This is a genomic window from Candidatus Uabimicrobium amorphum, assembly GCF_009002475.1.
GTDB classification, from domain to species: Bacteria; Planctomycetota; Uabimicrobiia; order Uabimicrobiales; family Uabimicrobiaceae; genus Uabimicrobium; species Uabimicrobium amorphum.
In genome coordinates this window covers 3633302-3748644 of sequence record NZ_AP019860.1, presented here as the reverse complement: position 1 = coordinate 3748644, position 115343 = coordinate 3633302, and the positions used below count along the sequence as shown (strand labels likewise).

The following is a 115343-nucleotide window of genomic DNA, read 5'->3' as shown; positions in this document are numbered from 1 at the left end:
CTTCCACTTGGTTGTCTTTGCGTAAAGGACGATCGAAAGTATCCTCTCTGTGTACTAAGTGTGGGACAAAAAGCGCTTGGCTAATACTTATTTGTAAAAATTCACGTTCTTCCTTCGAAAGATTTTTGTCTCGCCAAGACAAATAGAACGTGTCGCTATTTTCTGCGAGGTAATTTTTGCGCAGCACCACGGCGCATAACGTACGTGTTACGACTTGCTCTTTGGGATTTCTAACTATTTCAATGATGGCTTGAAAGCCGAACATATGAAAATAGCCTTTGACCAGTAAGTACTTCAAAAACACTTTGGTTTCTTTACGCAATATTTTCAGATAGTCCTCGGCGTTTATTTTTATAAATTTTTGGGAATTCCAATTTGCATTGCGGTGCATGTTTGCTAGTTGATAATAGATTGCCCCTTGTTGTTCTTGTGCTCTTATATGTTTTATTTGTTTGGCTGCGGCCTTAAAAAAATCTAAGGAAGACTGTGATAGTGTTTTTGTTTTTAAAAATTCGTTTATTTCTGCATCGAAACTTTTACTATAACGAAGAGATATAAGAGCTTTGTGTACCGTTTTTTGTATTTCCTCATTGTTGAGCTCTCTTAAAAAGCTTTGTATGGAGGCTGCTGATTGCTTTTTGGCTTGTTGCTGTAAAATGTAATCTTGTCGGTAACGATTTTCAATTTCAAGCCACTTTTTCGCAAACAAATCGGGGGGTTTTATTCTCTTCTCTGTTAGAAACTTATTCATGATTGATTGATAGCACCATCTGCGTAGTCGTGGTTCTCGATAAGGAATTTCGTGGAGGAGCTTTAGTGCGGTATAAAAGTTTTGCGTAGCGAGAGCTTTTTTGAGGTAAAAAAAAGCACGGTCGTAATCCTTACTTTTTAAGGCGATTTGTCCTAAGCGAACGGAATAATCGCCAATAGAAGGGGCTAGAGAAAGGCAGCGTTTTAAATATTGTTTGGCCGTTTCCATATCGCCGTTTTTTTCTGATATGTGGGCAATTTTTTCTAAAAGGAAAAGGTCGTTGTCAAAGCGCGGTTCTGCTTTTTTAAAATGTTGGAACGATTCTAAAAAGTCCTTGAGTTGAAAAGTTATTTTACCCAAATAATAATGATACTTCTCGGCGGAAGGCTCGCTTTTTTCTACTAAAAGGTTGAATAACTTTCGCGCTTCACTATATTTACCTTGTTGGTAAAAAATAAGCGCTTTGTAATAGGTATATGTTTCGGTAAAATTTGTTTTACGGGTTGTCTTTTTTAGTAAATTTAAAGCTCTCTGATATAGCCTCTCGTTGTAAAGCGCTTTCACTAAGTCAAGGTTTTGTTGTTCATTGAGACCTTCTATGTCGATCTTCAGGGGAAAATTCTTGTTTTCGATGTCATGCAGGATACGTTGTCGTTTTTTTTCCATTTTTAGTTGCCGGGCTTTTGCCTGAGTACTCAACTTTATATCAGGCCGCGAGCGGCTCTTGCGATACGCAAAAGAACTGAGAAGAATAAGGACAATGGCAAGTAAATAAAGTCGTTTTCTGATGGGAAATTTTACGGTATCTCCGGCCAAAAATTTGCGTAAGTCATTTTGTAAATCCTCCACTTGTTGATAGCGTTGTTTCTTTTTTGCCGTAGCTTTATACCAAATATTGACAAGGCTTTTATCGACTTGAGGATTGATTTTTTTCGGCGAAACAAAATTCCCGCGTTGAATTTTAAAAAAAGCCTCTAGGGGACTAGAACCCGTTACCATTCTGTGCCCACAAATTATTTCATAAAGAATGGCCCCTAATGCATAAATGTCAACACACTGATCGATATGAGCACTTTTTCCTGTAATTTGTTCTGGAGCCATATAGTTTGGCGTTCCGATGATTTCTCCCGTTTTTGTTAGGTCAAAATCGCGCGTGTGGGTGTTTCTCGCTAATCCAAAGTCAATGACAACTGGTTTTCCATTATTTGTTATCATTATATTTGCAGGTTTTAAATCGCGGTGTATAATACTCCTACGATGTGCATAGTCAAGAGCAGAACAAACTTCAATGAGAATTTGTATTTTTTTTTGTAGAGATACTGTTGTAAAATATTCGTTGAGGGGTTTTCCATCAATGTAATCCATCACCAAATATTTTTGGTTATTGTAAATACCAGCATCGTATATTTTGGCTATTCCAGGATGCTCTAGTTGCGAAGCTATTTGCATTTCACGTTCAAAACGACGTGCACTTCTATCAGAAGTGGCCTTGCTTATTTTTATAGCAACTATTCTTTGGGGATGTAATTGTCGTGCTTTGTAAACCGCCCCCATACCACCTTGACCAATTTTTTTTATAAATTCGTAGTTCTTCAAGTGCGAAATGAAGTTTTTGTCTTTGTTGAGTTCATCTAATATATGTTTGTCTTCAAACTCGTTCATCGAATAATCGCTCCAAGATGATAGTAGAATACACCTTAAACACCCTGGATAAATTAAAACACAGAGAATATACATAAAAAATAAAAAAATGAAAAAGCCTTGCCGACCGTTTTCAAAAGTGACGTAGAAGGGATTGTTATGCAAGAATTGAATCGTTCGCAAAAGTCTCGTTTTTCCATACGAGCATTTAAAGTTATTGCCGACGCATTATTATTACGTGGATACTTTAATCCTGTAGGAGCCTCCGGACAAAAACTTGTGGAAGCGCTATCTATATTGAGCCCTGAAATTTATGGTGTGATGAATGACCCGCAACGTGTAGAACTATCAGGATTAGTATATATCATGGATCGCCTGCCAAAAGGCATGGAGGAGTGTACACGCTATACTTTCTCTGCTGCCGAGGGATTGCAGGAAGGTTTTGAGATTATTATGCCGCTAAAAAGGCGGCGTAATTCATATCGGGTGAATGAAAAAGAGATGTGTTTTGAAATTACCCGTGGTCGCAGTGAAATATACGATATTTTGACACACATTACGTTCTTGGGTATTGAAATGGAAAAGATACGCAAACGTGGCTATGATGAAAAAGGAAAAACCCAAGAATGGGTACAACTGGAAAAAATTGTCACCAAACAACAGAAAATAGAATACTTAGACCAAGAAATCTGGAACTTAAGTAAAATTGTTGGGGCGACTTTTGAAGAAACCAAAAAGGCCTATCAACGCTTGGAAGAATCGGGCCGTGCACACAACAACGGACTTTTTCATATTATTTACTCTTTAGGTAAAATTGCTTGGGAAGCGAAGCAAAACCCCGAAGAAGGACACTTGGTGATTTTTACCCCCTCATTGGAAGAAATGATGGGAAAGCACCTGTATGCTGAAGCATGGGCAACGAATATCAAGAAAATATTGCATAAGAAAAAATTAATAGAACGACCTTTACATATCATCAGCTCGAATTTACACAGCATACGCAATTTGTTATCTTGCTATGCTGTCGGTAAAAGTAAAGGCAAAGATGTCTTTGAAACGGTAAAGCTCGTCAAAGGGCAAGAAGATGCCTTAAACCGCCATGCACTCAAGCATGGTATGATTGATTATAAAGATACCTCGAAAAGTCATATTGATTGCCAAATCATAGACACGACAAAAATTGACTTCGATAACTTACATCCTGATATAAAAATCAATGAAGAGTATGTGAAAAAAACAAAACCTGTTCTTTTGGTAATGGACTATGCTTTTGGTGAACAAGCTTTCGAAGTGATGGACGAACTCTTAAAGCCATTCGAAGGACAAAAATTAAATGTGAGTTCGATTTCGGTGATGGGAAAAGCGGGGATCTTGCCCGGCGAAAAAGGAGACATTATGTTGCCTGTTGCCCATATTTTTGAAGGAGATACCGATACCTATTCCTTTAAAAACCAATTGCAAATAGATGATTTTTCTTCTGATATAAATGTTTATCGCGGCCCAATGATCACTGTACTGGGAACATCGTTGCAAAATAGGGATGTCTTGGGCTATTTTCTCGAATCTAGTTGGAAAGCGATCGGGCTAGAAATGGAGGGCGGGCATTATCAAAAGGCCATCCAGTCGGCGATGATTCGCCAACATATCAAAGGCAATGTAGCGCTAAACTACGCATACTACGCATCTGACAATCCTTTGCAGTCTGGACAAACGCTAGCGTCTGGAGGAATGGGGGACAGTGGAATTCGTCCGACATATACGATTAGCAATGTCATGCTCAAGAAGATTTTGAACAAAGGAAAGTAATAAAGCGTAATTTGAAAAGTAAACTAAAGTATTGATAAGATTTGGGACGCAGCGATCACTAAGGTACAAATCTTTTAGCAAAGCACACTATATTCAAAGTTACTCCAAAACAAGTGTGATTATAAATTTATATGTGAAAAATTGCGATTGATGTGTTGCCAGTTACAGGTAAAATGTTTACGTTGTAGGCCTCCCTTAGGATGAAATCCTACTATGTCACCTTGTAACTCTGGCAATATCATCGCCGCGTATAACTGCTTCTCACTAAGAATACACTCCGCGATTTTTGTCGATGTTTCTGTAAGGTTTGATAACTCTACCGCGTACAAACCCCCTTTGTTATCCGCAGACGAAAAGTCATACTTGGCGGCGCAGGAAAATGTCAAGTATAGTTTGTCTCTATTGTAATATATTCGCGGAACTTCGCATTCCGAGTACAAATTGGGTGCATACAAAGGCGGAAGAATTTCCCACTCCGATAGTGAATCTTTCATGCGTAGTAAAGCGACGGTTCCTTTGCGGTTTAGCGCACTGTGTTTACTTTTTGCGGTGACTAGCATGTAGGTATTGTTGTTATGTTGAAAAACATAAGGGTCGCGCCATGCGTGGATGGTTTGTTCTTCGCGAAGTGATTTCTCTTCGTAGTAGGTATTATCTGCCTGAAGACACAACGTATCTACTCTTTGCCACTCATGTATATTAGTGGAGTACGCCATACCAATTTGTTGCGTCAGGCCATCGTGTATTTTTTGATCGCGAGAGGTATAAAACAACAAAAACCCATTGGCAATGCGGATAATGTCGCCTGTCCAAATGGATGTATTGTCCCAGCCCTTTTTATCTGCACAAAACACGTCGTATTTTTTCCAATGCATTGTTTCAAAATCGCGCGTTGTGGCGTAGCCGACGCAAGAAGAAAAATGATGTTGGTTGTCCGCAACTAATTGCGAAGGAGCGTTCAAATAGAAAACATGAAAGAGTTTTTGCTTTTCATCATAGGTATACCAAAAGTCCCATACATGGCGACTCGGATGTTGTAATACGGAATAGTTATTCATAATTACCTAAAAAAAAACTATAATGGGAGAAATTTTACTTTTGATGTATCAGTAAATGGTGATTTCTTTGTGAAAAAACACACCGCGATATATTGCCGCTAGGAAGAAAACGATAAGAAAGTACTGATGATACATCTGAAAACACAGGAGGAAATTGTATGCACATTGTAGATTACTCCATTGTATTTGTCTACTTAATTGTCATGGTCCTCGTTGGATTGTGGTTACAAAAGAAGGCATCCAGTGGAATAGACTCTTACTTTTTGGGAAATCGCTCCATTCCGTGGTGGGCGCTCTCTGCTTCTGGTATGTCATCGAATCTTGATATCACGGGAACAATGATCAACACAGCGTTGTTGTTTTCATTGGGACTTGCCGGTTTCTTTATTGAAATTCGCGGTGGTGTGACGCTGGTAATGGCGTTTTTGATGATTTTCATGGGGAAATGGAATCGGCGTGCCGAAGTGATGACGCTTGCCGAGTGGATGCACCTGCGCTTTGGCGAAGGAAAAGACGGACATGCGGCACGTATTATTTGCGCCATAGGTTGGTTAATTCTCACCATAGCCCTCGTGACCTATTTTTGTAAAGGTGCCGGAAAATTTATTGCCGAATTTTTAGAAATAGCGCCTTTCTTAGGAATGGCTCCTGATTTTTGGGCGGCGCTACTGATGATTGTATTGGCGATGGTATATACCGTTGCAAGTGGTCTACATGGGGTTGTTTGGACAGACGTATTTCAGAGTATTTTCATTTTTGGAACTATCGTAGGTATTTGTTTTATCTGTGTCACTAGTCATCCGCTTCCGGATAAATTTGAACTATCTTCTCCTGTGGATCAGGAAAAACTTGAAGAATGGAATAAAGGCAAACCGACGGAGGAACAGCTCGTTCCAGGAAAACAAATCAACAAAGATTTCAAACTCGTCGAAAAAGAGGGCGACAAATACAAAGTGTGGTCACCGAGTAAAAACGAGTGGACCAATAAAAAGTACGTTGTGTGGTCTTCGAGTAAAGAAGAATGGACTGATTTGACCCCAAAAACATCTCTGAGTATTCCCGAGATCGGTGAGTATTCGATGTTTAATCTATTAGGACTACTAATTTTCTTCTATTTGATACGGGTTATTTTAGAAGGTTCTGGTGGTTTGGGTGGTTACATGTCGCAGCGCTTTTTTGCGGTTGCCAGTGACCGCGAAGCAGGTCTTATGTCGCTACTGTGGATATTTTTATTGTCTTTCCGTTGGCCTTTTATCGCGTCTATTGCCATCATGGGAATTTCTTACAGTACCCAACAAGGTGTGACGATGGATCCGGAATTGGTACTGCCAACGGTCATCAATAATTTAGTGCCGATCGGCTTGAAGGGTTTTCTTGTTGCGGGATTAATGGCGGCAGCGATGTCGACATTTGATTCAACGGTCAACTCAGGTGCGGCGTATTGGGTGAAAGATATCTACCAAGCGTATTTGAAAAAAGGTGCATCAGAAAAACAATTGATTTGGCAAAGTAAACTCGCTTCACTTGGTATCGTTGTGATTGCGCTTATTTTTAGTATTTCGATAGAGAACATTAACGAAATATGGTCGTGGATTACCATGGGGATTGGGGCCGGAATGTTCATGCCATTGGTGATTCGCTGGTATTGGTGGCGTTTAAATGGCTGGGGATTTACCGGAGGAATGTTCGGTGGAATGCTTGCGGCAATCGTAAGTAAGGCAGTTTTACCTACGGCAACACCCGAATATATACCATTTACCATTATTATCATTGTTTCCACGATATGCTTAATCGTTGTTACGCTAATGACCAAACCAAATGATGATGAAGTTTTGCAGAAATTCTATAACAAGACGCGTCCATTTGGTTTGTGGGGTAAAGTACGCAATAGTCTACCAGCAGAAGTTCAGGCAAAGATAAAGGCCGAAAACAAACGCGATATTGTTTCTACCTTTTTTGCTGTTCCATGGCAAATCGTGTTATTTTTAACGTGGATGATGATCTTATTCCGACGTTGGGAACAACTGTGGTATGTTCTTAGTGCTCTGATTGTGACAACAACCGTGTTGTATTTCAACTGGTTTAGACATTTATCATCAGAGGTAGAAATTACCGAGAGTAGTTAACGGTTGGCAATGAATTACCAGAGGAAGGACGGACAAGAAGTCCGTCCTTTTTTAATTGCGATGGCTACGAAGTTTTCATCCAATTAGAAATATTATTTTGCAAATGGTGGGGTTTCTAAAAGAAGGTGCAATATATTATTGCGAAATGACTGTGTTGTTGTCATTTTTAGGTGGTCTCCTTTGAGTAAATAGGTAGCAGAAAAGGGAATATTGCTGCGCACCCATGGTTTCCACTCACCACCTTGACGTTGATCGGCAAGTGCGTTGGCGATTGTCACCACACCATCTCCTGGGGAACTCAACGTTTCGTCAAAATCAAATGTCCATTGGCCGTTTTGTTGGAAAATGCGCACTTTTTCTTGCGTGGCCATGGATTTGGAAGCAAACAGCACCACTTGTGCAGGGCATGGGCTGTCTGCTTTGGCGTCCAGTGCTTCGTGAAATTGTTGTGCGCGATCAAAGGCATTTTGCATAAAGCGTATGGCAAGAGGAATACGCGTTTTGTCATCGGGAAATAAATATTTGAGGTATTTTTCTTGTTGAGGTGAAAACATTCCCCATTTATTTTTTGCCCACACTTCTGCATTGTACATATCTATTTCTAAGGGTTGCCCGGTGTTATCTATGAATATTTTATGACGCTGGCGTGGTAGAAGTTGGTATAGGGATAGATACGTGGATAGCAAGGTCGCTTGGAATTTAGGGAGAACAAAAGAGTATTCTTGCCCGTTTACCAAAGCATCAACGGCGCTGATGGAGCCAGTGTTGGGACTTCCTACTTGGATTAATCGTGAAACGCGCTTAGCTCCTGCCCAAGTGACTTTTTTGTCATTGCCTTGGGTGATATCTATACCTCCGTATTGCAAATAATAGCGCGCAATAAGCCCCCCCATAGAGTGTGCGACAATATCAAATTTGACTTCTCCGCGATTGAAGCCGCGTTCTTTGTCTTTTTTCGCCACGTATTTTGCGGTTTTCTCTAAAAATTCCGACAATAAAATGGCATTGGTGATGTTGTCTTTACGCCAGTCGTAGAAGAACGAAAAGCATGTATAGTGATCTTCATCGTATTCAATATCTTTGTACACTTCATCTAAATAGCCACCGACACCTAATGTTTGTAATATTGATAGATAAACATCAACGGATAGAGTAATTCCAAATAGGCTAAGGCTAATTTTATCTAGCGGTCCGCTAGCATAAACGTCGTCTTTTAGGTAAGCCGTGGTTTGTGGAGTTGACTGCAAATCGACTTCCCATGCTGGATAAGCAAGAGCACGTAGTCCCTCTTTCGAATTTGGGTCAATACCATCTTTGGTAAAAGCACCCCACACCACTTTGCCCGTACTTTGTTGTACGAGTCTGGCTCCGGTGATTCCATGTAGTAGTACCACAGGGTTGCGATCTTCGTTTTTTGCCGCTTGTTGGTAAATTTCTCCCAAGGGCAAATGGTCATCAGTACTACTACAAGAAATGACCAAGCATAAAAGAATAAATATAATTGTTTTCATCAATGTGTGGTCCCAGTTGAAATTACAGAGCTTCTAGTACTGCTTCGGCGCTACTCACGGTGAATTTTCCTGGCTCTTCGACGAAAACATGCTCAACAACACCGTCGTTAGCGACAAGTGCGTATCTATTGGAGCGAATTCCACCAAATATTCCGGTATCTTTTTCCGCACCAATTGCTTTGGCGAACTGACCGCTACCATCAGCAAGCATCGAAATATTTTCCGCGCCACGCGACTTTTGCCATGCATCCATAATAAAGGCATCGTTCACCGCAGTGCAAGCCACAGTATCCACCCCTTTTTCCTTGATCTTGTCACACAGTGCGACAAATCCTGGTAGATGCTGTTCGGAGCAAGTGGGGGTAAAGGCTCCTGGAACAGCAAAAACCACCACTTTTTTCCCCGAAAACACATCGTTGGTACTGAGGTTTTGCGGCTTACCATCGCACATTTGTTGAAAAGTAACTTCTGGTAGTTTATCTCCCACTTTAATCATGATGTCTCCTTTTGAAAATGTATTACTACTTTGGCAAATAGCGAGGGGCACTACTCGTAGATATCTAACTTTTACACAGTGCGTTGTAGGGGCGGACCCCGTGTCCGCCCGTCCCTCAAATAATGATAGACCTAAATATCCAAGTAATAACGGTTTGGTCTACTCCGACCAAGTATATGCGAATCGCTGGTAAAATAAAATGAATTTTTGATATGTAAATATGTCCTATGTGATAAATACACGCTTTTTTATGGAGAAAAATAAAATGCTACGTTTCACCTTCGTTTTCGTTGTGATATGCGCGTTATCTACGTTGTCCGCGCAGTATGTACAAGTAAAAATCGACATAACGCACGATGTGGCACCACCACAATCGTCTTCTCACCCCGTTGCATTTATTGATGCAAAAACGCAGATCCACCGTCTATTGACAAATAACCGCAAAATCTTTCCAGGTGTTTACGACATAAAGATTAAACACCCTGGATACGAAACGGTTTATCGAAAACAACAACAAGTTTCGGGCCCGGTGTTTGTTGTGAAAGAAAAGCTCATTGCTAAAAAACGTCAAATTAGTTTTGAGCCAACTCCTCACATCGGTTGTGCTCCTTGTCCCTATACGGTTATCGATATGCAAAATCAACAAAAAGTAGAATTGTTTCGCGAGACTTTTGCTCCTGGAAAATTTTTTCATTTTAAGATTTTATTTAAGGCGTATAAGACCGTCGAAGTTAAAGGTGTTCTGCCTGTAGGCGAAGATCTCCACATTGTTAAAATTCCGGTAACACGGCTAAACCCCCTGGAATTCACTATTCGCAAAAACAAAAAGGTGATCGACGAAATTCCCTATGAGTACCACTTTACCGTAGAAGATAAACTACTAGAGGCACACCACATCATAACGCAGAAAGGAATTGGACGCTATTACTACACCGTTATGATAGGAAAAAGTGCTGCTTTGTTTCGCGCGTACCTAGGGTATACCTTTGTCGATAAGCCTTTAAAAGACTTTCGCAACGGCATGAATATTGGTCGTCCGAACCAACTGTCCATTACACGTTTTATTGCACATTTACAGAAAGTGTATGCACTGAAACGCGATGATGCGGTGCTCGTGGAAATCATCGAAAATTTTTTCAAGGAAGAGCGAAATCGTAATATGCTAAAAAGGTGCAGCAAGGAAGATGTTGCAAAGTTGTTGGATTATATTTCTACTTGGAAAGTTGAGAATGCACAGGGGTTGGTGGAGAAGGTGCGCAAAATGAAAAGATAACGTGTTTGTAAATAAAATTTGCGGTCTAAAACTAGACCGCAGAGTGTCATCAATTCTACCTTTATCTGCAATGGCTTGCAAACATTGGTACATAAATCATGTTATTTTTGTATAATCACGTTACTATTCTGAGGAGTTGGAGACCTTTCGCTTCATCGCGCAGGTCTTCGAATAGGAATCCAATAAAATATTGGAATGTGCCAACTCCTGTGGAGTTGGCAAGATTTTATTTTGAAACATAAACTACTTTATAGGTTCATCAACAAAAAATTTTCTGCACAGTTGTGTAGAAATAGTTTGTAATGTTGTGCAATCATTAAATTCGAGCATTGGTTATTACAAATAGTTGATTATTTGCCTGTATAGTAATCAAAAACAATGCCAAAGTGTTTTTTTTATTTTGAAAGTTATACTTTTTTTTAGTGAATCGTGCTTTCGTCTATGTTTGAGAGTGTTTTTTTTTGAAAAAAAGAGCAAGCATCATATGTTTTTGTGTGGCCGCTCCATTTACTTTGTCGCATTTTTGACGGTGCTGCGTCAATGGCGTTTATTTCTCGTCAAAATGGTCAAAGTACTTTCAAATTATTTTATTCTAGGAAATTGATAATCGCGCCTTTTTTCTTTCCACCACACTTTCCAACGCTGTGCATTTACTGTATTTCCACGAACACCGGTAAGATCGCGTAGTGCCCCACCAATTGCTCCTCTGACACCTTTGTCTTGTTCTTTTTCCAGTCGTTTTATGAGAAGTTCGAGAATGGGAATTTGTTCTATTTTTCCGCAACTTTTTGCCGCGGCGATCCTTACGTCGTTACTATCGTTTTGTAAATAATGTTTTAGTAATCGATATATATTTTTCGAATATGGCATTTTCGCTAAGCATTGTGCAACGATAATACGTACGTGCTCTTCTTCCGCTCTGCTATAGTTTCTAAGAATGTCAAAATCAGTATGGGTTACTTTGTTTTTGATAATATAACTTGTGGCGATGTCTTCGTTGTTCGCATACTCCGTCAATAATGTTGCGACACTTTGTTGATTTTTATTTGTGAAATCGATATATTTCGTGTAGGCAAAGTATGCAATAACAATGACAATCGCATATTTCATGATGCGTCCGAAATACCCTTTTTTATGACGAGATGTGACAACTCTCGTTAGCATTTGTGTGTCTTTATTGATGTCTCTGGGCTTCGATTTCATTGCTACCGTAGCTGTACGCAGTTGAGGCACAACAACGGGATTTTTACAGGCAGGACATTTGACTTTTTTGCCGCAAAGTTCCAGGGGAGCCATAATCGGTTTTAAACAAAACCTGCACTCAAATCGAAATTCTTTTCCCATGTGTATCCTTTCTTTAAGTGGTAAGGTTCTCATTGTTGCTCAACGAAAGCAAATGTTTGTCGCGGCGCGTGACGAATTGTTCCTTGAGTAAAGAAAAGTCATTCCAAAAAGCTTGCACACTTTCATAGCGTTTTTGCGGATCGAACTCGGTGGCTTTTGCCAAAATATATGGCAAAGTAATCGGAGCACATTGACCAACTGTTGGTCGTGCGATTCCCGCAGGAAGCATGCCCGTAAGCATACGATACAACAAAACGCCTAAAGAGTATACATCTGCCGTTGCTGTGGGGGAATGCCCTAATATTATTTCGGGTGCCATATATGGAGGCGTTCCTTGTGGTTTAAAGTCAAAACCATCGCAATACGCCCCTCCAAAATCTATTAAAGTGACTACATCGCAATCATATAAGATATTTTTGGGTTTTAGATCACAATATACAACGTTTTGATGATGAATATACTGTAAGGCATCGGCGAGTTGGGTGGCGATGGTGTACAATTCTTCGATTTGTACGGGACCCTCTTTCAACTTTTTCCATAGCGTATTCTCGGTGACAAACGGCATGGTAAATGCAAAATTTTCTTGGTGAATGGCCTGTAGAGAAACAATATTTTTGTGTTGCAACCTCCGTAAAAGAAGTATTTCTTTTCCAATCCACTTCTCTTGTTGTTCCTGCGTTGCACATTTGTAGACTTTTTGTGTGTCGTTCTCGCGGTCTTTCACTAGCCACACTTCGATACCATTATGTCCGGACATTTTGCTCAAAAATTCGTAGTCATGGTTTGCTTGCTGTGGTTGTTTATTATTTTGATAAAAGTTGAGTTTTTGTCCCATTTCCACTAAAGGATTACTTTGGTACGCCTCTGTTACACAAACACTGACAGCCATTTCGTTAAACCCTGAATCTACGTTGTCAAAATCTATTTTTAATGTATCACGCCATAATTCCGCTGTATTATAAACATCGAGGACAGCGTCCATGATGTGTGCGCTATCACTGTCTTGCCATTTGGGTAAAAAATCTGCCAGCGGAGAAAGCATATCGCCAAAAATAACATCATACCTACAGAAGTCGATCATTGTGGCCAAAGTGTGTATGGACTCCGCTCTTGCCAAATCATAAGTTTCGTTATCTGCCATATCGATGACTTGCGGAATGACATTTTGCCAGATATTGACATGCACTTGTTGGGTGTCAATGCTCATTTTCGCCAGTGAATGTATACCTTGGATGGCATAAAAACGCGTATCGGCATCTTCGTCGTTTTTTAGGGTTTTGCACAACAGTGTCAGGTTTTTTATATTGCCAACACCTCCGAGCACCATTGCGGAAAAGCGACGATTGGCGGGGCTATGGGAAGTTTCTAAAGTCTGTTGTATTTCCCGTTGGGTTTTTTCGGTAAATTGACCAAGTTCAATGAGGGCATCTTTCGTCGCAAAACGCTCTTCCTTGCTACTATCGGTATTGTACATAATTTCGGTGAAAATATCTCCGACAAGATGGTAGTCTACTTTTGCCAGCGCTCGAATGGCAACGCTGCGTAAACTTTGGTCATTGTATTGTAGTACTTTTTTTACCAGATCTGTGCTTTGCGGTGTATTCCAGCTCGCGAGTGTATAACAGGCTTGTTGTGTTACTTCAAAAGGTCTGGTTTCTTTTATAAACGCAGAGACAACATCAATACTACCGTTTTTTAAATGCTCTAGGGCTTTCAGGCACGCAATTTGGATGTCCATGGAGTTGGTGTTGCGCAGTTCTTTTTCGACAAATGGCAAAATTTCAATACGCAAGGATTCACCTAAAACGGTCCACAAACGTTTACGGGTAATTTCGCCATATTTATGGTCCTGGCACTGTTTAACAATAAACGATAATTGTCGTGGGTACATTTGTAAAATAAGTAATAATTTCGTGCGACCAATGTCGGGGTAGGTTTTTAAAATTTGTAGACAGCTATAAATTGTTTTGCGCAATTCTGACCAATGAAATATGGCGCCAACCACAAGTACCAACACTGCTACGCGCATGATGAGTACAATAGTTCCACCAATAAATCCTAGATGTTGTATGTCAATTAAGTTGAGACCATAAACCTCGGGGATATCAAAAAGTACAGCTTTCATTATTAAATCAATGGTGTAAATTCCCCAATCGTCAAAGTTTTGCGAAGATGAAGAAAAGAAAGATGTTTCGAGGAAAGACAACTTCCACAAAAGTACAACCAGCACAAATACTAAGGAAATGTTGACGATGAGGATAAATAATGGAGAAAGTTGTTTGGAATATTCTAGATAAGGAGAGGATTCTTTGCTAATAAAGCCTTCAATAATATTATTTTTGTCACTGTGGAGACTGTGATTTAGTAAACTAATTCCCAGACATAGCCACAATAAAATACCACATGAAGTCCACGACAATACTCCCGAAGAATAGTAGGTAACACCACCCAAGGTAAGCAAAAGAAATAAAAATAATGTATAAACACCTCCCCGTAAGTTTTTTGCATAGTGGCAAGTTGTTTTGCCTAAAAAACAAATACCGTTCTTAAATGATTTTCGCATATTATTGTTCCCTTTCCCGCTCCCTTTCCCACTCCCGATTATTTTTCTCGACTTTTGCTATTTTTTTGCCATATAATTAAATATCTACAAACACCATTTCTTTTTTCCCAAAGGCCTATGTCAAAGAATAGTTGGTACAGTTTATTACTTAATAAAAAACTATGGATCGCAGCACAGCTGTTTATATCTATTATACGTGATTATCGTCATGGAAAACTACAAGAAATGCATCCAGCAAAAATAATGCTTGTGGCATTTACTTGTGTATATATTATTTCACCAATAGATATTTTACCTGATTTTTTTCTGATTATTGGGTGGATTGATGATCTTTGTTTGATGTATGCGCTATGCAAATTTCTCCATCGTGAATTACGCGCTTATTGTGAGAAAAAGGGTTGGGAAGCACAATGGGCTCTTCTGCAAAGCGACGAAAAATAGACGTTGCATGTCTCCTTCCCCTTGATATCTCAGCATTTTTAGCTTTTCTCAAAAAAAATTATCAGTCTTTTCAAGGTCTGGCTATCTATTTTTCAAAAAAAATGGCAGATTACAAAAATTCGGTACATAATAAAGATACCCCCTCACTAAATTTCTTTGAATAAAAACCGTAAATTACTTGTCAAGTAAACCGTATTAAAGTATAATAAAAACCCTAAAAACATATCTTTTCGTGCACAAAAAGATAATTAACTCATCTCTCAAATGGTGGATATACTCGCTATATCCACCTTTTATTTTTTTAAGGAGACGCCGTTGATTACAAAAAGCGAATTTAGAAATAGTCTGGCGGAAAACGTATTCAACTGTAAATATCGCCATGAAGGCTGTGAAACGTGGGAAAAGTTGAGTCGCAGTGTTGTAAACGAAGTATGTCTCGAAATGCGTGAAGATGAAAAAAATGCCTTAGCCAATTTTATCGTAGAGAAAAAATTTATTCCCGGTGGACGTTACCTCTACTATACAAATAGAGGGGTGAAGTACTATAACAACTGTTATCTATTTAAATCCGAGGAAGATACACGTGAAGATTGGGCAGATTTGGTGTATAAAGTACAGTCAGCCCTTGCTTCAGGAGGGGGAATAGGCAATGACTATTCCATCTATCGTCGCGAAGGAGCACCGCTCAAACGCACGGGTGGTTTGGCAAGTGGACCAATCAAGGCCATGAAAATTGTCAATGAGATTGGCCGTTATGTGCAACAAGGAGGTTCACGGAGATCCGCTATTTGGGCGGGACTACGTTGGAACCATGCCGATGCTCACAAGATGTTACGCGTAAAAGATTGGAATTCACAAGTTATTCCTGGAACCAGCACAACGTATGGAGAGGCCAAACAACGCGATTTTACGTTGTCTGCACCTCTTGACTGCACTAATATTAGTATTATCTACAACACTGAGTGGTTGGAAAACTATAAAAAAACAGGAGAAGTGGGAGATATATTCCGCGAAAATGCCAAGTACGCCATGATGAACGGTGAACCGGGTTTCTCGATGAACTTTTACGATAAAGAACACGAAACAGCGCGTAACGCCTGTTGCGAAATTACCAGTGAAGATGATAGTGATGTTTGTAACCTAGGCTCTATCAATCTCGCCGAAATCGACAGTATTGATGAACTACGATCTGTCGTGGAGCTTGCGACAAAGTTTTTGCTATTGGGTACCTTACGTTCACAGCTTCCTTTCGATAAAATTTACGAAACACGCAAGAAGAATCGTCGTTTGGGATTGGGAATTATGGGAATTCACGAATGGCTTCTTATGCGTAACTATGGTTATGAAGTTAGTGATGAGTTGCATGAGTGGCTGACGGTTTATCGCGATATTTCTGATAAAATTGCCAATGACTACGCGGATGAACTCAACATTTCGCGACCTGTGGCCAAGCGTGCTGTTGCCCCTACGGGTACCATAGGTATTCTCGCTGGTACAACAACTGGTATTGAGCCTATTTACAGTGTGGCGTACAAGAGAAGATATCTGCGCAACAATGAATGGCACTGCGAATACATTGTGGACAGTACCGCAAAATATCTCATCGAAGAACGTGGAATTCATCCTGACAGTATCGAAACTTCTATTGACTTAGCGCAAAACTATGAGAAGCGTATCAAGTTTCAGTACGATGTGGAGAAATATATCGACCAAGCCGTAAGTAGTACCATTAATTTACCACGGTGGGGTTCGGAACACAATAACGAAGACAAGGTGGAAAACTTTGTGCAATGTATTGCGAAATATGCACATGGATTACGTGGAATCACTTGTTATCCAGATGGTGCACGCGGGGGACAGCCCATAGTACCGTGTTCATATGAAGAAGCTATGGCAAAACAAGGACAAGTGTTTGTAGAAGCGCACAATATGTGTAAAGGAGGAGTTTGTGGAGCCTAAACAGACCATCCGTGTTTTGGATAATGATCAGGGCTACATTACACTCTTGGACCACATGGGCAGTGAAGTTGATATCGTGAATGCTGCCCGAGTAAGCTATGATAAATATACCGATACGATGAGGGAAAGAGACCATAAACTACTACGCTACTTAATTAAAAATCAACATACCTCTCCTCTGGAAATGGTGGTATTTAAATTTGAAGTGTACTGTCCGCTTTTTGTTACCAGGCAATGGTTTCGCCATCGTATGTGGAGCTACAATGAAGTAAGCCGGCGTTATACAAGCGAAAATATTGATTTCTACATTCCGCAAAATTTTCGCAAACAAGATAAAAAAAACAAACAAGTCGGGAGCGAACAACTCGACGCGCAAACTCAAGAAAATTTAGGCAGAGAGATTGAAGTGGCGACAAAACAAGCGCTGCAACTATACGATAATCTTTTAGAAAAAGGCGTATGCCGCGAACAGGCTCGTATGGTACTTCCACAAAACTTGATGACAAAATTTATCGGACGTACGGACTTAAACAATTTAATCAAATTTTTAAAACTGCGCGACGATAGTCACTCACAATGGGAAATACGTGTATACGCGCAGGCAATTAAAGAACTTATAGGTACGATAGTGCCTACTGTCATAAAGGAATGTTTTCATGGAGACAACGCTGAAAATTGAGCGTATTGATGAATCTCTACCTCTACCAAAGTATCAAACTCCTGGAGCAGCAGGAATTGATTTGTATGTGAAAGAAGATGTAACACTACAACCGGGACAACGTGGATTTTTTCCTTCGAATATCAAAATGGCCATTCCCGAGGGATTTTACGTCGCGGTTAAGTCACGATCATCTTCTTTTAAATTGGGAATCAATATTTTTCCCGGTACCATTGACAGTGACTACCATAAAGAAGTTTTTATTGGCATTGAAAACGCCACACAAACAGAAGTCAAATTAGAAAAAGGCCAACGCGTTGCCCAAGCGCTACTACACAAAGTTGAGCAAGCTCAAATAGTGGAAGGTAAAGTGGAGGACAATGAACGCGGCGGTTTTGGTAGTACAGGTAGTTAACTATAATCGTTTTGTAATATAGAGGTATTGTCCTAAAATCTAGGACAATACCTCTATATTTTTTATTACTTCATTTTTTGCTTTGCCAGATCAATTTTTCGTAACGTTTCCTGTCGGCTAGGATAACCACATTTCAAAGCCATATTCCACGAAAAAATAGCAACTTTGTATTCTGCAACTCTATAACAACAATCGCCAATTTTCGAATATGCAACCGCATATTTTTTATTCAATTTTGTTGCACGCTGAAAGTACTTTAAAGCCTTTTTGTACTTCTTATGAATATAGTAAATTTCACCTTTGTAGTAATAAACATTGTCTAATTCACTATTGAGCTTCTGCGCTTTATTGAGATATTTCAGCGCTTCTTTATATTTTTTTTGATAAAGATATATTGCTCCCTTATTGGAGTAATGTTGAGCGTTTGTTTTGTCCAGTTGTATGGCACGGTCAATATCGCTGAGGGCCTGATTTACATTTTTTAAAGCATAGTGTAGTAAACTGCGTAGTTGCCAATAGCGAGGGTCCTGATCATGTAATTCTAGTGCTAAATTTAACGTAGTGAGCGCTTGCTGATTTTGCTGTAATTTTCTCAAAGCCACGGCTTTGTCATAAAAATTAGCGGCACTTTTATTAAACGTAAGAGCTCGATCAAAATCTGCTAACGCTTCCTTGACTTTTCCTTGATTTAAGTAAATTCTTCCGCGATTTGAATAGGCTTTTTCGTAACGGGGGGCATGCATAATCGCACGACTAAAGTACTCTATGGCCTTAAGAGGCTGATCTTGCTCGTGAAAAGCAAGTGCCTGATGAAAATATCGTTTTGCGGTTTCATTTTGTTGGCTTGTTTTTTCCGAATACGATGTTGTGTTCTCTTTGTGATGGTTACTTGGTTGTGCATTTTGATCTTTCGCTACGTTGTTGTTTGCCGTTTTATTTTCTTGTGTATTTTTTGCTACCACCACGTTATCGCGATCGTTGTTCTGTGAGGTACTATCGTGTGAGGCGGCATGTTGATTTCCATGTTGCTTCTTCAGTTGTTTATATGAGTTATAAAAGAAAAATGACACGCTGACCGATAACAAAAGTAACACCCCTAATGCCGCAACCGTCAGTTTTTGTAATTTGTACTCCTGGTTTTTTTTCAGCACCGTACGCTGGGTTTTTCGTGCTTTTTTGAAATTTTCCAACGCCTTTTTGAGTTGTTTGCAGTTTTGATAACGCTGTTTTGAGTCCTTTTGTACGCATTTAAGGCATATTTTTTCTATCTGGGGAGCAACTTTGGGATTGATTTTTCCCGGAGGAACAGGTGTTTCGCGAACAATTTTGTACAGCAAGTTTGTCGAAGAATCCGCTTCAAACATCTTTTGATGTGTCAGAGCTTCATACATGGTAACGCCGAGAGCATATACATCACTTGTTTTATTGGTTTTGCCAGCGATTTGTTCTGGGGACATGTACGCCGGAGTTCCCATAAAGTCTTCCGTGGAATGAGAACTATCTGTTTGGATAAATTTAGCCAGTCCCAAATCCATGACCTTGGGTTCATTTGCTTGGTCGATCATGATGTTCGCAGGCTTTATGTCGCGGTGTAAAATGTTTTTTTCATGCATCATTTGTAGGCAGTCGCAAATTTTTATCATGGTATTTACGACAAAAAACGGTTTGGTTTTTTTCTCCGAAATTAGGTCTTGTAGAGTAGAGCCTTCGATATATTCCATCGCAAAATACGGCTGAGGGTCTCTACCACATTCGTAGATAGTCACCAAGTTCGGGTGAGTAATTTGTGCGAGGGCCTTTGATTCTTTCATAAAACGATCAATATTTTTTTGCTCTAAATTTAAAATTAACTTCAAGGCGATATGGCGGTGGAGTTGTGGGTCGTATGCCTTGTACACGATGCCCATCCCTCCACGGCCTAGTTCTTTTTCTATTATGTATTTACCAAATTTTTGTGCCGTTTGTTGTTTTTGTTCAAAAGGAGTTGTCATCATAATTCTCGAACTTGTTGTTAGATTTCGTAGTTAAAAAACATTTTTTTCTAAACACACCTTACTATTTAAGGCGTTCGCGTGCCTTAGTTATTTTTGTTGTTAATTCCTTTTGGGGGCGGTACCCATATTGATGGGCCTTTTGCCAAAAATCAATTGCTTTCTTATACTGTTGTTGTGAAAAATAAGTATCGCCTAATTTGCGATAGATGTATGGAAGTTTCGGGTTATATTTTTGCGCAATATGCAGCCATTTTATCGCTTGCGTATAGTTGCGATTTCCAAAAAAAATCTTACCTTTCAAGAAATAATATTGAGCGTTTTTTTTGTCAAGCGTTATTGCATGATCAATGGCCTTTATCGCTTCATATGGTTTTTTCAAATGAAACAATACTTCACTTTTTAGTGCCCAAAAATGATGTATTTGAGGTTGCAAACTGGTTAATATTTCTATGTCGTTGAGTGCTTTCTTGTAGTTTTTTGTATTTAGATAAATGGCAAATCTATTGCGATAGTAAATAGATTTGTGTTGGTATTTTATCGCACTGCTGTAGTCTGTGATGGCCAGGAGATTCAAACTCATACTTTTGTATGTATTTCCTCTAAAATTGTAAGCCGCTGCAAAACTAGGATCAGCCAAAATAGCTTTATGCAAATATTGTAGTATTTGTTGTTTATTCTCACCCGTAGCTCTAGACTCTTGTAGTTTTTTGGCTTGTGCATAGTAAATTTTAGCATTTGGGAGATTTTTGGCTGTGGATAGTTTTTGTTTCGCTAGGTCGATTTTTTGTAAAAGCTTCTTGTTACTTGGGTAACCATGTTCTAATGCTTTGTGCCAGAAGTATATCGCTTTTTTATAATTCAGTAAGCCATGGTAACAATTTCCCATTATGAATAATTTTTGAATGTAACTGTTGTTTTTATTTGCGGCATGGTTGTCATTTTCGTTAGACAAGTTCAATAAAAACTCCAGTGCAAAATCGTATTTTTTTTGATGCAAGTGAATATTGGCCATGGCGTAGTATATATTTGGTGATTTTGGGTGGTGCTTTAGGGCCATTTGTAAGTGTAGTATTGCTTTGTTGTATTTTTTTTCTAGGGCATAGATATTTGCTTTATGGCAGTGATAAATATCTTTGTCTTCTAGCTCAATTGCGCTGTTTAAACTGGTGTGTGCCGCTGAATACTGTTTTAAGCGTTTATATTTTTTTGCATTTATGAAGTGTGCATCCGCAGATGTTGTTTTGTTTGCTGTGGGCTTTGGGACGGTATTTTTAGCGTGGTTTTTTACCTTAGCAAAGTTTTTCACATTTTCGGTTTGGTTACTCGTTGGATTTTGGGTTACTTCGCTATCGTTTTTAAGATTTTCGTATGCTGTGTATAGATAAAATGATACTGCGCCCATGAGTACGACTAGCAAAATGAGCGAACCGGTTACCATATTATGTGTACTACGTTGTGCTTCTTGTTTTTTTTCAATGCGCGATGCTTTGCGTCTATTTTGAAAACGCTGCAACGCTTTGGCGAGTTCTTCGCAACTTTGGAAGCGCTCTTTAGGGTCTTTTTCCAAACATTTTAGGCATATTTTTTCAAGCTCTGGCGTCAGCTTAGGATTGATTTCTCGCAGAGGAGTAGGTTTTTCGCTCACGACTTGATAAAGTAAACTGGTTGGCGAGTCAGACTCAAACAGTCTTGTATGAGTTAAAGCTTCATACATCGTCGCGCCAATTGCATAGATATCGGTTACTGAATTTGTGTTACCACTGATTTGTTCTGGAGCCATATAGCGTGGCGTTCCGATAATCTCTCCTTGTATGGATAGATTGCTGTCGAAATTGGTAAACTTCGCCAAACCTAAGTCCATCAATTTAGGTTCACCTTTGTTACTAATCATGATATTCGCGGGTTTAATATCGCGGTGAATGATGTTTTGCTTATGCATTTCCTGTAAGCAATTACAAATTTTTATCATAGTTGTTACAACAGCGCGTGGTTTGGTTTTTTTTGCTTTAATGAGGTCTTCTAGCGTGTCACCTTCTATATATTCCATGACAAAATATGGTTGTGGTTTGCGGCCCAAATCATAGATTCTTATCAAATGAGGGTGATTTAACTGTGCCATTGCAGTCGACTCTATCGTGAAGCGTTCTATTTTTTTTGGTTCTATTTCGATCATAATCTTAAGAGCAACATCACGGCTAAGTTGTGGATCATGAGCTTTGTAAACAATGCCCATGCCTCCTCTCCCCAATTCTTTCTCTATAATATACTTGTGGAATTTTTTTGGTATTGTCATCGCATTGTTCTCGAATTGTCTGGTAAAAAACAAAAGTTCGTAGCATTAGATTTTTAATACTACGAACTTTAGGTGTAAAATGTTTGATCATCTACTTTTTTAGAGCAGAAATGGCTTTTGTTGCACTATTCTGTACACTCAGTAGGTCGTCATTTTCCGCCACTTTGATAAGAGCAGGTATTGCTTTATTAGAGCCTAGTTCCTCCAGAAGAGAGATTGCTGTACTGCGGATACGATGGTCTGGGTCGTCTAGTAACTGAATGAGACTGTTGAGTACCAACGTTTTTTTGCCTTTTTCTTTAGCAAAAAGAGCGCGGATCGCGGTTGTGCGGCAGCTTACCGGTTTTCCTGGTTTTACCCATTTTCGTAGAATTTTTAGGCCTTCTTCTTTGTCGACGTCAGCGACGATATTTAATGCCGCACGGCGAATGACGTCCAAATGTGAATCCATTTTTAGTGCTTCGTATACCAAATCCATCATGTCGTCGAGATCAATGTCAGACCCATCGCGTTTTGCGTACTTGGCGAGTGCTTTTAGGGCGTTGGCTTGTACACTGTACGACATGTCACTGCGAAATTTGGTTTTTAATACCGCAACGGCCTTGCGATTGAAGCGATTTTTGAGAAGCGCACTGACAATGCTGGCACGTACGCGTGCGTCCTTATCTTGGTGTGCTGCGAGAAGTGCATCGGCGGCTAGTTTGCTGTGAATGTTCCCAAGTAAACCGGCGATACGAGAGCGAACACCATAGAAAGAATCTTGTTTTAGTGCTTGCCCTAAAGCAAGTATGGCTTCTGTGCTGGGGTATTTTGCCAACGCTTTGGCGGCGCGAAGTCTTCCGTATAAATCACTATCGTTTTGTAGTTGATGAATCCACTGTGGTTGCGATTGTTGCATATCGAGTTTCTTCAACACTGTACCATCTTTGTCAAAAGCGACAAAATGTGGTTGTTCTTTACTTGGTAAGTAAATACGTTGTTCACGACCTTCCAGTTCTACATGGTAGACAGTATTTCCCGATTTTGTAGCTACTTCGATGGGAACTATGACGCGAAAAGGTTTCCACTTTTGTGTTTGTTTTACATGAATTGCTACCATATGATGCGCGGCATCCCATTTCCAACTTACTTCAAATTTAGGATGTCCAATGCCGTAGACCCACTGTTCAAAGAACCAATCGAGGTTTTTTCCGAGGGTGTCTTCAAACGCGTTTTGCAAATCGATGGTTGTGACAGCTTTCCCTTTGTGACGACGCAAATACAGCTGTGTGGCGCGTATGAAGTTGTCGTGTCCATAACTGTTTCTCAGCATATGTAAAATCCATGCACCTTTGGCGTATGCATGGGAATCAAATACATCATCGCGATGTTCAAAATTTTTCCACACTACGGGGTGAAAGTCCGAACCCATGTACCAGTCGTATTCTCCCAAAAGTTCTTCTTTTGCTTGGTCTTTGCCCAAGTCATGTTCTAACCACAACACTGTATAGTAGGTGGCAAAACCTTCATTGAGCCAAATTTGTGACCAATCGCGGCAGGTGAGCAAATCTCCCCACCATTGATGGGCAAGTTCATGAGCAACAAGCGACTCGCTACTCCAGTTGAGATGGGCGCGTTCATCGTGAATCGTATTTTGTGTGTAGGTCGAGGCGGAGATGTTTTCCATCCCGCCAAAGGTGAATTCTTCCACAGCTGTTTGCGCATACTTTTCATACGCGTATTTTTCTCCGGTGATTTCAGAGAAAAAAGTCATCATCTTAGGCGTTTTGCCAAAAGAACGCAGTGCATTGGGAGCATCCTTTTTTTGTACATAGTACTGTAACGAAATATCTTCAAAGTTATCTTGAAGTTCGACGAACTCTCCAATTACCAGGCTCACAAGATAAGAAACATGTGGTACGCTCATTTTCCAGTGAAACTTGCGCCATCCGTCTTTTTCTTCGATGACTTTTTGTAACTTTCCATTGGAAATGGCAATATAAGGTTTACGTACACTTACTTTCGTTTCGCTCGTACACAACTGATTCGGAAAATCGTAACACGGAAACCAGTAGTGTGTTTCTTCGGCCTCTCCTTGTGTCCAAACTTGATATGGCTTATTGGGATAGTGTTTGTTTGGTTGAACAAAATATGTCCCGCGTTTAGGAAAAGCACTGTAAGAAATAGTAAAGGTGATGGGCTGCGCGCGGTTGTATTTCTTACCGAAGTCAATGGTTAATTTTCGACCGCTATGTGTAAATTTAAGGTTGTAGCCTTCGGAAATGATCTTTTTTATTTGCATATCTCCGGCGTCGAGAATTGTTTTTTCCACATCATCCCAAAGTGGGAAAACTGTAAAAGTTACGTCTCCCCATACTTTTTTTTGTTTTTGATCTATGCGAATGTCTAAAGTGTAATGCTGTATGTTTACTGTTTGTTGTGAGGGATGCCATACCTGGGCAACAAGGGGCATTATAAGTATACCTAGTACCATTAAGATTTTCATGAAGATTCCTTTATGTATTTTGGCGTAAGTGTAAAGAGCATTCAATACTGCCGGCTTTACACGATTTCGCTGTAACCGTGATGTTGTCATCGTCAGCAATGCGCACAATCCATTCTATTTTTTTGCGATTATCGGTGGGAGAGTGGTAGTATGTCATGCTGTTCTTGTTCGAGCGACCTTCTAGTTGGCCAATATCAACGCGTTTTTTGCCGGAGATGAGTTGGGCACCCGCGGGTAGAGTAAGGTCCACGTATATTGGTTTTACGATTTGCATATTTTTCGCTTGGTGCGAAACGTATGTACTAAAATAGCCGCTATTGTGCAAGATAACTTCTATCTTATAGAGATGGTCATCCAGAGGGGTCACCGTTTGCTGATAAAATTCTAACTTTGGTGCAAGGGAGGCCATTTGCATGACACAATCAAAGTGCGGGCGCAATTCATCTTCTAGTAGATGCTGTGGAGGGTTGCGCCATGAAAATAGGTGTTCTAAACCACCAATTTCGACTTTGCCTAGTTGCGGATGATCAAATTCCCTCCATTCAGCAAGAGTGTGTGGTGCATTATCAAGGACAAATTGTAAAATTTTATTATCGTCCGTAGTCGGATGTTTACGAAACCAGCCAATAAAGTTTTTTTGGTCATTTTTTTCGGATATTCCTGCTGCTGTTGGTAGGTCCCATAACTCTACAGTAAATGTAAATATTCCGCGATGTTCATATGCCCAGTCATCAAACGCACCAGAAATGATTTCTTTCGGGTGATATTTGAAGTCATGGTAGCCTGAAACGGTGGGATACTGGGTGGTATTGCGCGCAATTTCTTCTAAATCTTCAAACATCCATAAGTCAGAAGTATGCATTTCACTGTCGGGTCGATCACTATAAGCGCGAATAAAAACGCGACTGTATGTATGGTATGTGATCGCGGCAAATATGTTTGGATGCTTTGCAATAAAGCGTATGACATTTTGCACTTCGATTTCCGATCCACCAAAATCTCCGGCCCCTTGCTGTTCTCCCTCAGGGCGCCATTTTATCGGGAAATTGCGATTGAAATCGAGTTGGTGCGGAAATATTTGCGGAATGGTTTCCCCGTCGTATTCTGGGACGAGTCCTTCGGCAAATAAGCGGTAAAAAGGACCTTCACTCTCACGATCTGTAGGAGCACGTTTTATCATAAATCTCGAATCTAATGGCGAAATTTTCCAGTCTCCTGTTGGATCTTCAATACGCATTTGTAGAATGCGTCCATCACCATCTATATCTTCTACATACAGGTAGTTACCATCTTCGCCGTATTTACGTACTCCCGAACGATAAAAGGCGGGTTTTGCTGCCAGTGCGCGCATCATTCCATCTGGATTGATGCATGGCAGGCAGTAAAATGTATTGTTGTCAATGAGCTCTGTAAGAAATGAATCACTGCCGTATTCCATACTGCAACGATGTATGAAGTACAAAACCATTGCGGAAGACGTTATTTCGATAGAATGAATATTTCCATCTAGCCAGAAAGCCGGTTTTTCTCGATGAGCGCCTGTATTTTTATTGGTGATGACAACTAGAGGTACGCTATATCCTTCGTGTGATTTTCCAATTTCGATAATTTCCAATATTTGCGGGTTTTGTTGTGCGAGCCATTTGATGCGCGCGACAATTTCCTCAAAATTGTAATAGGTGTCAAACTGTATTTCCAATTAAAATCCTCCACCATTGTTTCTTTGCAAACCCAAAGTTATATCCAATGTCTGTGTTTTCCCATCGCGCAGTACTTTTATTTTGACTTTTTCTCCTGGTCGGTAGCGATTGAGAACTAAATAAAATGATTTTTTGTTACGCAGTTTGAATTTGTTTATTTCTAGTAAAACGTCTCCACGTTTTAACCCTCCACGATCGGCGAGCATGCCTTCTTGTACCTTAAGTATTTTTAATTCGTTATTATCTTTTTTTATTTGCGTAACACTGGGGGTTTTCTTTAACTCCACGCCAAATGCTTTACTATTTTCTTCGATAGTAATCACTAAAACTTTTTCCACTCCATCGCGAATAACGGTTAATTCGACAAGGGCACCTTTATTGCGTGGGGAAGCGTATAGTGAAAACAATACATTGAGATAATTGGGAAAGCGTTGTATCAAACGCGGTGTGATCTGTTTACCTGCAAATGATACAATAATATCGTCTGCCAATACACCGGCTTTTGCTGCAGGAGTGTCAGGTTGGACATTGGCGACCAATAACGTTTTGGCTTGTTTCCTCGCAAAAACTTGGGAGGGGTAAAAGGTCACTTCTAACTGCGCACGCCCACGTATACGATAAACGTCGAGCATGGCGCGGTAGGTTTTCTGTTCCTCTTTACGCAGTACCGTAAATTTTAAAGATGTGTAAGAAGGATAACTACGCACCAAACCAATCAAACGCGATACTGTTTTGATGGGTTTATCGTTGATATGCGTAATTAAATCTCCCTTGCGTATTCCGGCAACATATAGACCACTGGTTCTCGTTGCGTGTAGAACAAAAGGTTTCTTTTCCTCATCACTTATTCGTGGAAAGCGTACCCCGGTTAGATGACCGTGATATACAAAACCACCTTTTGCCGCCTTTAGATGTGGCAAAAAGGCTCTAATTTGGTTGCTGGAAACGGCGTAGCCAATGCCGCTACTAACGCGTATTTGAAAACGATTGTCTATTTGTCCATTGATTCCCACTAGTTTGCCATCCATGGTGATGAGCGGTCCTCCAGAATTTCCGGGATTTAGTGGGGCATCGGTCATAATCGCGTCGGTGTAGTTAAAGTGAAAACGGTGCAAGGCGGAAATGATACCTACTGTCACGGTGGGCTTTTCGTCTAAGTTGCCCATTCCAAAAGGATTGCCTATGGCAATGACTTGTTGTCCCGTTTTTAGAATATCGGAATCTCCTAGCTCGATAAAGGGAAGTCCCTTCGCATCGCGTATTTTAAGAAGACTAATATCTCCATAAGGGTCTGTTCCGACTAAATCGGCATAATGCATTGTGCCATCAGCTGTGCGAATACGCCACGTGGCCGCATCACCTGCGACGTGATCATTGGTAATCACATAGCCATCTTCGCTAATAACGACTCCTGAGCCGCTTGCATCTACAAAGACATATGATTGTAGTGCTTTGTTGATTACTTTTTGTAATTGTGAATGTTGTTTTTGTTGTGGTTGAGGTTGTTGTGGACTTGTGTCTTGAGCGTAACAAGTGATCACAAACAACGACAACACCAGCATCGCAAATTTTACCATGGTCTTTTTCCTAGCGTAGCAGTCAATTTCTTTTTCTTATTTTCGCGAATCACTTCAAATTCAATTTTTTGGCCTATTTTTTTTGAGGTAATTAAGCGCACCAAATCCGCCCATTCGCCTACCGATACTTCATCAAGAGAAATTAGTATATCGCCTGGCAATACTCCCGCTTTATGAGCCGCAGAATTGGCAGTTACCGTAGAGATAAGTGCACCTTGTGGAACTTTTTTATCTTGCCAAAAGCTGACACCCAAAAACGGTAGCGATGGATTTTGGGTGGCACTGCCTTTTTTCAGTTGTGGTAAAATACTTTTGATAGTATCAATGCCCGTAAACATAGAGACACCAGAGTTTAGCCCCCAAACAGCGTTAGGGTAAACGTGTGTTGCGATTCCCAATAGTTTGCCTTCCTTGTTGATTACTGGTCCACCGCTATTTGCATAATTGATGAAAGCTTGGGTTTGATAAACCTGAACTAGGTTTAAATTACGCTGTAAAGTACTTACGATACCAATATCACAGGTAATACTAAAACTAGATTGTAACTTACCACATACCCCAATCCATTCTCCAATACGCAATTCTTTGTCGGAGCCAAAAGAAAAATACTGTGTACATTTTATAGGCGTTTCAGGACGCAGAAGGGCGATATCATACGGTTTGTGTATCGAGACAATTTTGGCTTCTACTTTATCTTTTGCGGTATGTACGATAATTTTTTCGACCTGGCCTTCGCCTTGATCGCTAGTCACTTGATAAGCACTTGCAAGTATATATTCTCCATTTTCAATAACAGTCGCTGTTGCCCAACTTTGTGGACGTTGCATAATAATCGCTTTGCGGTTTCTTTGTCTCTGCGCGTTTTGTTGTCCTGTTTTGCGAACAACTTGTAGAGATACGATTGTTTCTGCGTATGTAAGACCTTTTTGCGCTATTTGGCGTTTTTCATTTGTTTGGTCAGGTTCATAGGGCTGTAGTGTAAAGGAGCTGAGTTCCATAAGGTTTTCTAGCATGAGGTGAACGGGAATTGCCGTACCCATTCTCCGTTCTTTCTGCATGGCTAGGGACAATATTCCTAATAGTTCCCCGCGATGATTTGTAAGAGGTCCGCCGTCTGAGCCGGGATTGAGAGCGGCATTTGTCTCGATCACCAAGTTGTTGTACTGCGATTCTTCTTCCACATTGTTTGTGACGCGGTATACTCCCGATACGGTACCATGAGAAGCCGCTACTTGGGTATCGTTTTCAATGGAATGGAAAGGATTTCCAAAAGTATAGACGCTATCCCCAATACTTGCCTTTGCCGAATCTGCTAGGGGAATGTAAGGAAAGTTGGTTCCATCGGCCTTGAGCACCGTCATTTCAAATTCAGGATATATATCCACGCAAGAAGCGGATACAATACGCCCATCTGCCAAATACAATGTAACGCTATACGGAATTTTTGGCACAACCGTAAGATTTGTGAGTAGTAAACCGTCTGCGGAAATGAAAACACCTGTTCCATAATAATTGAGTATATTGGGACGACTTCCTTCTTGTTTATCCACCAATACACAGTTTATACCGACAACAGCAGGGGAAACTTTTGCCGCCACTTCCTCATGTGTTAAATGCTGTGCGGTAATGCTTGTGAGTAAGAGTACACACAAGAAAACCAATATATATCGTTGCATATAAAACCTTTCAAAGTAACCGTAATCATCATTGTAGTCGTGATCGTCACCGGAATCGTCACGGTCATGAAATTTTTCGCATAATTTTTCTATTGTAATCTAACCCAAAAACCAACATATTTTTATTAACATTTTAGCACATCTACCATAGCAGATCAACTTTACCATTGCGTACCAAATAAATCTATGCTATATATTTAAGTTATTGTAAAAGTAATTTATCTGGGGCTTATGTTTTTATCCTAAAAAAACACTAAAATTTTAGATGTTGAGATTTTTCTCATGAAAAAATCAATTTTTGAAAACAAAAAAAATTTATGGATATCTCTGGGCATTTTCGGAGTTATGGTGTTGTTTGTGTTGCCCATTGTCTTTGATGTTGAATCAAAGTCGGCGCAGCAAAAACAAAGTAGTCTGTGCTACATCAATTTGCAGAGACTAGGAACGTGCTTGTTACAATATGAACAAAAGCACGGTAAATTCCCTCAAGCGTTATCAACACTTGTGAAAGAGAAATATATTTCTCCTGAATTTGCAAAATCTCCACTAGATGGCTCTGAGTATGTCTATTTAAACAATGTAAACAAACATGCTCCATTTAATGTGCCTCTCATTGCCGAAAGTATCGCTTCACATGTTACACCACGCAATGAAAGATATGGCATGGTACTTCTCGGAGATTTTTCCGTTGTCCGTGTTGGTGAGCGTTATTTAAATCTGTATGTGAATTTGATCAAGAAATTACGAAAAGTAGCGGTGATAAACGATGGAAAATTGTTATTGGAAAAATTAAATTCTGAGTTAGTGTATCGCACAGATAATGAGACCATTAATCTTTTATTGGCAAAACTTGGTCAACTAAAATATCAACCAGCCATCCCTACAATAAAGAGGTGTCAAAACTATTACAATCCTGCAAATACCGAAATGCGTTCACTGGCGCGTTCCATAGCTTTTCAAGCAAATTATACGCTATTTCAATTGGCCGCAAACTATGACGACAAGTTTATGGCAAAGTTTCTAAAGAGTGACAATTATTTTCATCGTAAAAAAGCATGGCGTGTACTAAACGCTAAGAAGGCTGTACCTGTGAATACTGCCATATCTCCTCGTCATGCTGAAGTATACTATAATCAACGAGTACGAAAAAAATAGGGAACACATGGACTACGAAGCTTTTCACTGTAGGATAGACATTATCCGCAATGTACCTGACACACTTCGCAATCGTGATGCTTTTGTAAGTACGTTTGAAAAATTTTTCACACGAACTCCTACATCTTTTATTTCCGTTGGAAGCGCAAGCAAATCTTCGATTATTATCGACCACATTGATCCAGTACATTGCTCTTTTAATTTTCAACAAGACTCACTATTCATAAAAACAATGGCGGAAACAACCGTTGTGCATAACGACAAAGAGATTATTCTCAAAAAAGATGATTTGTTTACACTACCATTTAATCCAAACGAGCTTATTGATTTTTACACTCTGTTGGAATGGAAAATAATCATTCATCCTTACGTAGAAATTTCCGGTATCGTTACTCTCGAAGAAGCGGTGGAAAAAGAAAGTGTTGAAAACTACCTGAATGCAAAATACGATGATGTGAAAAAGCTTGAAGAGAACAACCGCTATTTGATTTATCGAATCGGAAGTGACCGTGTGGCAAAAATTCTTCATCCCTACCACAATAAAAATAAACTCAATGTTGATCATTTTTTCCAGGCAGCCAAGCAAATTAGTGATATCCAAAATGAGCTTTTGTGTGAAGTGAAAGCGGCTTATTCTGATTTGCCACACGTTGTTTTAGACTTTTTTGCCGGAGACACTCTAGCCAATTATTTAGCGAAAAAAGGCCGCACCGGCTACCGTGAGGCATTTCTCGTGACAAAAAAAATTGCGGAGTTTTTAAAAGTCACTAGAGAACGAAATTATGTATGCAAAACATTGTCCTTAAATAATATTTTATGCGCCGGTAGTAAAAAAATCAAGTTCACGGGTTTTAACACCGAAGGACTAAGTATTGCGGAAGATAGTTTGGATATTTTTTACATGAGTCCCGAATTTATTCGCGACGAAGAAGTTTCTTTTCCGTGCGATATTTTTTCTTTGGGGGTCATCACATACCGATTGATTAGCGGTAAATTTCCGTTTAGTGATGTTCAGGAGTATAAAAATTACATTGCCCAAGGAAAATCATTATCAAAAGCAGATTTGGAACGAAGCTCCAGTTATATTACGCCACAAATTGCCAGCTTTTTAGAATTAATGCTTGCGTTTGATCCTGGAAGAAGACCAACGCCTAGTGGAGTACTTGACTGGTTAAAAGATATTTACGATATAAAATTGTGGCACTACGTTCTTAATATGCATGAAGAGAATGTGTTTTTTGGTTTACAAGTTATTTCGTCGGTAAAGCCCATTCGAGGTGAAATTTGTGTTATACAGAATAATAAAACCTCCATCATTGGGCGTTCGGCGGATATCAATATACCAGGAGACTTTCGCATTTCCCGTCAGCATACGAAAATTACTTTGGACAATGGCGTTTGTATTCTCGAAGATTTAGGAAGTAGTAACGGAACAAAAATAGACGGAGAAAAGATCAGCGAACGCAAAATTGAAAACGGTACTTCGTTTCTCATTGGTGAAACCGTTTTGTGCTTTTGGGATTTTCAAAAATTGCGTGACCAACGTTTGTAAAGACTTATGTGATGGACGAATTCTTCGCAATAAATCTTTGATATGCATAAAAGGCTGTAATTGCCAAACTATGTGATATTTTTCCTGTGGATATCCATTCTTCTACCAATGAAGGCACCGCTAACATCGGTTTTGTGTCCTCATGCAAGTCATTATTTATCTCTGCAATTTTTTCCACATCTCTTGCTAGAAAATTATAGCAACGATTGCTTTGAATCGCAGGGTTGGGGTGAACCCAACCTAAAGAGATCCATTCACCATTTCCATAACCTGTTTCCTCCAACAATTCGCGTTTTGCTCCGGCAAGCGGATCAGCATCTTTTTTATCAATGGCACCTGCAGGTAATTCGATCGTATCATGATTTACACCATAACGGTATTGCTTAACAAGAATAATTTCTCCTGAAGATGTTACGGGAATTATGTTTACCCAATCTGGACACTGAATGCAGTAGTATTTGTGATCATCTCCAAATGGCTTAGAGGATGTGATCGTAAAAATGGGGGTTTTTAGTTCGTCCATAAAATCTCTTATCTTAGTAATGTAGCGCGATCCATTAATTCATCACATGCTTTTTGATTGCCTAAAGCTTTTTCGATACGTGCATGTAAAATTAAATAACGCTTGGTCCAAGGTCGATTTTCCTGAGCTTGTGCAACAGCTTGCTTTGCTTCTTTTAGCTCTCCGCCGTGTAAATGAATTTTCGCTTTCCAATACAAATAGGAGGGATTGTCATCCATACCCTTTATCGATAGCAACGTACGACGACTTTCCGCGAATCGTTTACATATATATTCTACGACAGCGCGCTCTAGTAGACAACGATTACTGGAGCTTAATTCGGTTGCTTTACGTACACATAGAAGAAATATATCTCTTGTCGATGCTTTTGCTGTGGATATTTGGGTTTCTAGATTGTGTAAGTACGTATCGTAGAATTCATTATTGACTTCGTGAAATATTGAAGATTTTAATTCAGATGTATGATAATAGTCTTGGTACAGGCGATAAGAGTAACCGAATGCAGCACCTTCTTGTATTCGCGTATTGTATGTCTTAATTTGTTGATGAAGTTCTTGGAGTTTTTTCAATTGCGGCTTTTTGTCCAAAAGGAAAACGTTTATTGCCGAAGCTGCAGCAACAACTCGTATATCTTCGCGACTATCTTCTTTAATATATTTCTGTAAATACGGCATCATTCTCATGCCACTTTGTGCCATTCCAAAAGCGGCGGCTAAGCGATCATCGTCGTTTTTTAAATTCACTTGCGAGATTGTGTACGGCGCTGATTTCCCGTCATTTGCGCGCATCAAATAGGTTATTATGATAAAACGAATTCGTGGGTCAGGGTCCTTTAACATTTTTGTGGCAAAAGATAGCACTTTGAAAATGGGTACTTTCGTGGCGTTTTGTGCGGTTTCAAAATAAGAAAAAGGTGCCAGTCGCATTGCGATTTCTTCATCGGGGTTTTCGGTAATTTGTAAAATAGTCATTATATCTCCGCGTTTGGCAAGAGTGGAAATTGCCTGTGCACGAACATCTTTGTTTTTGTCACGCAGTTTTGTACGAACTTTATCGACAATTTGATCCGAAGAAATGTCTGCCATTTTAGCAACAGCGAGTTTACGTAGTACGGGATCTTTGTGATCAGAGAATGCAAATAGTTGCGGCAAATATTTTTTGACGATTTCCCTCTGCCATTTCGTGGAATGATTTTTTAGATTCCAAAATACATCGAGGGCAAATCTTTGTACTTTCTTTTGCGGTGACTGTATGTATTCCTTCAATATCGGTAGAGGTGTTTGATTTCCACTATTCCATAGTTTTTGCGCAGCATGTAAGCTAATTTTGACATCGGAATTTTTGAGCAGTTTATCGAGGGTACTTTCAGATAAGGGAGTATGCTCTATGCATTTTATTACCAAAAACGATGGCATATTTTTTAGGTCTTGGTACGAAATGTTTGGGCTGGCAGCTAGCTCTGATTTTGCGAGGATTACCTTGCAAATTAGGGCCGCGGACATTGTGGAGCTGTTCACACCTTCTTGTAAAATACGCACGGCCTCTCTTAATTTAAGTGAGACAAGCGTTTCCGCGGCATAAAAACGAACTAATATGTTCTTGTCTTCATTGTGCAATAAATATTTGAGAACGTCTATTGCATAGTCGCGACTTTTATAAAGTTCAAGTAGAGCGGCACTATCTTGTGCAATGAAATAACGCACGATTTTTTGTTTGATCTCCACTTCTTTATCTGCGAAATATCGTTCGCGCAATTTTTCATATATTTGTTGCAAATAAAGACGGGTTTTCTTCCCAAAACGTTCATTTTGAGCATATCTCAAGACAAGTTGTTGTACTTCAACTAGGCCATACAACCCTTGTAGACCATTGCTGGCGATTTGCATAACATCACTCGAAGCATTCTTGGTAATGGTTTGTACAAAGCTTTCCGCTAATTTTAGTTTGGCATCATCAAATTTTTGCTGTGCAGGTAAAGTGGCGTTGAGGAAATCAGTTGCAAGTTGATTTTTTTCCTGTTCAAACAAATTGAGATTTATGCGATTATAGATATTGAGTAATTTTCCTTTGAGCGTGTTTTGCATGGTGAATTTTTTAAATGGATCTTTCTCTGTATAGGCACATTCGTAGATATGAGAAATTAAATCAATATTTGTGCTTTTTAGCTCTATACATTTTAGAAAGTCGTAGTTGGCCCGTGACCATTTTTGTAACGCGCGGTACACTAAGCCACGCTTCATGTAAAATTCGATTTTCCATGGTTGTAAGTCGATGCACACCGAATAGTATTTTAGTGCTTGTTCATAATTTTTTAATTTTTGGTAAACTTCTGCGAGTAAGAAATGAATATTTGGGTCTGTTGGTTTGACTTTTATGGCCTTTAACAAGTAATTTCGGGCAGCAGTGAATTTTTTTCTGTTATACAGTATTTTTGCCGAAAAATAAAAAATGTCAACTTGTTGATCTAATGTTAAATTTTTTTGGGCAGATTTGAGTAGTTGTTTTAGTATGGCCGTTGCTTGGCGGTATTTTTTTAAGTGAAATAGCGAGATGCCGCGATAGTAATTTATATGTGGAGATGACTCACTGGGCAATGCTTGTAACGCCGCAGCATAATCTTTTTTGTAAAAATATGCCTGTGCTACGCTTTGTTTTGTTTCGTTGTTTTTATAATCTTGGGGCATACTTTTGTATAGGGAGATTGCTTGTTGAAACTTTGCGGTTTCGACTTGTAACTGTAGTACTTTTTGATAAATGTCCGCTTGCTGTTTTTTTTCTAACAAGTATTTGTAACTACGTAGGGCATCCTCTTTTTGCCCAAGATCAAATAACCACTGGGCCTGCAATGCATAATTTTCTAATGATGGATTAAGAGAAATCGCGTGAGTGATGTCATTTACTGCCGATGTCATCTGTTCGCGAATTTGGTATATTTGTGCACGTTCGCGATATGCTGTTTCGCAGTGTGGATAACGACTAATAATTCCGTTTAGAACGACCAATGCCCCCGTCCAGTTTTGTTGTTGTTTGTGCTGGCGAAGCTTCTGTAAACCTTGCTTGATATTGGCGTTTTCGATTTTTGTGGCTAGGGCAATATCTCTTGCAAAGAAAGCATCTTTGCGCAATTTTTGATACACTTTCGCGCGTAAACGGTAATATTCACTATTTTGCTTGTTGAGGTCTATGGCTTTGTTTAAGTGGGGAAGTACCGCTAAATACTTTTTGGTGGTAAATAGAAAACGACTATAGGCATAGAGAATTTCGGTGTTATTTTCAGATAACTGTAGAGCTTGCTCAAAGAATTTTTGCGCCGTGGTCTTATTATTAAACCATTCGTACTGGATATGTGCCTTTGCAGCCAAAACAAAGGCGCTTTTTTCACTAGAAAGTGGCTGAACGCGCGCTATGGCCTTTTGATATTGATTTTGTTGAATAAAGTCAAGGACATCATAGTATACCTGTTGGTGTTTCTGTAGTAGGGAATGATAACTGTGACTACTGTATGCCCATATGGATAAGGCGATAATAACGCTAATCGAAACAACGGCAATGCGTGAAATGAGTTTATTGTATTGCGCCCACCAATAACGCCAAGAAATTTTTAGACGTTCTTCGTTTTTCATCGCTTTTTTCGCACGAAAGTTTTTTAGGGCTTCGGCAAAAGCATGTGCAGTTTGGTAGCGTTCATCGCTATTTTTGGCAATGGCTTTTAAACATATATAATTTAAGTTGCTGGAAATCGATGGATTTAATTTTTTGGGGGGAGTTGGCAAATCACGAAGTATTTTACGGTATAAACTGGGAAGTTCTCCTGCGGTAAACGGAAATTCACCACTGAGCACTTTGTATAAGATAATTCCCATGCTGTATATATCTGTACGGTGATCGATGGCCCTTCTGCTACCTTTTACTTGTTCAGGAGATAAGTAAAAAGGTGTACCAATGACAGCACCCGTTTGTGTTAAGGATGATTTTTTATTTTGATGCTTTGCGAGCCCAAAATCCGCAAGATAGGGCTCGAAATTTTTATCGAGCATTATATTGGCTGGTTTAATATCGCGATGAACCACCCCTTTTTCGTGGGCGTAGTGTAGTGCGCGTGAAATCTTTTCGATAATTTGCAAGCACACATTCATATCGAAATTTTCTTGGTCGATAAAATGTTGGAAATCAGTACCATCAATAAATTGCATGGTAAAATATGGCATGTTGTTTTCTTGTCCGAATTCGTAGATGGGTATAATATTTGGATGATGTAATGTGGAAACCGTTTCTGCCTCTTTGTAAAAGCGCTTGACTTGTACGATGTCACTTCCCACAGTCGGTAGGAGCGTTTTTAGCACAAGAGTGCGTTTTATGTCTGGCTGCTCCACTAAATACACAACACCCATACCACCACGTCCCAGCTCTTTAATAATATTGTATTTGCCAAATTTTTTGGTGGTAATAACTTGTTGCTTATTGGAAACTGCAGCGTTGGTGTTCATTGCACGGATCACTTCAACGAGATTGTGTGCCGAAATAACTTTCTGTTGAACGAGTGCCTGTCCTAGATTAATGCCTGTTTGATTACATTTATTTAAGAAGCTACTCAGCATTTGCTCATTGATAATACCTTGTTGGCGGATGGTTTGTGCAAGCTTTTTATTGTATGTGGTTGTTTGCATTAATGTTTCTTCGTTCATGAGCGATCACTCTTCGGGAGTTGTCCTTCAATACTGAGGGTAAAGTCACGACCTTGTTTTCTAGTATTCTCTTTGATCGTTGCGGTAACTTGTTTTGCTTCGGATAGCAGTTCTTGGTTTACGTGTAGCGGAGCTGTTTGTGAAATTTGACTATAAAAATGGATCACTTTCTCGCTATACTGATACGCCTTTTCTTGGTCCCCAAGTGTTAAGTACAATTGAGAAATTTTATTGCGTAGGCGCATTTCTTCTTGTTCGAAGTTACTTTCTTGGCAATATTTTAACGCCTGTAATAACGCATCTAAAGATTGTTGAAGTTGTCGTTTCTTTTGATAGGCATTTGCTAGTCGCAAAAAACTCTCGATGAGACTTTGTGTGTCATTCATCTCTTTACGAATTTCTATATTTTCCGCGTAGAAGAAAATAGCGTCTTCATATGTCTCAAAATTCATATGGTAGTCACCCAAAGCCAGAAGCGATTGACTCAAACCTTCTTGGCATTGGACCATCTCATCGTAAACGATGTGTTTATTACGTGGAGAAACGTAATTTTTCAAATTTTGATATATTTGGCATGCCTCACGAAGATTGTCCACCGATTTTTCATAGGAACTACTCTCTACGAGTCCCTGTTTTGATTTTGTTCTTGCTAGATATATAAATGCATTGAATAGTGATTCTTGGTTTTCTAGACTTTTTTCCACGGAGGTCATGTTCTGTACCTTAGCGTAGTATTTTTCACACGTACTAAACAGTAAATCTTTGTAAGTACGGATCATATCTTCCCTGTGTGTTTTTTCAAAAAGAGAAATAAGTTGCATGTATACATCGATGAGTTTAGAACTGTGTTCCGTTTGTGTGTATAAGTCTTCTAGCAAAACTAAGAGTTCTGTAATGTCTATAATGGCATGTTGTTTGTGATCATTGGTGATTTGTAGAGCTTCTTCGGCATAAGAAATTGCCGCGGGGAAATCGCGTTTGTGCGCACAAAGTTTGCTAATGTGATATAAATCTAAAACGATAAAAGGTTTGAACCCATAACGACGGTCTAGATCTAACATCGATAAGTTGTAATGCAACGCCCCTTCTATGTCTTGGTTTTTTATGTATACATCATTCATGCTTTGCAGCACTTCGCCAATAAGCACCTTGTCGTTTATTTCGCGTGAAATCGTAAAAGCTTCGTGTAGGTTTTCTAGGGCACTTTTTACATTTCCCATAGCCCCATAAACCTGTGCAATGTAAAGTAACGTTTGCGCCAATTGTTGTTTTTGTTGTTGTTTACGATGCTCTTTTTCCAGCAATGTAAAATTTTCGAGTGCTTTATCGTACTCGTTCAGGGATAAAAATGTGTGGGCCATGCGTTGCGTTTTTTCGAAATCAATTTCTTCTAAAAACGCTGTTTGCTTTTCACCATGTTCTAGTTGAGAAATATTCTCTTGAACTTGAAGAACTTTATCTTTTTCACCTAACGCAGTATAACGGTCTGCTAAGTTACGCAATAAGTCGATGGTAAATTCTTTGTCTTCAAATTCATCGCAGGCCATTTCGAAATAGTTTGCACCACGCTCGGGATTTTCACTATCCTTATACAACAGACACAAGCTTTTTAACAGTTGTGGATAAAGAGGACTATCTGTGGCAATTTTTACGCATTTCCCTAGGTGATCGGCGATGACATCGTCAAAAAGTATTTGGTGTTTCTCAAGAATGGACACTATTTTTTGCAAAGCTTTTTGTCTATCGTCTTGTGAAGCCTGCGATACGGTTACTGATTTTGCGTAAGACATTAATGATTTACTGTACTCTTGTAATTGAAAATAGCGTAGCCCTGCTTGAAAAAAATAGTCTGTGAGCTGATCTGCAGAAATGATTTCGGAGCACAGTTTCAATAAATCACCGCAATATTCGATACCATAAATACTTTCATTGGAATTAAACAACTGTCCTACAGCTTGTGTGACAACACCTAATTGTTGTTTTTCGATAAGTTCCGCGCAGGCAAAAGTTAGATAGTTGATTTGCTCTATCAGGAATTGTTGCTTGTTCATTTCTATATCGATACGTGATTTTTGGCAACTATTTTCATATGTATTTTTCGGGTCTATTGCGCAAATGTCTTTTAACAAATTAATGGCTTGTAGATGAAATTTTATTGCATCTTTTTTGTTAAATTCCGCCATTTTGGCATGTATGTATGCTTCGAGATAATAGCTTTTGAATTCTAAATTGCGTTCGTCTTCGTTTTTGAGCGTTTCAAGGTAGAGTATGTTTCGTGTCTTGCGGTTTTGTAAAACGATTTCGTGGGCCTTTTCGTGGTATCCTTCAGCAGCTTGCACGTTTTGCGCTTGGCCATATGTGGCAGCAATGGCAATGAGGTGCAAGGCATTCATGTACCAATTATTGCTGTCTTCTACAGCTTGCTCATAAGCACGTAATGCGCGTGTGGTGTCTTCTTGTATTAAGTATACATCTCCGATACGATGCAAGGTAACTTCAACAGAACCATGGTGTGTTTTTTTTGCGGTATTGAGGGCTTTTTGCAATAAATTAAAGCTCTCTGAGTACTGCTGGAGTTGTTCGTGCCATAAGGCAAGAGTGTGTAAATCTTGGTAATACGTGGCGAACGATTTGGCACGACCTTTTTGCTCGTGGATAACGATAATTTTTGAAAAATACTCTTTGGCTTGCTCATGCTCTTTTTGCTTGTAGAGAACATGGGCAATTTCGCGCAGTAGTTTTTCGACTTGCTCCTCATTGTTGAGTTCGGTATTTATATGCAGATTTTCTTCTAGGTGCGTTACTAAGTTGGGGAAATCTTGCTGTTCTTTGTATACATTGCATATCTTGACAAGAACTTCACTCGCTTTCAGTTTGCTGTGCTCTGAGTAGGCACGGAAGGCTTTCTTAAAGTATTGTAAAGCTGTTTGTGGTTGCTGCTGTTTTACGTAGATTTCTCCGAGGAAATCGTTGTATAAAGATATTTTGCGCGTTTCTATATCGCTGACAATGCTGAGTGCGGTATTGATTTTAGCAATGGCGTCTTTGTATTGTTCTTGATCGCGATAAACTTCGGCAATGTGGTAAACTTCATGGGCAATGTCTTTTCTTTTGCCCAACTTAATTTTTAGGGCAACGGCTTGTTCGAAGCTACTCAATGCTTTTTCAAAGTTTTTCTGTTTGCGATATATTTGCCCAAGATTACTCAAGTTGAGCGAAATTTGATAGGTGTTGTTTATTTTTTTGTTGAATTTAAGCGACTGTTGGCAATATTTGAGAGCAGCGGTGTAATTTTGATACTGTAGGTATAAAAAACTCATGTTGTTGTAATTCATTGCAATACTGTTGAATTTTTTTTCTTCGATATTCAAACGCACCGCTTCGGTGTAATAGTATAAGGCTTGGCGAAAGCACTTCGCATTTTGCAAATTAAACGCCGCGTTCTCGGCGTATTTAATAAGATCGTCATTGCTTATAGAGCTAAGACGTTTTGCTAGCTCGACGAGTTTTGCATAGTGGGCAGCCGCTAAATTTGGCTTCTTCTTTTCTACAAAGTGCTTCGCTTTGCCTTGTAGTTTTGAAACCAAATCCAAAAGTTCGAGTTCTGTTTTCCCAATAAAGTCTTTATCAAAATCACTGAGTGATTCGTATAAATTCGGATTATAATCCAAATTCGCCGCAATTTCTTTTTCAACGACAATGTTTTGCCGTAAACTTTGCGCTTCGTGAAAGCATTGTTGTGATTTCGTCACATTATCACTTTTTTGATAGCAATAACCTGCGCGATTTAAATAATCGACGAGAATGGAATGATCACTATGATCTTTTATTTTCTCTAAAGTCACAAGATGTTGGTATATCTCTGCTGCGGCGTTATAATCTCCTGTTTGTTCAAAACTCGTCGCTTCTGTAAAAGTGCTAAGTTCGTCGCCTATGTTATCCATTACATTCCTTACAGTTCAAATTCAAGTTCTTTGTAGTACAAGTCGATTACTTGCGAACGTGCATTCATAATAAGTCCAAAGATTGTCAGAACAATACCCGCAAGAATACCGACAACAGTGAAGCCTCCTAATCCATGAATCACGGACAGTATTAACGCTGTTATAAAAGATAAACCTTGGGTTTTAAAAGCAACGCCGTCGAGTAAAAAGCACACCAATGGTACAATAAGAGCAAACATGATAAGTTTCTTTGCATAAAATTTACTGTGATTGAGACGCATCGTTAGTTTTTGTACCACAATATTTTCGCGTTGAAACAAAAGCGATATTTCGCGAACCCTACGTGAAAGTGGGGTGACAAATATACGTGTCGAAAAAATATTTTTCAAAACATTGGCGTTGATGTATCCAGGACTATACACGCAACTTGGACATACTGGTATAATCTTGAAATCGTTTTTTTCTGTTGCTTCTGATGATGTCTGGGCTTTGGTAATTTCTTCTAAAGACAGCTTTTTGTCGGTAATCGCGATTTTTATATTGTGTTCTTTTGTGTGTCCTACAGAAGAACACACCGTAATGTACTTTTTGATTTGCTGTACCTTCGTGTCAACAAAAGTACATTTGAAATTACCAAATGCGACACTGTCTTTGTTGCGTAACTCGTGTTTTTTCTGTACTCTTTTACCGTTGACAAAGGTTCCATTTGTGGAACCAAAGTCTTCTACGATTACTTCATTGCCTGTAATGTAGATTGCTGCATGCTGACCTGATACACTGGTATCCTCGATATAAAGGTCCATTTCTTCATCGCGGCCTATGGTAAAATTATCCTTTAAAACAAAGGTTTTTTCATGGTTGTCTTTGGCCACTTTTAGGGCGTAACGTCCTTCTGTCACTTTTTTATTTTCCTTTTAGTTGTTTTAGAATCAAATTAATCGCGAAATCTAGTTGCGGATCTTTTCCTTGTAAACGATCTTGAGAAGTTTCTTTTACTACATAATCTGGCGCTACTCCCAAGCCTTCCATGTTTGTCCCTTTATTTGTATAGTAACCTACTGCAGGGATGCGAAAAGATGCGCCGTTTTTTAGACGGATATCTCTTGTACCAATAACTCCTCCTGAAGTGGGAACTCCGACGACTTGGCCAAGTTTTAATTCTTTGAAAGCATGGGTGAAAACTTCTGCGTCACTAAAGGAATTTTCATTGATAATAACCACCACGGGTTTTCCCCAATAAATGGCGGGTTGAGACTGAGGTTTTCCTTGGCGCGTTTTTACAGAGATGTAGGGTTTTTGTTGGAGAATATTGAGAAGTTGTTGATGAATATTCCCCCCAACATTGTCGCGCAAGTCCATAATCATTCCTTCCGCAGAGTTACTGTAGCGTTGCATTACCTGTCGAAACTGTTGTAAGGTATTTGCGCTCATTTCGCGTAGATGTAAATACAAAACTTTATTGCGACAACGTTCACGAACCATCGCCATGCGTTTGCGCAGTAGCTCGTTGTATTTTAGCGTGATGATTTTTCGTGCGGATACCGGTTTCAGTTTAAGGTAACGTCCGTCTTCCACATTATAGCGTGAACTAACAAAAATACGTACAGATTTTCCTATTTTGTTATTCAATATTTTTGAGAGGTTTACTTCTTCACTTAAAATTTTGTCTTCTATTTGGAATACAAAATCTCCTTTGCGAATCCACGCTTTGTCTGCGGGACCGTCTTTTACCACATCAATTACGCGGCAACCTTTTTGCCCTGGAATATGCTGTAGAGTCCATCCCAATACACCGGTTTTTACCAATGCTTTTGTTTCTTTACTAATCCCTAAGTGCGATGCTTCGAGTTCTCCCAGAAGACGATTCATGTAAAAGTACATTTCTTCGTCTGTTGCGGAATCCATTGCCAAACTACGATATAATTTTCCTAGTTCTTTCCAATTTTTGCCATGGAAGTCTTTATCGTAAAAACCTCGATCTATATAATCGAGCGCTTGGTCAAAGATCTGCTTTTTTTCACTTAATTCACTAATTTCTCTTTCAACGAGAAAAGGTATGCGTTTACCAAACACCACGCGTTGTGGTGCATCAATTTGATAAATATTTACATCTCCATCGCGTCTTGATTCAAATAAAATCTTATCTCCCATTGGAGACCAACACGGTACGGAAGCATCTTCGGCGACAAGCATACTTTCCCCGCCACTTCGCGAGATAAGACGTATGAAACTTTTATCTTCTACATGGGTTTCATACACAAGCCAGTTACTATCATTTGACCATGACGCAACTTGAGTAAGGTTATTATGTTTGGTAATCTGTCGCGCATCTTTATAGGCACCATCGGCAGGCATGACCCATATTTCTTGGTTACCGGTTTCACCGGAGTCAAAAGCAATCCAGCGTCCGTCAGGAGAGTACACGGCGTCATCTTCTGATTTTTTTCCGTAGGTAACTTGTTGGGTGACTCCATCTTCGAGATGTACTTTCCATATATCGCGGTTTCCGCTTCTTTCGGAAGTAAAAACAAGGTTCTTACCATCAGGAGACCAACTGTGATAAAAATCATTGCTAGCGTGATTGGTAACGCGTTTGTGTTTTTTCTTATTGATGTCATACAAAAAAATATCACTGTTACCGTCTTTTTCCACACAATAGGCGATGAGCCTACCGTCTGGAGAAAAACGTGGCCATTCCTCTTTTTCGTCACTGCTGGTAATTTGGCGTGCCTTGCCTCCTGATGAGTTCATTATGTATAAATCACCCTCCATAGCAAAAGTGATATAACGCCCATCGGGAGACCAATGACCCATTTCGTTTCCTGAAGTAATGTTGATTTTCTTTGTTTTGGTAACATATTGTTTTTGTTGAATGTTGATGGCGATTTTTTGTGGTCCCGAACCATCTAGATCCATTTTCCATAGTGCAAAGTTCATTTCAAAAACGCAAAACTTTGCCGTGGATGATATGTCCATGGAGTGAATGTCAATAGAAACGTTGGTTACCGCAGAAGGCTTGAATTCTCCCATTTTCATCTTCCAGATGTTGTAAACAGAGAATTCTTTTTTTCCCTTTTTTTGTAAGGATTCGCGTAGAAAAAAGATGTCTTCTTTTACCATTACTGGTCGAATGTCGTTGCCGGCAAAGTCGGTAATAGGTTTTACAGATTTTGCCCCCTTTTTTTGTGAATACAAATCCCAGTTGCTGCTACCGCGGTAGCCTTGTTGCCATAAAGTAACACTACCATTGGCAAAGACCATGTCTTTGCCATCTTCTGAAAATGTCGCATGTCGTCCACCATCAAATGTGACTTGCTCAACGAAGCCACCGACAAGGGGAACTTTCCATATATTCGGTTTGCCGTCGCGGTATGAACAAAAGTATAGTGTTTTGCTATCTTTGCTCCATGTACAGGGAGAATCCCAGGAACCATTCCAGGTAACTTGTCGTGGCTCTCCACCTTTTTGAGAAATTACCCATACGTTGAAATCACCTCCTCTTTTGGAAGCGAAGGCGATCCATTTGCTGTCAGGAGACCAAATAGGACGTGTATCTAATTCGGGGTGTGTGGTGATGCGTTGTGCTTGTCCTCCTTTGATATTGGCTGTCCAAATGTCACTTTTGTAGACAAATGCGACGGAATTACCATCAGGAGAAATACTTGGAAATCGTAACCCCTTTGCCCCTGGTACAGATGTTTGGTTCGCGAAAATCGCTGTTGTGAAAAATAACAAAAGTATACTTATATGTTTCATGCGAAATTATCCTATAATATTAATACCACCTATAAGCCATTTGCGTTTCTTTGCATCAAACACAAGATAAACATATATAATTTTTAGTCGTTTTTTGCCTGAACGTCTCAATCGATATGAACAAAGAGCACTTGCCTTTGTCAACTGCATCTTTTTTTTGTAGTATTTGAACTCTGTGGTTTTTATTTCTTTGAAATACGTATTCAAAATGGCTATGGCGTGTTCTTTTGAATATCGTCCTTTTTGCTTTCCCAAGTTCAATGAAATTTTATGTGATAGAAGTGGTTGTAATTTCTTTGCCTCCCCCCCCATCCAAATTTTTTTGACGGTAACAAAAATGTGCATTGTGGGTAATTTTTGGCGATTGTTACCTTGTGCAAACAATAAACTTGGCAGGAAAGCAACAAAAAATAAAATGAAAATTCGCTGTTTTAACATTTTGTTTTCCTTGCCCAGTCAAAGCTGTAATAAAATTTTCTTGAAATATTAAACGACCTTTCTTAATATCTACAAGTACCTTAATCCTTATCAGGGGTATTCGTTCTAAAGCCATTATGGGCTTGTGTTCGAAAAATTTTTTAGTAAATAATTCGCACGCAAACACACAAAACAGACTTACTCCCATAAAATTGCGTATGCAAATTGTCGAAATTTGAATGCCAACTGAATATGAGATAACCCTGTTCAAAGGTATAGATTTTAATACATCTAATTGTGCTACATCAATGCATATTAATCAAATTACAATGCAAAAAAAAGTAGAAAATACAATATCTTCGTTTTTTTAAACAAAGTAAATCCCCAAACCTAATAAAAGCGACAAACAATGACAAATGCTTATTTGAGATTCAAAAAAGAAAACACCAATCACAAAGTTATGCTACTTCCAGGTACTAAAGTAGAGTTTGGACGTGACAAGAGCAATGATGTAAAGCTGGCATTATATCCTTTGGAAGAAATATCATTCCAGTGGGCAACCACCGATATAAGCCGCAAACATTTTGTAATAGAACGCAGCAGTAGTTTTAATTATACCATAAAAGATGATGGTTCTACAAATGGCACAAGTGTGGATTGTTTGGCTGTTCTAAATCAGGCAAAAAAACTGTGCGATAAGCAAATTGTAGATGTAGGGGGTGTATTAGATCTAGAAATTGATATGCGCAAAAACAATATGCTTTTAAAGCGCATCGGCAACACCCCAGAAGAAGCCTATTTTCTTTTTGGTGAAGATTTCACCATCGGTACCTCTCCTGAGAGTTGCATATTCATAGAAAAAAGCGTTCGCAATCAAGCGGTTATTTCTTTTAAAGACAATCAGTACTTTATCAAACCAAGCGAAGAAAACAGCAATATTTACGTCAATGACAAACTCATCGAATACAAGCAAGAAACCCCTCTAAACCAGGAAGCAAAAATTTCGATGACAAATAACAATGTTTTTTTTGAAATAATTCTTGAAAAGAAAAATACTTTTTAGTATCATGACCAACCTAAAAATTAGCGCTTGTAGCTCAACTGGATAGAGCATCGGTCTTCGGAACCGAGGGTTGCGGGTTCGAATCCTGCCGAGCGTGCACAAAAGCAAATACAGGAGTATGGTGTTAACGGCTAGCACATTGGTCTCCAAAACCAAGGGTCCGGGTTCGAATCCTGGTACTCCTGCTTTCTTTCCTTTTTAAACCTTCCTTAACCACACTAAAAAAACAATTTCTCAAACGAAAGAATAAGATATGGAAATTTTTATTCTTGCAACCATTCTTCTTGCAATTCATATATTCATTGGAATAAAAAATGGTGAAGTTTCCTGGAAATATGGCAAAATTAACAAAGAAAAAAGCCCGAAATTGTTTTATTGCTTTATGGCACTTTATATCGTTATTCTATGTAACTTTATTGTGATTTTAGTTAAGGAATACATATAGTTTGTTGTATTTTGCCCATTCAGCTTTTCTTCACAACGCTCACTCTTTTCCTATTGGTTCGTACCAAAAATTTTTCAGGCATAACTGCACACCTAGTAGCAGATCTACGAGCAATATGATAAAATCTAGTTTTATCTTTTTGAGTGTGACTATCTTGTTACATTAAGTCAATGAGTTGTTGCCTTGACTCGTTAAAAAGAACATCAGTACAAACATATTTAAATTACAAATGGAAATTTTTAGAACTCTACTAAGAAATTTTTACTTATACCTAGGACAATAACCATGGTTAAATTTAATTTTGTGCGGCGTGAAGTGAATGTGAAACTAGTCTACTACGGACCGGGATTATCAGGGAAAACCACAAGTTTAGAAGTTATTCAGCAGAAAATTCCACCAGAAAATTGCGGAAAGCTCACATCTATATCCACAGAGCAGGATCGCACTTTATTTTTTGATTTTCTCCCGTTGGATTTGGCTCCGGTTACTGTTGGCGGATTAAAATTAAAAGTACGATTATTCACCGTCCCAGGACAGACTTTTTACAATGCGACGAGAAAGTTGGTTCTCCAAGGTGCAGACGGTGTCGTATTTGTTGCGGATAGTCAGGTAAAAAAACTAGACGAAAACATAGATAGTTTACAAAATCTCAAGGAAAATCTCGAAGAGTACGATGAAGATATTCGCGATATACCTTTAGTAATGCAGTGGAACAAACGCGATTTACCAGACATTTTACCTGTAGAAGAGCTAGAAAAACACCTCAATCTGTACAATAGCCCTTCGTTTGAGTCTATTGCGGTCACAGGAGAAGGTATATACTCCGGCTTGAAAGAACTATGTACGCTGGTTGTCACGAGGGTTAGAGCTAAAATGGAAGAGAGCATCAAGAATGATGCCACACCAATTATCGAGAGCAGTACTACGGAAGACAAATTGGCATCTACAACAGAAGAGATGGCCGCACAAGACAAATCGACATCTGAGACAGGCGACACACAAGATAAAACAGAACAGAAATCTCGACCAATTCTTTTTAAAAAAATTCCCCATACCAAGAGATTCAAAAAACAAGATAGCATCATAAATGAAAGTAGCTTTGCTTTTTCAAAAAATACTCACGACGAAGAAAGCTCCTCTGTCTCCACGGATACCAACGATAAAGAAAGCCCTATTACCAAAGAAACCAGCGATTCTGTCTCCGTTACGAAAGGTACTAGTGACAAGGATGCTAGTGATTCGGTGGCCAAAGAAACCGGCGATTCTGTGTCTCAAGAAACCAGTGACGAAGAAATTAGCGATTCTGTGCCTCAAGAAACCAGCGATTCTGTGCCTCAAGAAACCAGTGACAAAGAAACCAGCGATTCTGTGCCTCAAGAAACCAGTGACAAAGAAACCAGTGATTCCGTCTCTGTTGCCAAAAACGATTATGTTCATCTACTCAAAAAGGGTAAACTTTATCGTACCCAAAAAATAGAACTTCTAGATCTTAGTGGGGAAACATTTGACAATGAAGTGGTTTTGGAAAACCTTGTTATTGGAGAATTGCGCGCCCATGAGACAAAATTTCTAAAAGATGTTGTTCTACGCAATGTGACCATTGACAAAATTGCAATGGGTGGGGTATATCGCACTGAAGAGATAGACTCTACTGCCTATGATGCATCAGAAACCCAAATTACTGAGTCGACACAGCACAAACAAAAACCTGCGCACTTTGCACAAAAACTCATTGTAGATAGCGTAAACATTCACGAATGTGCACATTTTGATGGAGTGGAATTTGGTGATGATGTCGAATGGAAATATGTAAAGATGCCCACACCACAGGAAACACAAGACGTTTTCGTGGCGATGCGTTATGCTAAATTTACTAAGCGCTTTTCCATGGTAGGTTGCCGATTCGAAGCGGTGGATATGCGCGAAGCGCAATTTCGTGAACGTGTACACATAAGTGGTACTACATTTGCTGGCCTTGTCGATTTTAGTAGGGCGCTTGGAAATGCCGGAGCAAAGTTTATGGAAGAATTTACCATTCGCGAATGTAACTTTTTGCAATGTGTTCGGTGGCAAGGCATTGACAGCTATATGAAATTTTCTATCCTTGCCTCAGGATTTCAAGAAAATGTTTTTCTTAGCGAAGCGCGCTTTCATGACGAAATTGTAATACTCGATTGTAAATTTCACGGACAAGTGACTTTTCATCTTAGCAATTTTACTCGCGATGTTCATCTAGCAAAAAATGCCTTCTCCGAAGTAGTTTGCGAAGAAATACACTGCGATAGCAAATTGTATCTGCAAGGTAGCACAATGCAAAGTTTACAAATGGATAACTGTCGTTGCGAAAAAGAGTGCAATTTTGCCAATCTCGACTGTGGAAGCCTGTCTTTGAAATCATCCATTTTTAACGGTGTCGTCAACTTTTCTCTAAGCAAATTTAACGGCCGTTGTGACCTTAGCGCGGCATTATTTGCTCAAAAAGCAGATTTTCGAGGTGTAAAATTTGGAGACTGTATTGCGATGAACCATCTTGATGCAGATAAACTTTTGATTTCGTGGCAACAAGTAGATGGAAAATTGGAAAGCGAAAATAAGCGGCAGTATGCGCAGGCCGCAGAAGAATATTCTATTTTAAAAACGATTTTTGCAGTACGAAACCAATATGATGATTTAGATGAGGTGTACTATCGTTATCGACAAATGCAGCGTAAGAAATTACGCATTTCGCCATTGCATCCGTTGCAGACACTACAGCGCTTTGCGGAATTTTGTGCTCTCGACCGCTGTTGTGGATATGGAACAAAACCTTTTCGTATCGCTTTTGCTTCCATAATTGCTGTATTGGTATTCGCCTGCTGCTATAGTCTTTTCCCCAACCAATTTGTGTATATTGGCCCAACTTCTACACCAGTACTGTTTGATTGGACGAGTTCTATTTATTTTAGCATGGCAACATTCACCACAATGGGTTTTGGCGATTGGGTACTACAACCATATAGTTTTTTTCGTTTTGTTGTTGCAATAGAAGCCTTTGTTGGCATCTTTGCAATGGTTTTGTTTGTTGCTGCGTTTACACGTAAAGTTATTCGTTCATAACAGTTAGTGCTGGAGAATGTCGTGGTAAAAGTAACCGTTACGCGTACAATCGAGATTCCAGACGTGCTAAAGATAGAACGTTACCGACGCACTCCCGAACTTGGGCCTAAAATTTTATTTTTTAGCGGTGGGAGTGCTTTAAAAACGCTCAGCCAACGTCTAATTCAGTATACACACAATTCGATTCATTTGATTACCCCTTTTGACTCCGGAGGAAGTTCCGCCGCCCTGCGAAAAGCTTTTTCTATGATTGCCGTGGGGGATTTACGCAATAGATTAATGGCTCTCGCTGACCAGTCTGTTCGTGGAGCACCAGATATATATGAACTCTTTGCAATGCGATTTGCACAACGCTCCAATGACGTGTTAAAAAAAGAATTGGACACTCTTGCAAATGGGCGCCATCCTTCCATGCAAAAAATACCTGATTCTATCCGCAAAATTATTTGTTACAATTTGCAGTTTTTTGCGATGAAAATGCCCGCAGATTTTCACCTCCAAGGTGCGAATATAGGTAACTTGATCTTAACCGGTGGTTATCTGAACTACAATCGTAATATCGATTCGGTCATTTTTTTATTTGCGAAACTCGTAGAGGCGCGTGGAGTGGTGCGTCCTATTCTCGGAGGTAACTACCATTTAGTTGCCGAATTAGAGAACGGACAAATTCTGGTGGGGCAACATGTTATTACGGGAAAAGAAACATCGAAAATACCCTCTCCAATAAAACGTATATATTTAACTGATTCTTTAGAAAGCCGTGAGGAAGTACAGCCGATTGTTCACGAAAAGATAATAAAAACCATTAAAAAAGCGGAATTGATATGCTATCCCATGGGAAGTTTTTACAGTAGTTTAATCGTGCATTTTCTTCCACAAAAAACCGCAGAGGCTATAGTCCAAAATAGTTGTCCTAAAATTTTGATACTGAATTATGGTCAAGACCCTGAACAGTTGGGAATGACACCTTGCTCGATGGTGAAAACACTTTTGTCGTATCTTCAACGTGATTTTTGTGAGGAAGTACCTATTGACAAATTACTCAATTTTGTTTTAGTAGATTCAAGTAGTAACGAGTACCCTAACATAGAGAAGAACATACAAGAAATCCAAAAGATGGGGATACAAGTCATTGATACGCCGCTCATTAGTGAGAAAAGTAAGCCGCTCCTAGACGCAACCAAACTTATTGATATCTTACTATCTTTTATTTGATAGATGAAAGGGACACACAATGGGTAAAAGTTGGAATTTCAAATCACCGGTAAATAAACAAGAGTTGAGTAACATACTTCGCGATTTAGCAAATAGTATCGAACAGGGGAAAGTTGTTCTCGAAAATGAAGATAGCTTTGTCTCTTGCGAATTAGACGATTCGCTAACGCTTAGAGTCGAAGCAGAGCAAAAAAAAGATCGCGAAAAACTCTCCTTTGAAATAAGTTGGTACAAACAATCTGTAAAAAAAATACACGAATTTAAAATTTCCAGCACTGAGCCGGAGGTGACGGACGAGTAATCGCTGCAGGGGAGTACCATATATGTTTAGAAGGAAAGTTTCATGTTAACTTGATGTACCTCGGGAATTTTTTTCTATTTGGTGTATGTGACGTACTCCCCATTGATAAGAGTCATGAGCTGCGACGATGAGCATGACTAATGTAATAAAAAATACCCCCATTTTCGCCGTTAAAAAAGTAGAAATATATCCAATAACAAGTACGATGAACGCTGCCGCTAAGCGTACCCTCAGTATAGGATCTTTCCATTTTTTTTGAACGGTCCACTGGATTGCGATTAGCGCTAGAAGATAAACACAAATACTGCCAGAAAATAAAACAATACCCAATATATCTTTATTGGTAGCACCTTTCAGTATTTCGTTTAGGATACATTGAATTCCCACCCCCACAGCAGCAATACTGGCAAATATAAAAAAATGTCCGTACCCCCACACAAATGTGCTTAGTCCTGTTTCTAACATCGATGAATAATCAAAATCAAAATAGATCCACCAAATGCATGCAGCAGTAATAAAACCACAAAGAGCTGTCAAGATAACATCAATATTGAGTACACCGCTTAAGGCCGAAGCGACAGCTAAAAGTGACTCTCCGAGCACAATGATGGTAAATAATCCATAGCGCTCACCAATATGTCCATCGTGAACAGCGAAGTTATAGCTAACAGTGGACCATGCCCATATAGGCGTAAGAATTTGTATCAATAATGCGACGCCCCAAACTACATAGCGAGTTGTAGAGGGAAAGAATAAAGATATTCCCCATACAGCGCCCGCGGTAGCCGTTCCCAAGACAAAGCGCAACGAAAACGTTTTTAATTCATCATTATGCAGTAGTACCCGTAGCCACAAACCAAAGAGAAAAGCTTGCAGAATAATATACAAGCAAACAAAGGCATTGCTAAATCCATTGGGGATGTTTTCGATAGTTGTGGAGAGAGCGACGATTGTCATTGCCACAAATAAAACGGAGACACGGTAGGGAACGTCGTCGTTATCAAAATGAGAACAGTACCAAGTGAATTGATTCCACGCCCACCAAATGGGTACAAAAAGAGCCAGATATACCCATATACCAGATGGACTATGGTCTTTTAGTAAAGTTCTAGCGAGTGCACCAACGCAAATGACAAAACACAAATCCAGAAACAGCTCTAACCACGTCGATTGACGATGTGGTTCCTCGCTTGTTCTTACACGAACGTCTTTAAACCACGGATATCTTTTTGTTTTTTCGTTCATTTGCTTTTCCTTTTTGTAAGGCTATTCTTTTTAGAACCAAATAAATGTTAGGGGGTGTAGGTCCTATTTGTCATTTGTTTTTTGTGCTTTTTTGCGCTTTTTTTTGATCTTTTTTATCATGCTATTGCTGACAGAGCCTTTGGCGACAAGCTGCTCTAGTTTTTCCATGGTGGCATTGCTTAGGTGTACCGCCATATTTTTCAAGACGCGTGAAGCTCCTTCATGCGTTTGCTGCATTCGATTTCCATCTAACAATACTTCTATCATCTTATTTTGCACTTTTTCATGGTTTGTGATTTCGAGATTGCTTAAAACGTCAACAGCTTTATCATAAACATATTTGTCCTTGCTGTCGATACAAAGTAGGGCTTTTTCTTCTACTTCTGAACCTTTTGCATTGCGAAGGTGAAATAAATTAATGATTCTGTAGCTAAGTGATTGGTCATCTTTATTTGTAGAATTTATTAACTCGGTGGTTAATGCGTCTAACAACAATGTAGTGGCCAACAGCCCTTCTTCTGATCTTTCGCAGGAACGAATGATTTGTAGTTTCATCACCGAACTTTCCGCCGGAAACATCGCAATGAGTTTTGCCAACTGTTGTTGCTTTTCGCATTTTAACATTCCAATGCCAACAACAGCTTGCATACGTGTAAAATCACTTTTATGATCCAGTCCACTCGTTAAAATTTCTTTTAATTCGCAGCGGCTTTTATCTACGAACGCAAGAAAAGATGCCGCAGTCATTTGATCTTCAGGAGTACTACTTAGTTTATGGTTTAAAAACGCAACCATTTCGTCTTTCAAACCATATATACTTAACTTGGCTGCAAATTTATTCATTTTGCGATTTTCACTTTGTAAGTTGACAAATAAAGCCTCGTATAAGGTACCGTTTTTTAGATTTTCTAACTTAAAGTTGCTTACATAAGCAGGCGTTCTTTCGTTTTTTCGGTAGGCAAGCATGAAAAGTATTGCCGCCGCTTCGCGAGCGATCATATTGTCGCATGTCAAAGCGTCTACTAAAATTTTACTCTCTTCGCTACTGGCGATATGAATACCATCCTCTAAACATTTATTGAGATCAGTTGCCGCAAAAAATCTTTTCTTGGCGTCTTCCAACCCCGAGGTTTGCTGTGCGATACACGCTATGAAAAACATATATGTGAGTATCAGTTTTTTCATAAAATTCCTTTCTTAAATTACAATCTTTAATAAGTGGCACGGATTATATTGTTTTGCTATCCACAATACAATTCTTTTCCACAAACTTTTATTGGAAAAAGTTTTTCGATTTACGTAAAATAAAACCATGGCTAATCAACCCAAAATCTTCATTTCTGACAATTGGTGAAAATTCATGGACAATCAATTTCACTCCACTCAACGAGAAAAACCGCGTGTGCAAGACTATCAACTTGAATCCCTCATCGGAGAAGGAGGGATGGGCAAGGTATACAAAGCAATTCATTTGAAAACACAGCAGGTCGTCGCCATCAAGGTTCTGTCGTCTCAAAATCAAATTGATATGAATAGTATTCGTCGCTTTTTGAAAGAAGTACACGTGATTTCACAGCTTCATCACCGCAATATTATTCGCCTCATCAGTAGTGGGCAACAAAATGGCATACCGTATTTTGTCATGGATTTCATCGAAGGCATTACTCTAAGGCAGTGGTTGGAGAAAAAAAATAGCCTGCGTAGACGTCTGGCAATGGTGGTAAAAGTGGCTCGTGCTGTTGACTACGCTCATGAAAATGACGTTATTCATCGAGATTTGAAGCCGGATAATATCATGATTCGGGAAAACAATGAACCTTGCGTGATGGATTTTGGTTTGGCGAAATTCTCGGAAGATATAGATAATTTAACGCAAACGGGTTCTATTCTTGGTACCTTTTACTATATGTCACCAGAGCAAGCCGAAGGACGAAAACACGATATCGATTATCGCACTGATATTTACGCCTTAGGGGCCATTTTATACGAATGTATTACCAAAACACCTCCTTTTACAGGACCGAACGCTTCAAGTATTATCAAGCAAATATGCTATGACCCGGTCGTTGCCCCTAGTACGAAAATGCCGAAGGTATCAAAAGAAATAGATAAAATTTGTTTGAAAGCTTTGGCCAAAAGTCCACAGGATCGTTATCAAAACTTGGAAGACTTTATCGAAGACATTGAGGCATTCCAATCGGGGAAAAAAGTGAAAGCGCGTATTCCACAGCAACGTTCTATGGTACCTATCATTGTCGCTGCAATTTTGTTTGTTGCTGTGGCTCTCGTGGCTTTCGTGTTCCTAAAACAACGAACATCTGCCGTTCCCAAAAAAGAGATTGTCAGCGTGTACCACAAACTCAAGAGTGACATTTCCTCTGGAATTGCCATTGATGACCATTTGGAAATTTATCGCAATAAATGGGGGGAGTTTTCCTTTTTTCATCAAAAAATGGCGGAGTTGCACTTTTACTACGCGTTTGTCAACGACGCACAATATAGCGAGCGGTTAGCAAAAATGAAAATGCATATTGATAGCGCGATACAGCAACAACAAGGCGATGCATACAACACGTATTTACTGTATCAATATTATTGGATAAAACGCGATGTACCGCAAAAAGTGTTCAGCGAACTCGCTGCACAACAAAATAAAATTGCTCGTCTTTTACCACTTTATGACGCATCGCAAAATCCTTTGGATTTTATCCAAAAGCATGTGCGCAAAAAATGGTTGCAGGCCATAAGGTTTTCCCAAAAAACAAAGATGCGTAGTATATCTCATATCGTTCAACCATTTCTCTATTACAACTACTTACCCGAAGATATATTATTTGAAGATTATTCCATTTGGATTCGCGGTAAGCGCGTAAGTAAAATTCGCGAAGCAGTCTATGTGGTGGGTATTTTGAATAAAAAACTTCACTACCTCGCCGTATCTAGCGACCGAAAACTGGTGGAGGTCTATATTGATATAGACACTCTCGAAACGATCGGCTACAAAGACTTGGGAAATACACCACGCGTACGAACTGCTAAGGTAAATTGGGAACAACTAAATGAAACGATTGATGTCATGACAACAGGGTTTCTCAAAAGTTTTTGTACAAAAGGTTACATTTTTCTTTTTGCCAATTCCAAAAAGTATTCGCAAAAACCACCGATGGTGCAGGCAAGTCCTCATTTAGAAAAGTTATTTCGTTTAAAACTAGACCTGAACAACGTTTCAAACAGCCTATATCTATTTTACAAAAAACGTAAAATTAGTGCGGAAAATGAATTTGTCATGGCGGCAGGGTTGGCAGACGACAAAGTTGTCTATCTCGCGATGACACCCCTTGGACAAATAAAAGACGTTCACTATGATTTCCGGCGGCACAAAAAAATACGGGAAAATCTTGTTGTACAACTCAATAAACAAAATATGCAGCAAAGTGCTGCGTATTTGCGGTATGCCTTTTTAGGACATATCAAAGACCTCGGTTATATTTCGATTATTTTTAATAACAAATAGGTTGATAACGACTGTAAATGAGAGAAAGATGGAATTTCGCAAAATAGGAGAATTAGCGCTTTTACGCCGTTGGTTAAACTCTACCGATATTGATATTATTCTACAACTCCAAAAGCGCCAACGTCTTGCTGGAAAAACAGAGGTTGCAACTCTATTTGGTAGACTATGTATTGAGCAAGCGGTTCTCGATGAGGCACAAGTGAACACTCTATTGGCAGAGCAACGTTTACATGGTGCGAAAAAGCTTTCGCGTTATGTGATTGCCGCGGAAATTGGTCGTGGTGGAATGGGCTGTGTCTATCGCGCTTTTGATGAAAAACTCAAACGCGAAGTCGCAATAAAGGTTATTTTGGGCGAAAATGATTCTCCTCAATTGCAACGTTTCTACTGTGAAGCGGAGGCCATCGCTAGTTTAAACCACGAAAATATTGTCACACTTCACGACTATGGTCATGAAGTGGGCATTCACTATCTGGTGATGGAATTACTCCCTGGTGAAACGCTAAGTAAGTGGGTACTTAAAGCCAATCCTTCACCACGGCAAGCCGTAGAATATGTATTGCAGATTCTTCATGCCATTGAATATGCTCATCGTAAAGGGATTATTCACCGCGATTTAAAACCACAAAATGTTATTGTGACCGGGAATAAATGTAAAGTTCTCGACTTTGGTTTAGCCAAATCTGTGGAGCGCGAATCTTTCTCCGTTTCGGGAACTCTTGCAGGTACGCCAACGTATATGGCTCCTGAGCAGGCTCATAACTTTAAAAATGCAAATGAACAAAGTGATGTGTACTCTCTGGGGGCGATTTTGTATTTTTGTTTATGCCAGAAACCTCCGTTTTCAGGTGATTTCATCCATATTGTTCAAGCTTTGCGCCAAGGAAAAAGACCACAGCCGCTACGCGAGGTAAATGCCAAGGTCTCCCGTAGTTTAGAACATATAGTTGCGATTGCGATGCACCGCGACATAAATAAAAGATATAAATCTGTCGCCATGTTTCACGAAGCCTTGCAAAATTACCTCGCCGGGCAATATCGTTTTTTTGTACCGCGTATTTCCCGAAAAGGAAAACTTTTCATCGCTGTTGCGGTAACTCTCATGGTGATTTTGTTTACGATGTACTGGAAAATAACAGCTCCGCATCGTGAGTTTGTACAAAAGTGCCGTGCGGTGGCTAAGGGGGAAGTCTCCCCTCTCATACACAATCATTATGACAAACTTTCCCCTACGCAACGAGAATTATATCAGGGAGCTTTAATGGAACTTTTGCAGACGCCTGGTACCTCTCGTGAAACAATAAAATTGCAGGTGATGTCATTTTTGATAACGAAAAAAGTGACCAAAGTTGCTCCGCTACTGGTAAAAATAATACGTGGGAGTGATTCCTCTGAAATGCGGCGCGCAGCAATAAAAGGCTTGGGGACCCTACAAATAAAGAAACACGCTGATGTCTTTGTCGATGTTATTCACAACGAAGATAATGATTTGTGGTTGCGCATGGAAGCGATGACCGCTTTGGGGATGTGGAAAATCGAAAAATATTTACCGATGTTTCTCGGAATAATAGAAAAGCATCGCGAAGAAAGTTTACGGCAACATGCAATTACCAGTATCCATCTTTACGACTTAGACACGTACATGAATCGTTTACAAAAAGTGATGCACCACGACGCAAATAGATACGTACGTGTAAAAATCATTGAACTCTTCGCCAGTAAAAAAAACAAGCAGTTGATCCCTGAGATTATGCAAAGGCTAAAAAATGACGACACCCCTGAAGTACGCAACGCAGCGGTTGTGGCTCTTGTCACATTAGATTCCCGGCGTAATCTTCCGGTTTTACTGAAAGATGCAAACCTCCCTATTAAAATCGCAGCTATTCGTGCGCTAGGTAATGTAACTGCGAAAGATGATTTGCCAAACCTGCGTTCCTTCCTGCGAGACGCTACCATTTGCAATGAGCTAATTCGTAGTTTAGAGAAATTAAAGCTCCGGGGTTATGCAGATGCAATAGTGCAGACACTGTCACAAAATCAAAGTTTCGTTACCCAGATCTGTGTTGTTGACTTTTTGACGAATTTACAAATACGTCAATATTTCACACAAATTGACGAACTACTCCGCAAAGACAATGCACCGGAAGTCAAAACAAAAATTTTACGAATGATTGCAAATCTAGAACTGCAAGAATACAAAGAGAGTGTTTATCAAGTGTTGAGAGATGAATTGCCCTCTGTACAAGTTTTTGCCGCAACTACTTTGGGAAAACTCAGAGCCAAAGCGCGCGAAATGCAAGCTATCTACAATAATTCGAGTAATACAATACTTCGTGGTACAATTGCAAATGCAATCGCCATGACCGAATCGAAATTGAATCTCGAAGCACTTTTACGTACGTCATCGGAGAAGTGGATCAACACGATTCTTCAATTTGCTACATCTCTGGACTTGTCAAAAAAACAGTGGCAAGAGTTTTGGGAAAGTTACCAAAATGCGAATTTCCCCGCATACCGTAAATTTTGTAAAAATTATCGCATAAAATAATTTTCATCTTGTAAAAAGGTCATTTTTGTAGTAGTAAAAGGTAACATCTTTTTATGGAGCTACAAAATGTGGAAACGTTGCACAATTTGTGTTGTGTTTATATTACTTATTATACAAAGCATGATATCACCAAATGTTTGGGAATCTATTTGTCCGCAAAACAGTGATATTGTGAATAAATGCGAGTCACCGCAAACAGAATCACAAAGTGATCATATGTTATCCAGTGCAGTGGATAATGTCAGTTTCTATGTCGCTGGTTCCTCTACAAAAATCCATTTCAACAAACAACCATCAAGTTGCTACTTCCATTTTCCCAAATTACGTAGCAACCTATCCATTTCAAAATACTTACCACTAGAAATCTCCCAAAACAATAGCGTTTTGCTTTGTTAAAAGCAATATTGTTACGTCCCCTTTTTCACTTCAATAAAATTTCATAACTGTCGACTTGACCGCGAAGAATATATATATCTTTGGATATTCTATCGCGTCGTAGTTTCGGAGTGTCGTTTAAGTATTTCGTTAGTATGGCGATTACTTCTACAGGGGAGTTTACGTGTGTTGAAAGACGCAATGTTATTTTGGGTCTATCGGTTTAGAAATATGCCTGTATGCGATGCCGCCCCCACAGGACTGATAAGGGGAGGTTTTTTGTTAAGTGCATACAAAGAAAAGAGATAAAAACTTTTAAACTACAAATCTCCAGGTTGTCATCCCTGGCTTGACCAGGGACCCAGGCGTTTACAAGTCGACTTTATATTGCTGGTTTCCCGCTTCCGCGGGAATGACAGCTCTGGGGAAACGTTAGTTTGAAACAACATCTGTTTTTAGTTATAAGTGCCTTGCATCATATGCTTTACAGTGGAAAATTCAATATTAAGGAAATAGAAAATGTATGAAAATAACCCCAAAATATGGACAAAGTGTGTATTGATTTTGTGCTTAGTCTCTATGAGTCTGTTACTTATTTGTCCACCGAGTAAAAGACCTTTTTTCCAAGAGGATTTACAAGAAACGAAAATAAATTTAGGTTTAGATTTAAAGGGAGGTTCTGAATTACTATATGAAATAGACCTACAAGAACTTGATCCACATAAAACCGCACAACAAGTTATGGATGATTCCATCTCTGTCATTTACCAGCGTATTTTTGACTCTGGTATTGTCAAAGAACCGCGAATCAATCGCCAAGGCAAAAATCGAATACTGGTGCAGTTACCAGGATTGAATGACGCAGATACGGAAAAAATCAAAGATGCCATTGAACAACTAGGGAATTTACGTTGGTGTCTTGTTGCGTCGCCGCAAGTGGGCGGCAAACGTAGTTTTGACGAAGCCGTCGAATCCACTAGGTATGAAAAGGCAAAACAGCGTGGACAACGAGCGCTTGACAACTACAGAAAGCAATTACTTAGTTTGGGCTACAAGTGGTTTCAGGATAAAGGTGGTGGGGAACGTTTGTTATGGATCGGCGATTCGTATAACATTACAGGTAAAGATTTACGCCACGTTCAATTTGATTCCCTCCATCAACAAATTCATTTTCGTTTAACAATCTCTGCGGGAAAAAATTTCAAAAAGCTCACCGCAAAATACCAAGGTGAAATTCTCGCCATCGTATTTAACAATAAAATAGTAAGTGTTGCGCAAATTGGGGGCGTTGTCGGCGATTCAGGCTCTCTCACCGGTTTTACAGCAAAACAAGCCAACGTACTCATCAAAACCATGAAATCTGGATCTTTGGATATTAAACCACAGCTTTTATACAAAAATACCATTGGTCCAAGTATTGGCGAAGACTCTGTACGTTTGGGAGTTTACTCGGCGCTATTTAGTTTTGCGGCAGTTATTTTATTTATTGCCATTTATTATCTTACCTCGGGAATTGTGGCAAGCTTGACATTGCTTTTGAATATATTGTTGGTGTTTGTTGTCTTAATGCTATTTAGAGAAACATTGACATTGCCCGGAATTGCCGGTTTAATTTTGACCGTGGGTATGAGTATCGATGCCAATATTATTATTTTTGAGAGAATTCGTGAGGAGCAAGCAAAGCGTCTGCAAACAGTGGACAAACAAATATTATTAGACGATGTTGATCGTGGCTTCCAAAAAAGTTTTCGGACAATTCTCGATGCGAACATCACTACTTTTTTTACTGCGGCAATACTTTATATGATTGCGTCTGGAGCAATCAAAGGTTTCGCGTTTACGATGTTGTGGGGGATAGCACTTAGTTTTTTTACCGCTATTTTTGTCACAAAAACGTTTCTTCGCGTTTTGATCATGATAAATATGAGTAACCGTTTACGTATGATGCAAATTGTAAAAAAACCGTCTTTTGCTTTTACAAGTAAAATGCGTAAATGGGGCATCGTTTCTTGTTTTGCCGTTGCTTTATGCACAGTGGGCTTTTTGAAGAGTAGCGAACGTATCTATGGTTTGGATCTTCGTGGGGGGGTTTTGGTACAAATGAGTTTGAAAAAACCTTTGGAAACCACAACCGTACGCGAGCGTTTGCGCAAGAATTTCCAGGGGGATTTTGAAGTACAACGCTTAATAAGTCCCCGTGCGAAAAATCGCGAATTTTCCATTCGTCTGTCTCAAGAAAATACCTCGCAATCACAAATGCGGCAGAAAATTCGGCAATTGTTTTCTGCAGAGTTGGCCGAAAAAGCATTTGGAGACATAACAAAAATTAGCAGAGGAAAATTACGCAACTTTGTCTCTATGCCAATTCACTTGCATACACCAGTATCCGTAGATTTTTTAAAAGCCACTTTTGCAAAAAGTCCATTTGAAAAAGTACTGATCGCAGTGCCGAAAGTGACTGTACATTTTGAGTTGCAAAAAGCCCAAGGAAAACGTTCATTAAAGAAAGAAATAATACGTCATCTCGCACTAGCACGCCCCACAATAAAAGTGCAGCACATCGAGATTCACAACAAAAACAACGTTTTTACCGCACAAATTTCATTTTTAGAGCATGCCCCACTCGAATCTATTCACCAAGCAATGCAAAGATGTAAATTTGCCAAATTTCATGTTCAGCCACAAAGTGACTTTGCAAATCTTATGGCAGAGTTTACCTTGTTGGTCGATCTACCTAGCGGAAAAGACCACATTTCGTGGGGAGAAACCAAACAATATTTAGAGAAAACGGTTCGCGATATTTTTCAACAAAAAGAAGTTCATCTTTCCGACCCGTTTCCTCGCGTTGCTGAAATTTCTAGCGTGGTGGCGAAACAACAGAAAACAAGTGCTTATCGCGCGATTTTATTGTCACTTATTTTTATACTGCTATATATTACAGCTCGCTTTCCCAACGGATGGAATTGTGCTTTGGCGGCGATTATTACTTTAGCACATGATATTGCCATCACCGTAGGTATGATTACTTTGTTTTCCAGCATGGGGTGGGTAAACGTCGAAATGAATTTACCCGTAATCGCGGCGTTACTTACGATTGTTGGTTATTCTCTGAATGATACGATTATTATATTTGATCGCCTACGCGAAAACCGCGAAAACCAAGAGGAGCGTTTGCCAATAAAAAAAGTAGCGGAAATTTTTGATCGCAGTATTAATCAAACCCTTTCACGAACCATCTTAACATCATTTACCACTTTGTTAGTTGCGGTGATATTGTTTGTTTTTAATTACAATACCGGTAATGTTCTGGAAGGATTTGCATTTACGCTAATTGTTGGAATCATTGTCGGGACTTATTCTTCTATTTTTGTGGCAAGTGCGTTGGCATTGCGATTTGAATCAAGAGCACGTTAGAATTTCTATTTTGCGGTAGTACTTTTCGTATAAAAGTACTACCGTTTTTCGCCTGCGCCTTTTAAAATGAAATAAATATTTTATTTGCAAAATAAGGCTGCTTTTGCAGGGATGACACCCATAGATATTCCAATATGAGGAGATTTGTCGAGGAAAATGATATGGAGCAACAGCACATAAAATTAAAATCTCTACAAAATATAGAGGATCACAGCGTTTACCATGGCTGTGTATTTTACCTATCAAAAAGTTATCAGCCACAACATGTCGAATTCTACGACTGTAGTTTTCGTACAAATGTTACATTTGGCAATTTGGATACCTGCGTTTTTCGAAATTGTAGTTTCGCGGGAGATGTAACTGTCGGTTTACAAAGCTCTGAAATAAAATCGATCCCTAAGTGGCTTTTTCAAATGCCGATGCTAACGCAATTAGATCTTAGTTACAATTACGATTTATCATTACAAGGAATTAGTAAATTTTCTAGGCTTACTCATTTGAACCTTCGTAATTGTGGACTCAAGGATTTACCACAAGAGATGAACGAACTGCAAAATCTTACGCATCTTAATCTCAACATGAATAATTTTAAAGAATTACCGGTAGTCGTATATCAACTTTGTTCTCTTACGCGTCTCGAATTGGCACTGAATGAAGTTTCACTCACAGAGGAAATTCAACAACTCAATAAACTTACTTATCTTGATTTTTCGCGTAATAGCTTGCAAGATTTTCCAATTTCGGTGTGCCAATTGTCGGCAATAACTCATCTCGACATGTCTTTTAACGAAATTACGGAACTTCCCCCGCAAGTGGGAGAACTTAAACATCTCGTTTACTTAGATCTCGCACATAACAACATATCGAAATTGCCGCCTGAAATAGGAAAACTTCGCTTACTTGCGGAATTAAAACTGCGACGAAATAATATTCAAAATTTACCGCCACAAATGAGTAATCTTACTTCCCTACATTCTATCGATTTCTCATATACACGTATTACGAACGATTCGTTTACACATCTAGCTGGTTCTGTAGAAAAAATAGATTTAAGTCATACGGCGATTAGCAACGATGTTTTTGCTTGCTTCGACAAACTACCTAAACTTTCGGATGTAGACGTGAGATTTACGTGCATAACTAAGGAAGGCTTACACTCTTTTCATAACATCTCCCAGCTAAGTTCTCTACTTCTCGCGGGCATCCGGATCACTCCTGTAGAGATCGCTCTTTTTTACAAACACAATGTCAATGTAAACCTATCTTGTATCGAAATAGATAAAGATGAAATGAAGGAAACGGACTACAAAAAGTTTATGGCCAAAAAAAGTGTTGCGATTGCACAGTGGTGGCGCACTTCAGAAAATACGGCAGTTGTTGTGGGCGGTGACTATATTGATGGCGATAACGTGCACGAATTATCTGCGTCTTTTCATCGTATTTTTTTAGGTGTGGGAATCACCAACATTGTATTTGATTTATCTAGTATCAAGTATATAAACTCTACTGGACTTGACGAGTTTGTTCTCAGGGCACACGAACTTCGATCACGAGGAGGAGATTTTTTGCTGATCAATGTTTCTGAGAAGATACGTGCTCTTTTTGATATGCTGGGCTTACTTTCGGTTTTTCGTTTTTCTGAATCCACGGAGTAGACAAATCAAGCTCATTTTTTATCAAGTGCATGTCTTCAAATTGACGAATTATTTTTGTTGGAAATCACATATTTTTATTGAATTTTTATAGTGAATATGCGAATATTTGAATATTTGAATGTTTGTTTTGTGTGAGGATACTGGTCTTTTCATTATCAATGAAAAGGCACAATACTTCAAAGTAATTGAGGCTAGTATTGACGACAAATACTATGATTTATTATGTACACACTTAGTTTAATATTTGCTTTTCTGATAGGATTGTCACTGGGACTTTTAGGTGGCGGTGGTTCAACCTTAGCCGTGCCCGTTTTTGTATATGTTGTTGGGTATGACACAAAAACGGCAATTTGCTTAAGCTTATTCGTTGTGGGTACAGCGAGTTTTTTTGGAAGTCTAAAACACTGGAAGAATAACAATGTCGATGTAAAAATGGCTCTGATTTTTGGACCATTGGCGATGCTTGGCGCGTATTTGGGGGCACGTCTTGCTGCTTTTTTTAGCGACGCGGCACAGCTCACTTTATTCGCTTCGATTATGTTAATGGCTTCGTTCTTCATGTTTACCAATAAGAATCAAGACACGCACAGTGGTAAAGTCTCTTTGATTGCTCTTGCTCCTCAAGGCCTATTTGTGGGTATTCTTTCTGGACTTGTGGGCGTAGGAGGAGGGTTTCTCATCGTACCTTCGTTGGTTATTTTTGGTAAGCTTTCGATGAAGGAATCCGTGGGAACATCTCTTATTATTATTACCATGAACTCTATAACGGGTGTATTGGGATACTTGGACCAAGTGCAAGTACCATGGAATTTTGCTTTCTTATTTACAGGCCTTGCGATCATCGGTATTTACACCGGCAGTTCCCTGGTCAATTTTATTCCACAGAAGAAACTAAAAAAAGCTTTTGCGATATTTATTTTGGTGATGGGTGTATTCATACTTTACTCAAATTTATAAAGAGAATTTTATGGAACAGGAAAATACCGAAGTTTTAAATAAGATACTACAAAAAATAGAATCTTTGGAAAAATCTATCGAAAAGGTAGAGACTTCCGTTCAGCAACTCCAGGGTATTACGGGAATGTTTAGTGATAGTATCGATGAACATTACCAACGTACCAAGGAAAAAGGAATTGATCTCGAAGAGCGCGTATCGGTAAGTCTACAACTTGCTGAAAAAATCACCAAACGCGAAACTGCAAATTTGTTACTGGAGAACATCGATCACATCAATCAATTGCCGCAACTCGTCGCGATGTTTGCCGATTTTCTCGATGAATTTTATCGCGAAAATCTCCGTGATATCGATGTGATCGATAATCTTAAACGAGGTTTGCAGATAATGATTGAGTTAACAAATCCAGATACAGCAAAAATTATTTCAACCGTTTTTGACGAAGAAAAAGGTCTCATCAAAGAACTTTCGGCTTTGTTAGACTCCCCTGAATTTAGAGCGCTAATGAAGTCAGGAGTATTAAATCCTCAAACAGTTAAAGTCATCGCCTCCATGGGGGAAAGTTTGGTGGACTGTCAAGATGACGTTGAAAAACTTACTGTGATTAAGGGGGTTGGGGCTTTGTTTAATTCCGATATACGTCGTTCAATGGGATTCTTGGTGGCTTTTGCGAAGCACTTTGGAAAAAATTTAGCAAATGATCGTTCTTCAGAGGAGTAATAATTATGGAATCTTATGATATTGTCATCGTGGGCGGTGGTAGTGCCGGGATTACTGCGGCAGCTCATCTAAGTAATGAAGTGGCTTCCAAAAGTGTCGCAATTATTGAGCCTTCTACTAAGCACTATTATCAGCCTATCTGGACGCTCGTTGGTGGCGGAGTATTTCCGAAAGAAGTATCGGAAAGAGAACAAGAAGATTTTATTCCTGACGGTTACACATGGATTCAGGATAAAGTGGCGACGTTCGATCCAAAAAATAACCAAATAAAAACGCATGATGAAAAAACTATTGCCTACAAATACCTTATCGTTGCAGCAGGGATTCAAATCGATTGGGATAAGATACCTGGTTTAAAAGAAACGGTAGGAACTAAAGGCGTATGCAGTAATTACTCCTATGAAACGGTTGATTCTACTTGGGAAAATGTGAAAAACTTTCAGGGCGGAACGGCTATTTTTACACACCCAAGTACACCCATAAAATGCGCCGGTGCGCCACAAAAGATATGCTATCTTGCAGAAGACTATTTTCGCAAATCGGGTGTGAGAGACAAAAGTAATGTTGTTTTTGCTTCGGCGACGGCGGGCATTTTTGGCATCGAAAAATATGCAAAATCATTGAAGAAGGTCGTTAAAAGAAAAAATATCAATACTCTTTTTCAGCATGACCTAGTTGAGCTGCATCCCGACAAGATGGAAGCGGTATTTAAAAAGCTCGATGATGATGAACGTGTGACTTTATCTTATGATATGATCCATGTCTCTCCGCCGATGAGTGCTCCTAAATTTATTAAAGACAGTGAGCTTGGTAATCAAGATGGTTGGGTCGACGTGGACAAACATACTTTACAGCATACGAAATTTAAAAACGTTTTCTCTCTGGGAGATTGCAGTAGTTTGCCAACTTCAAAAACGGGGGCTGCGATACGCAAGCAAGCTCCTGTTTTGGTGGAAAATCTCTTGGCAGAAATGAAAGGGGAAAAGTTGAAAGGACACTACGATGGTTATACCTCTTGTCCTTTAGTTACTGGGTATGGAAGCCTTATTTTAGCTGAATTTGACTATGATAAACAACCCGCGGAAACTTTTCCATTCGATCAAGGGCAAGAGCGATACAGTATGTATGCGCTAAAAGCCTACGGACTGCCGCGCATGTATTGGCATGGAATGCTCAAGGGACGTGTGTAGTTGCTTGGTCTATGCAAAACTCCCGGGATACATCCCGGGAGATGTTTTTATTTTTTACTTGGTTGGATCAAGGAGTCGATGAAATTTCTAACAAAAGACTCTGGCTTGTTGCCAAGGAACGATTTGTCCCCTGTTTTGCCTTGAGAAAAAACTCTGATGGTAGGATAGCCACCTAGTAGATATTTTTTCAATTCGCTATTTTTACTTGCATCAACTGTGGCGATCAAAACTTGATCGTCAGAATAACTGGGAGCGACGTTAACCAGTGTTTTCTTTAATTTTTGGCAGGAGCCTCACCACGAAGCGGAGAACTTCACCATCACGGGAACTTGTGAACCCTTAATGAGTTTTTCAAATTCAGCGGCGGTTTGTAATTCGATGAGTTTTCCACGTCTTTGAGAAGAGACAATTTCGTCTATGAAGTTGCGGACAAAAGATTCCGGTTTGTTGCCAAGGAATGATTTGTTCCCTACTTTACCTTTAGAAAAAACTCTGATGGTAGGATAGCCACCTAGTAGATATTTTTTCAATTCGCTATTTTTACTTGCATCAACTGTGGCGATCAAAACTTGATCGTCAGAATAACTGGAAGCGACGTTAACCAGTGTTTTCTTTAATTTTTGGCAGGCGCCTCACCACGAAGCGGAGAATTTGACCATTACCGGAACTTGAGAGTTCTTGACAAGGTTTTCAAATTCAGCTGTGGTTTTTAGTTCGTGTAGTTTTCCACGAGCAACGGCTGGAGAAGCGTTGTTACCTTTTATGGTTCGATCGATAAAAGCTGTTATGAAGCCTTCATCTTTGCTACCAACAAATGATTCGCCACCCACTTTACCTTTAGAAAAGGTACGGACGGTAGGATATCCGCCTAAAAGATATTCTTTTAGTTCGCTATTTACATATGCATCCACTGTTGCGATCAAAACTTGATCATCTGAATAATTGGCCGCGACGTTAACCAATTTTTGCTTCAGAACGGTGCATGCCTGTCACCAATACGCTGAAAACTTAACAATGACAGGAACTTTGGACTCTTTTACGAGTTTTTCAAAGTCCTGAGCAGTGTCAAGTACTTTTAATTCGGCAACAGCTGTGTTGGCAAACAATGCCACACAAAGAATTGCCAAAAGAATATAAGTCTTTTTCATTAGACACTCCTTTGAAAAAATAAAAATAATTATTATTATAAGACATTTTCAACACGCCATCAATTATAATTTGTTGTGCCGTAAACTACTTAGTGAAAAATGTGCTTATGTTTTCAGGAGCGTTTTTCAAAGGATTTTTTTCTAACAACAGTTTATTTGTATTACTTTTTTTTCTGACGTTTATAAAAAAACACGCCTATGATAGCTAGTATGATTAAAATACCTACTGTAATCCACAACCAGATTTTTGGTCCGGCAATTTCCGCTCGTAGTTGGGGAAGAAATTCACCTTTTTGTTCAATGACATCCACCATATCAAATCGCCACTCTGCCATATTTTGCTCTTTGTTGCGGTAACCATTTGTTGCCACAATGTGTGGTGCATGTAATCGAAAAAGAAAGTGTTTGTCTTTAAAAAATTGATTGACACTTTTCGCGTATTGTGTTTCTTCTTCTTCCTTTAGTTTAAACTTATACATGAATAAATAATTGCCATTGTCTAGTTTTTCTACAGCAATTTTTGCATCGCGTCCTTTGCGTTTGCCTTTGGAGCTAAAAATCTTTTGTAGGTCTTCTTGTAATTGTTTCGTGTTGCGCAAGTCGTTGATATGTACATCTACGTCATAAAACCACAAATCTTTTTTTTCGTATTCTTTAATTTCTGCTTTGGCAACATTGGGGTTTTTTTCTAGTAGTTCCACGTTTTCTTTGATTTCTTTTTGGCGATCTTCATCACTTTTGAAATTCATCATTTTATACATCGAACTCGATACACCAAAAGCAATTCTGACACGCCCAGAACCATCGGCGTGAATCCATATTTCTTGTTCTACCTCAATGCAACCGCTAAACAAAACAATGCTGGCGAGTAGTAGACAAAATTTCTTGATCATTGTAGAACTCCGTTTCAAATTACGACTTTAGTTCGTTGGCAAATTTCTTTTTCATTGCACGAATATAGGTATTTTTTGAAAAACGACTCACCAAATACGCTAGTTTGCTAACACGTCCGATGAGTAAAGTTTTTTTGCGCTTTGTGGCGGCAGTGTATATTATTTGAGCCACATAGTCAGGCGACATTTTTTTTCCGGCATGCACGCGATTTTTTTGTGCAGGTTTGCCATCACCAGAGAGGGCGTTGTCGTTTATTTTTGTGGCGATAAATGCGGGACAAACCATCATGACATCCACTCCGTCATCTTCCACTTCCGCACGTAAACTTTCAAAGCAACCATGTAGTGCGTGTTTACTTGCTGCATACATTGTGCGTGAATGAAGGGGAGCAAAACCAGCAACGCTGGAAAGAGCGATCATCATACCCTTATTTTCGATAATAGAGTCAATACAGGCCGCAGCCCAGTACATACAGCCAAAAAGGTTTATATTAATAACGCGGTGCATGACCTCTACACTTGTTTCGCTAAATTTGCTCAAGTGACTGATGCCGGCATTATTAATCAGAACATCGATACGCTTGTGTTTTTGCAGTACTTTCTTGGCGATTTCGCGTACGTTTTCATCATTGGTAACATCGTTCACGTAACCATCTATGTTCATATCTTTTTGTAATTCATCGCACAACTCTTTGATTCCTTGGGCATCGATATCCGCGGCGATTATGGTTGCTCCGTTTTTACCAAAGACAGTACACAGGGATTTCCCCAATCCACCACAGGCTCCGGTGATGACAACGACTTTACCTTTAAAATTTCTCTTATTCATCTCTACCTTCTCAATTTTTTTTGTTCTACATAATACAAAAATGCTTCTTGTGAAGACTTCTGCGGAATATAGCCAAATACATTTTTTAAGTTATTGTTGTCAAGCACTGGGCGATATTGCAATAGGACAATTTGTTCGGGTCCATAAGGACTAACTCTTAACCAGCGGCCTACCCTGAGAGCGACACTTAACAGTGTTGGTGAGAGAACTTTCACTTTTTTATTCAGTATTTTGGCGATTTCATATATTGTGAGCGCCCCATCACCAGCAACATTAAATGTACCTGTCTGTGACGAGAAAATTGCCTGGACAATACACCCACAAACATCTTGATCCCAAATAAACACAAAGCGGCTATCACTTCCCTTTATTGCGAGTACAGACTTATTTTCGAAAAGAGCCACTAGCGAGTTACTTACGTTTTTCCCCACAATAGTTCCAATGCGAAACACTACCTGTTGTAATGTGGGATGGTTTTTGCGGTACTCGGCGAGCATTTCTTCTACAAGTCTTTTGTGGCGCGAATAGGGTAATCTTTCATTACCACGTACTGTGTCATTTTCGGTGATCCATTGAGGATTATCGGCATAGTAACCATAAGCCGCACCACTGGAGGATACCACGATTTTTTCTACGTTGTTTTTCACGCATGCTTCTAATACGTTTTTTGTTCCGAGAACATCAATCGCGTATTCTAATTCGGGATCGCTTTTTTTGCTGGGCATAACTGCGGCGAGATGCACAACTACGTGGATATCGTTTTCCGCAAAAACATTACTCATTTCAGGAGCGCGTACGTCCAGTATGTGATAAGATACCCCAGGTATTTTTTGGTGTGGTTCTCTAATATCTAAGGCAAAAACTCGTACTTCATTGCTGTGATTCTTCATTAATTCTTGTATCACAATACTTCCCATGTAACCACTTCCACCCGTAACAGCGATGTTTCTCATGCGTCTTCCTTTCGCGACCAATAATATGCAATACTAAGTCCCGCAATAATATGCCAAATGCCCCACCAGCAGGCAACAATGGCCATTCCGCCTAGTTTCTGAAAAAAAGTAAAAATGATCGTTAGCCCCAATGCCGAGTTTTGAATACCCACTTCGATGGTAATCGCTTTACGATCTTTATTTGGTAGGTTGAGAAATGTAGCTCCTAGATATCCTGTCGCAAGTGCTGTGGAATTATGCAACAGTACAATAACGAACACCCAGCCGATATAGTGAATAAAAGAATTCCAGTTAGCGACCAACGCCAGAAAAACGAAACCAATGAATACCACGAGGGAAAATTTCTTCATGGGGTCTTTGAGTCGTGAAGCGAGATGTGGGCGTTTCTCGGCAATGAATAGTCCCGCTACAAGAGGTAAACCTAGAATGCAAAGTATTGTGGTCGCCATATCCAAAGGAGAAATGGATATTTGCTTGAGTATTTTTGATACCTCGGGATGGTAACTCCCCCAAAAGGTAAAGTTTAGAGGGGTCATAAATATGGCGCACAGCGTCGATATGGCCGACATACATACGGATAGTGCCGTGTTACCTTTGGCAAAATGTGTAAGGAAATTGGAAATATTTCCCCCAGGACAAGCAGCAACGAGTAGCATTCCCATTGCCATACTCGGTATAGGATCTAAAATCAGTATTAGGAGAAATGTAAAAGCGGGAAGAAATAAAAATTGAGATAGAAGGCCTATCCCCACGGAACGCGGAAATTTACGGATATTGTCGAAATCCGTGGCCTTCATATCAAGTGCAACCCCAAACATTACGATGCCTAGAATGATGTTCATTACCACAACAGCATTAGGACTAAAGTTTAAAACGACATCATCAATAGGTTGCATAACAACTCCGATCTACAATTTACCCGTAATACACTCTGGATCTCCCAAACGATTTGCCAACGCAACTAAGTCTCCAGATACAGAGTTGTCTGTTTGTATTTCATCTAAATGAAGAGTGTACTCTTTCCCCGACAAAACGGCAGGCATCATGTAGGTTTTTCCTTGCAATATTAAATGTGTTAAATTACGTGCTAAGCGCTGTGCTAAAGTAATGTCCATGTTATTTGGCGACGCACCACGGATATCGCGCGAAAAAGACTCGCAGATGATACGCTGATTGGTTTGTAAACCCTCCTCCATAAGCTCTTGGTAGAAGAACTCGGCAGCACTTCCTGTGATGTTATTGTTTTTTCGATAATCGCGTTTGTACCCTTCAGCTACGACAATGACCGTGTAATCACGATCTTTAAGGGCGTGGGCTATTTTGGGGATATTATAGTCAAAGCCTGGTAGTACCGCGAGATGTGCCCCTGCTCCTAAACACGAATGTAAGGCGTGATGCCCTCCTCTCGCTCCCATCATCTCAATAATATAGCAGCGTTTGTGGGTGCGCGCATCTGCCATGTAGCAACGTACTTTTTCTGCCCCCATCTCTACTCCTGCGTGTTGTCCAATGCATTCTGAACCATAGATATCGCTGTCAATAGTTGCGGGAATAAAAAACGATTGCAAATCACCTGGGAGAAGCTTCGAAAGAGACTTTAAACCTTCAAGAGTTCCATTTCCACCTACAGCAACAATAACACGTGTTTTGTGCTTTAATATGGTCTTTGCTGCTTTTTCCTGGTTTTCTAGTAAACGAAACCCTTCATAGCGTTCACAGCGAAAGCGTGCACCGCGCTCTTCGCGTAATACCGGGGCGTGAATGACACCTGGAATATGCTCCAGCTGTTTATACAATTGTTCGTTGTAAATCAAGCAGCGTAAGTTGGCGGCACCTCCTCCTTCTACAAGGGATTTAAAACCTGTCGCTGCGACAAACACACTGCGTTGGTAGTGCTCTAAAAATTGCACAATAAAGGAAGTGACAGAGTTATATCCTGGGGAACAACCACCATCCTGGATTAGTAGAACATCAATTTCTTGATATAGCGCATCTTCTCCGCGGATGTAAGATGTGACAAGAGAGCCTAGTTCCTTATAAATTCGCACTAATGATTGGGCTGAAATACGTTCTTCGACAAGTATTTCTGCAGGGAGAACATACAAGGAGGTTTCCTTAATCGCTCGCGCCGTGGCTACATGTGGTTGCTGGCCAAGCATGGATACTTCGCCAAATATATCTCCCGAGTTGAGAATATTGATACATCGATTACTTTTTTCAATTGCACAGCGACCTTTTTCGATAATGTAAATCGCCGCCTCTAAACCCCCCTGAGAAAAAATAATCTCACTTTCGTCATAAGTAAATTTTTTCAAAAAGGAAATAATGGTTGTTAAGTCTTCATCATGAACATCTTTAAATATTCGCGACTGCCGTAAAAAAATTTGTAACTGAGGATCATCCTTTGAAAAATCTTGTTCTTCAGCCATTTTTTATCCTAAATTTATGAATGAGTTACTAAAATTTATCATCATTTTTCCCGTGATGAATATATACTAAAAACTCTGAGGTTGCACAAGGTAAATTTCATATCGTGGGTACAACCAAAAAAAGCGATGAGACTATAAAAGTATAGTTTCATCGCTTTTTTTAGAATAGGGCGTTTATTCTTCATACATAATAAGGCGCATACCTGTCACGTGAGAGTATGAGCTGCGGTCTACATTTTGCCTCATGGCACTACGCAATTGTTGTGCTTGATGCCCATAATGTCCTCCGCGTAGTATCCTTTGTGAATTGCCACTGGGGTTGTAAAAAGGATCTATTTGTTGTTCGGTATCGTAATTCCTTACGCTATCACGACATATCTCGGCAACGTTGCCTAACATGTCATAAAGGCCCCAGCTGTTTGGTCTTTTACGACGTACAATCGCAGGGTGTTTTTTGCTATTGCTTTTACTCCACGAATACACCACAGCTCTTTTGTATGAATTGCCCCAATAGAAGGCTGTGGTGCTACCTGCACGGCATGCATATTCCCATTGCGCTTCGGTGGGAATGTCAAAACGTTGACCTAATTTTGTTAATAAATCAGATTTTATGCGATTGAATGACAAGTATGTTGCCGGGTATATAGGCCCGCTTTTTACAGATTCTTTACCCTTCCATGGTGTCGTTGCCGCAATTTTTTGCCATGTTATTTGTGGCATCTCTTCTTTTTGTATCCAGAATGCTTTGGAAATCACAACTTTATGGCGTATTTCCTTTACGTTTCTACCGCGTTCTGTGTCTGAAGATCCTAACCAAAATCTTCCCGGGGGAACAAATGCCATGTTTAATTTGGTTCCTTGGATAGAAATGGTCTTTGTTTCTTTTTTACCTAAAGATTTTGCGTAGTATTTTTGATACGTTTTGGCATAATCTTCCTTTTTGCTATCAGATAGTTTCATCCAATATGGCGAAGTCATGTCGAGTATTTCGTGACCATTATGACGATAATGTAATTTTTGCCAAGCATCCGAATAAAAACCATATTTTTTTCTTTCGGCTTTTAATTTTATTTTAACGGATTTTACTGTTTTTTTCTTTATCGATAACGTCACGCGTACCGGATACTCGACGGCTTTCGTCACTGTAAAGGGCAATGCTACATATTTTGACGACTCTTTGGGGAAATCGGCCATGGTTTTTCGACGGAATTCACCGAGGCTGTCAATCGCTACGGTAACAGCGCTTTGATCTTGTTTACCAATATTTTTAACCACGATAGGAATGGTTTGTTCTATTTTGCTGATAATTGGTGTGGAGCGTACCTTGAGTTGCAAATTGGTTTGTAACTCATGAAAGTAAGCTAAGTTGCGTTTCCACACATCGTAATCTAATGTATTTTTATCCGCTAAATCCCAGTATTTTTTTGCTTTGGCGAAATCATTTTCATGAAAAAAATGTATGGCTAAAATACTGGCCAATGTTGTCGCTTTTTTCCCTAATATCTTCACCATGTCGTTTGCGGAAATGGTTAAGTAATTGTATTTTTTTGTTTGTATGGTAAATTGACGCGCCTTGATTTTTGTAATTTTTCCTGATGCGCGACGGTTAAATTTTAATGTAAGAGAAATTTTTTGCATGGCACTCAATGCTTCGCGGAGAGCCCTCTGTAAATTTACGGAACTTTGTGCAAAGGCATCAAATCTCAATTTTACTTGTTGGCGCAGAATAGGGTCTTGGATTTTGCGTAGGACATCGTCTAAATTTTGGAAATTTATTAGATGTCTTGTTAAAACGCTATGGAAATAAAGATTGTGTTGCTCTTCGTTTAGTGCCGTGGCTTTTCCCGTATTTTTGACAGCGTTATTTTCGTCCGTTAAATTTTTTTGCTGTGGAGTATCTCTTTTGCCATTTAGTTTTTCGCGTGTCGTTAATAATTTGTTCATGACAATTTTGATCTGAACATTTTGTTGTGAAATCATCTCGATAATATGCCGGTTATCATCGAATGATTGCCAAAACTTATCGGGAACTTGACGATTACTCTCCAATAAAATCAATCCTGTGGATAATTCGCGCGACAAGCCTTTTTCTATATTTCTTTTGTGATGCTGCACTACTTGCCATGAAGGAGTATCTTTGTATTTCTCGTCAAAAGAGTTTAGTTGGTTCCACATAGCAAAAGCATTGGGTAACATCTGCATTTTGGCTAGCTTCTCTTTTGCTTCTTCCTGCAAATTCACTTCTTTTTTGGCGGTTTGTTGTGGTGTTTTTTCGCTTTTATCTTTTGTTTGTGAATTATTTTTTTTGTAGTCGTTTTTTTGTGAATCAACGCGTGCGTTGCTGGAGTTGTTGTTGAAATCTTCTGAGTAGTAGTTATCGCTTGAATTACTTGAAAGTAATATCATTAGAAGTATGAATACTAGTATTGCCAATACGATAATGGCAACCATTTGGTTTTGGTTTTGATCGCGTCTATTTTTTTTCTGTAGCGCAATTCTTTGTGTCACGCGACTACTTTTCATTGCCATGCGTTGCGTGGTTTTTACGGGCCTTCGCCGTTCTGTTATGACTCTCTGCGTGGTCCTTTTCGTGATTTTTTTTGATGTGGCGGTACTTTTGCCTGCGGAAAAATTTTCCAGTGCTTCGACAAACTTAGCGGCGTTGCGATAGCGATTATCGGCTTTTTTCTTTAACGCTTTCAAGCAAATTAGCTCTAAATCGCGCGGGATTTCTGGGTTGATTTTACTCAACGATTGTGGTTGATTGTTGATCACTTGGTTGAGGATTTGCAGGTAAGATTTTCCTTCGAAAGGTGGCTGTTTGGCGAGTATTTCATAAAAAATCGCCCCCAACGCATATACATCAGTACGTTCATCAACATCTTTAATACCTTCCGCCTGTTCAGGAGACATATATTTTACTGTTCCCAAAATTTCACCCGTTCGCGAAAGTCCGGTGTCATCATCTTTGAGTTTTGCCAGACCAAAATCCATGACGCGTGGATTTTTTTCTTCATCCATCATGATGTTTTCCGGTTTTAAATCACGGTGAATTACTCCTTGGCTATGGGCATAACCAATAGCTGTGGCCACTGTTTTTATAATGGATATCGCTTCTTGGATACTTGGCTTATAGCGATAAATATATTGTTTTAGATTTGTGCCTTGGATGTAATCCATGACAAAATAGGGTATTTTATTTTCAACGCCTGTTTCGTAAATAGTCACGATACCGGGATGTTGTAACTTCGCCGTTGTTTTTATTTCTAGACTGAAGCGTTGTAGTTGGGTTTGGTTGGCAACTTGTCCTAATGTGAGAACTTTTAAAGCTGCTTCGCGGTCGAGATGCGGGTCATGTACTTTATAAACTGTTGCCACACCTCCTTGGCCAAGAACTTTTTGTATTTGATAGCGGCCAAATTTGCTCAGGGTTTGGTTACCCAATGCTTGGGTTTCCCCCTGACGATTTGTAGGAGATTCCCTTTTCTCTGCGATGGGCGTTATGATCGTTGTGGCGTTTTGCATTGCCTCGCGACGAGTTGTGGAGGCTTTTCTTTTCTCTGTGATTGGAGTTTTGATACTCGTAGAGCTTTGTTGTGCGTTCGAAGTTTTTCCAGGGATTTGTTGCGCGATTGCTCGTGCATCAAGGCTTGTAATGGCTTCTTCTTGAACGAGAATTTTTTCTAGAGGTTCGTCAATACCTCGTTCTTTTAATAAGCGCTGCAAATCGAGATATTTACGCAGTTCTGCTTCCGTAATAAACCCTAGTTCAACTGCTACGTTTCCGAAATCTTTGCTTTCCGACATATTTATTTCCCAGCTAAGCACAAGTAGTATCTTTGTGGTTGTATCCACATGTGTACCAATCGAAATAATGACACTTTTAGTATAACATGCCATAACAACAAAATAACTAATAAAATTATAAAATAAAGGCCATGACCATATCCATTACATTTGTCCCGGTTTTGCCCGGAGACAATAAGCCCCCATATTTGTGAAAAAAAGAGTACGAGTCGTTATTTTTTAGGTACGTTTTGATTTCCTGAGGATGGTACAATTTACTGCTGACAATTGCACCCGCGGCATCGGAGTTTCCATCGATACCATCTGTTCCAGCGCTTAGTATGTAGATCCCTTGACAATCTTCGAGGGCTTGTAAACTAGCGAGAGCCAGTTCCTGATTGCGCCCACCACGGCCTTTGCCTTGGACGTTGACTGTTGTTTCGCCGCCGAATATAAGACATACTGGGGGAGAAAATGGTTGGTGTTTGTCGCGAATTTCTTTGGCAATGGCTACGATACATTTTGCGATTTCTTTTGCCTCCCCGTGCATTTGGGAAGTCATGATATGTGCGTCAATACCGTACTTTTGCCATGCCTCTCGTGCGTATTGTAGGGCAATCGAGTTATTACCTATAACAAAATGTGGAACATTGTTCGCTGCGCGACACACTGAACTTTTGGGTAAGGTATAAGTAATGTCATAAGAGTCAAGTATGTGTTGAGCGTCGGTGTAAGGCTGGTGGTAAAGAGGTCCCGAACCAATCACCGCAAGGTCGTCACCAATCACATCCGAAATTACGAGGACAATTCCTGGTGCGGTCAACGCTTGTGCTAATTTTCCTCCCTTGATGGCCGACATTTGTTTGCGAACACTATTGAGTTGTGTGATGTCCGCACCTTTTTGTAAAAGTTGCTGTGTTATTTCCTGCATGTCTTGTAGAGACACACCAGGAGGCAGCTTCTCTAATAGGGCTGAAGTTCCTCCCGAAAGTAAATAAATAAAAAAGTCGTTTTGGGACAATGCTGCCATTTTTTCGAATAGAGTGTTACCTGCATCAACGCTTTTTTGTGTGGGAAGAGGATGAGAACTTTCGATCACCTCGATGTCGCGGATGGATTCGCTGTGCATATTACTCACGACAACGCCGCCAGCTATGCGCGAAGGTATTAGGTCACAAACAGCTTTGGCCATAGTTGTTGCGGCCTTGCCGCTGCCAAAAATGTGAATTTTGGGTGGCAAAGTTAACTGATTTTTTCCAATATGCAAGGTGTCGTTTTTTATTTTTAGATTTTCTTGAATAAGTGTTTGTGGCAAAATGCGCGCCACAACACTCATGAAAACACTTTGCAGTTTTTCTTCTGGAGTCATGTTAGTAATCCTTACTTTCAAAAATAACACAACTTATGGCAAGAGTAACCACCATGAAAATAAGAGATGACGTCAATGGGTACCAGTCGACATTACTTACGTTTAATTGTATAAAAATAGCCATACACTCCCGAATTTTTGGCAGTATGTGATATGACATATCCATAATGAAAGAGAATGTATCATTGCCTATCTGGTGTTTGATGAATTCTCTGCTTTGTAGCACTGTCTCAAGTAGATATGCATATACTAAGTAAGCGGAGATACCAGCGCCTGCTCCACGTGTAAAAACGCAACAAAAGACGATTAACGAAAAGGCAATGGCAAAAACAAGTGGTATCATCACAATGGATAGAAAAGGTTGGAATGTAATGACACCCGCTTTAAATGACAGAATACCCCATAGTGTTCCTCCCATCACCAACATTAGGACGAAAACACTTAATGTACATGCAAAAAACTTATATAACAGTAATTGTGAACGCCATAAAGGCTTACTCAAGTGCAAATCTAGAGTTCCAGGTTTTAGTAAGTTTGCCATCACAAAGGCAAAGGCAATGATAAATAAAAAAATCAAAGTTCCGCCTATAATTTGCGAAAAAAGTACCATTTGTTGTTCGACAAACTTGACGCCATCTATGGCACTTTTACCAGCAAAGGAAGAAACTTCCACTTTGCCGTTGTCTAATTTTGTCACACTAATGGCAAATAGATAGGTGCCGGCAAACATCGCAGTAATAATACCAAAAGCGATCACCATTTTTTTATCGCGAATCTCGCGGAAGGTATCTATGAATATGGCAAGGAATTTCACTTGTCACCATCCTTTCCAATGACATCGACAAAATAATCTTCTAAACTTTGGCGATCTGGTATAATACTGCGGATTGATACGCTGTTACTACGTAAAGTATCAATGATCAAATCGAGTTCCTCAACTTCTTTTACCGTGACGTGGATTTGATTGTCCACGGATGCAATGCTTTGCACTTTTTCTTTGAGGGAGGCAACACTGGTTTCTGTTGCACCAACAACGTCTATTTTGTAAGCGTTGCGCTTGGCGACCAATGAGTCAATGGTTCCACGACGGATGATTTCCCCTTTGTTCATAATGACAATTTGATCGCATATTTGTTCTACTTCACTCAAAAGATGCGAATTTAAAAAGATAGTTTTTCCTTGCTCTTTTAGTTTGAGAAGTAAATCGCGAATCTCTTTTCTTCCCAGTGCATCTATACCGTCCGTGGGCTCATCCAAAAAAAGTAGTTCACTATCATTAATAAGGGTTTGTGCTAAACCAATGCGTTGTGTCATACCTTTGGAATATTTTTTTACCTTTGTCTTGCGCCATTTTGTCATTCCGACGAGTTCGAGAGTCTCGTCTATTTTGTCGCGCAATTTTTTTCCGTGGACACCACTTAAGGAACCAAAATATTGCAAAACCTGTTCACCTGTCAAATAACGCGGGTAGGTGTGATTTTCCGCGAGATAAGCAAGTTTCGTTTTGACATTGGTGGCGTTATACTTGCTATCAAAAATCCGCGCACTGCCCGAGGTTGGCTTTATAATCGACAATAATATACGCACCAAGGTGGTTTTCCCGGCGCCATTTGGTCCTAGGATACCGAAAACTTCCCCTGGTTTTACTTGTAGGGAAACCCCTTTGAGTGCATGAATCTCACCTTGTAAAATTTGCCGATACTTTTTGTGTAAATTTTCTACCTCAATGGCGTACATTACGAAATCCTTTCGGGTTCAAAAATTAAAGGATAGTTCCCCGAGTTACCAATAATGCGATTTTCACGACAAAAAACATTTTCTAGATAAGGGAAGAATAATGGTTGCCCATTGATAGTGATTTTCATAACGCCCTCATCTATCTCCACATCGTATGTTCCGGTATTTGCGGTTACCGCGGCGGTCAATTGTTCTTTTTCTAAGCACTCGTAGTTATCCGCGGACCATACTTTTTTTTCTATGTACGAATGAGATACCACGGTGTTGTCATCGGTGAATTCAAGACTGACAACACGTATGTCGTGTGCGTCAAGTTGATGAATGCATTGTTGCTCTTTGGCACTCCACACAAATATAGAACCGTCTTCACTTCCACTAAGGATAGTGTTACCACTCATCGCCAAGGAGGAAATGGATTGACTGTGTCCTGAAAGTGTGCATGTTAATGTTTGCGATTCCAGATTCCATAGATGTATCTTATTGTCGTGTGTCCCGATAATGAGCAGTGTATTGCACGGGGAAAACAGTAAACAAGAAACAACTCCGGTGCTAAATTGTGTGATGCGTTTTCCGGTGATTCCATCCCAAAGCATCACAAATTGATCGTATGAACCTGATGCCACAAAATGCGCATCTTCCGATATTGCCATGTCGCTAATTAAAAATTTGTGTTCGTGTGCCTGTAGGCTTGTTCCCTGTACTTTTGTACTCCACAAACGCACTGTTTTGTCCATCGAACCAGAGATTAATTTTTTGCCATCGGGTGTGAAATGAACACTTCCGACAATACTGTCGTGGCCTTCGAGTACCGCTTGCTGTTTGTATTCTTTTGTGTCAAACAAGAATATTTGTTGCGCACCTATGGCAAGAGTTTCTCCATCTGAGCTGTAGGTAATGCTCATGGGAGCGGCCCCTAAGTTGTGCGAATGTACTATTTTTTGCGCCTCCATATCCCATATTTGGAAATAAATATGTGTGGATATTGCAATTTTTTTGTTTCCTGGATGAAAATCGACATCGCTTATAATGCCTTCGCTTTCGTAACTTGTGACGAGTTCGCGACTTTGTAAGTCCCAAATCTTCATACTGTTGCCATAATCCCCCGATGCCAAAAACTTTAGGTCGGAGCTAATGCTTAGATTACTTATCGCGTGGCTATAATCAGCAAAACACGCAACTTGCTGTTTCGAAATTGTATTGTAGACGACGACGCGGTTGTCTGCGGTAGCCACGGCAAGGAGCTCCCCATTGGCACTGAGAGTCATTTTGGTAATGAGTACATTCTCTTCGCCGAGGCTTTTTATTTTTTCGCCTTGTGATACATCCCACACATCTATTTGTAGTCCCGCAGAATACACCATGCTACCATCGGGAGAAAAACGTACATCGTTTACAGGCGCTTCGTAGGTATGCTCTAGCAAAATTTTGTTGGTATGTATATCCCACACACGTAAAGTACAGTCGTACGACCCGGAAGCGGCCTTCGTTCCGTCACTGCTGATGTCAATACCCGTCACAGGTTGTTCGTGCTGGAATATGTTTAATACCGGGGAATCCAAACGCGTTGGTAAAGGACGAATGGCACGTAACCATGGGGAAGACGAGGATGCATTTTGACGCCAATGTTCTACAACGAGATGGAATTTGGGTTTGTCTTGGTTCCACGCGTAGGTGGGGTCATCTTTGGTAAAGTGTTGTTGTGCATCGTGGTGGTCATGCCAATATCCATAGTTCCATAATGTTTGTAGTAGACATTGGGGGTGGTCTTGTAAAAACTGTCCGTCAATACCTATTGCACGGTTCATAAGAGAAATAATTTCACGATTCACCCTCACCTGTGGTGCCATTTCGAATTCACTACTTTGGCGTAGTTTCACAACTTGCCCATTTAAGGCAAAGTCCAAATCATTTTTTAATTCTGCCACCATGTGTGCGTTGCATTTGGCTTGTAAAAAATCAAATTGTGTCAAAACTTCGAGTAGTTGTTCGTATTCTTCTGCCCACTGCAATTGAAATGGTAGTTCTTCCAATGTACGATAGTATTCATGGCCTTTTTTATGTAGGTATGCCGCCATTTTCTTATGGCAATTGCGCATACCGGATTTACCAAGACGCATTTTTATCGCCAATTCGAATTGTGGGTGAAAAAAGTTGAGGAAATTCTGTCGTTGTACGACAAATGTGCGTAGAGACTTTCTCGCCAACATGACAAAATCGTCTCCTACAGAAAGAATATCTTTTACTTCTTTTTCTAGCACCCCATTTTCTCCTGCGGCAATTAAGCCGAGATAGGTTTGTATCATTGCGGCAGCGGGTGACTGTAGTGAGGGAAATTTTGTAGAAAAATCCTTCTCTAGGCGTTCGAGAACTTGTTCGAATAAGGCCTCAATACTCACCGCCAGTTGTCCAACTGCAATTCCCGAAGTCGCCACTTCCTCTAGTGCCACTTTCAAATACAGCGGGTTACCCGATGCGCGTTTGCGCAAAAGTTCTTTGTCGTCGGTAGAGAAATTAAGACGGTGTTTTTGGGAAAAAATTTCAATAATCTCATTTGTCTCATTCATGGAAAGCGGCATGAGTTGTTTGGTCGTTACAAAAGGAAAATCCTGTACGCGGTCCAGTGTATCTGCGGGGCGCGACGAGAGAATAATTCGTATGTTTTGCGGCAATGATCGTGGTAACCACAATAGATCACGGCCATTGTCTGCCACTTCGTCTAATCCATCAACGATGAGAATGAGTGGCTGAGTGTAGGCTTCGAGGCTCTTTTTGACAGCCAATTGTAAGGACTCTAAATCAGATGGTACCTCTTTTAAAATATTCCATACCTTGAGTTGTTCGGCAATATTGTGTACAATTCCGCTAATTTGACGCGAGTCACGTCCCATACCCATGAAGTGCGCGACAATGGGAATTTTCGTCCCACCTCTTTCGCAGATAAATTTGGCCAGCAATGCCGATTTTCCCGTACCAGCTACGGCCTCAATACATAAGTAGTTTTGACGATCATTGGCGTCGACAAACTCATGGAGACTGCGCAGGTATTCTTTGCGTCCACAAAAACGATGTACTTTTTCGGCCAAAAAATTGCGTAGGATGTCACGGTAAGATTGTTGCTCCTCACTCTGCGGCGCATTCGGGTATTCGCTGTTCACCACTTTTTGGAAATGAGATGTCACATTGTCGAGAAGCTCTGCGACATTGTCGCAATGAAATACCGTTTCACCTTCGTTTTGAATAAATTGTTTTAATTTTGTTGTTGCAGCAACATTGTCACCGCTTTTTTCTTCTCCCTGGGTAAAACAGAAAAAGCGTCTTTCTTTGGGAATAATCTCCAAAGCTTTGCGAATTTCCATTTCCGTGACAGAGTAACCTTCTTTATTTTGCTTACCATCGACACCTTTTTCGGGTATCCAACCGTAGCGGTTCCCCAAAATAGCGATAAAATAGTCGCATTGTTCTACCATGCGAATACACCAATCCACAACGTGCTCTGTTGAAGATCTGTCGCGCCACCTTAAATCATATGAGCAGATAGTCAGTCGTTTGTGTAAAATTTTTTGCTCGATTTTCTCAAAAATTTGATGCAGGCGATCGCGTTCAAGTTCTAAATCTAGAAAAGTTGAAGAAACGAAAACTTTGAGCATCTTCCATGTATTGAGCATAATGCCTCCTACGACTATTTCGAAAGTTTATTGACAACAATAAAAAAAAAATATCTAATATGACCAAAAAAATATCTCAAAATTATATAGTAACTAGGGACTATCATCAATTAAAGAAAATTTTCTTTGTAGGTACATTCAGGGATGAAAATACTATTTATTAATGCCAATCAAGAACGTTTACCCGATCCTGTGCCTCCTATTGGGGTTGCTTACATTGCTGCCGCTGTACATCGCGATGGACACGAATGTTCGTTGTTTGATTTGAATTTTTATAATGATTTTTGCGATTCACTTGCCGCAAAAATTAAGGAATACAAGCCGCAGTGTATTGGGCTGTCCATTCGCAACGTCGACAACGTTGCCTACCCCAAGGTTGTTACTTATCTCGACCACTACAAAAAAATCATGGAGGTGTGTCGCAACGCATCTCCCCAAACTCCTGTAGTTGTTGGAGGGTCCGCTTTTTCTCTTTTCCCAAAAGAATTTTTGGAGGCTCTACAAGCAGACTATGGTGTTGTTGGTGAGGGAGAACAATTATTTTGTGATCTTATTAACTCCCTAGAGAAGCATAACAAACCAAGCGAGAATTTAAATCCAGGACCAAGTGGAGATTCGCGTATTTACTACCCAGTAGGCTTATCACTTTCCTTTGATGAACTGGTCCCTGCTAGGGAAATATTCGATGTAGATACGTATTTTCGCGAAGGGGGTAGTATTAACATACAGACAAAGCGTGGTTGTTCTTTGCGTTGTACGTACTGTACATATCCTCTTCTTGAAGGAATCAAAGTGCGGCAACGCGATCCCATAAAAGTAGTGGATGAAATCGAAGACTGCCTGAACAAATATGGGGTCGATTACTTTTTCTTTGTTGACAATGTTTTTAACCTACCAAATCACCATGCCATCGCTATATGTGACGAAATTATAAAACGCAAACTGCAAATAAAGTGGACTGCCTATGTTTCTCCGTTAAAGGTGAGCGAGGAATTGTTTGCTAAATTTAGCGAAGCAGGTTGTAGTTCGCTAGACTTTGGAATAGATGCTGCAAGTGAAATAGGTCTTTATGCCATGGACAAACTGTTTTCGATTACCGATATCAAGGATAGTGCGCGTTGGTGTCATAAATACGGAATAAAATTTAGTCACTCTCTCATACTTGGTGTTCCTGGAGAAACTGTAGAAAGCATTGAACAAACCATTTCTAATATAATAGAATGCAAGCCAACAGCCGTTATTTTATTAATAGGTGTACGTTTATATCGTGGTACACCTCTTGCAAGAAGATTAATCGAAGAGGGATGGATCACGGAAGAAAAGATAAATATCGAACCGGTTTTTTACGTTGAAGAAGACGTTCGTGAATACCTAGTGGAGCGTATTAGTGACTTAGCAGACCAGTATCCCAACTGGATTGTGCCAGGTTTGAAGAAGAAAATGAACGTGCGCTTTTTCAAGAGAGTTCGTTCACGCGGTGTAAAAGGCCCGTTGTGGGAAGCTTTTTCACAGTAATACTACATAGGTACTATTGTAACTTGGGAATAATATGGAAAATTTAAAACAAGAACTTAAAGAACTCATCATAACCGCCACAAATCTTGACGATGTTACCGTGGAAGAAATAGAAGATGATATGCCGTTATTTGTCGAAGGATTGGGACTTGACTCGATTGATGCACTAGAGATTGTCGTTCCCTTAGAGAAGAAGTACGGTGTCAAATTTGATGATGAAAAAAAAGCGAAACAAGCACTTTTTTCTGTGCAAACTCTTGCCGATTTTATTATAGCAGAAGGAAAGAATGGATAATCGCGTTGTCATAACCGGATTGGGAATAACGAGTAGTCTTGGGCACTCTCTTGATGAAGTTAGCAGCGCTTTGGCGCAAGGACAAAGCAATATACAACTTCAAGAAGACAACAAACAATTTGGCTTTCAAAGTCTTCTCCAAGCCATGATCCCGCCGCAAAACAAATATAAAATAGAACGACGAAAAAAACGCTTTTTGTCGGAATCCGCGATATACACGGCCCTATGTTGGCTAAAAACGGTGGACGAAAATAATCTGGACCCCCAACAATTTACTGGACCAGATGTAGGGATTATCTTGGGAAATGATAGCTCTGCGCAGCCGTTAGAAGATTTAGTGGCGACACTGCAAAAATACAAAGAGACGCATTTTCTCGGTTCGACAATGGTGATTAAAGTAATGAACTCTTGCTGTTCGATGAATTTAGGACCTCTTATCGGTGCCCAAGGTATCAATATTACCGCAAGTGCTAACGATGCTTCGGGAGCGCACGCTCTGGGATATGCTTTCAATCTCGTTAAAAGCGGTAAACAACAGGCGATTATCACCGGTGGTTTTCAGGAACTACACTGGATTGCCATGGCGAGTTTTGACGCGTTGGGTATTTTTGCGCAAAGTTTAGAGCCTAAAACAGCGTGTCGACCATTTGATGGCGAGCGTATTGGTACAGTTCCTGGAGGGGGAGGTGCCCTACTTGTCATGGAAAACCTAGAACGTGCGCAGCGTCTGGGGCATAAAATCTATGGCGAGGTTATTGGCTACGGCTTCAACTCGGGAGACAAAAGCGTTGCGCAATATGAACGCTGTATGCGCAAAGCGTTGCACAATGCCAAAATAGATCCTAATGATATCGATTATATTAACGCCAATGCTAGCGGTATTGCCGCGGACAATCTAGAGGCCCAAGCGATTTATAACGTGTTTGGTCCGCAAACTTTTGTATCTTCTACTAAATCCATCACTGGACATGAATTATGGATGTCAGGTGCTTCGGAAGTTTTATATTCTCTTTTAATGATGCGCGATGGCTTTATTGCACCATCGCTAAATTTTCAACAAAACAATGATATTCCACATATTAACATTGTGACGGAAACTTTACAACGCAAGCCGCGAACTGTTCTTTCCAATACCTTTGGTTTGGGAGGAACGAATGCTTGCATTATCATAAGGGAATATTAAGTGAAATATGACTATGTAATTGTTGGCGCCGGTTTGTGTGGTCTTACGCAAGCGTGCGTTTATGCTCTTGAAGGAGCAAAGGTCTGTATTGTTGAAAAGCAAAGAATCCCCGGTGGATATATTCAAACCTTCTCGCGAAAGAAATATCGCTTTGACACCGGTTTTCACTATGTAGGAAGCACAGCTCCTTACAAACCCATGCGGCAGTTTTTAGAATACTTGGGCATTTTTTCACAACTCAAAATTCATTATTATGATGATGAAGCGTTTTTTGAAATCGCTACGTCTCAGCAAAAGTTTGTTGTTCCCTCGAAACTACAATTGTTTTACGAGAAATTATGCCACACCTTTCCCGAAGATGAGCAAGCACTACATCAATTTTTTGATCTCATAAAATCCATTACCAGTTCATTTCGTTGGTACGATTTAGATATCAATAAAACTTATGAACGTTTTCAGCAACTTCCTAACTATAGCCTGTCACAGTGGATGGATAAAAATTTTCAGTCGGCATGGCTAAAAGAGATTCTTGGAGCCTTTTCTTACAACATAGCATTAAATCCACAAGAAATCCCCATTGTGGCATATGCTATTTGCCTCGATTCTATTTTTGACCATCCGATATGGTTGTACGATGGGGGAGATGGTCTTATCACACCGCTAATGGAGAAATTGCAGGAACTAGATGTCGATATTTATTTTTCGACAAAGGTTGAGAAATTATTGTGCAACAAAAAGCGCGTTTACCGCGTGATTACAAATGACAAAGAAATAGATACGGATTTTGTCATCTCTACTATACATCCTAAGTTGATCATGCCTATGCTCGATGATAGCGCCTTGCGTCCTCTTTTCAAAAATAATATCCTGGAAATGAAAGATTCGCGTGGTAGTTTTGGGGTCAATATTATTTTAAAAGAAGAACTAAATATTGCACCACTAAACTATATTTATGTAACTCCTAACCGCCCATATAGCGGGATTTATATCAATTCTCCGAGCTTACTCAACGAACAAATCCAGCCAGAGATTCCATATCGTGCGCGCCTCAATGTATGCACCTTTGTCGATTCACAAGAATTTATGAAGTTCAAGGGAACGAAATTTGGCAAGCGTCCACAAGAGTACAAAGACCTAAAGCAAAAGTATGCCGATTATATCATTGAAGACTTACAACAATATATTCCCGATTTACAAGAAAAAATACAAGATATATATACCTCTTCACCTCTTACCAACGAGTACTATACCGGGAGTGTAAATGGCAGTGCGTTTGGTATTTCACACGACATTTCACAGCAAACAATTCATCGTCCACCACAACGCAGCCGTGTCAAAAATCTATTTTTTTCTGGGCAATCTATTAACATGCCGGGAATTTGTGGAGTGGTGGTGAATGCTTTTGCCACGGCAGGGCTGATTATCGGCGAAGATTATCTATTTCACAAAGTGTTGCAAAACAGAAGTGTGGAGAGAAAAGAGCTTATCTTACGCAGATAATGGGACTATTCTCCGCTGTGATTTTTGCTTTCGCAAGTCAAAGTTGATTTGTTATTGGCTGGATCCCTAATCAAGTTAGGGATGACACCCTAATTGAGCTATCTAATTTTAGAGAAATCATAAGCGAGGTGTCATTCCTGCGAAAGCAGGAATCCATGATTCAAAGTTGATTTGTTATTGGCTGGATCCCTAATCAAGTTAGGGATGACACCCTAATTGAGCTATCTAATTTTAGAGAAATCATAAGCGAGGTGTCATTCCTGCGAAAGCAGGAATCCATGATTCAAAGTTGATTTGTTATTGGCTGGATCCCTAATCAAGTTAGGGATGACACCCTAATTGAGCTATCTAATTTTAGAGAAATCATAAGCGAGGTGTCATTCCTGAGAAAGCAGGAATCCATGATTCAAAGTTGATTTGTTATTGGCTGGATCCCTAATCAAGTTAGGGATGACACCCTAATTGAGCTATCTAATTTTAGAGAAATCATAAGCGAGGTGTCATTCCTGCGAAAGCAGGAATCCATAATTCAAAGTTGATTTGTTATTGGCTGGATCCCTAATCAAGTTAGGGATGACACCCTAATTGAGCTATCTAATTTTAGAGAAATCATAAGCGAGGTGTCATTCCTGCGAAAGCAGGAATCCATGATTCAAAGTTGATTTGTTATTGGCTGGATCCCTAATCAAGTTAGGGATGACACCCTAATTGAGCTATCTAATTTTAGAGAACTTCGAGGCGTTGAACTTTTGCCTATTTTTTCAATCTTTCGGCTTTGAGTTGTGTGGTACTCACACCCAATCCTACTTTGTCGCGCTCACGATACATTTCACATTCATAGGCATTGATATTTTGGAATGTGATGGTTTGTGTCAACTCGGTTTTTTCTCCGGTCGCGTAGTCCATGGCGGTACCAAACATTTTTAATTCTTTACCTTTTTTACCACCTTCGCAGTGATAAATGGATGTTCCTACATTGTCGGCGTGTGCCGCAACATAGGCTTTTTTGGTTTTGTCAAAACCGACGATCGAAACGCTAGCGTATCCCCCCATAACGGACACCATCATGACAAACTTACGCATCATAATCCAACGATTATGACTTTGCCCTTGGTCGACACGGAGTACATTGCCGGCGTTGTCAAAAATAAGGGATTCAATTTTCCACTCGCCAACTAAAGGATTTAAAGCTTGTAGTTTACTGTTTGCCATGGCTGTTCTCGCAAAAGAGTTTGCCACAAATTTGTTGATTTGCTTTTGTGCTTTGCGAACCGTACTATCATCGAGACGCGAAAAATTAATTTCAATTACTTTTAGATGTTGATCATCTATTTCGTAGTGTACTTTCAATTTGTAATTGTTGCGGTTTGCAATTTCGATAACATAGATTGTAGAAACTAGCTCACCGTCAAATCCAACACTTTCACCGCGTAGTACAAAAGTTTTTTTACGTCCTTCTTCACTTACGTCTCCGATAAAGTGATGTATGCCTGGTGATTCGCTGTCGATATGCGCTGCGGTGTAGCTTTGCAAGAAATTGTCATAACCAACAACCGCGGCGGTGTGAAAACTGGTAAACATGTGTTCAAGAAGTACAAAGCGTTCTCCTAGCATCCACTTGTTTTCACAAAATCCAGTTTCTTCATAAACGACTTTACCATTACCACCGTATACCGAGCAGGTAGCATCCCAAAACCCTACAAGAGAACCCAGTTTAGCATGGTTTTCATTTGGCATCATCATTTTTAACAGTTTTTCATTTTGAGCGTATACCATTGCGGTACAAAAAATAAAAGTAATACAAACGATTTTTCGCAACATGATTTATTCCTTTGTAAATATAAATGTTAAATTTGAACCTTACGGTTTCTACTTGTTCTATATTTTGTCGTATGCCGCTGCAAAAACAAAGCGGTTAATTCTCACTTTTTAGCTTTTCCCAGTATTTCTGGTATATGCGTATCGTGTCGCCTATGTCTGTTGGTATTGTGGCTTTTTCAATAATTTCTTTCGAAGGGTATATTGCCGTGTTGTTGCGTATTTTCTCCTCAAGTAATTGCTTTGCCTCTTTGTTGGGGGACGCATAGCCTATTTCTTCACAAATTCTTTTGGCGATTTCGGGACGCAGCAGGAAATCTACGAATTTGTAAGCATTTTGGAGATTTTTTGCATTTTTTAGAATCGCCAAGTTATCTACCCATAGAATCACACCTTCTTGCGGATAAATGTATTTGATGTTGTTGTTTTCGCGTTGTGCCATAACCGCTTCGCCATTGTAAATCATGCCAATTTCGACTTCTTGGTTGATAAAAGGTTGCTTTGGAGATTCGGAATTAAATACACGGACGTTGTTCTTGAGTTCCTTCAGCTTTTCATACGCTTCTTTGATGTGCTGTTCGTCTTTGGTATTAATGGAGTACCCGAGTAAGGTTAACGTCATGGCAAAAGTATCGCGTACGTCGTTGAGAAGCAAAACCTTGTTTTTGAATTTGGGATTCCATAAATCCTGCCATTTTGTTATGGGATCTTTTATTCTTTGGGTATTGACGGCAATGCCCGATGTTCCCCATAAGTAAGGAATACTGTAACTGTTGTTAGGATCGTGTTCCTTGTTGAGAAATAGTGGGTCGAGGTTTTTCCAGTTTTTCAATTTGTTGTGGTCCAGCTTATGCAAAAGTTGTTCTTTGCGTAAGCGGTCTATAAAATAAGCTGAGGGGACGACAATGTCGTAATACCCACCGCTTTCTAATAATTTAACCTTAGCGTACATTGCTTCATTACTGTCGTATGTTGAGTAATATACTTTAATGCCTGTTTCTTTTTCGAACTGTTCAATGACATCTTCCGGCATGTATTCCGACCAGTTGTAGACATTTAAAACTTCTTTGGGTTTGCTATCACAGCCGATAAGAAATAACAAGGTGAGGAGTGTGATGATCCATTTGTACATCATTTTTCCTTTATCAAAAATTGACTAACCATAACCACAAAAAAAGTAAAAATAAACATAATGGTGCATAGAGCATTTACTTCTGGTTTTACCCCTAAACGCACCAGAGAATATATTTTTAGAGGAAGGATTTCGAACTGTGGCCCCGTAACAAAAAAACTAATAATAACATCATCCATCGACAAAGTAAAACTAAGTAGCCATCCCGCAGCAATCGCTGGGAACAAAACCGGTACGAGTACGTAGCGCAGAGTTTGGTACTCATTGGCCCCCAAGTCTTCCGCAGCTTCTATAAGGTGTTTATTCAATTGGCTCAAACGCGCCTGGAGTGTGATAATCACAAATGGAAGACAAAAAGTAATGTGAGATAGCAATAAGGTCCAAAATCCCAGTTCGATTTTTATGAGGAGAAATAATACCAGTAACGAGATCGCCATTACAATATCAGGTGACATCATTACTATGTAAATGAGGCCTGACAATAGTTTTTTACCAAAAAAGCGGTAGCGGAAAATCGCGATGGCGGTTAAAGTCCCTATGATTGTGGCCAATGTACTTGATGTTGCGGCAAGAATAAGTGAATGAATGGCGGTTTCTATGAGTGAGTCGTTGGCAAGTAATTTCGTGTACCAAGACCATGTCCAACCTTTCCAAGCGACCGAGTACGTTGACTTGTTGAAAGAATATAAAATTAGTGTAAATATCGGGATGTACAAAAATACAAACACCACGAACAGATAGAGGTATTTACTGAACTTTTTCATGACGACTACCTCCAAATCTGTTGATACTCTTAATATAAACAAAAATGAGCATTGCCATAAGTATAATGACAAATACACTCGCGGCTGACGCAAACGGCCAGTTGCGCGCTACCAAGAATTGGTTTTTTATCAGGTTGCCAATCACAATGTTTTTCGCTCCGCCCAAAAGATCTGTTACGTAAAAAAGCCCCAAAACAGGTAGGAATACCAGCATGCTTCCCGCAATGATTCCCGGAATGGTCAGCGGTAGGATAATACGCATAAAAGTTTGCCGGGGAGTTGCTCCCAAATCTTGCGCCGCTTCGATTAGACGCCGATCTAACTTTTCCATTGTGGAGAATAGTGGCAGAATCATAAAAGGCAACATTGTATAAATAAGTCCGATAAGAACCGCCATTTCGGTGTATAGAATCGATACGTCGGGGTAAAAAAAACGCAGCGAACGCTCTATTTGCAACAGTAAAATTTTTATGGCGTAAATGCGTATTAGGGAACTGGTCCAAAAGGGAATAATGACTAAGAGAAGGAGTATGCGTCTTATGTTGGGAGAGAACTGGGTTAACAAATAGGCGAAGGGGTAGCCAATGAGTAAACATACAAACGTTGTGATGAGAGCAAGATAACAAGAGGCAAAAAATACATGAAAAAAAACGGGGTCAAGTATTTTTTGGTAGTTATCTAATGTGAAAGAAAATATCACAAAGTTGTTTTCTCCCACACGGAGAAAACTCGTTGCGATGACCAATAATGTCGGAATAAATACAAAAATGGCTAGCCATAAAGATATGGTGGTGATGGAGGCTTTTTTTAACCAGTTTGCTTTGCTAGGTGTCATGTAAAATTACCTCCACACCATCCGCCCAGCCTATTTGAATTGTTTGGTTTACCACGAATTTTTGATGCCGACTATCATCGAAAAATTCACTTATGGTGACTACATTATCATTTTCTAAGGCTACTCGTAAATCAACGGTGGCACCTTTGTACACGATATTGGTAATTTTACCTGACAAGCAATGTGTTTTTTCCGCATTATCTAGATAAATCTGTAAATCTTCCGGGCGCAAGATGACATTTACTTTATCGTTTTTTTGCAATTTAGAATGGGTGTAATGAAATTGATAACAACTTTGGGCAATTTGTACTTTAATGAAGTCATCTTGTACTTCCTCGATGTGCCCTGTGAGCACATTGGCTTCGCCGATAAATTGCGCAACGAATAAACTCTGTGGCATTTCGTATATCTGTTGTGGTGACCCTATTTGCTCAATGTTACCGTTGTTTAAAATGACAATGCGATCTGACATTGACAAAGCCTCTTCTTGATCGTGAGTGACAAAGATAAAAGTGATTCCCAAACGCCGCTGCAACTCCTTAAGTTCTATTTGCATATCTTTGCGCAATTTGTAGTCGAGCGCACTTAGCGGTTCATCTAAAACGAGAACAAGTGGGTCGTTTACCACTGCCCGAGCAATCGCTACGCGCTGTTGTTGCCCACCTGATAGCTGATGAGGCTTACGCTGCGCAAAATTCTCTAGCTTTACCATTTTTAGTACCGCGTCTACTTTGGTTTTTATCTCCTCAGCGTTCAGGTTTTTTATACGTAAGCCAAAAGCAACGTTGTCAAAAACATTCATATGTGGGAAAAGAGCGTAGTTTTGAAACACTGTACACACATTGCGTTTATTCGCGGGAATGGCATTGATCTTTTCCCCATTGAGAAATATCTCCCCGTCGGAAGGATTTTCGAAACCAGCAATGAGGCGTAAGATCGTTGTTTTGCCACACCCCGAAGGCCCAAGTAAAGTTAAAAACTCGCCGTTGGAAATATCTAAGTTTATATTGTGCAACACTTTGTCGTTGCCAAAACTTTTGCTAACATTTTTTAACTCTATGATTTTTTGTGTCACGTTTTACTCCCAAAGGTTACTCTGAGCCAAGAGGTACTTCGTATTCGATGCGAAATACATCATCGGGCGGGTCGTTACGCCATATTAGGCTAATTTTATTTACTTCAAATTCGATCGTTTGCCACGAAGACTCCACATTCGATTTTAAATCTTCAAATTTATCAGCATCTCTCATGCGTCCGATGGTTAAATGTGGATGAAAGGGACGTTTTTTTACTTCGGTTTTATTTTGCAATAACAACTTTAGAGACTTATACAAACCTTGCATTTCCTGTTGTTCTTCACAACCCGTCCACAGAATAAAATTCCCCTTGCGTTGTTTGAAATGCCCAACCGTATCTAATTTAACGCTAAAGGGCTTTATGTGTTTACATGTTTGTTGTAAATCATACTGTATATTGTAAAAATTTTCATGGGGGATAAACGGATAAAATAACGTAATGTGTGGCATCCAGCGACGTATATTGTGGTCGTGTTCGCGACGTATTTCTTGGATGGGTTCCCATACGTCTTCTGGAGGAATAATTACGACGGCGGTGGTGTGAACAGGTATCATTTGTCTTTTCCTTCCTTGGTTTGTAAAGATTTAATTTTTTGTAATAGAGTTTCTGCGCGTGTACGTACGCGGAAGTTGTTGGTGATCCAAGCATGGACTATTGTGCCATTGGCACCAATAAGGTACTCCGCAGGGCGTGAAATGCCGCCATTGATATCATGAAACAGTTTATAGTCGTTGGTGGTTTGTTTTGAGCTATCGGAGAGAATTTCAAATTCCAATCCCAATTTACTACGTACTTTGGCATTATCGGCGGGAGAGTCCACACTGATTCCTATAATTTCCGTATTGAGTTTTTTGAATTCGCTATAGTTTTTTTGCAAGACTTGCAAAAGTGAAAGACAAAAAGGTCACCAGTGGCCACGGTAAAAAACCACAAGCAAATTTTTGCCAGAAAAGTCTTTTAGACTTACTTTACGTTTTTGACTATCGAGAAGCGTAAATGCGGGTGCGACTTTGTCTCCTTGAAGAGCGAGTTTTTTATCCGGCAAGTCGTAGGAAAGTTTTACGACGAACAAAGTAAAAAGAACGGGAAAGAGAATCGCCAAAAATGCGAGAGTGAAGTTCACGATTTTTAGTGTGCGGCGTGTGGTACTGCGCATGGTAAATATAGCACCGTAAACAGCAATCGCCGCGGCGCAAAAGGAACCGAGAGTTATGGCCCAAGGGTTGTCGCGAACTTGTTCGTTGTATACGAAGTATGCGATATAAGAAAAGCAAATCGCAAAAGACAACGCAAATCCCAAAAAAGGCAACCAGGTTTTTTTCATGGAATATCCTTGTTAGATAGGTTTTCGTATCGATTTTGTTATAGGCTTTCGTATAGATTTTCGTTTCCATGTTGGTGCCCTCCCTGCAATTCTTGTCTCAGCTTACGCTGAGGACCGCGAATTACTGTCCCTCCCACGGGAGGGACGTAACGCGTCTGACTTGTTTTTATTGATTTACTTTGTGAGAGTTTAATGTCGTGCGCATTAAAATTGTCATTGCAAATCAAGTGAATTTTGTTTTTGCAAAGAAGACGCATTACACCTCTCCCTGTGGGAGAGGTATGAGACTTGTTGCTTTCAGCGTAGCTGAAATCTACAAGTCGATGGTGAGGGCACCAACATGGAAAGTGATTCACTTAAAAAAGTTACCACATGCAAACAATACTACTTGGCAGGCAAAATTTTACCGCAACATTCGCCAAAGCCAACGCGGTATCCGTCTCCCTGACACCAGCCTTTTAGGGTGACTTCATCACCGTCGAGTAAAAACTTGCGTTCTTCGCCACTAGGTAGCTTCAATGGTCTCGTTCCACGCCAACAAAGTTCGAGCATACTCCCCAGTGAATCCGGGGTGGTTCCGGAAACGGTTCCTGAACCGTAAACGTCACCAGCCTCTATATTGGTTCCATTGCTTGCAATGTGCGCGAGTTGTTGGGGAACGTTCCAGTACATGGCTTTAAAATTAGTCTTGGTCATACACAGTGACGCGTCCATTTTTTCCGTTTGGATATGCGCTTCTAGATGTATATCGTAATTGCCATCACCTTCACATTGTAGGTGAGGCAATACTGCTGGTTCTTGTTTTGGTCCAGCAACGCGGAACGGCTCAAGAGCATCCATGGTGACTACCCACGGTGAGATGGAAGTGGCGAATGATTTACCTAAAAATGGGCCAAGGGGAACGTATTCCCATTTTTGGATATCTCGGGCACTCCAGTCATTGAGTAGTACCATTCCAAAAACATAATCCAAAGCTTCTGCGGTGGAGATGCTCTCAGAGAGTGGTTTACCCAATCCAGTGATAAAACCCATCTCTAGTTCAATATCTAAGAGCTTACTTGGACCAAATGTTGGTAACTCTGCGTCATCGGCCTTAGTTTGCCCTTTTGGCCTTACCACTGGGGTTCCTGAAACCACTACGGAACTTGGACGTCCATTATAACCAACAGGTAAGTGTTTCCAGTTGGGCATTAGAGGGTTATTGGGACGAAACATTGAGCCAATGTTTGTCGCGTGTTCGATACTTGAATAAAAGTCGACAAAGTTACCTACTTCAACGGGCATTTGCATCGTGACATCGCTTTGCGCTAGAATACATTTTTCGCGTAGCTCTGCGTTATCGCGTAGCTGCGCATTGTCTTCGCGAAGTAGTTCACTCACTTTTTTGCGTGTGTTGCGCCACTCGGTTTTCCCTAGTGACAAAAATGCGTTTAGCGATTTTTCGTTAAAAACATTACTTTTGGTAACATCTGAAATGAGTCCTGCTTCGTATGCCTCACCAAGGTGAACAACTTTGTCACCTATGGCTACTCCGACAGCGGTTTGTCCGTTGTGTGAAAATACGCCAAAAGGTAAATTTTGGATAGGGAAATCGCTATCGGGTTTTACCTCTATCCACGACTTGAGATTTGCATTGTTCTCTTCCATTGTTTATTCCTTATTTTGAATTTGTTTTTGTTGGCGAAAAGACTTTAAAGCAATAAAAGCTTCGATACACAACCAAATGGCCATAAAAAATAAAGTACCGCCTACGAGAATTAACGGTGTGTTGCCTTTGTTGATAAAGTCAATGCCGTTTATGATCATTGCGGAAACAGCCATACCTAAAATGAAAACCATTGGTAAAAAGGTGTAAATAATTGGTTTACCATTTTTGTAAAGATACATGGTTGCTACGAGAAGAGCAATTCCCGCCAATAGTTGATTTGTTGTTCCAAATAAAGCCCATAGAGTGAGTCCTGCGGGTTTCCCACCAATTTTCATTAGGGCAAAAAAAGCAATCGCTACTGCTGCGAGAATCGATGCGATATAGCGATTTTGTAAAGCGGAAACTTTTACGTCTTTACCTATTTCTTCAATATTGTAACGCAATAAACGCGTTGCAGAATCGAGTGTTGTCATCGCGAAGCCTACGATCATTACCGCCATTAATGTTTTGGCAAATTCCACTGGGATGCCGACATGGGCAATAAAATTTGCCGAACCATCCACAAAGGCCGCTAATTTTTCACCTAAGCCACTTGCGGCACCCCAACTGCGGTAGAAGTATCCCCAACTTTTCTCTGAAGAAAAACCAGCGGTACATGCGAGTATAACTACGATCGCAAGTGCTCCTTCTGTCAGCATCGAGCCATAGCCGATAAATTGCGCGTCGCGTTCGTTTTTTACTTGGCGTACGGTCGTTCCTGAAGATACTAAACAGTGAAAGCCGGAAATAGCTCCACAGGCAATGGTAATAAAAAGAAATGGAAACATCGCTGGGATCCCTGTGGAAATGTCGCGCACGAAAAGGTGACTGTGAACATTTACCGCTGGAGCGACGATCATTGGTGCTCCGATGAATAGTCCGATATAAACAAGTCCCAGGCCAATATACAGTTGAAATGAGTTTAGATAATCGCGAGGTTGTAGTAGGAGCCATACTGGTAAAACAGATGCAATGACAGCATACGCTAACAATATGTAAATCCACGTATCGCGCGCTTGTTTTGAAGCTTGTTTTAAATCATCCACCACAGTTGTGTTTTTTGTCGCTTCAAAAAAAGCGATCATTACTTTGGCATTTTGTGGAATGAGTTTGTGGTAAACGATGGGCACTTGTTTGTTCTTTTTCAATTCAGTGTTCGTTTGCATGACCATATCATACGTATAGATATTTTCCGCGAATGACTTTTGTTGCTTTAGTTGAGAGTCGCCGTAATCGGTTACATAGCAGTACTTGATAAAAGTATCGTTTTTAACGTTACTTTCTATTGTTTGCAGGGTATCGCTTTTGGCGAAGTATGGATAAAGAGCGAACGGATAGTAAATTCCAATGTACATGGTGATAAACACTAGTGTAAGTCCCACAGCACTAGCAAGTTTTAATGGTACGCGAAATTTGTATACAGCAAGCCCCATCACGACGGCGATACCAATTAGGGAAAAAGTCGGAATAACGGCTTGTGGATGAAAGTCGTTGAACAACAAGGCTATAATTAACGCAAATGCTCCCATGGCTAGGGCAAGCGCAAAAAAGATGATAAACAAGAATAGTAGTCGCGCGCGACGCCCAATGATGTCCTTGGTAATATCCCCAATAGAACGACCTGAAAATTTTAAGGAAATTCCCAGTACCACAAAATCGTGAACAGCGCCCAGAAAAATGGTACCGAAAAATACCCACAGCACGGCAGGTAACCATCCCCATATTACGGCAATTGCTGGTCCTACAATGGGACCAAGTCCTGCAATAGAGGCAAAGTGATGTCCGAAAAGTACAAATTTATTTGTCGGTACATATTCGTGACCATCTTCATAAACATGTGCAGGTGTTTCACTATCAGGATCCAAACCTAAGATCTTCACTCCGATAAACTTGCCGTACACAAAATAGGCGGTTATAAAGCCTACGATAGAAATAACCGCTAGTAAAATGGCATTACTCATGGGATTTTCCTTTAGGAGAGACTTAAGATATTCGCACGATAGCAATATAAACGATTGTGTCGTAGTTATCTTTATAATTTAGTTTTGACAGATAACTTAAGTGATTCATGCAAAGGTAAAACTATGATAATAGACTATATTTATCCATCGCGATGTTTCGCATGTGCAAAAGAGTTGTACTTTTTTACTAACAAAACTCTATGTTTTTCATGTTGGAAAAAAATTGACTTTAAAGCGCGGAAATGTCCGATTTGCGCGCAACAAAAAACATCATATTGTTGTAAGTTAAAATGTGGTTTTGCCGCGTTTCGTTGCGTTTCTAAATACGAAAACACCTTAAAAAAACTATTGATAGATTTTAAATTTAACCAGAAAGTACATTACGGTCCGCTTTTAGCTGCTCTTTTGTTTCACAGTATAAAACGGAGTCCATTTTTGAAAAAAGTTGACTGTGTTATTCCCGTGCCCATAACAGCACGAAAGAGATTTCTACGCGGCTATAACCAAGCGGACATCGTCGCCTTTCACCTCGCAAAAAAAATGCGTACTTTTTGCATGAGACACAACTTAATAAAAATAAAAAATACATGTAGCCAATCGTCATTGCCGAAAAACCAGCGACTACTCAATCTTAAAGATACTTTTTTTTTGCGTGATGGTAGCGCCTTAAACAATAAAAACATTTTGTTAGTAGATGATATTTGTACCACGGGGAGTACACTACTTGAATGTATCCGCGTTTTACGCCAAGCAAAATGTCAAAACATTTATGTCGCCGTCATCGCGTATTCGTAAATTACATATTCTCTAATTTCATCAATAATTTGTTGGCTGATGGATCGTGTGGGTTTTCATGTATAACAGACTTTAATATTTCTTTTGCCTTGCGATAGTTTTTCAGTTTAATAAACAAAGAAGCTTTTTTGATTAAAAAATGAGTATTTTTATTGTCGAGTTTGAGTAATTTGTCGATAGCGACAATGGCTTTGTTCCATTTGCGTTGTAATACAAAGCGGTTGAACTGCTTTTTTAACTTGGGAATGGCGGTTGTACCGCTTAAGTAAATTGTATTTTCGCTATCGTGTAACAAGGAGTTTTGGTGACACTGTGTCACAAAACTTCTCAGGTAGTTGATCGCTTCGGCTTGTGTGGGAAAGATATTGAAAAAAGAATCTAATTCCAGCATGGAAAAAACGATTTTAATACGCGGTGGTAAATCAAAAAAAACAACGCCACCATTTTTTGACTCCAACTCATCGGCAAAATTGACCAGTGTTCCCAACGCAACACTATTTATAAAAGATACTGCCGTCATGTCCATGATAAAACGTGTGTAACCCGAGGACAATAGCTCATTTAGTTTTTCGCGAAACAAGGGGACTGTTTTATGATCAATTTGTCCTTTGGCACGAAACGTAACCGTTTTGCGAATATTTGGAAAATCAGTATTCATTTCCAAAGTACTCATCCACCACCCTTTCGTTCTCGAAACAATTCAGAATATTAAAAACGAGCACTATTATATATAAAACAATACGGTGTGTCATCATTTAATCAGTGAAGAAAATGAACCTGATTTCTAACCTGTTTCCCCTCCCGAAATATGACAAAAAAAATTTTTATGGAATTATACAACCAACTAACTGCCACATAATGGTATATGCAAAATATTTTCAAACAAAAAAATAGCGCTCGCGGATTTATCAATATATAATATATGTACACAACTTACAATTTTTCGGAGGACAAGTCATGAAAAACATACTTGGATTATGTATATTTTGTGCAATGCTGATGGGTTGCCAAAAGTTATTATACACATACGATGTGAAGCAGACTGTTTCTAATGACCAAACACTTTCGACAAAACCATATCCCGTATACGTACAAATGGCGTATCGGGGGGTAAAGAAAAGTAATAAAAACGGCAGTAAGGCGTTTAAATTTGATGTTCTCGTCGAAAATCGCGGAGAGCAAAAAGTTACTCTGGCACCAACAGATTATTACATCTTAGACGAAGAGCAAAAGCGTATTAATTCACTGATACGTAAAGAACACAAAAATTTAACCCTGGCACCAAATACATCGACTTTGTTTCCTGTTTTTTACGAACTTCCTACAGGATATGACATGGACGATTCACAACTGCTACAAATGGTTTGGGGTTACAATGTTGAAGAACAAAAGTACAACCTACAAACAAAACTTGACAGACGCATGATACGCGAAAAAGATATCTTTGGTTATCCATACTCCTTACAATTTTACGAAGGTGCAAAACACCTACGTCGTATGGGGCCTGGACCGTTCTGGCGTTATCAAAACATTATTGAACGCAGAGGCATACGCCGAAGAGGTCGAGGTAGACGCAGATAATGGTCAAACAAAATTTTATTCCACATATTATCAAAATTTTGTAATGTTCGACAAAATATTACGACCAAAATAGCATTCGAGGCCTATTTAGTAGCAACTATGTAAAAGGAGAACTTTATGAGATCATTGCTATTAGTAATTTGCTGCTTCTTATCTGTATCATGTCAAGAAGCTATTGGTGTCGTCGAAGTAGACCACGACGAGGAAGTAAAAAAAATGAGCGATCCGAAACTAGCAACTGCCACTTTTGGCGGAGGATGTTTTTGGTGCGTTGAAGCAATTTTTCAACAGGTAAAAGGAGTTCACAGTGTCATCTCTGGGTACTCTGGTGGAATAAAAGAAAATCCTACGTATGAAGAAATATGTAGTAAAAAAACCAAGCATGCCGAAGTATGTCAAATAAAATATGATCCGAAAGAAGTGTCGTTTACAGAGTTATTAGAGATTTTTTGGAAAACACACGATCCCACAACTCTAAACAAACAAGGAAACGATGTTGGTCCTCAATATCGCTCCATCATACTCTATCACGACGAAGAGCAAAAGAAAACGGCGGAAAAGTATAAGCAAAAATTAGATGATGCTGAAATTTGGAGTGACCCAATTGTTACGGAAATAAAACCCTTTACCAAATTTTACGATGCAGAAAAATATCATCAAAATTATTATAGCCTCAATCCCAACCAAGGGTATTGTGCATGGGTTATTCGTCCCAAAGTAGAAAAATTCCGCAAAGTATTCAAAGATAAGTTAAGTGAAAAAGCGAAGTAAAAAAACTCGCTGGCATTTTCTGCTAGCGCAAAATCCATGGAGATGATAGAACGATTTCCTTTGAGGTTCTTTGCTCTCCATGGTTATCTTCCCTCAAACACATCACAAAGGAAAACAATGATTCATCTAAATCAATTTTCTAAAATCCCCAACAAGCCTGACCCCAGCCCATTTTGTGTTAAATGTGAAATATTCATGAAAATGAATGATATTGAACATAAGTGTCGTTTGGGAAATGTTCAAAAAGCTCCTAAGAAGAAATTGCCCTACATCGAAGATGGCGAAACTATCATTTGCGATTCAGAGGATATACTCCATTATTTGGCAAAAAAATTTGATATTGACATGGATAAAGATCTCTCAAATCGAGAAAAAGCGATTAGTTTTGGTATGCGTAAAATGTTGGAGGAGCACTTTTATTTCTTGTTAGTGTATGCACGCTGGATTGATGACGAAGGTTGGGCTGATACATCGCAAACCATGAAAAAACTATTTCCACCAGTACTACGTAGTATTTTACCCGGTGTTATTCGCAAAGGGTTGAAGAAAACCTTACATGGACAGGGTACTGGGCGACATTCTCATGAAGAAATCGTTGTCAAAGTAAACGAGGTTTTTCAGTCACTCGAATCTCTTCTTGACGGTAAGGACTTTCTCATGGGAGATAAGCCTACGTTACTCGATGTCAGTGCTTTTTCTTTTCTTACCGCGGTCGCAAATTATCCTAGCTTTGCCACAAAAGAACTACAAAAATACAAATCCCTTGTAGATTATGAAAAAAGAATAGCACAGCAATACTATACAGAAAATAGTTAACAATGCATTTTATACGCGCTATTTTCATTTTTATACTGATTGTTGTTACGACGGCAATCAGTATTTTGTTTTATATGATGTTTTCGCAACTGCCAAAGCAAAAATATATTATTGAAAAAAATTTTCAAGAACAAAAAAATACCGCGCTGTTACAACAAGAAGAACAATGGGATGCACTATTAAACAAAACACTAACAAAGAGTAAACAAGTTTCCGTTGATAAAATCGATTCAGGCGATGCACAGCAAAAGCCCATTTACTTTTTGGTTAAAAAACACACCATTCTCTCTCCGCAAAGTGTCACTTACACCAAATGGCAAGAAACCGTTCTTCCTACACGTATAAAGACATTCTATGAGCTAGCTAATCGTGAAGAGTACATGTCGCCACCTAACTACCAAGGAGCGATTCATTATTACAAATTATGCCTACAAATAGCCGAAGACGCTGCTGTGCAAATAAAAATATGTATTGCGATATGTCATTGTCTTATGCAGAACGAAGAATACGCGACGGCAAATACTTATATAAAAAAAGCAATAGTACTTAGTCAACAAAACCGCGTCAATCCTTACCTCCAGGTATTGTCGGGATATCTATATGTTAAAATTCTCGATAAGATTGCGCGAGAAAAATACGATAAAGAACTACTTTTGTTTTATGAAAAAATTACGACAACAGATACGTTGTTTTCTCGTTTACAACAACAGATTTATTGGGAGAAAACGATTCGTAAACTTCTCATGGGCACTACAGTAGCAACACAGCAAAAATTTTTGCGTATTTCTGGCGATTTTGTACAAAAATTGCAGTTGTTGCGAATACATGATTTATTAAAAAAAAATCTTGATAAATGGGAAAATCACAAAGGATTTCTCGTTGTGGATGAATACATTATCGTATATACTCGCGAGGGACGTGGTGTCATGGGATTTGTCGTTTCTCCCTCTTTTTTCAAAGGAAAAGTGCAATTACCACACCATTTTTCTCTACAACTGCGCATTTGTCAAAAAATAATTTTTGGCGAAGAGCAAATAAAAGATCTTCAGTATTTATCATCGACGAAGTGGAATGGATTGACCTTGGGAATTTGTAGTAAAAAGAATTTGCAGGATGTTATTGCGCATGAAAAAAAATTCTTCGTCTTTACATTACTTTTTTTGGCAGTTGTGATTGCGATAGGTCTTATTACCGCGTATGTTTTTTTCCGCAAAGAACAACAACTGTCGCAAATAAAGTCAGAATTTGTGGCGTGTATATCGCATGAATTGCGCACACCGTTGGCCGTGGTTCAATCATATGCCGAAACTTTACAGATGCGTGACATGCCCAAGGAAAAAGTTCGCAAATATTGTGGGGTAATCCTCAAGGAAACCCTGCGTCTCACACAGTTAATACATAATATACTCAATTTGTCTAAAATTGAAAAAGGGCAATTTTTTTTGCAAAAGGAGCAGGTTAGCTTGTACGACATTGCCAATGAAGTCGTTCAAGAGCGACAAAAATATTGGTCAAATTTTACAGGAACGATGACGATGCCCTCCACACTTGATTTTCCATTGTGTGCACTAGACCGTGCGGCGATTGGCAGCGTTATTTTTAACTTAATTGACAATGCCGTAAAATATCAGAGCCAAAAAATTCTCATTTCCGTGGGCTATGACGACAATAGCGTTTACTTAGATGTGGAAGATGATGGCATCGGTATTCCCAAGGCAGAGCAGCGCAAAATATTCCAACAATTTTATCGGTCACGTAAAGACGGGAAGGGTGTGGGGATAGGTTTGGCACTCTCTAAAAAAATTTTAGCAGCGCACCATGGCGATATTTACGTGCAAAGTTCTCCGCAAAAAGGGGCAACATTTCGCATCACGATTGAGAGATAAAAATGTCTGCGAAAATACTTGTTATTGAAGACGAAAAAGATATGCAAGAGGTCATTTGCGACAATTTGCAGTTTGAAAATTATACAGTGGCCACGGCGAACGATGGCGAAGAAGGTTTACATAAAATTCTACACACAAATCCCGATCTCATTATCCTTGACATTATGTTGCCGAAAAAAAATGGTATAGAGATTTGTAAAGAGATCCGCAATCAATCCATAACGACACCTATTTTGTTTTTAACAGCACGCGCTTCAGAAATTGACCGTGTCTTGGGGCTCGAAATAGGAGGAGATGATTATTTGTGCAAGCCTTTTTTCATGCGTGAACTCTTAGCACGGGTAAAAGTGTTATTGCGTAGAACACAAAAATCTTCACCATCAAAAACATTGCATATTGGCAAAAGCGTCGTGGATCTACAACGATTCACAGTGTGTAACAATGGCCAACAACACGAAATGTCGCACTACGAAGTGGATATTATTCAACTACTCTTCGCCCACCGTGGACAGGTAGTCGATCGCAATACCATATTAGACAAAATATGGGGTGTTGATGCCTATCCCAGTAATCGCACTGTAGATAATTATATTGTAAAAATACGCAAGAAGATAGAACCCAATCCCAATAAGCCCAAGTATTTTATTACAGTACATGGCGTAGGGTACAAACTAACAGAGGACACAAACTAATTTTTGAATATAGGATTGACAGGAAGAGAGTGAAATGGCAAATATTTTTGAATTTGATGGATATAAACCGGTGATTCACGAAAGCGCTTTTATTCATCCCCAAGCATGTGTAACGGGAAATGTGATCATTGGTAAAGATGTATATATTGGTCCAGGTGCGGCAATTCGTGGTGACTGGGGAGAAATTATTATTGAAGATGGGTGTAATGTACAAGAAAATTGTACCATTCATATGTTTCCCGGAGTCACCATGACATTACACAAAAGTGCGCATATTGGTCACGGAGCGATTATTCACGGTGCCACCATCGGTGAAAATAGTTTGATTGGTATGAATGCTGTTATTATGGACAATGCCGTTATCGGAAAAGGTTGTATTATCGGAGCATTGTGTTTTGTAAAGGCGGACACTGTTATCCCTGATCGAAAACTCGTGGTTGGTAACCCCGGCAAAATTATCAAAGATGTCTCTGACGAGATGTTGGCTTGGAAAACAAAAGGTACAGAGCTATATCAAAGTCTACCGCAGCAGTTATACGCATCGCTGAAACCATGTGAGCCACTACGTGAAGTACCAGAAAATCGTCCGCCGATGCAGAATAAATACAAAACTTGGAATCAAAGTAAGTAACAAAATGTCTCTAAAAAATAAATAATGTTAAGTAAACATTGGTACATTTTTTGCTCAAAAGCTACTGCTAAGTTAATATCTTAACATTGGTTTTGGAAGGATTATATTATGAAGTATTTGGGTTTTATTTTGATCGTCAACTTATTGTTTGTTGGTTGTTGTGGTTGTGGATCAAAAGACAAAGAAAACGAAAAGCAGGAAATACAACAAGTAGAACAAGAACAAGAAACAAAGCAAGAAAAAACAGAAGAAGCACCTAAGGAGAGTTTGTATAACCGTATTGGTGGTGACCCTGTTGTTGATAAGGCCGTTCGTTTATTTTACGATAAACTTCTCCAAGATGAGGAAATAAGTGTCTTTTTTGGCAACACAAATCTGGAAGAAAATATTCAAAAACAAAAAGCCTTTTTCAATATGATTTTTGGTGGTCCTAGCATTGAATACACCGAAGAACAATTACGTCAGGTGCATCGCCCACTGATCCAAATGGGGCTAAACGCTATTCATTTTGAGCGCTTTGTCACTCTGATGATTGAGTCTTTAGTTCTCTCGGGAGTAAATCAGGAAGAAGCTAATGAAATAAGAGACATCTGTAACTCATACCAAGACGTTATTTTGGACAAAAAAAACAGATAGAATCCTATTTCGTCTGCGAGTCCATCTCTGAAAAATGAGTGATACTGTTTTTAGAAATGGGCTCGGGACAGGCGAAAAAAAATTCCCCCTCAGATAATCTCACTTTAAAACAACGAAACGTAAAGACAATACAAGTAAAAATAGTGTTTTTTATTGAACCAATGATAGCAATAATGGTATCATTTGCAAAATTTGTCAGCATTTAACTTAGGAGAGATTATGCAAGGGTTCTACAATAGATTAGCACTATTTACCACAAAGCGATCATACACAATTATTATAGTAGCACTTTTTCTTTCAATAGTGCCATTGTCATTGCTTCCTAAGTTAGAACTAAAAACGGATTATGCTGAGTTGGTTTTTCAGGAAGCTCCTGTCTATCAGGAGTATGAAAAATATACGGATAACTTTGGTGCATTAAAAGCTCTGTATGTCATTATTGATTCCCCAGATGCCCGCAAAATTGTGGAGGCAACACACCAAAAAATACTCTCTCTACGCGACGCCGATGACAAACCTCTTGTACGCCGAATGCTGTTTAAAACCGATAAACAATTCTTTTACGACTATGGGCTTCTTTTTGCTAAGAAAAGTGATGTAGGTGAAATAGGAAGTGATGGTCCACAACTCATCGCATTGGCAAACACCACTGATTTGTCTCAATTTTTTGGCGAAGTGACCAATTTTTTTCGCAAAAATTCCGAAGGAAACATCCCGCAGCAAAATTACATAAAGCAAGTACTCAACGATTTACATCTCTCCATTACGGAAAATAAACTGCATAAAACACCTCTTCCTGAAAATCGCAAAAGCGATTACGATACTATGCCTGGTATGGACCAAGATGGCTATTTTATACTTTCGCAAAATCGCCTACTGGTGAGAATTTATCCGACCATTACCGATGATGACTATCGTAAGTATTTGGTTTTTTTTAATGCTGTAAAAGAAATTTTGGAAAGCGAAGCGAAAAAATATACTGCGGAGATTTCTTATACCGGAGCACCAAAACTTGTCGTTGATGAGATGCAGGATATTTTTAAGGACGCGGGACTTATTACATTTTTCTCTCTTTTTGGCGTAACGTTTCTGTTTATCATTTCTTTCCAAAAATTTATTTGGCCGTTACTATCTATCATGGTATTGGCGATCGCTGTTGTGTGGACTTTTGGTTTTGCTGTTGTGTTATTCGGGTATTTGAATGTGGTGTCTATCGTTTTTGCCGCCGTTTTAGTTGGATTGGGCATTGACTATGGTATTCACCTTGTGCAGAGTTATCATGAGGCATTGTGTGAAGAAAAAGATAACGATGCGGCAATTCATTCCTCAATTTCACATAACGGGCGTGCGATTGTTACCAGTGCCATTACCACTGCGGGTGCATTCTTTATTAGTTCTTTTTCGGGTTTTAAGGGAACATATCAATTAGGCGTTCTCGGGGCGATTGGCATTTTACTGTGCGCACTCTTCATGTTACTTATTTTGCCAGCATTGTTCTCTTCAACGTATAAAAAGTCTAAAAGCGCCTACAAAATGCGTAAATCAATGTGGATTCGTGTTGTGCACCGTATTTTACAATACCCGAAGATCGTAGTTACTGTTACGATGATATGCGTTGGTTTGGGTTGCGTTGCCATTTTTAACACTCACTTTGATTATGATCTTCTCAAATTGCAGAAAAAGAACTCTGTCGCAGTTTCTGTAGAGAAAGAAATCACCAAATATGGTTTTTCTTCGCGTTTTGCCGTATTACTCCACGACAAAAATGAGTTAGATTCACTCAAAACAATCGTAGATGATTTGGAAAAACTATCCGCTGTAGAAAAAGTTGTGTCGATAGCGGATTTGATTCCGAAAGATGAACAGGAAAAAATGGCGACCATTGACAAACTACGGCCTCTTTTTTTAGAATGGAAACCAAATAAAGTTTCGGGAAAAATATCCCAGGAATCACTCATTGATTCGTTAGAGTCTTTGTTAGACCAATGTGAAATTCACCTAGAGAGTGCTCTAAGTGGTATTGGGGGTAACAACCAACAACTACTTGATTTTCTAGATGACATTGTGAATGCAACTGAGGAGCTTATTGAAAAGATACAGGCACAAGATTATGCAAAAAATGAAAAGATTATTGTGTCTTACCAACAGCATTTACTTCAACAATTTCGTGCATCGGCACAGAAAATACAACAATACATAGATGTGAAGCCCTTTTCCATAAACAAACTACCAAAACCCATTTATGAACATTTTATTGGAAAAAATAACTTGTCTGCGATATACATATATCCTAAAAATAACATAGGTGAGGAAAAATATCTTCGCGAATTCGTAGAACAAGTACACCAAGTAAGCCATAAAGTAACGGGCCCACTTGTCGGCTTTTACGATACGTTGACAACAATGAAAGAAGGTTATCAACGAGCAGGGGTCATGGCAATCATTGCCATTTTTATTTTACTACTATTTGAATTTAAAAGTTTGTATGTTGCAATATTAACTATTATACCTCTAGTTTGTGGAGGGGTTTTAATGATCGGGCTTATGTATGTTTTAGGTATTCGCATTAACCCTGCAAACTTGGTAGCACTACCCCTTATATTCGGAATTGGTGCTGATCATGGTATTCACATTGCCCATAGATATTTTCGCGAAAAACAACACGAAATTGATAAAATTATCGCATCTACAGGGCATGCGATTTTGATAACATCGTTGACAACAGCCATTGGTTTCGGAAGTTTGTCTTTCGCTGACTACCAGGGGTTGAGTAGTCTTGGAATGATGATGGTAATCGGAGTTATGTGTTGTTTGTACACCAGTGTAGTACTGTTACCTGCTATACTAAGGATATTACAAGGGAAAAGAGAATAAAGATGAAAGCGATGCATTTATTTTTTATATTTATTGTTATTTGCTGTTGCAATGCACAGCAAATTATTCTCATAAAACCAGGTGGACCTGCTTCGACAAAACAAGCACAACAAACCATGGACACGTTTGCAAAAACTCTCTCCAAGTTGGCAAAAACAAAAGTGACCGCAACATACTTCAATGACGAATCGTCGGCAATGAAGTTTATAAATAAAAATAAACCTCAATTGGGCATAGTTAGCACCGCTTTTTATTTAAAGCATTACAAAAACTTTAATTTACAATTACAGTTACAAGTTTATATCCAAAAACAAAACAAAATGAACTATGTGGTGGCGGTTGCCGAAAATTCGAAAATCAATTCACTTCAATCACTGCGAGGTAAAAAAGTCGCCAGTAATCATCTCTATGAAATGGACTGCCTATCACATCTTTTTTTTCGCGGTAACAGCAATTGGAAAAATCATAGTGCGACAAAGTCGACCAGCCGGCCTTATTCATACGTCAAAAGATTATTTCGCGGCAAAATGGATGCGGTAATACTTGATAATTTCCAAGCGGAAAGTATCCAACATTTACTCAACAAACAAGGTAAAAAAATACGCATCGTATTAAATTCTCCCGCAGTTCCGACAATGCCGGTGGTGAGTTTTGGTCCTTCTTCTTCCAAAGTACTGGAAGCCATGCAAAAACTACAAGACGACGAACAAGGTAAGAAATTATTGCAACTGTTTCAAATCGATTCTTTTGGTAAAGTAGATAGCAAAGCATTTGCAAAGTTACGACAGGCAAAACAATGAAAACGATTATTCTTTTTGTTTGCGCCGTATTTTTCACAGCTTGTTGTAGTACACCAGTAAGTGTTGAAAATTTACCACAAAAAACACTTCAAAGTAAAGAAGAACAACAGCAACAACAAAAATTGATCGAAAAACTAATGGTACAAGTGGATGAGTTGTATTTACAACACAACGTCGATTCGTTAGAAAAATCGATAGCCATGGCAAAAAGTGCCATAGAAAAAGATCCGTACTATGCGGATGCGTATTGGCGTGTATCACGTGCCTACCACAGTCTATATGACCTTACAGATGACAATGACAAAAAAGATTCCTTTGCGTTGGCGGGAATTAAATACGCCCAGCAAGGGATGCAGGCAGATTCTAAATCTGCACCGTGTTTATACTACCAAGCGATCTGTTTAGGACTGTATTCACAATTGCACACCTTGACATCAATGGGACGTATAGAGCAAATGCTCAAATCCGGGAAAAAAGCAGCGGAAATCGATGGTAGCTTTTCCAATGCAGGGCCACACCGTCTGCTGGGTTACATTTATCTACAAGCCCCAGAAAGTCTTGGAATTGGTGATTTAGACCTTGCCATAGAACACTTTGAAAAGGCAATGGAAATTGCTCCCAATTATGCCGGAAATCTAGTCGCGAGAGCGCAAGTTCATATAGAAGACGATGAGCTAGAGGAAGCAAGAGAACTGTTGCAACAAGTTGTTTCACGAGAAGACTTTGTCGATATGTCACATGCCTTACAAGAAAGCAAGAAAGAAGCGCAAAAACTGCTAGAGTCTATTGAGTAAAAAAGCGATAGAATTTAGAATGTAATGCCTAAATTCTATCACTTTTGTATTAATTCATGCTGACAATAGCAAAGTTGAGTGCTGCGGCAAAAGCTACCCACAAAGCGTAGGGGATTAAAATAAATGCGGCAGGACGAAAAATTTTGGCAAACATCACAATATTGATCAAAATTGTAATCCATAAAACGCAAATTTCTGCAAAAGCAAAGCCTACTTCGTTGATACCAAAAAACAAATACGACCATATTGCGTTTAGAATTAGATGCGCCGCAAAAGGTAAATAAGCCTTTAGACGTTGTTCTTTTTCAATTTTACGCCACACCATAAAACCAGAAACCGCGATGGAGAAATACAACAAGGTCCACACCGGTCCAAAAAGCCAATTCGGTGGTGTCCATGTTGGTTTGTTGAGTTGCTGATACCATTCTCCCGGACGAAAAAATATTCCACTGAGTGCGGGTAGATAACACAAAATCCAAAATGTTAGAAATGTGAGTACACTACGCATTTTGTTATTCTCCTATTTTTCTAACAGGTTTTCCTGCCAAAAATTATTATTTCAAAAGTAATCGTTATTCACGAGGGTATTTCCAGAAACTTTCCAGCAGAGCTTCGAGATGCTGGGGGTTTTGCACGCCGCGAGGGTACCAATGGTTTGGCATGGTTTCGCGGTATAGTGGTTGAATAAAGCGTCGTCCAATGAGTAGCACCACTCCCACATCTGTTTCGGTACGAATTACTCTACCGGCTGCTTGCATTACGCGATTCATTCCTGGGTAGGCGTATGCGTAGGCAAAACCATTTTCTTCCTTTTCATTAAAATGATCGCGAATTAGATTGCGTTTTGTGCCAATTTGCGGAAGGCCTACACCTACGTTTATGACACCTGATATTCTTTCGCCAACTAAATCAATTCCTTCCGAAAAAATCCCTCCTAATACCACAAATCCTACCAATGATTCGCTGTTATTTGGAGTAAAATTTTGTAAAAATTGTTGTCGATCTTCGTCATTCATGTTGCGTTGTTGTTCTAGGGTGTCGATAAACGAATACTTTGCGTGAAATACTTCGAGTACTTTGGATAAATAAACATACGAAGGGAAAAAAGCCAAATAGTTACCTTTTTTACTTTGTGAAACTACGGCGATGTAATCCGCGATGGGCTCATAGCTGAAATCGCGATAACGATATGAGGTATCAATATGTGCTGCGGTAAATAACCCTAAGTTCGCCAAGGGAAATGGTGAAGATAATTTGAGAGAGGTATCTTGTTCTTCTGCTCCCAAGAAATGGCGGCAGTAATCCATGGGAATGAGCGTTGCCGAAAAAAGTATACTGCTGGTGGCTTTTGCAAAGGACTTCGCCAACAAATCGCTGGCGTTAATACACCATAGGTATAAGTCACCACTTTTGCATTCAAAGTGCACGCGGTAATTGTCATCTAAGAATTCCGTCGCCACGCGTAAGAATGCGAGTAATGAAAAATAAAAGTCCATGAGTTCTGCGGGAATATCGTCTTTTTGGCCTATAAAACGGTCGATCTCATTGCAGGCATCCTGAACGGTTTCCAGAAATTCTTCTAGTATGTCGTCCGCGATATTTTCTTCACCATTTTTTTTCATCTGCAAAAGTGTCGTATTGATCTTGTACAGTTTTTTACCAATGGTGGGATAGCGTGTTTTTACACTGCGTCGCACTTCAAGCACATGTTTTTTTTCTATCTGTGCGGAAAACATCACACGAGCGCGATCAATTAAGTTGTGCGCTTCGTCAACTAAAAAAATGTAATTGCCACGGGTATCTTGAAAAAAACGTCGCAAGTAAACACGTGGATCAAAAGCATAGTTGTAATCGCAAATAACACAGTCTGCCCACAGGGACAATTCTAGTGAAAATTCATATGGACATAGACGATGTTTTTGCGCATAGCTACGAATCACCTGTGCATTCCAGTCGTCTAGTTGTAATATATCGTTTATGGCGTCGTTAATGCGATCGAAATATCCTGTGGTAAATTCGCAGTTGTTGATGTCTTTTGTTTCGCAGATACATATCTTGTCTTTTGCGGTAATCACGATGGATTTACACTTTAAACCACACTTGCGCATTTGTGCCAAAGATTCTTGTGGGATTTGATGGCCAGTATTTTTTGCGGTAAGATAAAAAATTTTGTCTTCTATACTTTTTATTGCCGGGTATAGTGTCGCAATAGTTTTTCCAATGCCTGTGGGGGCTTGAACATAAAGTTTTGTCCCTTCTTCAATACAGTTTACGACCGTATCTATAAGGTGTTGTTGCCCACGGCGCAAATTTTGGAACGGAAAGTTCAATGTGCAGATGGAGTGATGACGTTTTTCCAACCATGCCACTTTCTTGTGTAGCCACACAAAATACTTTTCAGAGATTTCTTGGGCGAAATCACATAGCTGTGAAAAAGAAAATTCCTTCACGAAATAGTGGGATTCATTGGTTTCCATCTGAAAATAAGTAAGACGTACCCGAATTTGTTCTATATCGTTGTCCGTGGAGTAAATGAAAGCGTACATTTTTGCTTGCGCCCAATGCACAGGATTATCCTGTATATCGTCTGCGGGAATGTAAGTCGTCTTGATTTCATCAATTAAAACGCCATCATCGTTTGTGTATATTCCGTCGGCGCGGCCTTGGACTTGTAGATGGATATTTTGCGAGATAAAAGTGTGTTTGAGGCTGACCTCGGGGATATACCCTTCGGGACTTTGCTCTTGCAGTAATGTATGTGCATGAATGGCGTCTGTTAAACGACTTTTGTGTGTAACCACATGACGTAAATCGCCACTGCGTAACACAAACTCCACAAGTTCTCGCACCGAAGTTTTTATAAAATAATTTTCAGACATAGTTATTTTTTGTTGCGAACCGTAAAAAACAGTGTATAGTTCTGTAAAAGCATATTAGGGCGTCTTTTTCGAATACGTGGCCCTAACCATGACGGTGGTTGTCACGGTAATTATAATTGTAATCGTAGAATACTAGTGATCGAAAAACAGTATCGGTCACGGTCATGGTCACGGTGACGACTACGGCTACGGTGACGATTGCGATTACGGCTTACGTGACGGCGACGATTACAGTCCTAATTGATAAAAAAATTTAAGTACCAACATTGTATATTTAAAAAGGCCCATGAGATATGAAAAAATCTAACGATTCCGCAAATGAAGAAAATTCAAAGGAAGAACCAATTCATTTTATTAAAAATATCATTGAAAAAGATATTGCGGAAAACAAAAACGATGGCAAGGTGGTGACGCGCTTTCCTCCAGAGCCAAATGGTTATTTGCATATTGGACATGCAAAATCCATTTTTTTAAACTTCACTCTTGCTGAAGAATACGGCGGAACATTTCATTTGCGTTTCGATGACACCAATCCGGAAAAAGAGGACACGGAATACGTCGAAGCAATTAAGCGTGACATCAAGTGGCTGGGATGCGACTGGGGAGAAAACCAATTTTTCGCATCGGATTATTTTGAAAAACTCTATGAATATGCCGTGACACTCATCAAAAAGGGCAAGGCATATGTATGTAGTTTAAATGCCGAACAAATACGTGAGTATCGTGGTTCATTGACAGAGCCGGGCAAAAACA

Annotated in this window: 81 protein-coding genes, 2 tRNA genes and 3 pseudogenes (2 of these 86 running past the window's edge); 38 read left to right on the top strand and 48 right to left on the bottom strand. The window is 39.6% G+C overall.

Features of this window, described 5'->3' with window-relative positions:
• Window positions 1-2413, bottom strand: the 5' portion of a protein-coding gene (locus UABAM_RS13415; RefSeq protein ID WP_173013302.1) for a serine/threonine-protein kinase. Its footprint begins 1673 nt before the window's first position; 2413 of the gene's 4086 nt are visible here — the first part of the coding sequence; it begins with the start codon at window positions 2411-2413; its stop codon lies off the left edge, out of view.
• Between the two features lie 138 nt (window positions 2414-2551).
• Between UABAM_RS13415 and UABAM_RS13410 the strand changes: the two genes are divergently transcribed.
• A complete protein-coding gene (locus UABAM_RS13410) occupies window positions 2552-4198 on the top strand; it encodes a DUF6909 family protein (protein WP_151968512.1) in 1647 nt (548 codons plus the stop codon).
• Window positions 4199-4317: 119 nt separating this feature from the next.
• Here the strand turns inward: UABAM_RS13410 and UABAM_RS13405 are convergent, their stop codons facing one another.
• On the bottom strand, window positions 4318-5256 hold the full coding sequence (locus UABAM_RS13405) for a glycoside hydrolase family protein (protein ID WP_151968511.1): 939 nt from the start codon (window positions 5254-5256) through the stop codon (window positions 4318-4320).
• Window positions 5257-5414: 158 nt separating this feature from the next.
• Between UABAM_RS13405 and UABAM_RS13400 the strand changes: the two genes are divergently transcribed.
• Window positions 5415-7382 (top strand): sodium:solute symporter family transporter, encoded by a 1968-nt coding sequence (locus tag UABAM_RS13400; protein ID WP_151968510.1) that lies wholly within the window; start codon window positions 5415-5417, stop codon window positions 7380-7382.
• A gap of 92 nt (window positions 7383-7474) precedes the next feature.
• On the opposite strand, the gene UABAM_RS13395 is transcribed toward UABAM_RS13400, so the two are convergent.
• Complete coding sequence (locus tag UABAM_RS13395; RefSeq protein ID WP_151968509.1) at window positions 7475-8893, bottom strand: lipase/acyltransferase domain-containing protein; 1419 nt, start codon at window positions 8891-8893, stop codon at window positions 7475-7477.
• A gap of 22 nt (window positions 8894-8915) precedes the next feature.
• Window positions 8916-9389 (bottom strand): peroxiredoxin, encoded by a 474-nt coding sequence (locus tag UABAM_RS13390; protein ID WP_151968508.1) that lies wholly within the window; start codon window positions 9387-9389, stop codon window positions 8916-8918.
• A 265-nt stretch (window positions 9390-9654) separates the two neighbouring features.
• On the opposite strand from UABAM_RS13390, the gene UABAM_RS13385 reads away from it, so the two are divergent.
• Entirely contained in the window at window positions 9655-10662 is a 1008-nt protein-coding gene (locus UABAM_RS13385) for a hypothetical protein (protein WP_151968507.1), read from the top strand.
• A gap of 582 nt (window positions 10663-11244) precedes the next feature.
• Here the strand turns inward: UABAM_RS13385 and UABAM_RS13380 are convergent.
• Window positions 11245-12006: a HEAT repeat domain-containing protein gene (locus tag UABAM_RS13380; protein WP_173013301.1), complete on the bottom strand. Its 762-nt coding sequence runs from the start codon at window positions 12004-12006 to the stop codon at window positions 11245-11247.
• A 13-nt stretch (window positions 12007-12019) separates the two neighbouring features.
• The gene (locus tag UABAM_RS13375; RefSeq protein ID WP_151968505.1) at window positions 12020-14569 is read right to left on the bottom strand and encodes a protein kinase domain-containing protein; all 2550 of its coding nucleotides are present in this window, start codon (window positions 14567-14569) and stop codon (window positions 12020-12022) included.
• Between the two features lie 117 nt (window positions 14570-14686).
• On the opposite strand from UABAM_RS13375, the gene UABAM_RS13370 reads away from it, so the two are divergent.
• The 4 genes from UABAM_RS13370 (at window position 14687) to dut (ending at window position 18042) form a co-directional block, all read left to right on the top strand.
• On the top strand, window positions 14687-15010 hold the full coding sequence (locus tag UABAM_RS13370; protein ID WP_151968504.1) for a YkvA family protein: 324 nt from the start codon (window positions 14687-14689) through the stop codon (window positions 15008-15010).
• A 315-nt stretch (window positions 15011-15325) separates the two neighbouring features.
• A complete protein-coding gene (locus tag UABAM_RS13365) occupies window positions 15326-16969 on the top strand; it encodes a hypothetical protein (protein WP_173013300.1) in 1644 nt (547 codons plus the stop codon).
• Window positions 16959-17648, top strand: coding sequence for an FAD-dependent thymidylate synthase (thyX, locus tag UABAM_RS13360; protein WP_151968502.1), 690 nt, complete (start codon window positions 16959-16961; stop codon window positions 17646-17648). The genes UABAM_RS13365 and thyX overlap by 11 nt, the downstream gene beginning before the upstream one ends.
• Window positions 17626-18042, top strand: a complete 417-nt coding sequence (gene dut, locus UABAM_RS13355) for a dUTP diphosphatase (protein WP_151968501.1) — start codon at window positions 17626-17628, stop codon at window positions 18040-18042. Before thyX ends, dut begins: the two co-directional genes overlap by 23 nt.
• Window positions 18043-18107: 65 nt before the next feature.
• Here the strand turns inward: dut and UABAM_RS13350 are convergent, their stop codons facing one another.
• From UABAM_RS13350 to UABAM_RS13325, 6 genes are all read right to left on the bottom strand, one after another.
• On the bottom strand, window positions 18108-20036 hold the full coding sequence (locus UABAM_RS13350) for a protein kinase domain-containing protein (protein WP_151968500.1): 1929 nt from the start codon (window positions 20034-20036) through the stop codon (window positions 18108-18110).
• 61 nt (window positions 20037-20097) lie between these two features.
• The gene (locus UABAM_RS13345; RefSeq protein ID WP_151968499.1) at window positions 20098-22329 is read right to left on the bottom strand and encodes a serine/threonine-protein kinase; all 2232 of its coding nucleotides are present in this window, start codon (window positions 22327-22329) and stop codon (window positions 20098-20100) included.
• Between the two features lie 91 nt (window positions 22330-22420).
• Window positions 22421-24814 carry a M1 family aminopeptidase gene (locus UABAM_RS13340; protein WP_173013299.1) on the bottom strand — a complete coding sequence of 798 codons (2394 nt, stop codon included), beginning with the start codon at window positions 24812-24814 and terminating at the stop codon, window positions 22421-22423.
• A 10-nt stretch (window positions 24815-24824) separates the two neighbouring features.
• Window positions 24825-26513 carry a M14 family metallopeptidase gene (locus tag UABAM_RS13335; RefSeq protein ID WP_151968497.1) on the bottom strand — a complete coding sequence of 563 codons (1689 nt, stop codon included), beginning with the start codon at window positions 26511-26513 and terminating at the stop codon, window positions 24825-24827.
• Complete coding sequence (locus UABAM_RS13330; RefSeq protein ID WP_151968496.1) at window positions 26514-28091, bottom strand: trypsin-like peptidase domain-containing protein; 1578 nt, start codon at window positions 28089-28091, stop codon at window positions 26514-26516. It lies immediately after the preceding gene.
• Window positions 28085-29767 (bottom strand): S1C family serine protease, encoded by a 1683-nt coding sequence (locus tag UABAM_RS13325; RefSeq protein WP_151968495.1) that lies wholly within the window; start codon window positions 29765-29767, stop codon window positions 28085-28087. The genes UABAM_RS13330 and UABAM_RS13325 overlap by 7 nt, the downstream gene beginning before the upstream one ends.
• 282 nt (window positions 29768-30049) lie before the next feature.
• Between UABAM_RS13325 and UABAM_RS13320 the strand changes: the two genes are divergently transcribed.
• On the top strand, window positions 30050-30922 hold the full coding sequence (locus tag UABAM_RS13320) for a hypothetical protein (protein ID WP_151968494.1): 873 nt from the start codon (window positions 30050-30052) through the stop codon (window positions 30920-30922).
• 7 nt (window positions 30923-30929) lie between these two features.
• Complete coding sequence (locus UABAM_RS13315) at window positions 30930-32474, top strand: protein kinase domain-containing protein (RefSeq protein WP_173013298.1); 1545 nt, start codon at window positions 30930-30932, stop codon at window positions 32472-32474.
• 4 nt (window positions 32475-32478) lie between these two features.
• On the opposite strand, the gene UABAM_RS13310 is transcribed toward UABAM_RS13315, so the two are convergent.
• The 6 genes from UABAM_RS13310 to UABAM_RS13285 are packed head-to-tail and all read right to left on the bottom strand — an operon-like array spanning window position 32479 to window position 45820.
• On the bottom strand, window positions 32479-32997 hold the full coding sequence (locus UABAM_RS13310; RefSeq protein WP_151968492.1) for an NUDIX hydrolase: 519 nt from the start codon (window positions 32995-32997) through the stop codon (window positions 32479-32481).
• Window positions 32998-33005: 8 nt separating this feature from the next.
• Window positions 33006-37682 carry a protein kinase domain-containing protein gene (locus UABAM_RS13305; RefSeq protein ID WP_151968491.1) on the bottom strand — a complete coding sequence of 1559 codons (4677 nt, stop codon included), beginning with the start codon at window positions 37680-37682 and terminating at the stop codon, window positions 33006-33008.
• On the bottom strand, window positions 37679-41626 hold the full coding sequence (locus UABAM_RS13300; protein WP_151968490.1) for a tetratricopeptide repeat protein: 3948 nt from the start codon (window positions 41624-41626) through the stop codon (window positions 37679-37681). The genes UABAM_RS13305 and UABAM_RS13300 overlap by 4 nt, the downstream gene beginning before the upstream one ends.
• A gap of 8 nt (window positions 41627-41634) precedes the next feature.
• A complete protein-coding gene (locus UABAM_RS13295; RefSeq protein WP_151968489.1) occupies window positions 41635-42525 on the bottom strand; it encodes an FHA domain-containing protein in 891 nt (296 codons plus the stop codon).
• Window positions 42526-42529: 4 nt separating this feature from the next.
• Complete coding sequence (locus tag UABAM_RS13290) at window positions 42530-45382, bottom strand: S41 family peptidase (RefSeq protein WP_151968488.1); 2853 nt, start codon at window positions 45380-45382, stop codon at window positions 42530-42532.
• 6 nt (window positions 45383-45388) lie between these two features.
• Window positions 45389-45820 (bottom strand): DUF4783 domain-containing protein, encoded by a 432-nt coding sequence (locus tag UABAM_RS13285; protein WP_151968487.1) that lies wholly within the window; start codon window positions 45818-45820, stop codon window positions 45389-45391.
• A gap of 388 nt (window positions 45821-46208) precedes the next feature.
• On the opposite strand from UABAM_RS13285, the gene UABAM_RS13280 reads away from it, so the two are divergent.
• From UABAM_RS13280 to UABAM_RS13255, 6 genes are all read left to right on the top strand, one after another.
• Window positions 46209-46862 (top strand): FHA domain-containing protein, encoded by a 654-nt coding sequence (locus tag UABAM_RS13280; RefSeq protein ID WP_151968486.1) that lies wholly within the window; start codon window positions 46209-46211, stop codon window positions 46860-46862.
• Between the two features lie 23 nt (window positions 46863-46885).
• Window positions 46886-46959, top strand: a tRNA-Arg gene (locus UABAM_RS13275).
• Window positions 46960-46974: 15 nt separating this feature from the next.
• Window positions 46975-47047, top strand: a tRNA-Trp gene (locus tag UABAM_RS13270).
• 545 nt (window positions 47048-47592) lie between these two features.
• Window positions 47593-50403, top strand: coding sequence for an ion channel (locus tag UABAM_RS13265; RefSeq protein WP_151968485.1), 2811 nt, complete (start codon window positions 47593-47595; stop codon window positions 50401-50403).
• Between the two features lie 21 nt (window positions 50404-50424).
• Window positions 50425-51618 carry a GAK system CofD-like protein gene (locus UABAM_RS13260; RefSeq protein WP_229759398.1) on the top strand — a complete coding sequence of 398 codons (1194 nt, stop codon included), beginning with the start codon at window positions 50425-50427 and terminating at the stop codon, window positions 51616-51618.
• Between the two features lie 19 nt (window positions 51619-51637).
• A complete protein-coding gene (locus UABAM_RS13255; RefSeq protein ID WP_151968484.1) occupies window positions 51638-51919 on the top strand; it encodes an amphi-Trp domain-containing protein in 282 nt (93 codons plus the stop codon).
• 45 nt (window positions 51920-51964) lie between these two features.
• On the opposite strand, the gene UABAM_RS13250 is transcribed toward UABAM_RS13255, so the two are convergent.
• Window positions 51965-53164, bottom strand: coding sequence for a low temperature requirement protein A (locus tag UABAM_RS13250; RefSeq protein ID WP_151968483.1), 1200 nt, complete (start codon window positions 53162-53164; stop codon window positions 51965-51967).
• 63 nt (window positions 53165-53227) lie between these two features.
• Entirely contained in the window at window positions 53228-54349 is a 1122-nt protein-coding gene (locus tag UABAM_RS13245; RefSeq protein ID WP_151968482.1) for a hypothetical protein, read from the bottom strand.
• Window positions 54350-54524: 175 nt separating this feature from the next.
• Between UABAM_RS13245 and UABAM_RS13240 the strand changes: the two genes are divergently transcribed.
• The 7 genes from UABAM_RS13240 (at window position 54525) to UABAM_RS13210 (ending at window position 67535) form a co-directional block, all read left to right on the top strand.
• The gene (locus UABAM_RS13240) at window positions 54525-56678 is read left to right on the top strand and encodes a serine/threonine protein kinase (RefSeq protein ID WP_151968481.1); all 2154 of its coding nucleotides are present in this window, start codon (window positions 54525-54527) and stop codon (window positions 56676-56678) included.
• Between the two features lie 28 nt (window positions 56679-56706).
• Window positions 56707-59226 carry a protein kinase domain-containing protein gene (locus tag UABAM_RS13235; protein ID WP_151968480.1) on the top strand — a complete coding sequence of 840 codons (2520 nt, stop codon included), beginning with the start codon at window positions 56707-56709 and terminating at the stop codon, window positions 59224-59226.
• Between the two features lie 894 nt (window positions 59227-60120).
• The gene (secD, locus tag UABAM_RS13230) at window positions 60121-63015 is read left to right on the top strand and encodes a protein translocase subunit SecD (RefSeq protein ID WP_151968479.1); all 2895 of its coding nucleotides are present in this window, start codon (window positions 60121-60123) and stop codon (window positions 63013-63015) included.
• A gap of 161 nt (window positions 63016-63176) precedes the next feature.
• A complete protein-coding gene (locus UABAM_RS13225; RefSeq protein WP_173013297.1) occupies window positions 63177-64670 on the top strand; it encodes a leucine-rich repeat domain-containing protein in 1494 nt (497 codons plus the stop codon).
• Window positions 64671-64892: 222 nt separating this feature from the next.
• Window positions 64893-65627 carry a sulfite exporter TauE/SafE family protein gene (locus tag UABAM_RS13220; RefSeq protein WP_151968477.1) on the top strand — a complete coding sequence of 245 codons (735 nt, stop codon included), beginning with the start codon at window positions 64893-64895 and terminating at the stop codon, window positions 65625-65627.
• 10 nt (window positions 65628-65637) lie between these two features.
• Window positions 65638-66345, top strand: a complete 708-nt coding sequence (locus tag UABAM_RS13215) for a DUF1641 domain-containing protein (RefSeq protein WP_151968476.1) — start codon at window positions 65638-65640, stop codon at window positions 66343-66345.
• Window positions 66346-66347: 2 nt separating this feature from the next.
• Window positions 66348-67535: an NAD(P)/FAD-dependent oxidoreductase gene (locus UABAM_RS13210; RefSeq protein WP_151968475.1), complete on the top strand. Its 1188-nt coding sequence runs from the start codon at window positions 66348-66350 to the stop codon at window positions 67533-67535.
• A gap of 47 nt (window positions 67536-67582) precedes the next feature.
• Here the strand turns inward: UABAM_RS13210 and UABAM_RS34170 are convergent.
• From UABAM_RS34170 to UABAM_RS13145, 14 genes and pseudogenes are all read right to left on the bottom strand, one after another.
• Window positions 67583-67816 (bottom strand): annotated as a pseudogene (locus UABAM_RS34170) (protein disulfide isomerase family protein); the annotation flags it as partial.
• A gap of 12 nt (window positions 67817-67828) precedes the next feature.
• Window positions 67829-68155 (bottom strand): annotated as a pseudogene (locus UABAM_RS13200) (thioredoxin domain-containing protein); the annotation flags it as partial.
• Window positions 68156-68167: 12 nt separating this feature from the next.
• Window positions 68168-68497 carry a protein disulfide isomerase family protein gene (locus UABAM_RS13195; protein WP_151968473.1) on the bottom strand — a complete coding sequence of 110 codons (330 nt, stop codon included), beginning with the start codon at window positions 68495-68497 and terminating at the stop codon, window positions 68168-68170.
• 27 nt (window positions 68498-68524) lie between these two features.
• Window positions 68525-68683 carry a hypothetical protein gene (locus UABAM_RS33430; RefSeq protein ID WP_173013296.1) on the bottom strand — a complete coding sequence of 53 codons (159 nt, stop codon included), beginning with the start codon at window positions 68681-68683 and terminating at the stop codon, window positions 68525-68527.
• A gap of 161 nt (window positions 68684-68844) precedes the next feature.
• Window positions 68845-69576, bottom strand: coding sequence for a hypothetical protein (locus tag UABAM_RS13190; protein ID WP_151968472.1), 732 nt, complete (start codon window positions 69574-69576; stop codon window positions 68845-68847).
• 19 nt (window positions 69577-69595) lie between these two features.
• The gene (locus tag UABAM_RS13185) at window positions 69596-70405 is read right to left on the bottom strand and encodes an SDR family oxidoreductase (RefSeq protein ID WP_151968471.1); all 810 of its coding nucleotides are present in this window, start codon (window positions 70403-70405) and stop codon (window positions 69596-69598) included.
• A gap of 2 nt (window positions 70406-70407) precedes the next feature.
• Complete coding sequence (locus tag UABAM_RS13180; protein WP_151968470.1) at window positions 70408-71358, bottom strand: SDR family oxidoreductase; 951 nt, start codon at window positions 71356-71358, stop codon at window positions 70408-70410.
• A complete protein-coding gene (locus UABAM_RS13175; RefSeq protein WP_151968469.1) occupies window positions 71355-72254 on the bottom strand; it encodes a bile acid:sodium symporter family protein in 900 nt (299 codons plus the stop codon). Before UABAM_RS13175 ends, UABAM_RS13180 begins: the two co-directional genes overlap by 4 nt.
• A gap of 12 nt (window positions 72255-72266) precedes the next feature.
• The gene (locus tag UABAM_RS13170) at window positions 72267-73787 is read right to left on the bottom strand and encodes a 6-phosphofructokinase (protein WP_151968468.1); all 1521 of its coding nucleotides are present in this window, start codon (window positions 73785-73787) and stop codon (window positions 72267-72269) included.
• A 174-nt stretch (window positions 73788-73961) separates the two neighbouring features.
• The gene (locus UABAM_RS13165; protein WP_173013295.1) at window positions 73962-77594 is read right to left on the bottom strand and encodes a bifunctional serine/threonine-protein kinase/formylglycine-generating enzyme family protein; all 3633 of its coding nucleotides are present in this window, start codon (window positions 77592-77594) and stop codon (window positions 73962-73964) included.
• A gap of 115 nt (window positions 77595-77709) precedes the next feature.
• Window positions 77710-78942, bottom strand: a complete 1233-nt coding sequence (locus UABAM_RS13160) for a glycerate kinase type-2 family protein (protein WP_151968466.1) — start codon at window positions 78940-78942, stop codon at window positions 77710-77712.
• Between the two features lies 1 nt (window position 78943).
• A complete protein-coding gene (locus UABAM_RS13155) occupies window positions 78944-79756 on the bottom strand; it encodes an ABC transporter permease subunit (RefSeq protein ID WP_151968465.1) in 813 nt (270 codons plus the stop codon).
• Window positions 79753-80679 carry an ABC transporter ATP-binding protein gene (locus tag UABAM_RS13150; protein WP_151968464.1) on the bottom strand — a complete coding sequence of 309 codons (927 nt, stop codon included), beginning with the start codon at window positions 80677-80679 and terminating at the stop codon, window positions 79753-79755. The genes UABAM_RS13155 and UABAM_RS13150 overlap by 4 nt, the downstream gene beginning before the upstream one ends.
• Entirely contained in the window at window positions 80679-84344 is a 3666-nt protein-coding gene (locus UABAM_RS13145) for a DUF4062 domain-containing protein (RefSeq protein WP_151968463.1), read from the bottom strand. The genes UABAM_RS13150 and UABAM_RS13145 overlap by 1 nt, the downstream gene beginning before the upstream one ends.
• Window positions 84345-84488: 144 nt before the next feature.
• Between UABAM_RS13145 and UABAM_RS13140 the strand changes: the two genes are divergently transcribed.
• Genes UABAM_RS13140 through UABAM_RS13125 form a run of 4 tightly spaced genes read left to right on the top strand, consistent with a single transcriptional unit; the run spans window position 84489 to window position 88837 of the window.
• Window positions 84489-85859, top strand: a complete 1371-nt coding sequence (locus tag UABAM_RS13140; protein WP_151968462.1) for a lipid biosynthesis B12-binding/radical SAM protein — start codon at window positions 84489-84491, stop codon at window positions 85857-85859.
• Window positions 85860-85893: 34 nt separating this feature from the next.
• A complete protein-coding gene (locus UABAM_RS13135) occupies window positions 85894-86154 on the top strand; it encodes a phosphopantetheine-binding protein (RefSeq protein ID WP_151968461.1) in 261 nt (86 codons plus the stop codon).
• On the top strand, window positions 86147-87337 hold the full coding sequence (locus UABAM_RS13130; protein ID WP_151968460.1) for a beta-ketoacyl-[acyl-carrier-protein] synthase family protein: 1191 nt from the start codon (window positions 86147-86149) through the stop codon (window positions 87335-87337). Before UABAM_RS13135 ends, UABAM_RS13130 begins: the two co-directional genes overlap by 8 nt.
• Window positions 87338-88837 carry a phytoene desaturase family protein gene (locus UABAM_RS13125; protein ID WP_151968459.1) on the top strand — a complete coding sequence of 500 codons (1500 nt, stop codon included), beginning with the start codon at window positions 87338-87340 and terminating at the stop codon, window positions 88835-88837.
• A gap of 753 nt (window positions 88838-89590) precedes the next feature.
• On the opposite strand, the gene UABAM_RS13120 is transcribed toward UABAM_RS13125, so the two are convergent.
• The 11 genes and pseudogenes from UABAM_RS13120 to UABAM_RS13070 all read right to left on the bottom strand — a co-directional run bounded on the left by UABAM_RS13120 (window position 89591) and on the right by UABAM_RS13070 (window position 99435).
• Window positions 89591-90658, bottom strand: coding sequence for a DUF1579 family protein (locus UABAM_RS13120; protein WP_151968458.1), 1068 nt, complete (start codon window positions 90656-90658; stop codon window positions 89591-89593).
• Window positions 90659-90752: 94 nt separating this feature from the next.
• On the bottom strand, window positions 90753-91790 hold the full coding sequence (locus tag UABAM_RS13115; RefSeq protein ID WP_229759396.1) for an ABC transporter substrate-binding protein: 1038 nt from the start codon (window positions 91788-91790) through the stop codon (window positions 90753-90755).
• Window positions 91787-92551 (bottom strand): spermidine/putrescine ABC transporter permease PotC, encoded by a 765-nt coding sequence (gene potC, locus UABAM_RS13110; protein ID WP_151968457.1) that lies wholly within the window; start codon window positions 92549-92551, stop codon window positions 91787-91789. The genes UABAM_RS13115 and potC overlap by 4 nt, the downstream gene beginning before the upstream one ends.
• The gene (locus tag UABAM_RS13105; protein ID WP_151968456.1) at window positions 92535-93386 is read right to left on the bottom strand and encodes an ABC transporter permease subunit; all 852 of its coding nucleotides are present in this window, start codon (window positions 93384-93386) and stop codon (window positions 92535-92537) included. The genes potC and UABAM_RS13105 overlap by 17 nt, the downstream gene beginning before the upstream one ends.
• Window positions 93376-94461, bottom strand: coding sequence for a spermidine/putrescine ABC transporter ATP-binding protein PotA (gene potA / locus UABAM_RS13100; protein ID WP_151968455.1), 1086 nt, complete (start codon window positions 94459-94461; stop codon window positions 93376-93378). The genes UABAM_RS13105 and potA overlap by 11 nt, the downstream gene beginning before the upstream one ends.
• A 16-nt stretch (window positions 94462-94477) precedes the next feature.
• Window positions 94478-95017, bottom strand: coding sequence for an RNA 2',3'-cyclic phosphodiesterase (gene thpR / locus UABAM_RS13095; RefSeq protein ID WP_151968454.1), 540 nt, complete (start codon window positions 95015-95017; stop codon window positions 94478-94480).
• A pseudogene (locus tag UABAM_RS34090) lies at window positions 95014-95355 on the bottom strand (peroxiredoxin family protein); the annotation flags it as partial. The gene thpR and the pseudogene UABAM_RS34090, both read right to left, overlap by 4 nt.
• A gap of 12 nt (window positions 95356-95367) precedes the next feature.
• Entirely contained in the window at window positions 95368-95787 is a 420-nt protein-coding gene (locus tag UABAM_RS34085; RefSeq protein WP_151968452.1) for a thioredoxin domain-containing protein, read from the bottom strand.
• Window positions 95788-95825: 38 nt separating this feature from the next.
• Window positions 95826-96044 carry a hypothetical protein gene (locus UABAM_RS13080; RefSeq protein ID WP_151968451.1) on the bottom strand — a complete coding sequence of 73 codons (219 nt, stop codon included), beginning with the start codon at window positions 96042-96044 and terminating at the stop codon, window positions 95826-95828.
• A 127-nt stretch (window positions 96045-96171) separates the two neighbouring features.
• A complete protein-coding gene (fahA, locus tag UABAM_RS13075; protein ID WP_151968450.1) occupies window positions 96172-97434 on the bottom strand; it encodes a fumarylacetoacetase in 1263 nt (420 codons plus the stop codon).
• Between the two features lie 3 nt (window positions 97435-97437).
• Window positions 97438-99435: a carbon starvation CstA family protein gene (locus UABAM_RS13070; protein ID WP_151968449.1), complete on the bottom strand. Its 1998-nt coding sequence runs from the start codon at window positions 99433-99435 to the stop codon at window positions 97438-97440.
• A gap of 435 nt (window positions 99436-99870) precedes the next feature.
• On the opposite strand from UABAM_RS13070, the gene UABAM_RS33425 reads away from it, so the two are divergent.
• The gene (locus UABAM_RS33425) at window positions 99871-100230 is read left to right on the top strand and encodes a ComF family protein (RefSeq protein ID WP_173013293.1); all 360 of its coding nucleotides are present in this window, start codon (window positions 99871-99873) and stop codon (window positions 100228-100230) included.
• 1 nt (window position 100231) lies between these two features.
• On the opposite strand, the gene UABAM_RS13060 is transcribed toward UABAM_RS33425, so the two are convergent.
• Window positions 100232-100903: an anti-sigma factor antagonist gene (locus UABAM_RS13060; RefSeq protein WP_151968447.1), complete on the bottom strand. Its 672-nt coding sequence runs from the start codon at window positions 100901-100903 to the stop codon at window positions 100232-100234.
• 284 nt (window positions 100904-101187) lie between these two features.
• Between UABAM_RS13060 and UABAM_RS33420 the strand changes: the two genes are divergently transcribed.
• From UABAM_RS33420 to UABAM_RS13010, 10 genes are all read left to right on the top strand, one after another.
• Complete coding sequence (locus UABAM_RS33420; protein ID WP_173013292.1) at window positions 101188-101811, top strand: hypothetical protein; 624 nt, start codon at window positions 101188-101190, stop codon at window positions 101809-101811.
• Window positions 101812-102027: 216 nt separating this feature from the next.
• The gene (gene msrA / locus UABAM_RS13050; RefSeq protein WP_152022001.1) at window positions 102028-102582 is read left to right on the top strand and encodes a peptide-methionine (S)-S-oxide reductase MsrA; all 555 of its coding nucleotides are present in this window, start codon (window positions 102028-102030) and stop codon (window positions 102580-102582) included.
• A 117-nt stretch (window positions 102583-102699) separates the two neighbouring features.
• A complete protein-coding gene (locus UABAM_RS13045; RefSeq protein WP_229759395.1) occupies window positions 102700-103398 on the top strand; it encodes a glutathione S-transferase family protein in 699 nt (232 codons plus the stop codon).
• A gap of 2 nt (window positions 103399-103400) precedes the next feature.
• Window positions 103401-105284, top strand: coding sequence for a sensor histidine kinase (locus UABAM_RS13040; RefSeq protein WP_151968445.1), 1884 nt, complete (start codon window positions 103401-103403; stop codon window positions 105282-105284).
• A gap of 2 nt (window positions 105285-105286) precedes the next feature.
• Window positions 105287-105976: a response regulator transcription factor gene (locus UABAM_RS13035; RefSeq protein WP_151968444.1), complete on the top strand. Its 690-nt coding sequence runs from the start codon at window positions 105287-105289 to the stop codon at window positions 105974-105976.
• Window positions 105977-106010: 34 nt separating this feature from the next.
• Window positions 106011-106607 carry an acyltransferase gene (locus UABAM_RS13030; protein ID WP_151968443.1) on the top strand — a complete coding sequence of 199 codons (597 nt, stop codon included), beginning with the start codon at window positions 106011-106013 and terminating at the stop codon, window positions 106605-106607.
• A gap of 108 nt (window positions 106608-106715) precedes the next feature.
• Window positions 106716-107243, top strand: a complete 528-nt coding sequence (locus tag UABAM_RS13025; RefSeq protein ID WP_151968442.1) for a group I truncated hemoglobin — start codon at window positions 106716-106718, stop codon at window positions 107241-107243.
• A 219-nt stretch (window positions 107244-107462) separates the two neighbouring features.
• Window positions 107463-110117, top strand: a complete 2655-nt coding sequence (locus tag UABAM_RS13020) for an MMPL family transporter (RefSeq protein ID WP_151968441.1) — start codon at window positions 107463-107465, stop codon at window positions 110115-110117.
• A gap of 2 nt (window positions 110118-110119) precedes the next feature.
• The gene (locus UABAM_RS13015; RefSeq protein WP_151968440.1) at window positions 110120-110917 is read left to right on the top strand and encodes a PhnD/SsuA/transferrin family substrate-binding protein; all 798 of its coding nucleotides are present in this window, start codon (window positions 110120-110122) and stop codon (window positions 110915-110917) included.
• Window positions 110914-111711 (top strand): tetratricopeptide repeat protein, encoded by a 798-nt coding sequence (locus UABAM_RS13010; protein ID WP_151968439.1) that lies wholly within the window; start codon window positions 110914-110916, stop codon window positions 111709-111711. The genes UABAM_RS13015 and UABAM_RS13010 overlap by 4 nt, the downstream gene beginning before the upstream one ends.
• A 49-nt stretch (window positions 111712-111760) precedes the next feature.
• On the opposite strand, the gene UABAM_RS13005 is transcribed toward UABAM_RS13010, so the two are convergent.
• Both UABAM_RS13005 and UABAM_RS13000 read right to left on the bottom strand, forming a co-directional pair.
• A complete protein-coding gene (locus tag UABAM_RS13005) occupies window positions 111761-112219 on the bottom strand; it encodes a TspO/MBR family protein (protein ID WP_151968438.1) in 459 nt (152 codons plus the stop codon).
• Between the two features lie 64 nt (window positions 112220-112283).
• Complete coding sequence (locus UABAM_RS13000; RefSeq protein WP_151968437.1) at window positions 112284-114590, bottom strand: ATP-dependent DNA helicase; 2307 nt, start codon at window positions 114588-114590, stop codon at window positions 112284-112286.
• Between the two features lie 293 nt (window positions 114591-114883).
• Between UABAM_RS13000 and UABAM_RS12995 the strand changes: the two genes are divergently transcribed.
• Window positions 114884-115343, top strand: the 5' portion of a protein-coding gene (locus UABAM_RS12995) for a glutamine--tRNA ligase/YqeY domain fusion protein (protein WP_151968436.1). It continues 1238 nt past the right edge of the window; only the first 460 of its 1698 coding nucleotides appear in the window; its start codon is at window positions 114884-114886; its stop codon lies off the right edge, out of view.

Bases quoted from the DNA above. Each gene is read 5' to 3' on its own strand.
- UABAM_RS13410 (WP_151968512.1), top strand. From the start codon at position 2,552: ATGCAAGAATTGAATCGTTCGCAAAAGTCTCGTTTTTCCATACGAGCA.
- UABAM_RS13405 (WP_151968511.1), bottom strand. From the start codon at position 5,256: ATGAATAACTATTCCGTATTACAACATCCGAGTCGCCATGTATGGGAC.
- UABAM_RS13400 (WP_151968510.1), top strand. From the start codon at position 5,415: ATGCACATTGTAGATTACTCCATTGTATTTGTCTACTTAATTGTCATG.
- UABAM_RS13395 (WP_151968509.1), bottom strand. From the start codon at position 8,893: ATGAAAACAATTATATTTATTCTTTTATGCTTGGTCATTTCTTGTAGT.
- UABAM_RS13390 (WP_151968508.1), bottom strand. From the start codon at position 9,389: ATGATTAAAGTGGGAGATAAACTACCAGAAGTTACTTTTCAACAAATG.
- UABAM_RS13385 (WP_151968507.1), top strand. From the start codon at position 9,655: ATGCTACGTTTCACCTTCGTTTTCGTTGTGATATGCGCGTTATCTACG.
- UABAM_RS13380 (WP_173013301.1), bottom strand. From the start codon at position 12,006: ATGGGAAAAGAATTTCGATTTGAGTGCAGGTTTTGTTTAAAACCGATT.
- UABAM_RS13375 (WP_151968505.1), bottom strand. From the start codon at position 14,569: ATGCGAAAATCATTTAAGAACGGTATTTGTTTTTTAGGCAAAACAACT.
- UABAM_RS13370 (WP_151968504.1), top strand. From the start codon at position 14,687: ATGTCAAAGAATAGTTGGTACAGTTTATTACTTAATAAAAAACTATGG.
- dut (WP_151968501.1), top strand. From the start codon at position 17,626: ATGGAGACAACGCTGAAAATTGAGCGTATTGATGAATCTCTACCTCTA.
- UABAM_RS13350 (WP_151968500.1), bottom strand. From the start codon at position 20,036: ATGATGACAACTCCTTTTGAACAAAAACAACAAACGGCACAAAAATTT.
- UABAM_RS13345 (WP_151968499.1), bottom strand. From the start codon at position 22,329: ATGACAATACCAAAAAAATTCCACAAGTATATTATAGAGAAAGAATTG.
- UABAM_RS13340 (WP_173013299.1), bottom strand. From the start codon at position 24,814: ATGAAAATCTTAATGGTACTAGGTATACTTATAATGCCCCTTGTTGCC.
- UABAM_RS13330 (WP_151968496.1), bottom strand. From the start codon at position 28,091: ATGGTAAAATTTGCGATGCTGGTGTTGTCGTTGTTTGTGATCACTTGT.
- UABAM_RS13325 (WP_151968495.1), bottom strand. From the start codon at position 29,767: ATGCAACGATATATATTGGTTTTCTTGTGTGTACTCTTACTCACAAGC.
- UABAM_RS13320 (WP_151968494.1), top strand. From the start codon at position 30,050: ATGAAAAAATCAATTTTTGAAAACAAAAAAAATTTATGGATATCTCTG.
- UABAM_RS13315 (WP_173013298.1), top strand. From the start codon at position 30,930: ATGGACTACGAAGCTTTTCACTGTAGGATAGACATTATCCGCAATGTA.
- UABAM_RS13310 (WP_151968492.1), bottom strand. From the start codon at position 32,997: ATGGACGAACTAAAAACCCCCATTTTTACGATCACATCCTCTAAGCCA.
- UABAM_RS13305 (WP_151968491.1), bottom strand. From the start codon at position 37,682: ATGAACGAAGAAACATTAATGCAAACAACCACATACAATAAAAAGCTT.
- UABAM_RS13300 (WP_151968490.1), bottom strand. From the start codon at position 41,626: ATGGATAACATAGGCGACGAACTTAGCACTTTTACAGAAGCGACGAGT.
- UABAM_RS13290 (WP_151968488.1), bottom strand. From the start codon at position 45,382: ATGAAACATATAAGTATACTTTTGTTATTTTTCACAACAGCGATTTTC.
- UABAM_RS13285 (WP_151968487.1), bottom strand. From the start codon at position 45,820: ATGTTAAAACAGCGAATTTTCATTTTATTTTTTGTTGCTTTCCTGCCA.
- UABAM_RS13280 (WP_151968486.1), top strand. From the start codon at position 46,209: ATGACAAATGCTTATTTGAGATTCAAAAAAGAAAACACCAATCACAAA.
- UABAM_RS13265 (WP_151968485.1), top strand. From the start codon at position 47,593: ATGGTTAAATTTAATTTTGTGCGGCGTGAAGTGAATGTGAAACTAGTC.
- UABAM_RS13255 (WP_151968484.1), top strand. From the start codon at position 51,638: ATGGGTAAAAGTTGGAATTTCAAATCACCGGTAAATAAACAAGAGTTG.
- UABAM_RS13250 (WP_151968483.1), bottom strand. From the start codon at position 53,164: ATGAACGAAAAAACAAAAAGATATCCGTGGTTTAAAGACGTTCGTGTA.
- UABAM_RS13245 (WP_151968482.1), bottom strand. From the start codon at position 54,349: ATGAAAAAACTGATACTCACATATATGTTTTTCATAGCGTGTATCGCA.
- UABAM_RS13240 (WP_151968481.1), top strand. From the start codon at position 54,525: ATGGACAATCAATTTCACTCCACTCAACGAGAAAAACCGCGTGTGCAA.
- UABAM_RS13235 (WP_151968480.1), top strand. From the start codon at position 56,707: ATGGAATTTCGCAAAATAGGAGAATTAGCGCTTTTACGCCGTTGGTTA.
- secD (WP_151968479.1), top strand. From the start codon at position 60,121: ATGTATGAAAATAACCCCAAAATATGGACAAAGTGTGTATTGATTTTG.
- UABAM_RS13225 (WP_173013297.1), top strand. From the start codon at position 63,177: ATGGAGCAACAGCACATAAAATTAAAATCTCTACAAAATATAGAGGAT.
- UABAM_RS13220 (WP_151968477.1), top strand. From the start codon at position 64,893: ATGTACACACTTAGTTTAATATTTGCTTTTCTGATAGGATTGTCACTG.
- UABAM_RS13215 (WP_151968476.1), top strand. From the start codon at position 65,638: ATGGAACAGGAAAATACCGAAGTTTTAAATAAGATACTACAAAAAATA.
- UABAM_RS33430 (WP_173013296.1), bottom strand. From the start codon at position 68,683: ATGAAAAAGACTTATATTCTTTTGGCAATTCTTTGTGTGGCATTGTTT.
- UABAM_RS13190 (WP_151968472.1), bottom strand. From the start codon at position 69,576: ATGATCAAGAAATTTTGTCTACTACTCGCCAGCATTGTTTTGTTTAGC.
- UABAM_RS13185 (WP_151968471.1), bottom strand. From the start codon at position 70,405: ATGAATAAGAGAAATTTTAAAGGTAAAGTCGTTGTCATCACCGGAGCC.
- UABAM_RS13180 (WP_151968470.1), bottom strand. From the start codon at position 71,358: ATGAGAAACATCGCTGTTACGGGTGGAAGTGGTTACATGGGAAGTATT.
- UABAM_RS13175 (WP_151968469.1), bottom strand. From the start codon at position 72,254: ATGCAACCTATTGATGATGTCGTTTTAAACTTTAGTCCTAATGCTGTT.
- UABAM_RS13170 (WP_151968468.1), bottom strand. From the start codon at position 73,787: ATGGCTGAAGAACAAGATTTTTCAAAGGATGATCCTCAGTTACAAATT.
- UABAM_RS13165 (WP_173013295.1), bottom strand. From the start codon at position 77,594: ATGTCGGAAAGCAAAGATTTCGGAAACGTAGCAGTTGAACTAGGGTTT.
- UABAM_RS13160 (WP_151968466.1), bottom strand. From the start codon at position 78,942: ATGACTCCAGAAGAAAAACTGCAAAGTGTTTTCATGAGTGTTGTGGCG.
- UABAM_RS13150 (WP_151968464.1), bottom strand. From the start codon at position 80,679: ATGTACGCCATTGAGGTAGAAAATTTACACAAAAAGTATCGGCAAATT.
- UABAM_RS13145 (WP_151968463.1), bottom strand. From the start codon at position 84,344: ATGCTCAATACATGGAAGATGCTCAAAGTTTTCGTTTCTTCAACTTTT.
- UABAM_RS13140 (WP_151968462.1), top strand. From the start codon at position 84,489: ATGAAAATACTATTTATTAATGCCAATCAAGAACGTTTACCCGATCCT.
- UABAM_RS13135 (WP_151968461.1), top strand. From the start codon at position 85,894: ATGGAAAATTTAAAACAAGAACTTAAAGAACTCATCATAACCGCCACA.
- UABAM_RS13130 (WP_151968460.1), top strand. From the start codon at position 86,147: ATGGATAATCGCGTTGTCATAACCGGATTGGGAATAACGAGTAGTCTT.
- UABAM_RS13120 (WP_151968458.1), bottom strand. From the start codon at position 90,658: ATGTTGCGAAAAATCGTTTGTATTACTTTTATTTTTTGTACCGCAATG.
- UABAM_RS13115 (WP_229759396.1), bottom strand. From the start codon at position 91,790: ATGATGTACAAATGGATCATCACACTCCTCACCTTGTTATTTCTTATC.
- potC (WP_151968457.1), bottom strand. From the start codon at position 92,551: ATGAAAAAGTTCAGTAAATACCTCTATCTGTTCGTGGTGTTTGTATTT.
- UABAM_RS13105 (WP_151968456.1), bottom strand. From the start codon at position 93,386: ATGACACCTAGCAAAGCAAACTGGTTAAAAAAAGCCTCCATCACCACC.
- thpR (WP_151968454.1), bottom strand. From the start codon at position 95,017: ATGATACCTGTTCACACCACCGCCGTCGTAATTATTCCTCCAGAAGAC.
- UABAM_RS34085 (WP_151968452.1), bottom strand. From the start codon at position 95,787: ATGAAAAAAACCTGGTTGCCTTTTTTGGGATTTGCGTTGTCTTTTGCG.
- UABAM_RS13080 (WP_151968451.1), bottom strand. From the start codon at position 96,044: ATGCGTCTTCTTTGCAAAAACAAAATTCACTTGATTTGCAATGACAAT.
- fahA (WP_151968450.1), bottom strand. From the start codon at position 97,434: ATGGAAGAGAACAATGCAAATCTCAAGTCGTGGATAGAGGTAAAACCC.
- UABAM_RS13070 (WP_151968449.1), bottom strand. From the start codon at position 99,435: ATGAGTAATGCCATTTTACTAGCGGTTATTTCTATCGTAGGCTTTATA.
- UABAM_RS13060 (WP_151968447.1), bottom strand. From the start codon at position 100,903: ATGAGTACTTTGGAAATGAATACTGATTTTCCAAATATTCGCAAAACG.
- UABAM_RS33420 (WP_173013292.1), top strand. From the start codon at position 101,188: ATGAAAAACATACTTGGATTATGTATATTTTGTGCAATGCTGATGGGT.
- msrA (WP_152022001.1), top strand. From the start codon at position 102,028: ATGAGCGATCCGAAACTAGCAACTGCCACTTTTGGCGGAGGATGTTTT.
- UABAM_RS13045 (WP_229759395.1), top strand. From the start codon at position 102,700: ATGATTCATCTAAATCAATTTTCTAAAATCCCCAACAAGCCTGACCCC.
- UABAM_RS13040 (WP_151968445.1), top strand. From the start codon at position 103,401: ATGCATTTTATACGCGCTATTTTCATTTTTATACTGATTGTTGTTACG.
- UABAM_RS13035 (WP_151968444.1), top strand. From the start codon at position 105,287: ATGTCTGCGAAAATACTTGTTATTGAAGACGAAAAAGATATGCAAGAG.
- UABAM_RS13030 (WP_151968443.1), top strand. From the start codon at position 106,011: ATGGCAAATATTTTTGAATTTGATGGATATAAACCGGTGATTCACGAA.
- UABAM_RS13025 (WP_151968442.1), top strand. From the start codon at position 106,716: ATGAAGTATTTGGGTTTTATTTTGATCGTCAACTTATTGTTTGTTGGT.
- UABAM_RS13020 (WP_151968441.1), top strand. From the start codon at position 107,463: ATGCAAGGGTTCTACAATAGATTAGCACTATTTACCACAAAGCGATCA.
- UABAM_RS13015 (WP_151968440.1), top strand. From the start codon at position 110,120: ATGAAAGCGATGCATTTATTTTTTATATTTATTGTTATTTGCTGTTGC.
- UABAM_RS13010 (WP_151968439.1), top strand. From the start codon at position 110,914: ATGAAAACGATTATTCTTTTTGTTTGCGCCGTATTTTTCACAGCTTGT.
- UABAM_RS13005 (WP_151968438.1), bottom strand. From the start codon at position 112,219: ATGCGTAGTGTACTCACATTTCTAACATTTTGGATTTTGTGTTATCTA.
- UABAM_RS13000 (WP_151968437.1), bottom strand. From the start codon at position 114,590: ATGTCTGAAAATTATTTTATAAAAACTTCGGTGCGAGAACTTGTGGAG.